Origin of the sequence: Qipengyuania soli, assembly GCF_015529805.1 — a bacterium.
GTDB lineage: Bacteria > Pseudomonadota > Alphaproteobacteria > Sphingomonadales > Sphingomonadaceae > Qipengyuania > Qipengyuania soli.
In genome coordinates this window covers 1,801,900-1,915,253 of sequence record NZ_CP064654.1, presented here as the reverse complement: position 1 = coordinate 1,915,253, position 113,354 = coordinate 1,801,900, and the positions used below count along the sequence as shown (strand labels likewise).

Sequence of the window (113,354 nt, the reverse complement as noted above, 5' to 3'; positions counted from 1 at the left end):
CGCCGCGGCGAGGAACCGCCCGCACCGGTCCAGAGAGTGGGGCTGACGGTTATCCCCCTGTTCCACGTCACCGCATGCTCGGCTGGCCTGATGGGCTCGATCGCAGCCGGGCACACCATGGTTTTCATGCACAAGTGGGACCCGGTTAAGGCATTCCAGCTCATCGAGCGCGAGAAGATCAACTCGACCGGCGGGGTTCCGACGATCGCCTGGCAGTTGATCGAACATCCCGAACGCAAAAATTACGACCTCTCTAGCCTCGAGGCGATATCCTACGGCGGCGCGCCTTCGGCCCCCGAACTGGTACGCAAGATATACGAGACCTTCGGCGCGCTGCCCGGCAATGGTTGGGGTATGACCGAGACCATGGCGACGGTCACCGGAAACAATTCCGAGGACTATTTCAATCGCCCGACGAGTTGCGGCCCGCCGGTCGCCGTGGCCGACCTCAAGATCATGTCCGAGGACGGCACGACCGAAATGCCCGTCGGCGAAGTGGGCGAACTCTGGGCGCGAGGCCCCATGATCGTGAAGGGATACTGGAACCGTCCCGAAGCGACGGCCGAGACATTCATCGACGGCTGGGTCCGCACCGGCGACCTCGCGCGCCTGGACGAGGAGGGCTTCTGTTACATCGTCGACCGGGCCAAGGACATGATCATCCGCGGGGGTGAGAACATCTACTCCTCCGAGGTCGAGAATGTGCTCTACGATCACCCGGCCGTCACCGATGCGGCGCTTATCGGCATACCCCATCCGACTTTGGGAGAGGAACCGGCGGCTGTCGTTCACCTCGCACCAGGTACCTCGGCAAGCGAGGAGGAACTGCGCGCCTGGGTCGCCGACCGGTTGGCCCGGTTCAAGGTGCCGGTGAAAATCGCCTTCGTCGAGGACACGCTTCCGCGAAACGCGAACGGCAAGATCCTCAAGAAGGATCTGGGGTCCCTCTTCGCATGAGCAAACCCGCAGCAACCCGCAAGTTCGGTGAAAAACGCGAGGCGATAATTCATGCGGCCGCGGTGCAGATCAACGAAGTGGGGGTGCAAGCAACCACACTTGCGGAAGTTGCCAAGGCCATCGGTCTGAATGCCACCAGCGTCACCTATTACTTCCCGCGCAAGGAAGGATTGGTCGTTGCTGTTTACGAACAGACGCTTTCATTAATGGAGCAGATGGCGAACGACGCGCTGGCGCAAGCGGACCCGTCATCGCGCCTAAAGCATTTCATCGCCTCGCACGTCGCCTTGCGAAAGCGCATTCGGGCGGGCGAGAGGGGCCTAACGACCGCGCTGTCGGAAATCCGCACGCTCGATGCAGATGTGCAGGAACCGCTGATGGCGCATTACCTGCGCGTGGTGGACATCGTCCGCCGTTTTTTCGGCGCATGGCGCGACAGCGACGAGCGCGCCCTTTTCTCTGCACGCGCGCACATACTGCTGGAAGCCGTAATGTGGTGGCCGATCTGGTCGCTGCGCTACTCGGTCCTCGATTTTGCGAGGATTGAGGCGCGCCTCTTCGACGTGCTTGCAAACGGCCTTCCTGCCGAAAGAGGCAGGTTCGAACCGCAGCGACTGATCGGGAACTGGCGCACGCACGACGATGCCGATGCCGGCCAGAACGAAGCCTTCCTGCGGGCAGCGACCGTGATGATCAACAAGCTCGGCTATCGCGGCGCGTCGGTCAATCGCATCGCCGAAAGCCTTAACGTGACGAAAGGCAGCTTTTACCACCATCACGATGCCAAGGATGATCTGGTCCTCGCCTGCTTCCAGAAGAGCTACGATCGCATGTCCGCCGTCCAGATCGGGGGTCTGGGTATCGGAACCGATTACTGGACCAGACTTTCGAGCGTGCTGGCCGAGCTGGTCGACCTGCAGTTCTTCGACCCTACACCGTTGTTACGGACAACCGCGCTGCAGGCGCTCGACGCAGATCACAAAGTAGATGTGGTGACCCGCTCGAACCGGCTGGCACGCCGCTTTGCCGGTATGCTCATCGACGGCATCGCCGACGGTTCGGTCAGGCCAATCGATCCATTGGTGGCAGGTCAGGTGATCATGTCGACGGTGAACTCGGCGTACGAGGCGCGGCACTGGGCAGAACGTTTCGGTGAACCCGAAGTCGCGATCAGGACATACTTGTCGGCTTTGTCGGAAGGGATGCTCGCGCCTTCACGCTAGCTCGCGCGGCTCCTTCACTCGCAGCAGCATGATTGCCAGTGACGCGATGAGCGATGCCGAGGCGGCCACGATCAGCGGGGCATAGCCCATCGCCGCGATCGCGAGGCCGGCAAGGACCGGCCCGATTGACGAAACGCCCCCTTCGACCGTGGTGAGCAGGGCGAGGCGCATCGGCACGTCTTCGTGCTCACCGAACTCGAGCACTAGGGTTATCGCCGCCATCATCCAGCCGGAGAAACCGAAGCCGAGCATGACAAATGCCCCATGGAGGATCCAGCCGTCGCCCAGCACCAGCAGCATCATGCCGGTAATACTTGCAATCAACGCTCCTACGTAGACGATGCGGAAGCCATAGCGGTCGCCCAGCGCGCCCCAGGCAAGGTTCGAGAGGGTGTCCGCAGCCAGGAAAGCCAGCGAAAGCGATCCGATCAGCGCACCGCTGAGGCCGAGGCGGTCGCCGACATAGAGCGTCCAGAACGGCAGTCCGACCCGCGCGATGGCGGCGAGGGCATGTGCGACGAGGAAGCCGCGAAAGCCCTTGTGTGTGAGAAGTTCCCCGAACTGGCCCAGCCTTTCGCGCAAGGGCATTACCGGGCGCAGGCGAGGAGCATCGGGTTCGCGAATGCCGAACTTCAACGCGACCAGCCCGACCGAAGTCAGCAGGAAGGCGAGCAGGAAGGTGGTCGCGTATCCGTTGCCGAGCCAGCGCTGCTCGATGAAATAGTGTCCGGCAAGCCAGGCGAGACCTGCGGCGATCAGCCCGCCGATCATGTTGCGGATTCCCTGCAGGCGGCCGCGCCGTGCGATCGGGATAACCTTCGCCATGAGCATCTGGAAGGCCACGCGCTGTGCGCCCGAGAAGAAGCCGAGCAACAGGAATGAAAGCAGGGTGACGGCCAGCAGCGCCGTGCCCTGGAGCGTCCAGGCGGCAATCGCCAGCACGAGGATCATCACGCGCATGAGCGAACCCACCCCGATGGCATAGGGCAGGATGCGGCTGCGGCTCTCCACCCGCGCGCCCGACAGGATCGGCGAAATCGTTCCGCCAAGTTGGAGCAGGGCAGTTCCCAGCCCAACCGCTGCGGGGCTTCCGGTCAAAAGATAGAGATAGGCAGGTATGATCGTGGGAGCGTAGATCAGGCGGAAGCCCGTCATGCCGAAGACGCCATGCGTCAGCGTGGCGGAATAGTTCCGCCTGAGGTGCTTCTCCACGTAACGATGATGGCGCTCCCAGGCGGCATCGCCACCGGGGAGCGCCTCAAGTTCCTCGCCCGCGGGGGCGAGCGCGTCGCTCAATAGCCGCCCAGTTTCGCGAAGCGGTGCTTGAGCCAGCCGGTCGATCCGAAGCTCGCCTCGAGCACGCGAGCGCGCTTCAGATAGAAGCCGACGTCGTATTCGTCGGTCATGCCGATGCCGCCGTGCAGCTGGATGCCCTGGTTGCTCATGGTGTGCAGGACCCGGTTGGCCTCGGCCTTGGCGATGGTCGCCGCGCGTGCCACGCCGAAGCCGCTGTCGACTGCCTGCAGCCCTGCCTCGACCGCGCTGCGCATCTGCGCAAGGTCGGCGAAGAGGTCGGCCATGCGGTGCTGCAGCGCCTGGAAGCTGGCGAGCACCTGGTTGAACTGGACGCGCTGCTTCAGGTAGTCGAGCGTCACGTCGAAAACCTGCTGTGCCATGCCGAGCATTTCCGCTGCAGTGAGTATGCGAGCGCGATCAAGGACGTCGTCGAGCAGGCTGTCGCCACCTCCAGTGAGCTTGTCGGCCGTCGCACCGTCGAAGGTCACGTCGGCGTGGCTGCGCTGGTCGGTCAGCTTGCGCGTGGTCAGCGAAACGCCATCGCCCTTTTCGACAAGGTAGAGCCCGTCCTTCGCCGCGACCACGAAGAGGTCGGCGCCGTGGGCTTCATGCACGAAAGCCTTGGTGCCGCTGATCTTGCCGCCCGAAACCGAAGTCTCGATCTTCGCTGGATCATGCGAAGCGCCCTCGTCGACAGCGAGCGTTGCGATGGCCTCGCCGCTGGCCAGCTTCGGAAGCCACTTGGCCTTCTGCTCGTCACTGCCGCCCAATACGATTGCGGTCGCCGCGATGGTGCTCATCAGCAGCGGGCTGGCGGTCAACGTCTTGCCGAGTTCCTCGATCACGAGGCCGGCCGACATGAAGCCGAAGTCCGAACCGCCGTGCTCTTCGGGGATGATCACCCCGGTCCAGCCCATCTGGCCCATCGTCGACCATGCGTTGCGATCGAAGGCTTCCGGGGCGCCACTGGCGCGGACCTTGCGGAATTCGGTAACCGGGCTTTCGTTGACGGCCCATTCGCGCGCCATGTCGCGCAGCATTTCCTGTTCTTCGTTGAGAACTGCCATTGTCCGTGCTTCCCTCTTTTACTGGTGGTCGAGCATGCCGAGCACGCGCTTGGCGATGATGTTGTTCTGGATTTCGGTCGAGCCGCCGTAGATCGTCGTTGCCTTGCCGAAGAGCCAGGCGCGGACCGTTTCGAGCTCGCCGGTCGAGAAGCCATCGCCTTCCCATCCAAGGCCCTGAAGGCCGCGGATGTCGATCAGCAGTTCGCTGCGTTCCTGGCTCATCTTGGTGCCGATCTTCTTCAGCACCGAGCTGATCTCGGACACGCCGCCGGCGGCCTTGCTTTCTTCCATCGCGCGGCGCGCGGTGAGCAGGAAGCTGTTCCAGCGGATTTCGAAGTCGGCGATCTTGTCGCGCAACACCTTGTCCTCGAGTTCGCCGTCGCCGTCGGTGGCGCAATACTTCTTGGCGATATCGCCAAGGCTCGCACCCATCATTCCGGCAAGGCGGCCGCCGCCAGAGATATTCGTTCGTTCGTGCTGGAGCAGGCGCTTGCCGATGGTCCAGCCCTGTCCTTCCTCGCCGACGAGGTTCTCCTTCGGCACCTTCACGTCGGTGAAGAAGGTCTCGCAGAACGGGCTCATGCCGCTGATCATCTGGATCGGACGGACTTCCACGCCCGGCGAGTCCATGTCGATCAGCATGAAGCTGATGCCGTGGTGCTTGTCGCTCTTGTCGGTGCGGACGATCGCGAAGCACTTGTCCGCCCACTGGCCGCCGCTGGTCCAGGTTTTCTGGCCGTTGACGAGATAGTGATCGCCCTTGTCCTCGGCGAAGGTCTGCAGGTTTGCGAGGTCGGACCCGGCATTGGGCTCAGAGTAGCCTTGGCACCAGCGTATCTCGCCACGACAGATCGGCGGGATATGCTCGCGCTTCTGCGCCTCGTTGCCGTATTCGAGCAGGGTCGGGCCGAACATCATCACGCCCATGCCGCCGATGGGGTTGTAGGCACCCGCACGCGCGAGCTCCTCGTCGATGATACGCGCCTGCTTCTTGTCGAGGCCGCCACCGCCATATTCCTTGGGCCAGGTGGGCGTGCCCCAGCCCTTGGCACCCATCGCTTCGCGCCACGCCTTCTGGGCGGCATTTTCGTCGGTGGGGCCGTCGACACCGGCAAGCGCGTTCGCCTTGCCCTTCAGTTCGGCGGGGAAATTGTCGGCGATGAACTGGCGCACTTCCTCGCGGAATGCATCATTGTCGCTCCGGGTTTCGGCTTCGAGCTGGGTGGCCATGGCTCAGGTCTCTCCTCTTTGCGGCGACTCCCATACCGCAATTTTTGGAGGGACTGAAATACGCTAGGGAAGGGCCGCTTCGGAAGCGTCCTCAAGCGTCCAGTTTGGCCACCTCGGCAAGGACTCGCTCGGCCCATTCCGGACGGCAGATGAGCAGGTCCGGCATGTAGGTGTCGGCCTGGTTGTAGACCAGCGGGCTGCCATCGACGCGGCTGGCGTGGAGACCGTGGGCGAGGGCGACGGCAACCGGCGCAGCGCTGTCCCATTCGTACTGGCCACCGGTGTGGAGGTAGATCTCGGCCTCACCCCGGACGACCGCCATCGCCTTGGCCCCGGCCGAGCCCATCTCGACGATCTGGCCTCCGATTGCCTCTGCGACCGCGAGCGCTTCCTTGGCTGGACGTGTGCGGCTGACTACCATTCGCGGGTGTTCGGCAGCCGGGGGCAGTTTGCCTGATACGTCGCTGCGCAGGACGCAATCGAGGCCCGGCAGTGCGACGGCACCGACCTCGGGCTTGCCATCGACGCAGAGCGCGACATGGACCGCCCAGTCGGTCCGTTCCTCACCATACTCCCTCGTGCCGTCGACCGGATCGACAATCCACACGCGACTGCACGACAGGCGCTCCTCGGTGTCCTTGCTCTCTTCCGAGAGCAGACCGTCCTCGGGGCGCTGTTCGCGCAGGGCATGGCAGAGGAACTCGTTGGCCGTCTGGTCGCCTGCCCGGCCCAGCGCCTTGCCGTGGAACATCCCGCTGGCACGCACCTCGATGAGGATGCGGCCTGCCACCTCTGCCAGTTGCGCAGCGAGTTCGGCGTCGGTCATCGTGAGTCCCGCAAAAGCATCGGGGGTCCGCATGGCAGGCCGAAGCCGCCTTGCGAACCCCCGAATTTTCGCCAGCCTGGAATTAAGCGGGATTGCGGGCGAAGATACCGAAACCTGCGATGATGGCATAGCAGATGGCCGGCAGGATCATGGCCGTGGCCAGGCTGCCGCTGGCATCGGCCAGCATGCCGGTGAACAGCGGAATCACTGCACCACCGAAGATGGCGATGTTGATGATGCCCGAACCGTCGGCAGCCTTGGTTCCCAGCTTCTCGCAGGCGAGCGAGAAGATGGTCGGGAACATGATCGAGTTCATCAGGCCGATCGCCAACAGGCTGTAGCCCGAAGTCGCGCCGGTGGTGTTGGTCGAAATGGCGAGGAGCGTGATTGCGCCAGCCGCCACCGTCGCAAGGATCAGGCCGGGGCTGAAGACTCGCAGCAGGCCCGAACCGATGAGGCGCCCGACGAGTGCGCCGCCCCAGTAGTAGGCGATCATCTTGCCCGCGGCTTGCTCTTCGAGGCCCATCACCCCTTCCTGCATGAGGTAGTTCACGATGAGCGAGCCAATGGCGACTTCCGCACCGACGTAGAGGAAGATGCAAAGTGCGCCGTAACCGAAGCGCGGACGCTTCAGCAGGGCGAAGCCGCCGGAGAGCGAGCTCTGCTCATGCTTTTCGCCCTGCAGGCGATTGCGGAAGCTCCAGACCACTGCAGCGATCACCGCGAGCGCAATGGCGAGGCCGATGTAGGTGTTGACGATCGCCTGGCTTTCAGCGGTGCGATAGGCATCGAGCTCGGCGCCCGAGAGCTCGGCCGCAGTCACGCCAGCGAGTCCGCCGAGGATCAGGGTCGAGCCGACGCGCGGGAAGATGGTTGTGCCGAGGCTGTTGAACGCCTGCGCGAAGGTCAGGCGGCTGTGCACCGTCTTCTGCGGTCCGAGCAGGCTGATCAGCGGGTTGGTGACGACCTGTACCACGACAACACCGCTCGCGAGCACAAAGAGCGCGAACAGGAACAGACCGTAGGTAGCGGTCTGGCTTGCCGGAATGAACAGCAGGCAGCCCGCCATCATGGTCAGCAAGCCGACCACGGCACCGCGCATGTAGCCGATCCGCTTGACCAGCTGTGCGCCTGGAATGCCAATCACCAGATAGGCGGTGAAGAAGCAGAACTGGATGAGCATCGCCTGCGTGTAGTTGAGCGTGAAGAGCTCCTTCAACTTGGGCAGGATCACGTCGTTGAGCGAGGTGATGCCGCCGAAGATGAAAAACAGCGCGAAGACGAAATAGTTGAGGCCGGGCGCGTTGATCTGCGTGCCCTCGTCCTCGACCGGGTTGGAATCGGTGCTGGTTGCGACACCGGGTGCAATTGCCATGTTATTATCCTCCCAAGCCCGGCATTAGAACGGTCCGGTGCAGTCCATTTGCGCAGCCTGCGGCACGACGGCGATCGTTTCCAGTTCGAATACGAATGCGCCTGCGCTGGCGATTTCGACCCCGGTTACCGCGCCGTCGGCGATGCAGGCCAGCGGAATTTCGATATCGCGCATACCCTTGCCCTCGACCAGCTTCATCGTCGGGGTGAGGTCGAGCGGGCCCTTGGCTTTGTCGCCCAGCGCCTTCAGCGTAATTGCGGCAGCAGGTGCCTTCGCGACCGATACGCGCATCTTGAGTGCGGCGGTCTGGGGCAATTCCTGTGCATCCCAACGCAGTTGCAGCGATGCCGGAGCCGTCCAGGTCAGGCGGCGGGCGTCTTCCTGGGCCGCGATGTCGAAGGCTGTCGCCTTGAAACCCGGTCCCGACCCGACAAGGTTCACGAGGCCCGTATCGCCCGTGAATGCCCAGATGCCCGACTGCAACCCGCGGTCGTAGACAGCGAAACCGTCCCCGCGAGAACCACCGGAGAGAGAGCATGTGGTGGCAAGCGCGGGGACGGTGGGCTTGGCGGTGTAGGAGCCGCCGAAGCCGAGCGGGAAAAGTGTTTCTGCGCCGGGCTCGCATCCGGCGGGCCAGGCAAAGGACAGCGTGCCGGTGAAATCGCGCTTGGTGCGGCCGTTCGACCCTGCGACGAGCACCTCGGCGATGCCGCTACCGGCCTGCGATCCGGGCAGCCATGCGGCGACGAAAGCGTCTGAAGCGTCCATCTCCGGGCCGACGAACAGGGGGCGCCCGGAGAGAAAGACCGAGACCACCGGAATACCCTTGGCCTTCAGCGCCTCGATCGTGGCGAGGCCTTCGCCGGTGAAGTCGAGATGCGGGCGATCGCCCTGAAATTCGGCATAGGGAGTCTCGCCGAAGACGACGATGGCGACGTCCGGCTTTTGCGAAAAGCTCCCGTCCTTCGACAGCGCAGCTTGTCCGCCAACGTCCCTGACCGCCTGCGAAAGGCCTTCCCAGATGGTTTGTCCGTTAGGGAAATCCGCCTTGGTGACGTCGGTGCCCTGCCATCCGATGGTCCAGCCACCCGACTGCATGGCCATGTCATCGGCACCAGGGCCGGTAACCAGTACCTTGGCGCCTGGCTTGACCGGAAGCGCAGAACCTTCGTTCTTCAGCAGGACCAGCGATTTTGCCACTGCTTCACGGGCAACGGCGAGGTGCGCAGGCGAACCGATGACCGACAGGTTGCCACGGGTGTCGGGCTGGCCGTCCATCAGGCCGAGCTTGAACTTGACGCGCAGGATGCGGCGGATGGCGTCCTCGAGCCGATCCTTCGGGATCTCGCCCGCCTCGGCGCGCTTGAGCGTGTTCTCATACAGGCCCTTCCAGCTGTCGGGCGCCATGTAGAGATCGAGACCGGCTTCGAGCGCCTGCGGGCAGTCGGTCGGCTCGCAGCCCGGTACCTGGCCGTGCGCGTTCCAGTCACCCACGACGAGGCCCTCAAACCCCATCCGGCCCTTGAGCGCGTCGGTCAGCAGGGACTTGTTGCCGTGGTGCTTGGCACCGTTCCAGCTCGAGAAGCTGGCCATGACCGTCAACGTGCCGGCATCGATCGCCGGCGGATAGCCGGCATTGTGGATGCGGACGAGTTCGGCCTCGGAAATCCGCGCATCGCCCTGGTCCTGGCCCTTTTCGGTCCCCCCGTCGGCGAGGAAGTGCTTGGCTGTCGCGGCAACCTTGTCGTCAGCCAGCGGCTTGCCCGCGACCAGCGGTCCCTGGAGGTTGCGGACCATCTCCGCACTGTATGCTGCGACGATGGCCGGATCCGAGCTGTAGCCCTCATAGGCACGCCCCCAGCGCCCGTCCTGCGGCACGGCGAGGGTGGGAGCGAATGTCCATTCGATGCCAGAACCGGCGATTTCGGCAGCGGTTACCGCACCGATGCGGCCGATCAGTTCGGGATCGTGCGTGGCACCAAGGCCGACATTGTGGGGGAAGACCGTCGCGCCGGGAATATTGTTGTGACCATGGACTGCGTCGACGCCGAACAGGATCGGGATCGCCACGCCGTCCGTACGCGGCTCCATCGAAACCTTGCGAAAGGCGCGGACCAGCGCGTCCCATTCCGCAGCCGAAGCCCGATCATTGCCGTTCGGGCCGCTGTTGCCGCCCGCGAGTATCGAACCAAGCGGGTATTTCCGCAAATCGTCCGGCTGAATCGCGGAGATGTCGGCCTGGATGACCTGTCCGACCTTCTGTGCCAGCGTCATCTTCGCGATCAACGCGTCGATGGCCGCTTCGGTAGCTGCGTCTGTAATCGCGGCGGGACTGTGCGCCTCTGGCCAATTGGCCGCATAGGCGACCGGAGTGTGGTTTTCCGCAGGGGGAGGGGCACTCGCAATGGTGGTCGGACCCGGACTGCATCCGGCCACTGCCAGACCTGCCGCAGATGCCAACAGCCAAACCTTCATCACACTTCCCCTCCGCGTTCCCGATTCATCGTTGGGAACGTTCTCAAAGAGAGGTGACATGCGAAAGCGCCGAGGTCAAGCGGCGAGATTGCCTGATTGCTCAGCGATTTGGGACGGAAGACCGCCGGGATCTACCTGCGTTTCGGCGCAGCAGTCGATCCGCGGATGACAAGGTCGCCTTCGATGACGACCGGAGTGTCCGAAACATAGTCCCGACCTTCGTCGATCAACAGCTCCACTGCGCGTGCAGCGGTGGCCGCGATGGGCTGGTCGAGTGCGGTCAGGGGCGGGCTGGTGAAGCGGACAAGCGGCGTGTTGTCGAAGCTGATCAGCGATAGGTCGTCGGGAACGGTCAAGCCGCGTTCCTTGGCAACCTCGAGCGCCGCCAAGGTCATCTGGTCGCTGCTGGCGATAATGGCTGTCGGCGGATCGGGCAGGTCCAGGAGTGCACGGGCCGCGCGAACCCCGCTCTCGAACCCGAAGTCGCCCCGCTGGCAGAGTCCTTCGTGTTCCAGTCCGGCATTCTCCATCGCTTCGCGCCAACCGTCGATACGCCAATCCGCGAGGCTGTATTCCTCGGATCCAGCGATGAACCCGATACGCCTGTGACCGAGACCGGCGAGGTGCTCGGTCGCGAGTTTTGCCAGGTGTTCGTCACCCATGGTCAGGGCTATTCCGTGTCCCGGTTCCTTCGAGCCGATCCGCGCGAAGGGGATGTGCTTCTTCGCGAGCAAGCCGGTGATGAGCGGGTTCTCCGAGTGGGGCGGAGTAACGATCACCCCGTCTGGTTGAAGCGCTGCGATGGCTGCGCCGAGCTCGCGTTCGACATGGTCGGAATGGGTGTCGATCAACTCCACCAACATGCGATAGCCGCGCTCGGCACAGGTCAGCATTCCGCCCAGCAGCATCTGGTCGACCCAGTCGGTTCCCTGACGAGATTGCCAGTCGGCGATGGTGCGCTCGCGGTCATTGATGGCGAGGATTAGGTATGATCGCGACCCGCTCATCCGTTGGGCGGCGATCGACGGGACATAGCCAAGCTTGTCGATGCTGGCCTGCACCCGCTCCTTCATCTCGGGGCGGACGTTGGGTTCGTTGTTGATGACGCGGCTTACCGTCTGCAGGGACACGCCTGCATCGGCTGCTACGTGCTTGATGGTGACCGCCTGGCGACGCCGTGCCATCGAAATCAAACCCCCCTAGCCGAGTGTCGGCCCTTATTTCGCAGTTGCGAGATACACATCTTGGCCAAGGGGCAAAGCGAAATCAACGCGGCACCACCAAGGACCGGAACTGTCGAGGCCAGTCGTTCCAATGAAAAGCGGGCCCCGCCAAGATGACGGGGCCCGCATTTTTCCGATCCTTCTCGCAGTTCTCTTTAGAAGGAGAAGCGTGCGATGAAGGTATAGCGACGGTCGTTGCGGAACGCCGCGCTGAGCACCCTGGTGCCATTGTAATCGACCAGGGTCGACAGCTTGGTCACCTCGTCGAGCAGGTTCACGCCCTGGACGCCGAGCTTGATGTTCTCGTTGACGCTATAGAACAGCGAGGCATCCAGCTGGCCGCCGGCTTCCTGGAAAGTCGGCGAGAACGGGAAGAGGTCGTCGCGCGGCGTCACTAGGAAGGCACTGCGCCAGTTGTAGGCGGCGCGAGCCGAGATCGGACCCTTTTCATAGAACACAGTCGCGTTGACGGTGTGCTTCGAAGTACCCGAGTTCGGCGTTTCTCCCACGAAGGCACCGCCGTTCAGCGGGCCACCGCTCGAGTTCACCGAAGGCGAACCGATGCTGGAGATGTTCGGAGTGATGAAGTCCGAAGCATCGACATAGGTATACGACAACTGTGCGCCCAGACCGCTTAGCAGGCCCGGCAGGAAGTCGTAGGTCTGCTGGTAGGCCAGCTCGACACCCTTAAGCGTGCCCGACAGGTCGTTCGCCGGACCCGAGATGATCACGTCCTGCGACAGACCGCTCGGCGAGGTGTAGTTCACCAGGCCGGTACCCGTCTGGATGATCCCGGTGATGTCCTTGACGAAGAAGGCTGCGGTAAGCGAGCCGACGGCGGAGAAATACCATTCCGCGCTCACATCGTAGTTCCACGACTCGATCGGTCGCAGGCCGCGGTTACCGGTCGAGACGGAAAGCAGCGGGCCGCTATCCACGCGACCACTGAAGCCCAGCACGCCACCGGCGTTGAAGAGGTTCAGGTCCGGACGCGAGATCCCCTTCGACACGGCGCCGCGGAGCACCAGGCCCTTGCCGGTGTCGAGACGGATGTTGAAGGCCGGGAGCCAGTGGTCGAACTTGATGTCGCGGGTGTCGCGGATCAGTTCGCCCGTGTGCAGCGAAGCGAACTCCGCCTGACGTGCCCCGGTGAGGCCGCAATACAGGCGCTGCTGTCCCGGCGGGAGCGGCGATGCACACAGGGCATCGATTTCCGATACCTGCACGACGCCGTCGCCGTTGCCGCCGTTCGCGATCGAGTCGAACTGGCCGGGGTCGGGGAAGGCGAGCAGCGAGTTGTTGCCGACCTTGGTCCGGACATAACGCAGGCCGATGTTACCCGCGATCGACCAGCCGTTGTCCATGTCGAGACCGTAGTCGAGACGGGCATAGGCCGCCGAAGTGATTTCGGTCACGTCGGAGATTTCGGCCGGGCAGAACGGATCGCACTGGACGGTCGTGCCGTCGAGCAGCGTGCGAGACCGGCCATTGACACCCAGGTTGAAACGCTCGGGCGACAGGGCGAAGTTGGTGATCTGCTCCCACTCCTGGTCTGTCACGCCATCGAGGTAATCCTGCAGGAAGTCGTCGCCGCCGTAGAAGTATGCTGCACCATCCTGGATCGGGGTCGCCGCCTGGCCGCGCTGGAAGTTGTCGCCGAACGGCGAACGCAGCTGCGAATAGTTCGGGAACTCGTCGGTGAACGCGCCGCCGGCGATGGCGAATTCCTGGCCAGGCAGACCGGTGTAGAAGCGGCCCGGAGTGAAGCCCGACCAGTCGGGCACATAGGGACCGGGGCCCGAGAAGCAGCCCGGGCCTTCACCCCAGGGCAAGCATCCACCGCGACCGGCCCAAGGAGCTGAAAGGTTGCCCCAGGTGCTGAAGTTGGTGTTGCGGTTGACGCGGTCGCGGGCCGCCCAGCGGGCACCGAAGGTCGCCTTGCGGAAGAAGCCGTCGTCGCTGACGTCGTATTCGAAATCGCCCGCGAGGCTGAACAATTCGCCATTGTTCTTCTCGCGGCTGTCGAGGCCGAACCAGTAGTAGGTGTAGTACCCGCTCGAGAAGTAGTCAGCGGGCGCGCCGACCGGAGCGAGGAACTGGACCTCCGGCGTATCGCCGGTCAGGTCGATGCCGATGTCGGCCCAGGTGCTCATCGCGCCGAAGACGGAGTCGCGGTTGAGCTTCGAGTTGACGTACTGCATCTCGACCTTGCCGCGGAAGCGGTCGGTGAATTCCATTTCCGTGTCGAGCGAGATGTCCTGGGTGACCGAATCGGTGTCACGCAGGAAGCGCAGCGAATCCATCGGGATGCCGCCGAGACCGAACGGCGTTGCATAGGCGTTGCCGACGTTCTGGGTCAGGATGCCGCTCTGGAAGTGGCCGTTGCTGTCGAACTGGTACTCGGTACCGGGACGCGGATTGTTGGTGGACACGCCGTCGTCGATGCGGCCGATCAGAGCGAATTCTTCGGTGAAAAAGCTCGTCTTCGAACGCAGGTATTCGAGGGTCATCTTCAGACCGCCGTCCAGCGTTTCGAACTGGGCGACGCCCGAGAATGCCTCGCGATCGCGGTCGAGCGTGGTCGAGCGGACGCCCGCGTACTGCGGGACCAGAACCGAGTTTGCCGGCGGGAACTCGTCCGGCGTGAAGTTGGGCTCGTCGTTGAAGCCGCCCGAGTTGATCGGATAGACGCGATAGCAACCGCCGCTGAGGTCGGCCGGGCGATAGCAGGAATCGATCACCTGCGTAGCGTCGGTGCGGCTCTTGAGCTTCGAGTTCGAGTAGCTGAACTGGAGGCCGAAGGTACCGGCGCCGGTCTCGAACGTGTCCGAACCGAGGATGTTGAAGGTCGGCGACCACTTTTCGCGCAGGTCGCCATAGTTGGCTTCGACCGAGCCGGCGACATGGAAGCCGGGGTTGTCTAGCGGCTTGCGGGTGACGAGGTTCACCATGCCCGCGATATGACCTTCGATCATATCCGCCGTGCTGTTCTTGTAGACCTCGACGCGGCCGACCAGTTCGGGCGAGACGTCTTCGAAGCTCAGGACGCGGCCGCCGTTTGCGGAGAAAATGTCGCGACCGTTGAGTTCGGAACGGGTGTAGGGAAGGCCGCGGATGATCACGCCCGTGCCTTCGACCGAGAAACGCGTCGGGTCGGACGTCTTCTCGAAGCGACCGATGTTGACGCCCGGAACGCGCTGCAGCGTCTCGGCGACCGAGCGGTCGGGAAGAGCGCCGATGTCTTCTGCCGTGATGACGTCGACGACCGTATCTGCCTTTTCCTTGATGCTCTGCGCTGTCAGCAGCGACTGGCGATAGCCGCTGACGACGATCACATTGCCATCAGCCGGCGCCTCGGTCGTGGTTTCCTCGTCCGTATCGTCCGCCTGTTGGGCAAACGCGGGCTGGGCCGCGACGAGCGCGAGGCCCGATGCAGTGGTGAGTGCGGCGATGCGGCGCGAGCGCGCGGCAACTCCAAGAGCTTTCCGAGACATGTTTCCTCCCTGGTCCCAAGACGCAACATCAGGACGAATCCTGTGCCTTGATTGTTACATACCGAGGGTTGTGAGCGTTCACAAGACCGAATATGAACGTTCACAACGACCGTTGCCGACTGGCAACATATGGCGATTGGTGCCATGGAGAGATGCATGACTATTGAACGTATTGTCATACTCGGCGGAGGGACTGCCGGATGGATGGCGGCCGCAGCTTTGTCGCGGATCCGGGACGGGCGCAATGTCGATATCAAGCTCGTCGAATCGGAAGAAATCGGGACGGTCGGCGTCGGCGAGGCGACTATTCCGCCTTTCGTCGAATTCCAGCGCGCGCTCGAGATCGACGAACGGGAGATGATGGCGGCCACCCAGGCGACCTTCAAACTGGGAATCCAGTTTTCAAATTGGGGCCAGGTCGGCGAGAGCTATCTCCACCCTTTCGGCAATTACGGATACGAACTGGGCGGCATCAACTTCCACCAGGTCTGGCACACGATGCGCCAGCGCGGCGATAGGCGACCGCTGCAGGCCTTCAATCTCGAAACCATGGCGGCCTATTTCGGCAAGTTCTCGCGGACCGAGGACTACAATCGCGACGACCTGCCACCAATGAATTACGCCTACCACATCGACGCCACCGCCTATGCGCGCTTCCTGCGCAAATATGCCGAGATGCGCGGTGTGGTGCGTAAGGAAGGCAAGGTGCAGGATGTCGCGCTCGATCCCGAGAGCGGCGACGTCACCGGCCTCACGCTCCACAGCGGAGAAACGGTCGAGGGCGATCTCTTCATCGACTGCACCGGCTTTCGCGGCGTCCTTATCGAACAGGCCCTCGAGACGGGTTACGAGGACTGGACGCATTACCTGCCGTGCGACCGCGCAGTGGCGCTGCCCTGCAATCGCGACGATGGATCACCGCCGCCGCCCTTCACCAAGGCAACTGCGCACTCGGCCGGCTGGCAGTGGCAGGTTCCGCTGCAGCATCGTAACGGCAACGGCCACGTCTATTGCAGCCAGTACATGGAGGCCGACGAGGCGCACGACATACTGGTCCGGAACCTGGCCGGAAAGCCGACGGCCGACCCCAATTTCCTCCGCTTCGTGACGGGACGGCGGAAGAAGTTCTGGAACCGGAACGTGGTTGCGCTCGGCCTTGCCTCGGGTTTCATGGAGCCGCTGGAATCGACTTCCATCCACCTCATCAACACCGGGGTGAACAAGCTGATCGCGATCCTTTCGCTTGAAGGCATAACGGAGGCGCAGAGGAGCACCTACAACCGCCTCGCCACCAAGGAATACGAGAGGATCCGCGACTTCCTGATCCTCCACTACAAGGCGACGAGGCGCGACGACTCCGAGTTCTGGAACTACTGCCGCACCATGGCTGTACCCGATACGCTCACCGAGAAGATCGAGGTCTTCAAGTCGAACGGGCAGATCTTCCGCGAAGAGGACGAGCTGTTCACCACCACCAGCTGGGCGGCGGTGATGATGGGGCAGGGCATTTCCATGGGCGGCAACAGTCCGATGGCGGAAGGTGTCGCCAACGGCGTTGCCAAGGAAATGGACGAGATGGAAAAGTCCATCCGCTGGCTGGTCGATCGGATGCCGGGCCACGGGCAATACGTTTCGCGCTATTGCCCCGCGCCAGCCGCTGCTTGACCCTTGCCGCAGTAGTCCTGCTCACCTAGCGAGGCGGCAGTGTTCGATGCCACCTCCTTTCGCGATGCCCTAGGCAGTTTCGTCACCGGCGTGACGATCGTGACCGCGCGCGATGCGGAAGGAAAACCGTTCGGACTTACGGCCAACAGCTTCAATTCGGTCAGCCTCGATCCGCCGATGGTTCTGTGGAGCTTGTCGCTCAAGTCCGGGACCCTGCCGGTCTTCCGAGATGCCGAGAGCTGGGCAGTCCATGTGCTGGCTGCAGACCAGCAGGCGATGTCCGACCGTTTCGCGCGGGCGGGCGCCGACAAGTTCGAAGGTCTCGACGTTGCCGATGGTGCAGAGGGGGCTCCGCTGATTGAGGGCTATGCCGCGCGCTTTGGCTGCCGCGCGCGCTTCGAATACGAGGGCGGGGACCACGCCATATTTCTTGGCGAGGTGGTCGATTTCGACCGCCGGGACGCCGAACCGCTGATCTACCATGGCGGACGCTATGGCCGCGTTATGCGAGCGCCAACCGGCGAAGATCTGGAACGCGAAGGCCTTGCCGAACGGATCGATGGCAGGCTTTCCCTTACGGCGAGCGGCGCCGAGCTGCTCGCCGCGCTCGAACAGGTCGCGAAGCGCTAGACTCTCTTCAAGCCTCTCGATACCCGTTGCGAAACGCAACCAAGGGAGAGAGGCTGCCATGAAGACCCGCATCACCGAACTGTTCGGCATCGAGCATCCCATCATCCAGGGCGGCATGCATTTCGTCGGCTTTGCGGAAATGGCGGCGGCAGTGTCCAATGCCGGCGGCCTCGGCATCATCACCGGCCTTACGCAGGGCACGCCCGAAAAGCTCGCGAACGAGATCGCGCGTTGCAAGGACATGACCGACAAGCCCTTCGGCGTGAACCTGACCTTCCTGCCGACGGTCAATGCGCCCGACTATCCGGGCCTCGTTCGCGTGATCATCGAAAGCGGGGTCAAGGCGGTCGAGACGGCGGGCAACAACCCGGCGCAGGTGCTGCCCTATTTCAAGGATGCAGGGGTCAAGGTGATCCACAAGTGCACCAGCGTCCGCCACTCGCTGAAGGCGCAGTCGATCGGCTGCGATGCCGTCAGCGTGGACGGATTCGAATGTGGCGGCCATCCGGGCGAGGACGACATCCCGAACATGATCCTGCTGCCCCGCGCAGCGGATGAGCTCGAAATTCCCTTCGTCGCCAGTGGCGGCATGGCCGATGCCCGCAGCCTCGTCGCCAGCCTCGCCATGGGTGCGGACGGTATGAACATGGGCACACGCTTCATCGCCACCAAGGAAGCGCCGGTGCACGAGAACGTGAAGAAGGCGATCGTCGCCGCTTCCGAGCTCGACACCCGCCTCGTCATGCGCCCGCTGCGCAATACCGAGCGCGTCATGACCAATGCCGCGGTCGAACGCCTGCTCGAGAAGGAACGAGCCCTCGGCCCCAACCTCAAGTTCGAGGATATCATCGAGGAGGTCGCGGGCGTCTATCCCCGCATCATGATGGAAGGCGACATGGACGCAGGCGCCTGGTCCTGCGGGATGGTTGCCGGCCTCATCCATGACATTCCCACCTGCAAGGAACTGATCGACCGGATCATGAGCGAAGCCGAGGAAATCATCCGCGGTCGCCTCACCGGTCTCCTGAACTGAGGACTGACCTGACCATGCTCGATACCAGCCAGCGCTTCGCCTACAACGAGGATCACGAGGCCTTCCGCGACACCGTGCGCAAGGTCTTCGCCGAACACATGACGCCCTATCTCGACCAGCACGAGGCCGATGGTATCGTGCCGCGCTCGGCGTGGAAGGCATTGGGCGAGGCGGGGATGCTGTGCCCCACCGTCAAGGAAGAGAACGGCGGCCTTGGCCTCGATTTCGGCTTCAACTGCGTCCTGTGCGAGGAGCTCTCCTACCTCGGCAGTTCGGCCGGCTTCACGCTGCAGAACGACATCACCGCCAACTACATCGAGCGTCTCGGCACCGACGAGCAGCGCGCAAAGTATCTTCCGGGCATGGTCTCGGGAGACGTCATCTCGGCCATCGCTATGACCGAGCCGGGCGCGGGCAGCGACTTGCAGGGCATCCGCACCACGGCGGTCAAGGACGGCAACCACTTGGTGGTGAACGGCTCGAAGACCTACATAACAAATGGCCAGAACGCCGACGTCATCATCGTCGTTGCCAAGACCGACCCGACACAGGGCGCCAAGGGCACGACGCTGGTGCTGGTCGATGCCGACACGCCCGGCTTCGAGCGCGGACGCAACCTCGACAAGATCGGACAGCATTCGGCCGATACCTCGGAGCTGTTCTTCAACGAGTGCCGCGTCCCTATGACCAACATCCTCGGCGGTGAAGGACGGGGCTTCATCCACCTGATGGAGGAACTGCCTCAGGAACGCCTCGGCATCGCCGTGGGCGCGCAGGCCGCCGCGCAGCGCGCCTTCGACGAGGCGGTGAAGTTCACCAAGGACCGCAAGGCGTTCGGCAAGACGGTGTTCGAATTCCAGAACACCAAGTTCGTCCTCGCCGATCTCAAGGCGAAGCTCCAGGTCGGTTGGGCGCACCTCGACTGGGCGATCAAGAAGCACCTCGCAGGCGAGCTCACCACCGACGAGGCGAGCGCGGCGAAGCTGTGGCACACCGACCTCCAGTGGGAGGCGTGCGACAAGGCGCTGCAGCTGCATGGCGGGGCGGGCTACATGAACGAATACGCCATCGCCCGCCTGTGGCGCGACGCGCGCGTGACGCGCATCTTCGGCGGTACGAACGAGATCATGAAGGAAGTGATCAGCCGCTCGATCTGAGGAGAAACCGATTGTCCGATCCGCTCGACTATTCCGGCAAGACCGTCCTCGTTGTCGGGGGCACGAGCGGCATCGGCAATGGGATTGCCCACGGCTTTCGCCAACACGGCGCCAAGGTTCACGTCACCGGAACGCGCGCTTCAGCGAACGACTACAGTGTAGATGAAGGTAGCGATCTTGTAGACCTTGTCTTCCATAGTGTGGACGTTTCGCAGCCTGGCGCATTCGAAAAGCTCGCCCTGCCCGAAACCCTGGATGTGGTCGTGCTGTGCCAGGGCACCGTCCGCTACCGCCGCGAGGAATTCGAACGGGCCGGTTGGGACGCGGTGATGGAGGTCAACCTCAACTCGCTGATGGATTGTTCGCGTGCCGTGCGCCCCAAGCTGGCCGAGAATGGCGGTTCGCTGATCATCGTGAGTTCGGTCGGGGCCTATCATGCGATGATCGGCAACCCCGCCTATGCCGCGAGCAAGGCGGGGGCAGTCAGTCTGGTGGGCAGCCTTGCGCAGGCGTGGGCGGGCGAGGGCATCCGCGTCAACGGGATCGCCCCGGGCCTCGTCCCGACCAAGCTCACCAAAGTCACGACCGAGAACGAGCAGCGTGCCGCCGGTGCCGTGGCGCGCATCCCGGCGGGGCGCATGGGCACGCCGGCGGACATGGCGGGCGCGGCGCTGTTCCTCGCTTCGCCGCTGGCGGATTACGTCGTCGGCCAGACCATCCGCGTCGATGGCGGCATGACGTTGTCTTGAGCGCTCCGGCCTGAGGAGAAACGATATGGAATACGTCAATCTCGGCCCCAGCGGCCTCAAGGTCTCGCGCCTGTGCCTCGGCTGCATGAGCTATGGCGACACCACCCGCGGCTGGCACGGCGACTGGGTGCTCGACGAATCACAGTCGCGTCCCTTCATCCGCGAGGCGGTCGAGGCCGGGATCAACTTCTTCGACACCGCCAATATGTATTCGATGGGCGCGTCCGAAGAGGTCATGGGCAAGCTCCTTCCCGAGTTCGCCAGGCGCGACGAGATCGTGCTCGCGACCAAGGCCTTCCTCCCCTGGCGGCAGGCGCCGAACACCGGCGGCAATTCGCGCAAGAGCCTGTTCCAGGCGATCGACGACAGCCTTGCTCGGCTGGAGATGGACTACGTCGACCTGTTCCAGATCCACCGCTGGGACGATGCGACGCCGATCGAGGAAACGATGGAGGCGCTGCACGACATCGTGAAGGCGGGCAAGGCGCGATACATCGGCGCTTCGTCGATGGCCGCCTGGCAGTTCGCGAAGGCACAGGAGGTCGCGCGCGCCAACGGCTGGACCCGCTTCATTTCGATGCAGAACCACGTCAACCTGCTCTATCGCGAGGAAGAGCGCGAGATGATCCCGCTCTGCCATGACCAGGGCGTGGGCCTCATCCCGTGGAGCCCGCTCGCCCGCGGCAAGCTCGCCCGCGCCTGGGATGAGACGACGGTGCGCAGTGAGACCGACGGCTTCGGCAAGCTGCTCTACCGCCAGCAGGAAGATGCCGATCGCGCCATCATCGATGCGGTCGGTGCGATCGCTGCGGAACGCGGGGTATCGCGCGCGACGGTGGGGCTGGCGTGGCATTTCGCCAAGGGCATCACCGCCCCGATCATCGGCGCGACCAAGGAAGGGCACATCGCTGCCGCCGTCGCTGCCATGGACCTCGGCCTGACGGACGAGGAAGTCGCGAGGCTCGAGGCGCCCTACGTGCCGAAGAACCCGGTAGGCATCGCCTCGACAGCCCCGCGCAACTGGACGCTCAGCCGCGTCCACGAATAGAAAATCGCCCAATTCGGCCCGAGTGTTACAATCCGGGCAAACGGGTCACAAACGAGTCACATGACTGCGCCATCGCTCACCCGACAGGGTGGGATACGAACCGCGTGCAAGCCATAAACATTTTCCTGACTGACCGCCTCGGTGAAGAAATCACCGACTTCATGCATGGCGAGACGCGCTATGCCTTTGCGCGGCTCTACCCCGACGGCCCGCACCGGCTGGTCGAAGGGCCCGTCTGCGCCTTCGTCGACTGGGTGATGGAGGACCTCTCCGGCCTCGAGATGTGTCGCCGCCTGCGTGCCGACAAGCGCACTGCCGAGGCGCATATCACCATCGTGCTCGACGAGGACGATGCCGAGGACAAGCGGCGGGCATTGAAGGCCGGGGCGGACGACTACATCCTCGGCCCCATCGACCGCACCGCCGTGCTCGACCGCGTGATGGCGCTGCAATGGGGCGGGGCGCAGACAAGCGTTTCGGAAATCCTCGAACTGGGCGAACTCACCATCGACGCCGCCGCGCTCCAGGCGCGCTGGGCGGGGCGGGCGCTTGATTTGAGGCCCAACGAATTCCGCCTGCTGCGCTTCTTTGCCCAGAACCCCGACCGCGTCCTGACCCGCGCCGACCTCATCGCCGCCCTCGGCAAGCAGGAACCGCCGATCGACGAGCGCACGGTCGACGTGTGGATCGGCCGCCTGCGCAGGGCGCTAAGGGCGATGGGCGCGGGCGACCGCGTGCGCACGGTGCGGTCGCTGGGATACGTCTACGACTCGCATTGAGGAGCGCGAGTTGATTCGTCAGAACCTGGTGGCCCCTGCCATTGAGGCCCGGCGTCAGAGGGGGGAAGGGACCCGCCTCGATTGGTCAAATCCGACCTAGATCCGGCCAGTCGGTATCGCCTCGCCACACTGATCTGAAGGCCCGTTCTGCCGCCATCTGTTCCAGACGGTTTCGAAGTTTTCCTTCGGTCTGGGCAAGGCCATAGAGAGCCAGGGCGCTGTTGGGGGCGTCGAAGAGCGCAGCACGGAAGGCGCTCTTCGCTTCGGCAAAGCGGCCCGCCTTGTAGAATGCTGCGCCGAGCGACTGATCGACCGGATAATACCAGAACGGAGGCTCATTATAGGGGATTTGCTTCTGCATTTCTCGAGCCTTGGAGAAATGCGCGATCGCTTGTTCGAATTGCGATTGTGCGAGTGCCTTTCGCCCTTTCGCCACTTCCATCGCGAGGTCGATGATCAGGGGAGCGGGAAAGCCGTTTGCTTCCATCGTCTTCGCGCTGTCTGATCGCGCCAGTTGCTGCATGGCATCGAGCTCTGCAGTGAAATCGCCGAGCCCGGGCTTGAGCGCGATAGCAATTGCACGAGCATAATGGCGCATGGCCTCGACGTATTCGAGTGGATGCGGCTTGCGCGTGAGAGCGATCACCGCTTCCGGCGAGGAATATTGCGCAAAGGCGAAATATGGGGCGGCGTAGATCGCCTGGACCCAATAGAGCTCTCGCCCTGTCTCGACGTCGAGAATGCTTTGAAGCTTTGCGGTCTGGTTCACGACCGTCGGAACGTCACCCATGGCCTGGGCCGAGGTCAGCAAGAAGTGCACGTTGTGTGGATAGTATCCGAAGCGCACGAGGCCATCGTCGCCGACTTCGCGAAGGTAAGCTTCGTCCGCTGCGGCTGCCTTGATGTTGGCCTCTATTGAATCCTGGTATCGGCCGAGGCGGTAATAGATGTGGGCCGGCATGTGCACCAGGTGACCGAGTGCTGTCGGACTGTTCGCCCGCAATCTATCTGCAGCTGCCTCCGCCTTGGCCGGCTGTGGCAGTTCAAGCAGGTGGATGTACAGATGCGATGCCTGGGGATGCTTCGGATTGCGTGCCATGACCTTTTCGATCAGTCCGACCGCTTCGGCGATGAACTGGACGGGCTGGCCTTCGTCGCTCCAGTAGTTCCAAGGGCTGGTATTCATCGCCGCTTCCGCAGCAAGTACGGCGAGGTCGTCGCTTTCGGGGTAATTTGCAGCAATCCGCAGCATGGCTTGCGCATACCCCCGGTCGAGTGCGCCGCGATCGGCATCGGGGGCCGCCGAATATCGCACCGCCTGCGCCTCAATCAGAGCCTTCGTGAAGTCGTTGGAGGCGGCAGACAGTTGCTGAGCCCTGGCGAGTGCGGCGAGGGCGGAGGAGTTTTGCGCGTCGCTCATAGCGGCATTGATATTGGGACCGTTTGCCATGGCTTCGCCCCACCAGCATTCCGCGCAATCCGGATCCAGTTCCTGGGCACGTTTGAACGAACGGATGGCGGCTTCGTGATTGAAGCCGTAAGCAAAGGCGAGACCCTGATCGAAATAGCGCCGAGCCTGTGGGTCCATCTTCGATGCGGGAAAATCCGAGCGGCCGATCCCCGAATACAATCCTATCGATGCGGTGCCAAAACCACGCTCTTCGGCCAGCGATTGGGCCAGGCGAAGCCGCGCATCGAGAACCTCACTGGATCCGTTTCCAGCCCTGCAGGCGTTCCTGCCGGGCGCGGTGGGATCGAGGGCGGCGAAAGCCTCCCGTGATAGTGCGGTCTCCGCAATTGTCGCCGACGCTCCGCCAGAGGCAAGAGTGGCAAGCAAGACGGCGAAAAGTCTGGAGGTGTGCGGCATCGCGAGTCTCCCTCAACGCAGGAGGCGACCAGACCGAAATCCTACCATGCGGTGGCGTTCGAATCCAGATTCTTCCGCAGCTGGTTTGGGGCGAATCAAACAGCAGGATTACGTGCTAGGAAAAGCGTAACAACGAAGGGCCGCCCTTGCGGACGGCCCTTCTCTCATGAAGCCTGACGGGATCAGAACTCGATCGAAACCGATGCGCTGACGCTACGGCCGACGTCGTAGCTGTTGATCTCGATCCGGTTGTCGCCGTTGTCCTGGTATTCGAAGTGGTCGCGACCGGTGAGGTTGCGGGCTTCGAACTTCAGTTCCACATCGGTCCCGAAAAGTTCGACGCCCTGGCGGTAGACGAAGTCGAGGCGCAGGCCCGGATCCTCGAGGATGTCGGGCAGGCCCGAGGTGCCGCGACTGGTCACGCGCTTGCTCGCATAGCTGACGAGGAAGGTTGCCTGGCTGACCTTGTCGAGATCCTCGATGCCCAGCTGGACGTTGACCAGGTGGTCCGACTGTCCCGTGAGCGGCACGCCGTCGCGGAAGTAGTTCGTCGCCGGCTGCGGGGCCGAGGGGAAGACGAAAGCAGTGTCGTTCGCCGTCACCTTCAGCTTCGACTGGGTGTAGGTGTAGTTGAGCACGGCAACGAAGCGCTTGCTCTCCCACCAGTCGCCAAGGTCGAACAGGTCCTTGTTCCACTGCATCTCGAACTCGGTGCCGTAGAGCTGTGCAGCAGGGGCGTTGGCAAAGCCCGAGACCTGCTCGTTGTCCGAGAAGCTCGAGAAGACCTCGATCGGCTTGCTGATGTCCTTGTAGAACCCGGCAAGGCTGACGCGGCTGCCCGAACCCCAGTAGTATTCGAGGCGTGCCTCGTAGTTGGTCAGGCGGCTGTCTACCAGCAGCGGGTTGCCGTTGAAGCGGCGGTTGGTTTCCGGATCGTAGTAGGTCTGGAAGATCAGCTCGCGGAACTGCGGACGGGCGATGGTCTTCGATGCGTTGAAACGCGCCTGCAGGCTGTCGGCGATTTCCCAGGTGAGGGTCGCCGCGGGCAGCCAGTAGTCGTTGGCCAGCAGCGTGTTGTTCGACGAACCGCTGGGGTTGCCGTCGAGGCCGAGCGGGACGACTTCCTGCGTCGCGTCCTCGTAACGCACACCGACGTCGAGCGAGAGCCCTTCGATCGGCGCGACCTGCGCCTTCACGTAACCGGCCTTGATCTCCAGCCCCGCCTCGAACGCGGGGTCGGAACCCGTGGTGTCGAAGATCGTGTAGCTGAACGGTCCGAGGCCGGCGGCCTGCTGTGCTGAAGGATCGAAGCCAAGGTCGATCAGTGCACCGCCGAGGAGTGCATCGGGACGGAAAGCACCGAAGACGTCGGGATATGCACCGGTTGCGCGAATATCGAACTCGCGACGTTCGGAAAGGCGGCTGGTGTCGGTATAGGCACCGCCGACCGTGACGCCGAGCCAGTCGGTCGCCTGGTAGCTGAGGTCAAGACCGCCGTAATAGAGGTCTTCGGTCAGGTCCGAGAAGGCGACGATCGCGCCGCCGCGCTGCGGATCGAGCGTATTGAGGAACAGGTCGCCATAGGGATCGGCGGCATTGTTCGAGCGCGAGTAGCGGAAGGTCCACTCGTAAGGCGCCTCGCGCTGCGTCTGGGCATAGCCGCCGCGCAGGTCGACCGAGATGTCTCCGAACTTCATTTCGCCGGTGAACTGCGTGTCGATCAGCTGGCGCTCGTACCATGCGGTGTTCTGCGTCAGGTCGGTATCGCCGTTCTGGAAGTCCTCGCTCTGTTCGAGCGAGGCCTGCTTGAGCGAGTCGCGGATGTAGAGGTTGGTCAGGCGGAAGCGGTGCTCGCCGACCTCGAGACCGAAGCCGAGCATGGCGTTGACCAGCACGCGGTTGTCGGTGACGAAATCGCGCGCATCGGTGTCGAGCGACAGGTCGGTGCTCGCGGCGGTCTGCTGCGTGATGTAGCGGTTGCGCCACTTGTTGCTGATCGAGGCGGTGGCGATGACCCCAAGGCGGCCGTCGCCGAACACGTCGAACGCGGTGCCGGCGGTAATGCCGCCGGAGATGTTGACCGGCAGGTCGCTGATCTTCTGCAACAGGACGAGGTTGGGATCGCCCAGTTCCTTGAGGATCGCCTGCTTGTCGACATCGGGGTCCTCGATGTTGAGGCCGCTGTCGAGGAAGCTCTGGAGGGCAGGGCGCACGTCACGGCTGCCGTCGTCGAAACCGAACCAGTCGTAGTCCGAACCGAAATAGGTGTAGCCGGGGCCGAAGGTCGTCTCGCCGTCGCCGCTGATGCCGGCGCTGATCTTGACGAAGGCTTCGTCGGGCACCGCGCGGGTCGTGAGGTTGATCACGCCGCCGCCGAACTCGCCCGGGAAGTTCGCCGAATAGGTCTTCTGCACGAGGCTCGAGGCCACGATGCTGGTCGGGAAGATGTCGAGCGGGACCACGCGGCTGAGCGGCTCGGGCGAGGGTAGCGGCAGGCCGTTGAGCAGCGCCAGCGAGTAGCGATCGCCGAGACCGCGGACGTAGACGAGGCCGTTGCCGACGGTGGACAGGCCGGTGACGCGGGTCAGCGCGCCGGCGATGTCGCCTTCACCGGTCCGCGCGATGGCGGCGGTGTCGAGTACCGAGACGACCTGCGTCGAGGCGCGGGTGATGTCCTGCCGGCGGCGGCCGGTGACGACGATGGCGCCGCCCGGGACCGAGACTTCAGGCTGCTCGTAGGCTTCCTCGTCCTGCGCGGTGTCCTCGACACCTTCGGCCTGGTCCGCAAGCGCGGCGTCGGTCGCGGCGTCTTCCTCGGGCGGAACGCCCTCGGCGCCGGTGTCGGGTGCGGCGTCCTGTGCAAAGGCGATGCCGGGAGCGCAAAGCGCGGTGGTGAACAGGAGCAGCGCGGAGAGCCGCTTGCCGGTCGACATGTCGAAAGACCCCCTCATGATCAGGTCTGTGAAACTCGGGTCGGGCGCTAGGCCCGCTTAAAATGGAATGAGGCTGCGGGACGCGTCCGTGGAGCGCGCCCCGCAGCCTTCACGCAGGTCAGGAGTAGACCGGCAGGGTGGTGCACTCGGTCACCGAGCCGAAGCCGGCGGTGGGCGAGTTGCAGGTCCAACCTTCGACCCAGGTCGCGTTGCCGGCGTAGACGGCACCGATCGAGGTCGGGAGCACGAAGAAGCTGGAGAGCGAGGTGGGATCGAACACCGGAACGGCGGTTTCGTTGGCGCCGTTGAGGTAGGTCATGGTCAGCGTGTTGGTGAAGTTGGCATTGTTGTTGGTGCCGGCTTCATAGCGGGTCTGGATCGCCGCGGCGGTGACGCCGCCCGAGCTGTCGCGGAAGTCGGTCGCGCAATCCATCACGAAGCTGTCGAACTGGACCGGTCCAGCCTCGTCGAGGCCGGCATCGGCCGCACGGCTCAGCGTGTTGGTGCCATCGACGCGCAGGCACGGGGTCGAACCCGACTTGTCGACAATGATCGAGTTCATGATGCGATAGTCGGTCGAACCGCGCAGGCGGATCGCCTGGTCCTTCACGCCGCTGTTGGCGATGAAGGTCGCGTTCGAGATGCGCGTGTTCTGGCGCGGCGTGTTTTCTTCGAGGGCGTTGGTCGAGTCTGCCTCGATCATCGTGTCGCCGGTGTTCGGACGCTGGACCACGAGGACGAACTGCATGTTGGTCTTCACGCCGGTGTCGGTGTCGAGACCGTCGTCTTCCGCGCCGACCACGATGAGGTTGGCAACGTTGAACTGGCCGCCGAAGAATTCGACGCCGTCATCCGAGCTGTTGTAGCTCATGATGTGGTGCAGGGTGGTGCCCGATCCGACGCCGCCGGTGGTCAGCGACTGGAGCTCGCTGTCGCCCGAAAGGACGAAGCCCGAGTAGCGGATCTGGACATAGGACATGCTGCCCGAGTTGTCGTTCGCCGTCGCGCCGCCGAACAGGGCCGGCTGCGCCGCGCCTTCGACCTGGCGTTCGCAGGCCGTGGTGCCCGGCGTCGCGCCCGGGGCGATACAATCGGTGACCGGAGCGCGGCCCGAGAGGACGACGCCGCCCCACTGGCCCGACGAGTTGCTGGTGTTGAGACCCTGCACGTTGTCGCGGCTGGTGAAGATGATCGGACGGCTGGCAGTGCCATTGGCCGCGATCGTGTTGCCGCGGTTGACGTTGAGGAAGCTCGAACCCGAGGCGTAGATGATTGCGCCCGGCTCGATCGTCAGCTTGACCTTGGTGTCGGCCGCAGTGGCGGTAGGGCCACCATCGGTGCCCACGTCGACGCGGCCGTTCATGCGATAGAGTACGCCCTTGATGTAGGGCAGGGTCGAGCTGGCGTTGAAGCGCGCGGGCATGGTGCAGATGCGGTATTCGCCGGTCGGACCGGAAATGGTGCCACCATCGGTCAGGCCCTGCGGGTCCGAGATGGTCGGGCAACCGGCTGCCGGGGTCACCAGGGCCGAAGTCGGCGTCGGGGTCGGCGTGGGGGTTGGCGTGGCCGGCGGGTTGTTGATGGTGATGTTGCCGCCGGTACCCGGCGAAACGATTTCGTCGGCGCCACAGCTGGCAAGGGCCAGTGCGCTGCAGCCTAGAACGAGCGAACGATGAAGATTGGTCACGGGTAACGGTCCCCTCAAAAAACCGGGTGAATCGGAAGCGCGAATTCGTTGATCGCGACTCGCCCGCTAGGCTCCGTTCGTGACAGTTTTTGTCGGTTCGTGACCGTTATGTTGCAGTTTCAACAGGATTCCCCGGCAAGCTGCAAAAATGCCCGCTTGGCCCGTTCGACGAAGCTCCACGTTTCAGAAATATGACAATGTTACGGTTTTGTTGCAGTTGCTGGTGGCGACCGATATTCCTCTCCTCAACGAACAAAGGGAGAGTTCTGATGGCAATCGTTGCAACACTGGCGATGGCACTGATGGCACAGGGTCCGGTCGACGCAGTCGTCGCTCCGGAAACAACCTATGACGTCGGTTTCGAGCAGCTCGTCGCAGGCCGCGACCATGAGGCTGTCGATGCGATCGAGAATTGCAAGGAACTGGCCCAGGACGATCCTGCCCGCCTCATCAACCACGGCATCGCGCTCGCCCGGCTGGGTCGCTACGATGAAGCTCGAGCCGATTTCGAGGCGGCTGCGACGGCCAGCAACAGCGTGGAACTCGAAACCGCCAACGGCGAATTTAGGGATTCGCGCCATCTGGCCCGCCGCGCGCTGGCCATGCTCGATAGCGGTGACTTCGCCACCTATTACGCGCTCTCCATGCGCTAAACCTGATTATTTGCCGAGGGTTCACCGATGGCCTGCGTTTCTATCTGGAAACGCGGGCTTTTTCGTATGCGCCCGGATTCCCCGTAAATGCGGATTTCCGGCATATTCAGCTTCCTGTCACTCGCTTGTCATGTAGTATGGCCAACGGGACCGGACGGAGGGTGCAATGATTCTCGCACGCTTGGCGTTCGCTATGGGTCTGTCCTGTGCAACGCTGGCCGCCTTTCCTGCAAAGGCGGATGTCATGGAGATAGATGCTGACGGAGCACGCTGGATAGCCGGCGGGAGCCCCGCGACGACGCACGTCGACATGACAGCTATCGAATCCGAGACCTTTGGCGAGGTACCGGCAGACGTCTTCGTCCCCGATTTCGCGGTTGCCGATCCGGCGATTCAGTCGCGCATGGTTCCCGCAGCCTACCAGGCCAAGGTCGCCGAACTTTCTGCCCGCTTCGACCTCAGCCCGACACTGATCGAGGCGTTGGTCTGGCAGGAGAGCCGCTGGCGCGCTTCGGCCGTCTCGCCGGTGGGCGCACGCGGACTTGCCCAGCTCATGCCGGGCACGGCGCGCGACCTTGGCGTCAATGCAGACGATCCTTTCGCCAACCTGGAGGGTGGGGCGCGCTATTTGCGCGAACAGCTCGACAGGTTCGACGGCGATCTCGAAAAGGCGCTTGCCGCCTATAATGCCGGACCCGGCCGCGTCGAAAAGGCCGGCGGCATTCCGCGCATCCGCGAAACACAGCTTTACGTGGCCTCGATCATGGGCCGCCTTGCCGACCACTCACGGGAGTAAATTCACTTGAAGCGTTCGATTTCGATTCCGGCCGTGATGGCCCTGCTTGCAACCCCGTCTGCCGCTTTCGCGCAGGCAGCCGATCCCGCCGGTTCGGGCCCGATCGTCGCCGCGCTCGGCTGGTTGCAGGGCACGCTGCTGGGCAATGTCGCCACCGCGGTTGCAGTGATGGCGGTCGCCGCCGTCGGCTTCATGATGCTGACCGGCCGCCTCAACTGGCGCTTCGGCGCGACCGTGATCATCGGCGTCTTCATCCTGTTCGGTGCAGCCTCGATCGTCGCCGGCATCCAGGGCGTCGCGGCGGGCTGACCATGACGAACCTCGTCCGCCATCCCGTCCACCGTGCGCTCACCCGCCCGCAGATGTTCGCGGGGGTGACATATAACTATTTCATCATCAACGGGATGGTGACGACCGAGATATTCCTGATCACCGGCAGCTGGCTCGCCTTGCTGGCTGCAGTGGTCATGCATGGCATCGGCTATTTCGCCTGCCTGCGCGAACCGCGCATCTTCGACCTTTGGATCACCAAGGTTTCGAAGTGCCCGCGCGTCGCGAACTACAAGCGCTGGGGGTGCAATTCCTATGCAGCCTGAGCGGGAAGGGTCTTTGTAATGAGCAAGTGGAAGGGAGCAGCGGCCTGGAGCGCGAAGGAAGCGCGCGCGGGCGACCGGCTGCCCTATGCGCGCCTGATCGACGAGAGCACGCTGCTGCTGCGCGACGGGTCGGTGATGACCGCGATCCAGGTCCCCGGCCTGCTGTTTGAGACCGAGGACAGCGAGGCGCTGAACGCCCACGCTGCGACGCGCGAGGTGGTGCTGCGCTCCACGCTCGACGCGCGTTTCGTGCTCTACCATCACGTCATCCGCCGCCGCGTTTCGGTTGAGCTGGAATCGCAGTTCCCCGATCCCATCAGCCGCCACATCGACGCGCGCTGGCGCGAGCGGCTGGGCTCTGGCCAGCTCTTCGTCAACGACCAGTTCATTACCCTGATCCGTCGACCCGCACGCGGCAAGGCGGGCCTGGTCGAGCGTGTCAGCAAGGGCTGGAAGAAGAAGGGCCGCCCGCAGCTGGAGGCCGATCCCAAGGACTTGCGCTCGCTGCGCGCCGCCTCGCAAGGGCTGGTCGCCGCGCTGCAGGCCTATGGCGCCACGCCGCTGACCGACTACGTCGGGCCGCAGGGCAATACCAATTCGGAAATGCTCGAACTGCTCTCGGCGCTCTATAATGGCGAGATGCGTCCGGTCAGGAAGCCCGCCGACGATGTCGATGTGGGCCACATGCTGCCCTATCGCCGGGTCAGCTTCGGCCTCGACGCGATCGAGCTGCGCGGTTCGGGCTCGCCCGATTTCGCCGCCATCCTCGGCCTCAAGGATTATCCCGAAGCAACCTCGCCCGGCCTGCTCGACAGCCTGCTGCGCCTGCCGTTCGAAATGGTGGTGAGCGAAAGCTACGCCCCGACCGAGCGCCAGACCGCGCGCGAGCGGATGGACCTCGCCATTCGCCGCCTCAAGTCCGCGGACGAGGAAGCTGCTGCCGAGCGTGCCGACATGATGGCCGCGCGCGATGCGCTGGGTAACGGGGCGGTCGGTTTCGGCGACCATCACCTGACCGTCATGGTCAAGGAACGGGACCTCGGTCGGCTTGACGATGCCATGGCCGCCTGCGCCGCCGCGCTCGCCGATACCGGCGCGATCGCGGTACGCGAGGACACCAATCTCGAACCCGCCTTCTGGGGCCAGTTCCCCGGCAACGAGGGCTACCTCGTCCGCCGCGCGCTGATTTCCAGCGCCAACATGGCGAGCTTCGGTTCACTCCACGGCTTTGCGCTCGGCCAAGCGCAGGGCAACCATTGGGGCGAGGCGGTGACGCTGCTGGAAACCACCAGCGCGACCCCGTTCTTCTTCAACTTCCACCACGGCGACCTGGGCAATTTCTCGGTCATCGGGCCCTCGGGCTCGGGCAAGACCGTGGTGATGAACTTCCTCGCCGCTCAGGCACAGAAGTTCAGCCCCCGCACCATCCTGTTCGACAAGGATCGCGGCGCCGAGCTGTTCGTGCGCGGCATCGGCGGGCGCTATGACAGCATCCGCGCGGGCGAGCCGACCGGCTTCAACCCGCTCGCGCTGCCCGACACCCCGACCAACCGCGCCTTCCTGCGCGACTGGCTGGGCGTGCTGCTCAAGGCCAATGGTCCGGAGGAAGAGCAGACCATCGCGGGTGCTGTCGACGCGGCCTATGCCAACGACCCGTCGCTGCGCCGCCTGCGCAATTTCCGCGAGCTCCTTTCCGGCACCCGTCGCCCGCAGCCGGGCGATTTGTCCGACCGCCTCGGCGCGTGGATCGGCGAGGGCGAGCATGCGTGGATGTTCGACAATGCCGAGGACCGGCTCGACCTGACCGCGCGCGTGCTCGGCTTCGACATGACCGCGCTGCTCGAGAACCCGCGCCTGCGCACGCCGACGATGATGTACCTCTTCCACCGCATCGAGGAGCGTCTCGACGGCAAGCCGACGATGATCCTGATCGACGAAGGCTGGAAGGCGCTGGACGACGAGGTCTTCGCCGCCCGCATCCGCGACTGGCTCAAGACGCTGAGAAAGCGCAATGCACTGGTCGGGTTCGCCACGCAGAGCGCCCGCGACGCGCTGGAAAGCCGCATCTCCACCGCGCTGGTCGAGCAGACGGCGACCATGGTCTTCATGCCCAACTCCCGCGCGCGCCCTGAGGATTATTGCGACGGTTTCGGCCTGACCGAGCACGAACTCGCGCTCATCCGCACGCTGCCTGCGCACAGCCGCTGCTTCCTCGTCCGCCAGCCCGATGCGAGCGTCGTGGTGCGCCTCGATCTCTCGGGTGCGCCCGAGGTCCTGACGCTGCTGTCGGGTCGTGAGAGCACCGTGCGCCGCCTCGACCTGCTGCGAGATGCGCTGGGCGACGCGCCTGCCGACTGGTTCCCCGCGCTTACCGGCACCGCATGGCCGGGCGGGGCGAACGACATCGAGGAGGCGGGGGTCGAGACCCTCGGCCTTGCCGCAGAATGACCAGCGCCAACTGCCAGCAGGCGGCCCAGGAGGTCGGTAACGGCATCGCCGCCGCACTGAAGGGCGTCGACTGCGTCGCGGGCGAGGCTTCGGCCGCCGCCTTCGGTCGCCTGTTCGCGCCCGGCGGTCAGCTCGGCACGGTACTGACCATCGTCCTCACGCTCTATGTCGCAATGTTCGGCTTCGCGCTGCTGACCGGCCGCACAAATGTCGGCGTCCGCTCGCTGGTGCCGCGCATGGCGACACTGGGCATCGTACTGATGTTCGCGACCAGCTGGCTCGCCTACCAGAGCTTCGTGTGGAACCTTGCCATCGGCACGCCCGACTACCTCGCGGGCATCCTCACCGGAACGCGCGGCAGCGCGACGCAGGTCTTCGCGCAGAAGATCGACGTCGTCTTCCTCGCGATCCAGGAGGCGAGCGGGGGGAACGAGGAGTTCTCCGCCTTCTCGCCCGAAGGGATGATGTGGCTCGGTGCCATGCTGTTCATGCTCGGCACCGTCGGCCTGCTGGTAACGACCAAGATCGCGCTGGGCGTGCTGGTCGCGCTGGGTCCAATCTTCGTGGTGATGGCGCTGTTCAATGGCACGCGCGGCCTGTTCACCGGCTGGGTGAAGGGGCTCGTCATGTGTGCTCTGGCGCCGCTTTTCGCGGTACTCGGCGGCAGCGTGATGCTCGAATTGGCCGTGCCGATCCTCGGCCAGCTGACCGCCACGCCGGGGCAGGTGAACCCGCAGGCGGCGATGGGCTTCTTCATGGTCGGCGCGGTGCATGTCGCGCTGATGGTGCTGGTGCTCAAGGTTGCCGGTGCCATGGTGTCGGGCTGGACCGTCTTCGGCCTCACATCGAGCAAGGAAGAGAAGTCCGGCTCTTCGGCCCCGGCCGTGGCCGCCGCGGCCCCTTCCGCCGCGCTGGCCCAGGCCCAGGTCGCCAACCAGGCCAGTTCCGCCGCACGCCGGATCGACGTATCCGCCGTCCCGACCGCCGCCGCCGCCAATGACGGCGCGGGCGGTTCGACGACGCGCACCACCAAGGTTTTCGCCACCGCTTCAGGCAGCGGTCAGGTGACACCGCTCAATTCGGGCCCGTCGCGGGCAATGGGGATCGGCAGCCGCTTCAAGCCCGCCCCGCCCAAGGCCCTCGACCGTACTGTGGAGAAACGCTGATGAACCGCGCGATCATACCCGCGCTCGCCCTTGGGCTGCTGGCGACGCCGGCCCTCGCCAAGGACCCCCGCCTCGTCGAGGTGATGTACGACGACATGCGCATCGTGCGCGTCGACGGAAAAGTGGCCGTGCAGGCCTCGATCGTGTTCGGCGAGGACGAGGCGATCGAGAACGTCGCCATCGGTGACAGCCAGGCATGGCAGGTGACGCCGAACAAGCGCGCCAACATCCTGTTCGTGAAGCCGCTGGAAGCACGTGCTGCGACCAACATGACGGTGATCACCAACAAGCACACCTACCTGTTCGACCTGATCGCCAGCCCGACCGCGAAGCCGCTCTACGTGCTGCGCTTCAACTATCCGCCGGAGCCCGAAAAGCCCAAGGAACAGCTCGCGGCCAATGCGCCGGCAAGCCAGCCCGACGCACCTGCCCAGCAGATCATGACGGTCGACCCGTCGGACCTCAACTTTGCCTGGAATGCCTCTGGCGATCCCGGCCTCCTGCCGGAAAATACCTTCGACGACGGCACCGCGACCTTCCTGACTTGGCCGGAAGGCAAGGAGGTGCCCGCGATTCTCGTCACCAATTCCGACGGCGTCGAAGGACCTGTCAACTTCACCGTGCGCGGCGATACCATCGTGGTCGATGGCGTGCCGCGGACCATCGTGCTGCGTTCCGGCAAGGATCGCGCACTGCTCGTCAACACCGGGCCGGAGCGAGCTGCCGCGCCGTCCCAATCGCGCGGGTCTGCCGCGCTCGCCTCACGAGGAGGTAACTGATGCGTCTCGCCATGCGCCTGCCCGAAAAGAAGTCGGGCCAGACCCACGTCGCCAACGATATCGACCCGCGTGACGAGGCCGATGCCGAGGTGATCGACCTTGCCCAGCGCAACGCCTTCCCGGCGGTCGCGCGTCCCGGCGGCAAGTCGGATGCCATGGGCCTCGTCGCGGGCATCGCGATCGTGGCCGGCCTTGGCGCAGTGACGCTGTGGAGCATGAATGCCGCCCGTGTCGCCCCGCCGCAGGGTGTTGGCGGTCAGCAGGTCCAGCAGCCGGTCGAAACCGTCCCCATGGTCCCCGCAGAGGCGATCACCCAGGTCGGCCAGGTTCCGGCTCCGCAGGCGCCGCCGGCCGTGCTCCCGGACCCGGCTCCGCAGGCTATCTATGCCGCGCAGCCGCAGCCGATGGCCAATCGCTATGCGAGCCCGACGGTCGTCTTCGATTCCACCAATGGTCCTGCGACCGTTGCCCTGGCCCAGCCCGCTGCGGGCGGTGAGGCAGCGGCTGCGACCGGCAATTCGGCCAGCGACTTCGCCAGCCGCGTCGGCGGAGTGGGCGGCGCGCCCGCGCAGGCCCGCGCCATGGTCAATCCCTCGACCACAGTCACGCAGGGCACGCTGATTCCCGCGATCCTCGAAACCGCGATCGACACCAATGTACCGGGCTTCGTCCGCGCAGTAGTGAGCCAGGACGTGCGCAGCTTCGACGGGACCAAGGTGCTCGTCCCGCGTTCGAGCCGCCTGATCGGCCAGTACCAGTCGGGCATGCAGAACGGCCAGCGCCGCGCCTATGTCATCTGGACCCGCCTGATCCGCCCGGATGGCGCGTCGGTGAACCTTGCCTCGCCCGCTATCGGGTTCGACGGCACGACCGGCCTCGAAGGCAAGGTTTCGGGTGCCGGCTTCTTCAAGCGCTTCGGTTCGGCCATGTTGCTGTCGGTTGTCGGCGGTCTCGGTTCCGTCATCAGCGGCGGGGCGGGCGGCGTTCTTGTCGGCGGCGCGAGCCAGTCGGCGGCCTCGACTGCGGCACAGCAGGACGGGCAACGCAGCCCGACCGTGCGCGTCCGCCAGGGTGAGCCGATCCGCATCTTCACCGCGCGCGATCTCGACTTCTCCTCGGTCAGCTGAGGCGCGACACCGCGTGAGCGCAGATATCCATCCCTTCCTCCCGGACGAGCATCCGGACGACGACGCGCCGCCGGTCGACCTCCATGGGGAGCGTAGCGTTTATCTCGACGCCTATCTCGCGCCTTTCCGCGAATGGCTGGAGCGCGACACGGTCACCGAAATCCTGGTCAACCGGCCGGGTGAGGTATGGGTCGAGGATGCGGCACATCCGGGAATGCAGAAGGTCCTGCGGCCCGAGATCGACGACCGGCTGGTCCAGCGCCTCGCCGAACAGGTCGCCCGGGTCAGCCACCAGGGTATCAACCGCGAACACCCGCTGCTCGGCGCCACGCTGCCCGACGGCGCGCGCGTCCAGTTCTGCGGACCGCCTGCCGCGCGCAAGCACTGGGCCATGGCAATCCGCCGCCATCGCCGTCTCGACCTGCCGCTCGACGCCTATGACACCGGCCCGCTGGCCCCGCTGCAACAGGGCGACATGCCCGATCCGCAGGCCCAGCCTGTCGCTTTCCTGCGCGAGGCGATCCGCCAGCGCCGCACCATCCTCGTTTCCGGCGGTACCAGCACCGGCAAGACCACCTTCCTCAATGCCATGCTGGGAGAGATCCCGCGGCACGAGCGCGTCGTGCTGGTCGAGGATACGCCGGAGCTGAAGCTGCCGGGCGAAAACGGCGTCGGCCTGGTCGCGGTGAAAGGCGAGCTGGGCGAGGCCAAGGTCACGGCCAACGAACTGCTCCAGGCGGCCCTGCGCCTGCGGCCCGATCGTATCGTGCTGGGCGAGCTGCGCGGCGCGGAAAGCGTCAGCTTCCTGCGCGCCATCAATACCGGCCACCCGGGCAGTTTTTCGACCATCCACGCCAACAGCCTGCGCGGCGCGCTCGAGCAGCTTTCGCTCATGGTCATGCAGACCGGAATCGGCCTCACCCGCAGCGATACAATCGCTTATGCGGCAAGCGTCATCGACGTTCTTGTGCAGTTGGGGCGCGACGGAAACGGCAAACGCGGCATTTCCCAGATTGCGTTGAGCAGTTCCTTGGTCTGAACCGCTGTCCCCGTTCCCGGGGCTGCGTGCAGCCATGCCGTAACGTCAGGAAGGTTCCCAAGTGGGGACTTTGGATAACACTCGCAAAAAACTGTAGGGGTTTCGCGCAATTATCCTGCGCACACACTTGCGTGCATACGAATGTATGATAGCTTTCGTCCCCTAGGCTGCACAGACGGCCAGTGGAGAGGAGAGGGTTTATGAGAGTGAGGGCTACCTTGCTTGCGGGGATTTGCGCGAGCGCAATGTCGTTCCCTGCTTATGCTCAGGATACCGGTGGCGACGAAGAGACGCCCACCGTCAATCAAAACGTCATCATCGTTACCGCTCAGCGTCAGAACCAGAGCCTGCAGGAAGTTCCGATCGCCGTTAGCGCGTTCGATTCTGCCGCTCTCGAAGCGCAGCAGATCGAAAACGCCAGCGACCTTCAGCTGACCCTGCCGAACGTCTCGTTCACGAAGAGCAACTTCACCAGCTCCTCCTTCACTATCCGCGGCATCGGCGACCTTTGCGTCGGTACCTCCTGCGATAGCGCGACCGCTATCCACGCAAATGGCTCCCCTCTGTTCGGCACGCGCCTGTTCGAAACCGAGTATTTCGACCTTGAACGCGTCGAAGTTCTGCGCGGTCCCCAGGGCACCCTGTTCGGCCGCAACGCAACCTCGGGCGTTGTCAACGTCGTCACCCACAAGCCTGAACTCGGCGAATTCGGCGCTTCCGGCGAGTTCGAATACGGCAACTACAACGGCATCAAGGCCAAGGGGATGGTCAACGTTCCTGTCGGCGATACCATCGCTGCCCGGGTCGCCGGCTTCTACCTGAAGCGTGACGGCTACACGACCAACCTGTTCAACAACGAAGATATCGACGGTCGCGAGATGTATGCTGTGCGCGGCTCGCTGCGTTTCGAACCGGGTCCGGACACGACTTTCGATCTCATGGGATATTATTTCCGTGAAGACGACAATCGCATGCGCATCCAGAAGCAGCTGTGCCAACGCGACGAAACCGGCATTCTCGGCTGTCTCAACAACCGGCGCGACTTCGACAAGACCAACTCGAACTCGACCTTTACCGGTACGTTGGGTTCATCGGAATTCCTGGCAATCAACGGCATTCCGGGCAGCTTCGGCCTCAACAGCCTGTATGGCCCGGATGCTTATGCGAATTTCGTCGAACCGGCCAGCTATCGCCAGGTCAATACGCAGTTCACGCCGGAATATTTCGCGGATGAATTGCAGGTTCAGGCGCATCTCGAACAGGGCCTCGGCTCCATCAAACTCGGCCTTACCGGTGTTTACCAGGAAACCTCCGTCAACTCGCGGCAGGACTATAATAACGGTGTCGGGGAAATCCCGCAGGCAGCAACGGCCTTCGCTACGCTGAACACCTTTGCCAACCCCCTGGCTGTCGGACCGACGGTGGCGTCCTATTTCCAGCCAATCGTGGATGGCTTGTTTGACGGCTCCAACCTGTGCGTATCGGATACGCGTGACGATGGTTTGGGTGCTTTCGAAGGGGCCAGGATTTGTACGCCAAGCGGAACGCAGTTTGACCGCTCGTCGTCCCATGGCAACTCGTGGTCGGTGGAAGCGATCATTTCGTCGGATTTCGACGGGCCGTTCAACTTCCTCCTCGGCGGCATTTACGCCAACGCCAAGGCCTATGACACCGACTATTATGTCAATGCTTTCGCGATTGACTACATCACCGGTGTCCTTGGTTCGTTCACTTCGCTGGGCGGCGGTCTTCCGCCGAGCTACCTCGCGACGTCGTACTACCGCAACAACACCAAGAGCTTCGAGCTGAAGAGCTACGGCATCTTCGGCGAGGCCTACTTCGATCTGTCGGACAGCATCAAGATCACTGCTGGTCTGCGTTACAACAACGACAAGAAGAGCCTGGATGCACGCACTACGCTTGCCTCCTTCCTCAATCCGTACAGCAACAATGGCGATCCGTTCGATTCGCCGTATGTCGGCAGCTTCGACGCCGACCCGGGTCTTGCGGGTAACCAGCTCCTGCAGTCGCGCAATGTCGGCTTCGACGAAATCACTGGTCGCTTCGTGATCGACTGGAAGATCTCGCCGGACAGCCTCATCTATGCGTCGTACTCGCGTGGCTACAAGTCGGGCGGTATCAACCCGCCGCTGTCGCCGGTGTTTGCCGTTAGCGAAAGCTTCGGTCCGGAAAGCATCAATGCCTACGAAATCGGTATCAAGAATACCTTTGCCAACGGCGCTTTCCAGCTCAACGCTACTGCTTTCTACTACGACTACACCGGTCTCCAGTTGAGCCGCATCATCGCCCGTACCTCGGTCAACGACCAGATCGATGCCAAGGTCTGGGGTATCGAGCTCGAAAGCATCATGGCGCCTTCGCCGGACTGGCTGGTCAACATGAACTTCAGCTACCTCAACGCCGAGGTTGCAGGGGATCAGTACTTCTCGGACCCGCGTGATCCGGGTGGCGGCGATGCAAATGCAGTGATCATCAAGGACATCACCAACGGCGCACTCTGCGCAGTCACCGGTGGTGCTCCGGGTGGTCCGGATGCCTTCGTCAATGCCGTTAACCCGGCACTTGGCCTCCAGGGTGTCGAAGAGTTCGCTGCGGACGGCAACATCGCGTCTGCCGGGGCCTTCAGCATCTGCAACGTGCTGACCGCACAGGCTGCAGCAATCGGTGCGGCCTTCGGCGGCATCCAGGTGCTGAGCCCGGGTGTCGAAGTGAACCTGAAGGGCAACAAGCTGCCGCAGGCTCCGGAGATGAAGGCTTCGGCCGGCGTCCAGTACACGGCACACTTCGATAATGGCATGACCCTGGTACCGCGCGTGGACGTCGCCTTCACCGGCGAGCAGTATGGCAACGTCTTCAACGGCCGCGTCAACCGCATCGAACCGTTCTTCCAGGCGAACGCCTCGATCCAGCTGAACGGCTCGGATGACCGCTGGTTCGTCCGCGGCTTCGTCCAGAACATCTTCAACGATGACTCGGTAACCGGTCTTTACGTTACCGACGCATCGTCGGGCCTGTTCACCAACGTCTTCACTCTCGACCCGCGTCGCTACGGCATCGCGGTGGGTGCGAAGTTCTAATCTGACCCGGACAAAGGGGGAGGAGGGGCGGCCTGCGGGTCGCCCCTTTTTCTATGTCCTCGATACGTGAGAGAGAGTCAGTCGCGCGTGTCGGTGCTGGCGAAGGGCGAGAAGTCGGTGTCGGTATCGAACACCTCCACGCCTTCCGCCTTCTTCAGTCCCCCGACCACGGCATAGGTAACCGGCGTCAGCAGCGCTTCCCATGCGGTCTTGATGACCCATTGCGACAGGACGACCTGCCACAGCTGCTCGATCGGCCAGCCGGCCAGCCCATAGAAGGCGAGCGGATAGAAGATCAGGCTGTCCAGACCCTGGCCCACGATCGTCGAACCGATGGTGCGCATCCACAGGTGGCGCCCCTGGCTCCACACCTTCATCTTGGCGAGCACGAAGCTGTTGGCGAACTCGCCGACCCAGAAGGCGGTCATCGAGGCAAGCACGATGCGCCAGCTGTTGCCGAACACGAACTCGTAAGACTCCTGCCCCGGCCACCCCGCTGCCGGCGGCAGCTTGACCACCACCCACGCCATGAAGGCCATGAAGGCGAGTGCCGCGAAACCGGCCCAGATCACCCGTCGCGCGCGGGCATAGCCGTAAACCTCGGTCAGCACGTCGCCGATGATGTAGCTCACCGGGAAGAACAATACGCCCGCGCCGAACGACCATTCACCGATGCCCGGCAGGTTCACGTAGCTCGGCTTGGATGCCCCGATGAGGTTCGACAGCAGCAGGATCGTGACGAATGCCGCCATGACGAGGTCGTAATAACGGAACCGCGGAGCTTCCGAGGCGGGGCGGGGTGTGGGGCTGTTTTCCATGGCAAAGGTGATTAGAGCCGATTGGCCCCGCGCGAAAGCGGCGTTATGGCAGCCGCAGCGCGCGCCCGTAGTTCAACTGGATAGAGCACGAGCCTTCTAAGCTTGGAGTTGCAGGTTCGAGTCCTGCCGGGCGCGCCACTTCCCCCAAGCGCGCGGAAAGTCAGCCCCGCGCTACCGACTCCAGCGGTTCGCCGGTGACGGGATAGCCATGCTCCTCGCCGATATGCAGCCAAGATTTCCCGTCGGTCTCTCCGATGAAGGGCGTGATGGTACGCACAGGAATCGCCTCGGCCTGTGCCCTCGCTTCCTCGAAGCTCCCGAAGAGCGCCAGTCGCTCGAGGTTGCGGCGGGTCGGGAAGATGACCTTGATCTCCTCCCGTTCGGCGGCGTCGAGTGCACCCTGCGCGGTCGTCCAGAAGAGATGGGTGTTCTCCGACAAATCGGCTTCGATCTCGACCGCCCCGGTGCCCAGATCGGCGAGGTAAAAGCGGGTATCGTAGACGCGTGGAATGCGCTCGTTCTTGGGAAACCAGCGGGCGAAAGGCGTGAGCTGGTCGAGATCGAGTTCCCAGCCGAAATGTTCGAGGACGGGAGCAAGCTGGCCGGTCTGTTGCAGGAACTCGCGAGCGGCGCGTGCCTTGGCGGCATCGATGTCGCCCTTGAGCCCGATGGCCAGCCCGGTCTCCTCTAGCGTCTCGCGCACCACCGCAACCTGGTGCGCGGCCTCGTCGGGATCGAGCGGCCCGCCGATCATGGCGCCGAGCTCGAAATCGGCCGGATCGACACGGCCGCCGGGGAAGACCGCCATGCCGCCGGCGAAGACCATGTTGCGCGAGCGGATGGTCATGAGGATTTCCGGCGGCCCATCCACCTCGCCCTTGCGAAAGATGACGACAGTGGCGGCTGGAATGCCATCGGGCGAGGTGTTGACGGTGTCGCTCATCCTTCACTTGTTACCCGAGGGCGGCGGCTTGCCAAGGCAAACCGGAGGCATGTCGGGATTTTTTACATGAAGCTTTGGCGTGAAGCGGGCGTTAACCACTGTATCGCCCACTAACCCGTGCTTCGCAGAGTTTGGCACGGCGCCTGCATAATAGCCGGTGTCCCTAAGAAGTCTTCCTCGGGGCGCGCCTGTCCCTGGTTTTGGCAGCGCCCCTTTGAGTACAAAAAAGGCCCGCCTGGTTGTCCCACCAGGCGGGCCTTTCCCGTTTCAGTTTTGGCGCGGCGTCAGCCTTCGGCCTTTGCAACCTGCTTGTCGGCCATCATCTGCTGGAGTTCGCCGGCTTCGAACATTTCCATCATGATGTCGCTGCCGCCGACGAATTCGCCCTTGATGTAGAGCTGGGGAATGGTCGGCCAGTCGGAAAAGCTCTTGATGCCCTGGCGGATTTCCATGTCCTGCAGGACATCGACGCTGTCATAGGCGACGCCGCAGTGGTCGAGGATTGCCACGGCCCGACTGGAAAAGCCGCACTGCGGGAAAAGCGGAGTGCCCTTCATGAACAGGACCACGTCGTTGCTGCCGACGATATCGGCGATGCGCTGGTTAGTATCGGACATAGGAGGTCCGTCCTTCGTCAAGAAATTGCGTTGCGAGAGATCAGGTGGGGGCTTGGGTGGTCAGTTGCAAGGCGTGCAGTTCGCCGCCCATGCGCCCGCCCAGCGCGTCATAGACCAGCTTGTGCTGCTGGACGCGGCTCTTGCCCGCGAATTGCGGCGCGGTGACCTTGGCTGCCCAATGGTCGTTGTCGCCCGCAAGGTCGCGCATCTCGACCACCGCGCCGGGAAGCGCAGTTTCGATCAGCGCGACGATATCGGCTGCGGCCATCGGCATGGGTTCAGCGCTGGTCCGTCATGAACTGGCGGCGGGCCTCGACGGCGCACTCTTCCAGTTTGGAGCGAATATCTTCCTCGCTGACATCGCAGTCGGCAGCGGTCAGGTCGCCTAGGAGCTTGCGGATGACATCCTCGTCACCGGCTTCCTCGAAATCGGCCTGGACGACAGCCTTCTTGTAGGCGTCGGTCTCTTCTTCGGTGAGACCCATCAGGCTCGCGGCCCATTCGCCGACCAGGCGATTGCGGCGTGCGGCGATCTTGAAGGCGTTTTCCTCGTCGAAGGCGAACTTGGCTTCCTCGCCGCGCTCGCGATCCTTGAAATCGGTCATGATTGTCCTCTCGGGATGGGAATGTCGGGGGCCGGAATAGGCGCGGCCCCCCAAGCCCGCAAGGGCGCTTGTTCGTTCACCGCCGCAAGGGCCTTATTCCATCACCACGACGAGTTTCCCGATCGCCCCGCGGTTTTCGAGCTTGGCGATGGCTTCGTGCGCGCGCTCGATCGGATAGGTTTCGCTGACGAGCGGGTCGATCTTGCCGGCCTTCCACAGGTCGAACAGTTCCTCGATGTTCTTCTGGTTGCGCTCGGGCTCGCGGGCCGTGAACGCGCCCCAGAAGACGCCGCGAATGTCGCAACTCTTCAGCAGGGTGAGGTTGAGCGGCATCTTCGCTATGCCGGCGGGGAAACCGACCACCAGGAAGCGTCCCTCCCACGCGATTGCGCGCAGGGCGGGTTCGGAATAGTCGCCGCCGACGATGTCATAGACGATGTCAGCGCCATTGGGGCCGACAGCCTCCTTGAAGGCGTTGGCGAGATCCTTCGACGTATCCTTGTCGAACGGCGCGCGCGGGTAGATCACGACTGCGTCCGCGCCGTGCTGTTTTGCAACTTCGCCCTTTTCCTCGGTCGAGACGGCGGCAACCACGCGGCATCCCCAGGCCTTGGCCAGCTCGACCGCCGAGAGACCAACACCGCCCGCTGCGCCGAGCACCAGGACGGTGTCGCCTTCCTTGATGTCGCCGCGGTCCTTGAGGCCATGGATGTTTGTGCCGTAGGTCATCAGCAGCGCGCTGGCTTTCACCAGGTCGACGCCTTCAGGTACCTTGAACAGGCGCGCCGCGGCGACCGCAACCTTCTCCTGCAAGCCGCCATTGCCGACGCCGCACATGACCTTGTCGCCGACCTGCCAGCCGGTCACGCCTTCGCCCAGCGCCTCGATCGTGCCCGAGATCTCGCCACCCGGCGCGAAGGGGCGCGGCGGCTTGAACTGGTACATGTCGCGGATGATCAGCGTGTCGGGGAAGTTGATCGCGCAGGCGGCGACCTTGATCAGCACCTCGCCCTTGCCGGGGGTGGGCTCGGCAATGTCCTCGACAACGAGGGTTTCAGGACCACCGGTTTCCTTCGACAGGACTGCCTTCATGCTGCTTCTCTCTCACTCTTCTGGGGGTTGTCGAGCCAGGGCAGGGCCTGGCCGCGCGTCTCTTCGTGTGTCGTGATTGCGCCCTCGCTGGCAAGCGTCAGGCCGATCTCGTCGAGGCCTTCGATCAGGCACCGCTTGCGGAACGGGTCGATCTCGAAGGTGAACCGGTCCTGGAAGGGCGTGGTGACGACCTGGTTCTCGAGATCGATGCTGATCGGTTGATCCTGTGCAACTTCAAGCAGGCGGTCGACCTGTTCCTGCGGAAGGGCAACCGTGAGGATGCCGTTCTTGAAGGCGTTGCCCGAAAAGATGTCCGAAAAGCTCGGCGCGATCACTGCGGTGATCCCAAGGTCGAGCATGGCCCATGCGGCGTGTTCGCGGCTCGATCCGCAGCCGAAATTGTCGCCCGCGATGAGGATGGGGGCACCGGCGAAATCCTCCACGTCGAAGGGATTGCCGGGTGTCTGACGGATGCTCTCGAACGCGCCCTTGCCGAGCCCCTCACGGCTGACCGTCTTGAGCCAGTGCGCGGGGATGATCACGTCGGTGTCGATGTTCTTGAGGCCGAGCGGAATGGCGCGGCCTTCGACGGTCGAGACGGGTTTCATTACTTCGCTGACTCCGGGAATTCTGGCAGGCGGACGAGGTGCCGCGGATCGTGCTGGATGACGATCGTGGCATCGAGATTGTCGGCCATCTGGTTGAAGCGCTCGAACGATGCGAGCGTATCGGCGCGGTCGGTATTGAACTGCGGTACGCCGCGGTTCGTGATCTGCTCTTCGAAATGGTAGAGGTCGCCGGTCAGCATGACCGGCCCCGACCGGGGCAGCTTCACCACCAGCGACTTGTGGCCCGGAGTGTGGCCGGGCATCGCGACGATGGTCACCGACCCGTCGCCGAAGACGTCATGATCGGCCACGATCCGCCGGACCTTGCCTGTCGCTCCTTCGCCGAGGAATGGGGCGAATTGTGCGCGTGTCGCGTCCATCTTGCCCGAAGTGATCGCCTCGGCATCGGCCGCGCCGATCAAAAGTTCAGCACCGGAAAAATTGCGAACCTGGCCGATATGGTCGTCATGGTAGTGGCTGACCGCGACGAAGTTGATGTCTTCGGGCTTCAGTCCGATCTGGGCCAGCTGGTCCGGGATGGTCGCGGCAAGACTGGCGGTGAAGACATAGGCCGTCTCGCTCTTGCCCTTGAGCGCGGCGGGATAGCCGGTGTCCCACAGGAGGTAGCGCCTGCCATTGCGAATAACGTAGCAGCTGTCGGTCAGCATGCGCGCTTCGCCATCGTAGAGATGGGTATCGGAAAAGGGCCCGATGTCGCTGATTTCGAGCTTCCCGCAGTCGAGCCGCCACATCTCGATATCGGGCGCGTCCTTGGCCGAAGCGGGCAGGGCGGTGCAGGCCAGCAAGCCGGCTGCGATCACGCTCGATTTTCTCATGCGTTTCTCCCCTGCGGCATGCGGTCTCAGTCGGTTTCGGGATTTTCCCCCGAGGGTATCGGCCCGGGCTGGGTCGGTCCCTTCTTCTTTTCCTTGCGCTTGTTCGCGTAGAGCAGTGCGGCGGCGACAGCGGCGGAACCGATGGCGCCCGCGATGGCGGCCTTGCCGGTGAGTTTCTTGGTCATGCGACCCTCATGCTGGCGTGCTCTCCGCATTGCAAGGGGCGAGCTTGCGGACATCCGTTAGGCGACCCGTCACTGCGGCTGCGGCGGCCATGGCGGGGCTGACCAGATGGGTCCGCGCGCCGGGACCCTGCCGCCCGACGAAGTTGCGGTTGCTGGTCGAGGCGCAGCGTTCGCCCGGCGGTACCTTGTCGGGGTTCATCGCGAGGCACGCCGAACATCCCGGTTCGCGCCATTCGAAACCGGCTTCGGTAAAGATGCGGTCGAGCCCCTCTTCCTCCGCCTGGCGCTTGACCAGGCCCGATCCGGGCACGGCAATGGCCCAACGCACATTGGGTGCCTTGCGCCGACCGCGCAGCACTTCGGCAGCAGAGCGAAGGTCCTCGATCCGGCTGTTGGTGCAACTGCCGATAAAGATGTTCTGGACCTCGATATCCTCGATCGGCGTGCCCGGTTCGAGACCCATGTAGTCGAGGCTCTTGCGTGCAGCGTCCTGCTTCGAAGGGCTGGCAAAACTCTCGGGTGCGGGGACACTGCCGCCGACGGCGACGACATCCTCGGGGCTGGTGCCCCAGCTGACCGTCGGCTCCACCGTGCTCGCATCGATGACGACGGACTTGTCGAATTGCGCTCCGTCGTCGGTGCGCAGCGTCTTCCACCACGCAACCGCGCGATCCCAAGCCTCGCCCTTGGGCGCATAGGGGCGGCCGCGGAGATAGGTGAAAACGGTTTCGTCCGGTGCGATCAGGCCGGCGCGCGCGCCGCCTTCGATGCTCATGTTGCAGACGGTCAGGCGGCCCTCGACGCTCATCTCTTCGAACACCTTGCCGCGGTATTCGATGACGTGGCCGGTACCGCCCGCGGTGCCGATGACGCCGATGATGTGGAGGATCAGATCCTTGGGCGTGACGCCGGGGCCGAGATCGCCCTCGACGCGCACCTCCATGCTTTTCGACTGGCGCAATTGCAGCGTCTGCGTGGCGAGGACGTGCTCGACCTCGCTGGTGCCAATACCGAAGGCGAGCGCGCCGATGCCGCCATGCGCGGCGGTGTGGCTGTCGCCGCAGACGATGGTCGCGCCGGGAAGGGAGAAGCCCTGTTCCGGGCCGACGACGTGGACGATCCCCTGTTCGGGCGCGGTCGCGTCGATATACTCGATGCCGAAGGCGGGGGCGTTGCGTTCGAGCGCGGCAAGCTGTTCGGCGCTCTGCGGATCGGCGATCGGCAGGCGCGAGCCGTCGGCTGCGAGGCGCGGCGTGGTCGGAAGGTTGTGGTCGGGCACCGCCAGCGTCAGGTCGGGGCGGCGCACCTTGCGGCCCGCGGCGCGCAGGGCGTCGAAGGCCTGCGGACTGGTGACCTCGTGGACGAGATGCCGGTCGATGTAGACGAGGCAGGTGCCATCGTCGCGCCTCTCGACCACGTGCGAATCCCAAATCTTCTCGTAAAGCGTGCGCGGTTTGTTGGCCATGCGGGCAGGTTGGGCCACGATTTGCACTCGCGCAAAAAGGCAAATCCAGAGTCTTCCAAACTTAACCTTTCTCTGCTTTATTGACATGAATGTCAGCAAAGCCTTTCGCCTTTCCGATCAAAGTGATTCCCTCCGACATCGATTTCATGGGGCACGTGAACAACGCGCGCTACCTGAACTGGGTGCAGGACGCGGTGCTGGCACATTGGCGCAAGCTCGCCCCGCCACAGGCTGTCGCAGAGCGCGCCTGGGTCGCGATCAAGCACGAGATCACCTATCGCCGCCCGGCCTTCCTCGATGACGATGTGATCGCCAACACGGTGCTCGAAAAGATCCAGGGTGCTAGCGCGTTTTATTCGACCGTGATCGAGCGCAGTGGCGAGGTGCTGGCCGAGGTCAAGTCGCGCTGGTGCTGCATAGATGCCGAGACGCTGCGTCCGGCACGGATCAGTGAGGAAGTGGCTCGGTTCTTTTTCCCCGGCCGCGAATAGCCTATATCCGGTTGCGTCATGGACGCCGTTCTGCCCGCCATCATCGTCATTGCCACCGTCTTCGCGATGGAATGGGTCGCGTGGGGCTCGCACAAGTACATCATGCACGGCTTCGGCTGGGGTTGGCACCGCGACCATCACGAGCCGCACGACAGGCTGCTGGAGAAGAACGACCTCTATGCGATCGTCGGTGCAGCGATGAGCATCTCCATGTTCGCCGTCGGCAGCCCGATGATCATGGGTGCCGACGCGTGGTGGCCAGGCACGTGGATCGGCCTCGGGATACTCTTCTACGGCATCATCTACACGCTCGTTCACGACGGGCTGGTCCACCAGCGCTATTTCCGCTGGGTCCCGAAGAAGGGCTACGCCAAGCGGCTGGTCCAGGCGCACAAGCTCCACCATGCGACCATCGGCAAGGAAGGCGGGGTGAGCTTCGGCTTCGTCTTCGCCCGTGACCCGGCCAAGCTGAAGGCTGAACTCAAGCGCCAGCGCGAGGCAGGGATTGCCGTTGTGCGCGAAAGCGGGATGATCTAGCCCTCGCGAAGGTCGCGTCTCCTTGGGGGAGGGACGGCAGTGACCTCATCATGCAAACTTGTATTGGCGTTGGGCGTGGCGGGATTTGGTGCCACATGCGCGCTCGCGCATCCCGGCCCGACCGACGACAAGATGGTACAACACACCGCGCATCATGCCATGGGCGATGCAGCCACCGCGTTTCTCGCCACTCTCGACGATGACCAGCGCAAGCTGCTCGTGACCACACTGGACGACGAGGCAGCGCGCACCGACTGGAGCAATCTTCCCTCCGCAATGTATCCGCGCACCGGCCTTCCGCTGTCCGCACTCGACGACCGCCAGAGGATCGCATTCCACGACCTGATGGCGGCTGCCATGAGCGGGCAGGGTTACGCCGAGGCGACCACGATCATGTGGATCGACGATTTGCTTCGGGGGATCGAGAGCGATCGGCTCGCGAGCGGCCAAGTGCCGGAGGACCGGCGCGCCCAGGCGGAAGCGGTGATGCAATCGCGCGGTTCCGGCAATTACTGGCTAAGGTTTTTCGGCGAACCGGCGTCGGCGCGTTGGGGGTGGATGATCAATGGACACCATTTCGCTGCCAACTTCACCGTGGTCGACGGTCGCATCGCATTCACGCCGCTCTTCCTCGGTTCGAACCCGCAGATAGTTCAGAGCGGACCCTATGCAGGCTGGCGTGTGCTCGATCACGAAATGGTCGACGGGTTCGCGCTGTTTGCCTCGTTGAATCCCGACCAGCGCGCCGCGGCACTGGCAGGTCCCGAAGTTACCGGCGACATTTTTACCGGCAAGGGTGCCAAGGATGCACCCCGGGCCCCGCTGGGTCTGTCAGCGGACCGCATGACGCCGAACCAGCGCGAGCGCCTGATAGAGCTGATCGCGGACTTCGTGGGTTTCGCCAATAACGATGCTGCCAAGGCCCAGCTGGCGGCGGTCCGTGCCGATGGCCCTGCCAACCTCCGTCTTGCTTGGTGGGGTTCGCCTGACGACCGCAGCAAGCGGTTCATGTACCGCATCGCCGGCCCCTCGATTCTGATCGAGTATACCCGCGAAGGCCAGCCGGACGGTTCGCCTTCCAACCATGTCCACGCGATCGTGCGCGATCCACGCAATGACTATGGCGAGGACTGGTTGCGGCGGCACTACACCGAGGCGCCGCATCCCTGAGCCCTATTTGGGACTACTCGTTGCGCGTAGCGATCCAGCTGCCGCAGATCACGAGCACCGCCAGCGAGATATAATACCAGGGAGCGCCCAGCGTGTACCAGGTGAAGACCACGCCGGTTGTCATCGCCCCGATGGCCATGGTCTTGGCCCTGCGGCTGATCGCGCGGCGTTCGCGCCAGTCGAGAACCTGCGGCCCCCAGTGCGGGTGGTCGAGGATTTTCTGTTCCCACTCGGGATTACTGCGAGCGAAGAAGTAGACCGCCAGGAGCAGGAACGGGACGGTCGGCATGATGGGCAGGAAAGCGCCGATCGCGCCAAGCCCGACGCTGATGATGCCCAATGCGCTATAGATCGGGCGCTTCATCCTAGCCGGCCGCAATCCGTGCGGCGTGTTCCTTGACCAGCGCAATCATGTTCGGGACACCTTGCGTCCGGTTGCTGGACAGCTGGTTCTTGAGGTCGAACGGTTCGAGCGCGCCAGTGATATCCAGATCGGCCACTTCGGCTGCGGGGCGATCCTGGACCGCGGCAATGACCAGCGCGACGATGCCCTTGGTGATCGCGGCATTGCTGTCGGCAAGGAAATGAAGCTTCCCGGCATCGCCGGTCGGATAGACCCAGACCGCCGCGCTGCATCCGCGCACCAGCGTGGCATCGGTCTTGAGCGCGTCGGGCATCTCTTCGAGCTCGCGTCCGAGTTCGATCAACAGGCGATAGCGTTCATCGCCGTCGAGAAAGTCGTATTCTTCAACAATGTCGGAAAGGCTGCGCATGGGCGCCGCCTCTAGCGCCCGCGCGGAGCAAGGTAAATCGGGCAAGCGTCAGCCCGACAGGCCGCCGGGGCGGGTGAAGGCGTAGTAGATAACGTAGAACCAGCCGAAGAAGCCCTGGATGATGGCCCAGATGATCGACTGATGCAGGCTCCAGCTGATGGCGACTGCGATCGCGCTGCCGAGCCCGATGCCCGCCCGCGCAGCGTCGGTTCGCGCGGCGCTCACAGGTCGACCCCGCTGGCGATTGCTTCGAGCTTGCGGATGCGTTCCTTCAGGTCCGCGATCTCGATACGTGCTGCGCCCATGGGCGAGCCCTCTTCACGGGCGGGGGTGCCATCACGATCGAGTTCGCTGCGCTTGAGTTCCAGCCAGCCTGCCCATGCGCGGAGCAGGGCGCCCGCCACCACGACCAGGCCGATCAGCGAAGCTGCGGCGATGATGAAAACTGGTTCGAACATTTCCTCATGTCCTCCTTGAACCTCTTCGAGCCTCAATCCGCCTGCTTGTCGCGCAGGGCCTCGATCTCGGCCGAAATCCTTTGTGTTTCGCGTGCGTCGAGCGTGTTGCCTTCCGTCGCGATCCGTTCGAGCACCTTGATGCGTTCGCGCAGGTCCTCGATCTCACGCTGGGCCTCGTAGTTGCTGCCGATCGTCTCGCTTCCCAAGTGGTCGCGGGTGATCCCGGCGCGCGAACGATGGCGCGATTTTACCATCTCGGTGAACGAGATGATCGCCACCATGATGACCACCGCCGTCCAGAAGCTCACAGTGCCTTCTCCCGTCCGCCGTTGCGGTCCTCGATTGCGTCGAGCGAGCGCAGCTCCTCGATCTGCGAGGCCAGCATGTGATTGCCGTCGGTCGCGATGCGTTCGAGCACGCGCAGTCGTTCCTCGAACTTGCGATAGTCTGCATTGGCTTGCAGCGACTGGGCTGCCTTGGCCTCTTCCTTGCGCACTTCGAGTTCGAGCTTGCGCTCCTTGTGCGCATGTTCGCGCTTCATGATCACGTAACCGAGTCCGAAAGACATGGCCGTAATGACGATGATAAAGCTGAAAATGAGCTGGAGGTCGGGGTCCATCAGTTCACTCCCTCACGTTCGCGCAGGCGATCGATTTCGTGGGTCAGCTGGTAGCCGCTGTCGGTGACAATGCGTTCGACATTGCCGAGCCGGTCCTTGAGCGATCCGAGTTCCGCTCGCAGCTGGGCATTTTCCTGGGTCAGCAGGCGGACGCGCTCCTCGGACTCGGTGGTCTTGGGATAGATCGCTTTCCCCCAGCTGTTCTCCAGGGGGTAGCCGTTCTTCACGCGGATCCAGGTGTTGGCCACCCAGGCCGCCGACATAATCAGGCTTCCTCCGACGAACATCGGGGCAAGGATTTCGAGGGTGGCGAGATCCATCACACCTTCTCCTTGCGCGCGACATCCAGCGGTACGCCCGCGTCACTGTCGGCATTTCTGCGCTCGTCGCGCAGGGCCTCGATCTCGGCCGCAACCGAGTAGCCCTTGTCGGTGACGATGCGTTCGAGCACCTGCATGCGCTTGTCGACCTTGCCCAGCAGGGCACGCAATTCGCCGTTCTCCGCACGAAGTTGCCTGGCCTCGTCGCTGTCCTTGCGCTCGGTCTTGCCGCCCCACTCGTCTTCCAGCGAATAGCCGTGACGCGCTCGGATCCAATTGTTCGCAAGCCAGCCGAAGGTGCTGATCGCGATGATGGAAAGGACGAAAAAGGGTCCGCCGAAGTCCATCACACGTTTTCCCGGCGCGACATGGAAAGCGGCACGCCGGCGTCCTGTTCGTCCACCCGGCGCTGGTCGCGCAGGGCCTCGATCTGCGTGGCGATGTCATAACCGCGGTCGGTCACGATGCGTTCGAGGACACGGACGCGGTCTTCGAGTTCGCTGACACGGCTCGAATATTGCGCTGCCTTTTCGGCAGTGGCTTCGGCCGTGCTGTTGACGTTCATCTCGGCGATTTTTTGCTGGTGCTTGGCCCAGATCGCGACGATCGGGATCATCAGTGCCACGATCGGTATCAGTTCACCCATTTCTCAGTCCTCCCCAGGCGCTGTGCGATGTCGCTCAGCGCAGGCGTTCGATTTCGGCGGTCAGTCGCGGATTGCTGCTGACATAGAAGGTTTCGACTTCGGCCAGGCGGCGATCGACGTCCTTCATCTTGCCGCGGATTTCCCGGGCGGTGCGCTTCGGATTCTGGCGTACGCGCTGCCAGTACTTGCTCTCGTCATGGTCGACGTAGAGGTGCGGCGGCTTCTTGCTCAGCAACAGGCCGGACAGGAAGTAGAAGGGAATGGTCGAACCGCCGGACATGAAGGTCAGGCCGATCAGCCCAAGACGGATCCAGAAGACATTGACCCCGGTGTAGTCGGCGATGCCCGAGCAAACGCCCATGAGCTTTGCATTCTGCTTGTCGCGATAAAGCGTGGTGCGGGGGCTGTTCACTTCATGGCTCCTTTCTTCTCGGCCATCATCTGCTCAAGTTCGCGCAGCTGCTGGTTGTCGGCTTCGCTGTCATGGACGAGGCGCGCCGGACGGAACTCGGGGTTGTCGCTGGCGACCAGGCGCTCGACCGTGTCCATGCGATCATCGAGGCGCTTGGCGAGGTTGTAGAGTTCCTCGAGCAGCACTTCGTCGTCGGTGGTAATGGTCGCTGCAGATTTCCACTTGGTGACGTAGTGCATGATGAGCCACGGCAGCGCGATAAAGAGTATCGGGACGATAATGATTTCGCTCGGAAAATCGCTCACGGGTCAGTCCTCCTTGTCGGCGCTGCCCATTCCGAGCGCCTTTTTCATCTGTTCGAGTTCGTCGTCGATCGCATCCTGGCCTTCGAGCGCGGCGATCTCGTCCGCGAGGCTCGGCTGGCCACTGCCATCGGCAATCTTGAGGGCGTCGGCACGGCCTTCGGCGTAGTCGACGCGGCGTTCGAGCTGGTCGAAGCGGCTTAGCGCCTCGTCCACGCGCTCGTTGGTCATCAGGCTGCGCAGCTTGACGCGGTTCTCGGCGCTTTCGAGGCGGGCAGCGATCGCCGTCTGGCGGCTGCGGGCTTCGCGCAGGCGGTTCTGCAGCTTCTGGATGTCCTGCTCATAGGCGCGCAGGGCATCGTCGAGCACGGCGATTTCCTGCTTCAGCTGTTCCGACATGTCGGCAGCCTTCTTGCGCTCGACCAGAGCGGCGCGGGCCAGGTCCTCGCGGTCCTTCGAAAGGGCCAGCTGGGCCTTCTCCGACCAGTCGGCCTGGAGCTTGTCGAGCTTGACCGTGTGGCGGTGCATTTCCTTCTGGTCGGCGATCGTGCGAGCGGCACTGGCGCGGACCTCGACCAGCGTCTCCTCCATTTCGAGGATGATCATGCGGATCATCTTCTGGGGGTCGTCCGCCTTGTCGAGCATGTCGTTGAAGTTGGCGGCGATGATATCGCGGGTACGGCTGAAAATGCCCATCAAAGGTGCTCCACTGGAGAAAAAGTCCGATCCTGCGCTGCGCCCACCGTCGCGGGTCGGAGTCGGCGAGCGGCGCAACCGTTCTACCTCTTCCTCGATCCGCGACAAGCGGGGGCGGGCCGAAGCGCCATCGGCATCAAAGCCGCGGGGACTGTCGGGGGAGCGGCGCTCCGGCCCAAGGGGATCATGGTCGGGAGGCAGGGTCATGCGATCTCGACCTGTTCGTAAGCGGCCAGCGCCGGGTTCGGCGCGGTCACGGCGATCTGCGAGCTCAGAACCGCGAAAGTGATCATCGCGGCGATGCTGGCAATTGCGGCTTGTCCGAGCTGGCTGCGGAAGAAGCTGCGGTTGTACATCTTGGGGTCCTCCCTGATGCCCGCCGATGAACCGGAGGGCGAATTTGCTGTTGTGGGATATTCAGCAAAGGGCGTGCCAAACTCGCAAAACAACGCAATTCCGCCACTCCTGAAATTATTCGACAAACAGCATATTGGTTCCGATTGCCAACCCTTGGTAATTTTCACTATCTCTTGGGCATGGATCGGGAAGGTCAGTTTATCGGGCAGTCGGCCGAGTTCTTCGACGCGGTGGAGCGCGCCAGTCGCGCGGCTCCGATGCGCCGCCCGGTTCTGGTTATCGGAGAGCGTGGCACCGGCAAGGAACTGATCGCTGAACGCCTGCATCGCTTGTCTACCCGTTGGGACGAACCGCTCGTCACATTGAACTGCGCCGCGTTGCCCGAAACACTGATCGAGGCCGAGCTGTTCGGGCATGAGGCGGGGGCCTTCACCGGTGCCACCAGACAGCGCGCCGGTAGGTTCGAGGAAGCCGACAAGGGCACTTTGTTTCTCGACGAACTGGGCACTCTCTCCATGGGGGCCCAGGAGCGTTTGTTGCGTGCCGTCGAATATGGCGAAGTCACGCGCATCGGGTCGAGCAGGCCGATACGGGTCGATGTCCGCATCGTGGCGGCGACAAACGAAGACCTGCCCGCCAAGGCCGCGCGAGGCGAATTTCGTGCCGACCTGCTCGACCGGCTGAGCTTCGAAGTCATTACCCTGCCGCCATTGCGCGTTCGCGAAGGCGATGTCGAAGTGCTTGCCGATTACTTCGGGCGCAGGATGGCGGCGGAGTTGGGTTGGGAAGGCTGGCCGGGTTTTGCCGCTCATGTCGCGGACCAGATGGAAAAACATGACTGGCCCGGTAACGTGCGTGAATTGCGCAATGTCGTAGAACGCGCGGTCTATCGCTGGGACGACTGGGAACAGCCGATCGGCCATGTCCAGTTCGATCCGTTCGAAAGCCCGTGGAAGCCGGTCAATGCGCCTGCGGCTGCGCGGAGCGCCGCTTCTCCCGTTCCCAGGGCCAGCGTCCCGTCGACCGATTTCGAGGCCATCGATGACCTGCGGACGGCAGTCGATGCACACGAGCGCGCAATCGTCGAGCACGCATTGGGTAAGCATCGCTGGAACCAGCGCCAGACCGCCAAGGCTCTCGGACTCAGCTATGACCAGCTGCGCCACTGCATAAAGAAACATGGCCTGACCGACGGCGAATGAGATCTACCGTTTTGGATGTCCCGAAACGGGACTTTCCCTTACGGAACAGGCAACTTGCTATCGTTGGCCAATCCGAGCATGATCCGTTCGTCTCAAATGGAGGGTCTGGGATGAAACCGAACAAGTTGTTTATCGCCGCCGGCACCGCAACAGCAGCGGTTGCCGCAGTTTTTGCAGGGCCAAGCCTCGCGAACCATTCGTGGAGCAACTACCACTGGTCGACGACCGATGGCGTTGCGCGGCCCGACGTGGTCGACAACACGGTCGGGTCTTGGCCTGCGCGTGTTGCCATCGCCATGGGTGACTGGAACGGCTCCGCACATATCCAGAGCGCGACGTCAGCCGGCACGGCAAACGCCAAGCGCTGCCCCATGGCTTCGGGGACAATCCAGGTATGCAATTCGGCATATGGCCAGACGGGCTGGCTGGGTATTGCCTCGATCAGCCTTTCGGGCGGTCACATCGTCGCTGGCTCGACCAAGCTGAACGACACCTATTTCTCTTATCCGCAGTACAACACGGAAACCTGGAAGCAGCTCGTGACCTGTCAGGAGATCGGCCACGATTACGGCCTCGGTCACCAGAACGAGGATTTCTCCACCGATCTGACGTCGTCGTGCATGGAATACACCAGCGACCCAAGCGGTAACGAACACCCTGACAAGCATGACTACGATCAACTCGCTCTGATCTATAATCACTCCGAAGGTGGTGGTTCGACTTCGTCGAGTGGCGGAAGCAGCGGTGGTCCGGGCAATGGCGGCGGCAAGGGCAAGCCCCTTGGTATCGAGCCTGGCGATAGTCCTGCCCAGTGGGGGAAAGCCGTCGGCAAGGATGCGGCAGGGCGGCCCAACGAGTTCGTGCGCAACTTCAACGGCTACACTGTCATTACCCATGTCACGTGGGCTCCGCATGTGAAGGTGCCGGCAGCACGCGAATAAGCCGAGCTTCGACCTTGGACAACGAGGGGTCCGGTGCGAACCGGGCCCCTTTCCTTTTGCGGTTGCAAATTCGGGGACTCGCGCCTATCTGAACGCCATCCCGACATTGTCGCGACAAAGGAGGGGCTGGCGCCGAAAGGGGCCGGCACCAAACCCCGTTGCTGCAATGTCGACCCGACCGGAGACCGAATGAGCGATATCGCACGCCTGACCGAAGTGATCGAGCCCGAAGCCAATGCGCTGGGTTTCGACCTCGTGCGCGTGAAGATGATGCCGTCCGAAGCCGGCGATGGCGGGCAGGCGCTCCAGATCATGGCCGAGGACCCGGCGACGGGCCAGCTGATCATCGATCAGTGTGCCGCGCTCTCGCGCCGCGTCTCCGACCGGATCGACGCGCTCGAGGAAGCGGGTGAGATGCTGATCGAAGGCGCCTACCACCTCGAAGTTTCGAGCCCCGGCATCGACCGCCCGCTGACCCGCGCGAAGGATTTCGCCAATTGGGCCGGACACGAGACAAAGATTGCGATGGACAAGTCCTGGGATGGCCAGCGCACCCTGCGCGGGATCCTTGAGGGCATCGCCAATGGTCCTGGGGGCGACACCGTCACCATCACCGATCGCAAGGCGGGCAAAGTGTCCGTCCCCCGCGAAATGATCCATTCGGCCCAGCTCGTCTTGACCGACGCGCTGATCGCCGCCACCCAGCCGCTCGACACGAGCGGTGCCGACGATTTCGTCGAAACTGAAGAAGAGGCAGACGACTGATGGCCAGTGCCATTTCCGCCAACAAGGCCGAACTCCTCGCGATCGCCAATTCGGTCGCGTCGGAAAAGATGATCGACAAGTCCATCGTCATCGAGGCGATGGAAGAGGCGATCCAGAAGGCCGCGCGCGCCCGCTACGGTGCCGAGAACGACATCCGCGCCAAGCTGGACCCGCAGACCGGTGACCTGCGCCTGTGGCGCGTCGTCGAAGTCGTCGAGGATGTCGAGGACTACTTCAAGCAGGTCGACCTCAAGCAGGCTGCCAAGCTCGACAAGGACGCCAAGCTGGGTGACTTCATCGTCGACCCGCTGCCCCCGGTCGATCTCGGCCGCATCGACGCGCAGTCGGCCAAGCAGGTGATCTTCCAGAAGGTCCGCGATGCCGAGCGCGAGCGCCAGTACGAGGAATTCAAGGATCGTGCGGGCGAAGTCATCACCGGCGTGATCAAGTCGGTCGAATTCGGCCACGTGATCGTCAACCTCGGCCGCGCCGAAGGCGTCATTCGCCGCGACCAGCAGATCCCGCGCGAAGCCGCCCGTACCGGCGAGCGTGTCCGCGCGCTGATCACCAAGGTCGAGCGCAACAACCGTGGCCCGCAGATTTTCCTCAGCCGCGCGCACCCCGACTTCATGAAGAAGCTTTTCGCGCAGGAAGTGCCCGAAATCTACGATGGCATCATCGAGATCAAGGCCGCCGCGCGCGACCCGGGCAGCCGTGCCAAGATCGGCGTCATCAGCCATGACAGCAGCATCGACCCTGTCGGCGCGTGCGTCGGCATGAAGGGCAGCCGCGTCCAGGCCGTCGTGCAGGAACTGCAGGGCGAGAAGATCGACATCATCCCTTGGTCGGAAGATCAGGCGACCTTCATCGTCAACGCGCTCCAGCCCGCCACCGTCAGCCGCGTCGTCCTCGACGAGGAAGATGGTCGCATCGAAGTCGTCGTTCCCGACGACCAGCTGTCGCTTGCCATCGGCCGTCGCGGCCAGAACGTGCGCCTCGCGAGCCAGCTGACTGCCAACCAGATCGACATCATGACCGAGGAAGAAGCCTCGGAGAAGCGCCAGAAGGAATTCGCCGAGCGCTCCAAGATGTTCGAGGAAGAGCTCGATGTCGACGAAACGCTTTCGCAGCTGCTCGTCGCCGAAGGTTTCGCCGAGCTGGAAGAGGTCGCCTATGTCGAACTCGACGAACTGGCCGGCATCGAAGGTTTCGACGAGGAACTGGCGCAGGAACTTCAGAGCCGTGCGCTCGAAGCCATTGAACGCCAGGAGGCCGCGCATCGCGAGGCCCGCCGCGAACTCGGTGTCGAGGATGACCTCGCCGAACTGCCGCACCTTACGGAGGCCATGCTGGTCACCCTGGGCAAGGCAGGCATCAAGACCCTCGACGATCTTGCCGACCTGGCGACCGACGAACTCATCGCCAAGAAGCGCGAAGCCCCGCGTCGTCGCAACAACGCCGATGGCCCGCCGATGCGGCGTCCCTCGGTGCGCGAGCAGGACAAGGGCGGCGTTCTCGGCGAATATGGCCTGAGCGAAGAGCAGGGCAACGAGATCATCATGGCAGCCCGTGCGCACTGGTTCGAAGACGAAGACGTCTCCGGGCCTGACACCCAGGAGGCCGCCGATGCGGACTCCACCCAATGAGCGCCTGACGCCGGACATCGCTGACACGCCACGGGCACGGACTGCTTCCGAGCCCGAACGGCGCTGCGTCATCTCGGGAGAGACTGCCCTGCGCGAGACCCTTGTGCGGCTGGCGGTCTCGCCGGTTGGCCTCGTGCTGCCCGATGCGCAGGAGAAGGCACCCGGACGCGGCGCATGGATCGGTGTTGACCGTGCCGGGCTGGAGCAGGCGATTGCCAGCGGCAAGCTCAAGGGCGGATTGTCGCGTGCCTTCAAGACGGGCGACCTCGACATCCCCGATAACCTTCCGCAGCTGGTCGAGGATGCGCTGACCCGCGTGTTTCTTGACCGCCTTGGTCTCGAAATGCGCGTTGGCCACCTTATCTTGGGGACGCAGCGGATTGCCGAACATGCCCGTGGCGGCGCCCTGGCTTTGCTGTGCCATGCCAGTGACGCAAGCGAGGACGGACGCAAGAAGCTCGACCAGGCCTGGCGTGTCGGGCGCGAGACCGAAGGATCGGGCGAGCGGGGGCTCGAACTGCCTCTGGACCGGAACGCTTTGTCTGTGGCATTGGGCCGCGACAATGTCGTCCATCTGGCGCTTGCCGATGATGCCGCGGCTGATCGGGTGCTCAAGCCCCTGACGCGCCTCATGCATTTTCTCGGGCAGGACCTGCCCGCCGCAGATGGGCGCGCAATCGCGCGCGCCGAATGACGATTTGAACGATACGAAGAAGAGAAACGAGCGATAATGAGCGACGACGAAAACAAACCTGCCCGCAAGCCCCTCGGCCTCAAGAGGTCGGTGGATGCTGGCGAGGTCAAGCAGACCTTCAGCCACGGCCGCACCAACAAGGTGGTGGTCGAGGTGAAGCAGCGCCGTCGCCTGGTCGGCAAGCCCGGTGAGGTCGCGCCTCCGCCGCCTCCGCCGCCTCCGCCGCCTCCGCCGCCTCCGGCAGCTGCAAAGCCTGCCCCGAAGAAGGCTGTTCCTTCGGGAGAAACGCCGCAGGAGCGCGTCGCTCGCCTCCAGCGCGAAGCCGAAGAAGCTCGCCTCGCCACCCTTGCCGAGCAGACCGCGCGCGAAGCCGAAGAAGCTCGCCTTGCTGCCGAAGACGAGAAGAAGCGCGCAGAGGAAAATCGCAAGGCTGAGGAAGAAGCCGCCAAGCGCGCCGCCGAAGAGGCCAAGGCCGCGCCGGCAGAGGAGCCCGAAGGCGAGCAGGAAGTTTCCGAAGACGGCACTCCCACGCCCGCGCCGCGCCGCTTCACGCCGGTCGCCCGTCCGGAACCCAAGAAGCCCGAAAAGAAGAAGAAGGACGAAAAGCGCCCCGCTCCGGAGTCGGACGAGCGCGCCGACAAGCGTCGTTCGGGCAAGCTGACCGTCAATCGTGCCCTCAACGAGGACGAAGGTCGTCGTGCCCGTTCGCTCGCCGCGCTCAAGCGTGCCCGCGAGAAGGAACGCCGCATGCAGGGCGGTCCGCAGAAGGCTCGTGAAAAGCAGGTTCGCGACGTTGTCGTCCCCGAGGCGATCACCGTCGGCGAGCTGGCCAAGCGCATGGGCGAGAAGGGCGCCGACCTGGTGAAGGAGCTCTTCAACCTCGACATGATGGTCACCGTCAACCAGACCATCGACCAGGACACTGCAGAGCTGCTCGTCGAGCAGTTCGGCCACAACATCCAGAAGGTTTCCGAAGCCGACGTCGACATCGATACGACCGAGGACCAGGATCCGGAAGAAACGCTGAAGCCGCGTCCGCCGGTCGTGACCATCATGGGCCACGTCGACCACGGCAAGACCTCGCTGCTCGACGCTCTTCGCGGTGCGAACGTGGTCAAGGGCGAAGCCGGTGGCATCACCCAGCACATCGGCAGCTACCAGGTTAAGACCAAGGGCGGTGACACCATCACCTTCCTCGACACGCCGGGCCACGCCGCGTTTACCGAAATGCGCCAGCGCGGTGCCAACGTGACCGATATCGTGGTGCTTGTGGTGGCCGCAGACGACGGCATCATGCCGCAGACGATCGAGGCCATCAATCACACCAAGGCTGCCGGCGTCCCGATGATCGTGGCCATCAACAAGATGGACAAGCCGGAAGCCGATCCGAACAACATCCGCACCCGCCTGCTTGAGCACGAGGTGATCGTCGAAGCGATGTCGGGCGATGTGCAGGACGTGGAGATCTCGGCCAAGGCCAAGACCGGGCTCGACGAACTGCTCGAGAAGATTGCCCTGCAGGCCGAACTGCTGGAACTCAAAGCTCGCCCCGACCGCATGGCCGAGGCGACCGTGATCGAGGCGCAGCTCGACAAGGGCCGCGGACCGGTTGCGACCGTGCTGATCACCCGTGGTACGCTGAAGCGTGGCGACACCTTCGTCGTCGGCACCGAAAGCGGTCGCGTCCGTGCGATCATCGACGACAAGGGCAAGCAGATCAAGGAAGCCGGGCCCTCCATGCCGGTCGAGGTCCTCGGCCTCGGCGGGGTGCCGCGTGCCGGTGACCAGCTGACCGTCGTCGAGAACGAACAGCGTGCGCGTGAAGTTGCTGCCTACCGTCAGGAAAAGGCGACCGAAAAGCGCACGGCGCTGGCCCCGACCAGCTTCGACACGATGTTCAACAACCTCGCATCGAACGTGATCGAATTCCCTGTCGTGGTGAAGGCCGACGTCCAGGGTTCGGTCGAAGCGATCGTGACTGCGTTGCACAACCTCTCGAACGACGAGATCAAGGTGCGCGTGCTGCACGCCGGTGTTGGTGCGATTACCGAAAGCGACGTTACTCTCGCTTCGGCTTCCAAGGCCCCGATCATCGGCTTCAACGTCCGTCCCAACGCCAAGGCTCGCGAGCTGGTGAAGCGCGACGGGGTCGAGATGAAGTACTACGATGTCATCTATCACCTGACCGAGGAAATCGCGAAGGAGATGGCAGGCGAGCTGGGTCCCGAGCGGATCGAGCACGTGGTCGGCCGCGCTCAGGTCAAGGAAGTCTTCCGTTCGGGCAAGCGCGACAAGGCCGCAGGCCTGCTGGTCGAGGAAGGCGTCATCCGCAAGGGCCTCCATGCCCGTCTCACGCGCGACGACGTCATCGTTTCGGCGACGACCATCGCCTCGCTGCGCCGCTTCAAGGACGACGTCGACGAAGTTCGCGCGGGCCTCGAATGCGGTGTGGTCCTCGCCGACACGAACGACATCCAGCCGGGCGACCAGCTCGAAGTCTTCGAGGTCGAGGAGCGTGAGCGCACGCTTTGAGCGCGACCGAGCACGCCCTGGGGCACGCCCATGCCGAACTGATGGGCGTGCAGTTCGTCAGCTTCGACAGGGAGCGCGAGGAAATTACCTTGCGCTTCCACGCGCCTGACAGCTTCATCACCCCGCGCGGGTCCGTGCAGGGCGGCCTCGTCGCGGGCTTCCTCGACGAGGTGATGGGCTGGGCGCATGTCTGGGCAACAGACCAGGAAGAAGCACCGCTCAATCTAGAGATTTCGATGAGCCTGCTGAAGCCGGTCCTCAAGGGTCCGATCGTCGGCAAGGGCCGCGTCGTCCGGCGCGGTCGCAAGGTCATTTTCCTCGAAGGCGAACTGTTCGACGAGGCGGGCAACCTGCTCGCCCGATCGACAAGCACGGCGATCCCCACACCGAGGCCGGTCGTCGAGCCGCGCTGATGGGGCGCGTGGTAGCTTTCCTCGGCAGCATCAATGTCGGCGGAAACCGGATCAAGATGGTCGATCTCGTCGCCGCGCTGAACGATGCCGGGTTCGAGGACGTCTCGACCGTCGCCGCCAGCGGCAATGTGATCCTTCCCGACCGACACGATCCCGCAATGTTGGAGATGCGTCTCGAAAGCGTGGTCCAGCAGCGCTTCGGGTTCAAATCCTGCGCCATGGTCCGCAGTGCGGACGAAATCCGGTCCGCGATCCTGGACAATCCCTTTCACGGAATGGGTCCGCAACACGGTTCGGACAAGATGGTCCATTCCATCTTCCTCAGCCAGCAGCCCGACCCGTCGGCGGTCGACGCATTGATCGAGGAGCACCGGACGAAAGGCAGCGAGCGGCTGGCCCTTGGCAGCAATCGCGTGCTCTTCCTCGACTACGTGCACGGAGTGGGTGTATCGGACCTGTCGAACAAGCTTCTCGAGCGGCGACTGGGGTGCAAGGGCACCGCACGCAACATGACCTCGCTCAAACGCATACTCGCAAAGATGGAAGAACCCGCCTGATGGCCCGTCACCAGCACTCCACCCCCGAACAGCAATCGGTCCGCGTCCTCAAGGTGGGCGAGCGGGTGCGCCACATCCTGTCTGAACTGCTGGCCCGAGGCGAGGCGCACGACGATATCCTGCGCGCGCACCATATCTCGGTGACCGAGGTTCGCATGACGCCCGACCTGCGCAATGCGAAGGCCTATGTGAAGCCGCTTCTCGGCAAGGACGAGGCGGTGGTTCTCAAGGCGCTGCGGACCAATACGGCCTTCTTCCAGAAAGAAGTCGCCCAGCGCCTCGGCCTGAAGTTCGCCCCCAAGCTGAATTTCCAGCCCGACGAGAGCTTCGACGAGGCCGACCGGATCGAACGGCTGCTGTCCGATCCCAAGGTCACGCGGGACCTCGACGAAGAGGAATGATCTGCTAGCCTTCCCGCAAGAAGCGGGGAGGGGCGGATGGACTATACTCGGATTGCCTGCGACCGGCCGCGCGATGGCGTGGCCCGGATCACGCTTGCCCGGCCCGACAAGGCGAATGCGCAGGACAAGGCGATGCTCTACCAGCTCGACCATGCGCTGGCGCAGGCTGCGCGCGACGATGCCGTGCGCTGCATCGTGCTTGCTGCGGAGGGGGAACACTTCTCCTCCGGTCACGATCTGCGCGAAGATACCTCGCTGTCGGATCATCATCCGGTAACCCTGTGGAGCGGGTTCGACGACGCGGGGCAGGCCGGGCAGATGGCTTCGGAGCACGAGATGTACCTCGGCCTGTGCCGTCGCTGGCGCGACCTGCCGAAGCCCGTGGTCGTTCAGGTCCAGGGCAAGTGCATGGCCGGCGGGCTGATGCTGGTCTGGCCCTTCGACATCGTCATCGCCAGCGACGATGCGCGCTTTTCCGATCCGACCGTGGCCTTCGGCGTCAACGGGGTGGAATATTTCGCGCACGTCTGGGAGCTCGGCCATCGCAAGGCGCGCGAGTTGCTTTTCGTGGGCGGGGAGATGACGGCGGAGGAGTGCCGCCAGCTCGGCATGGTCAATCACGTGGTCCCGCGCGCCAGGCTAGAGGATTTCACGCTCGACATGGCTGCTCGCATTGCGCGCCGCCCGCTCATCGGCCTGCGGCTCGCCAAGCTGGCCTGCAACCAGAGCCTCGATGCGCAAGGCTATTCCACCGCATTGCAGGCGGCGATGGGCTGGCAGCAGGTCGGTCATGCGAATGCGCGGCTGGTCCATGGAATGCCCGTCGACCCCAGCGGGGCCGAAACGATCCGGCGTGAAGCCAAGGGGGAGGGCTGAGCTTGGCAGGCGACTGGGTGCTGCGGCCTTTCCGTACAGGCGACATGGGCACGATCGCCGCGCGGCAGGCGATCCTCTACGAACAGGAGAATGGCTGGGGGACGAAGCTGGAGGCGATCATTCTCGACATCGCTGCACGCTTCCTGCGCGAGTTCGACCCTGCGAAGGAGCAATGCTGGGTCGCAGAGCGTGACGGGCGCATCCTGGGATCGGTCTTCATGGTCAAGGAGCCCGGCGAACCGGAAACCGCGCGGTTGCGTCTCCTTTATGTCGAACCCGAGGCGAGGGGGCTGGGTATCGGCAATGCGCTGGTTGCCGAATGCACAAGGTTCGCGCGCGAGTCTGGCTACAATCGGATCGTGCTGTGGACCCATGCCGTGCTCGAAAGCGCACGCCGCATCTACGCCGCCGAGGGGTATCGGATCATCGCTTCGGAGACCCAGGAGGAATTCGGCAGGCCCGAAGTCAGCGAGACGTGGCTGCTCGACCTCGCCTAGCTCAGCCCGGTGTCATCCGGGTCCTGATCCTGATGTCGACCTTGCGGCCGACGATCAGCGAATAGGAGGTCATGCCGAAATCACGGCGGTCGATGGTGGTCCTTGCCGTCAGCGCCAGCGCTTCGCCGGCCCTGGCCTTCGAGGGCGGCGTGTCGAATGCGACGTCCAGTGTCACCGGCTTGGTGATTCCGCGCGCGGTGAGATTGCCGGACACGCGTCCATTGCGTTCGTCGGTCATCGCCATGCCCTTGCCGCTGAACTGCACGGTCGGGTACTTCTCGACCCAGAAGAATTTCGGCCCCCGGAGGCGCGAAAGGGTCACCTTGTCTGGAGCTTCGAGCGCGCGAGCGTCGAGCGTTACCTCGAGCGACATACCCGACGGATCGCCTGCGGGCAGCAGGGCGGTGCCGCTGACCTTGGGAAACTTGGCTGTCTTGCTGGCGAGGCCGAAGAACGCGACCTTTGCAGAGACATCGCTGGCATCGCTCTGTAGCGAATAACGCTGTGCTGCAGGAGCTGCGGCGAGGCAACCGAGGGCGAGGGCTGCGACTGGCATTAAGCGCATTTTCTCTCTCCGTACCCCGAAGCGATTGTCGGCCTTTTCCAGCGGCGCGTCAAACCTTGGGATTGCCGATCACGCCACCCTCCCGAAGCTTTGCGCTGGCCGCTAGGCTCATCCTCATGGCCAAGCTCTACTTCTACTACGCCAGCATGAATGCCGGTAAATCTTCGACCCTGTTGCAGGCGGATTTCAACTATCGCGAGCGAGGGATGCGAACCATGCTCTGGACTGCGAAGCTCGATACCAGAAGCGAGGGAATGGTCCGCAGTCGCATCGGGCTGGAAGCGGATTCGCACCGCTACGTTCCGGAAACCGACCTGTGGGCAGAGGTTGCCGCCGCGAACCGGGTCCAGCCTATCGACTGCGTGCTTGTGGATGAGGCGCAATTCCTTACCAAGGCGCAAGTCTGGCAGCTTGCACGGCTGTCGGACGAGGCAGGGATCCCCGTTGTGTGTTATGGCCTGAGAACTGATTTCCAGGGCGAGCTTTTTCCCGGTTCGGCGGCGCTGCTGGGAATTGCGGACAAGCTCGTCGAACTGAAAGGCGTGTGCCACTGCGGGCGGAAGGCGACGATGAACCTGCGTGTCGATGCCGATGGTAAGGCGGTGAAGGCCGGCGAGCAGACTGAAATCGGCGGTAACGACCGCTACGTAGCCCTGTGCCGCAAGCATTTCGTGGAAGCGCTGGCGGGTTAGGCCTGCGCACCCTATCTAGCGCGACATGACCGATACCATCCTCATGGCACTGATCCTCATTCCGTGCCTGATCATTGCCATAGTCTTTCACGAGGTCGCGCACGGCTGGACCGCGCTCGCGCTTGGCGACCCGACTGCCAAGGAACAGCGGCGCTTGTCGCTGAACCCGCTCCGTCATGTCGATCCGGTTGGCACGCTGCTGGTACCAGGTGCGCTGGCACTGTTCGGCGGGCCGGTTTTCGGCTGGGCCAAGCCCGTGCCGGTCAATGCGCGGCGCCTCAACAACCCGCGTTACGGCATGATGGTGGTGGCCGCAGCGGGGCCCGCGACGAATATCCTGCTGGCCTTCATCGGGGCCGTAATCACCGGCGTAGCATGGGGCGTCAGCGGCTCGGACCTGCCCGACTGGGCGATGACCGCATTCGCCAGCTTCATCATGATCAACGCCTTCCTCGCGTTCTTCAACCTGCTGCCGCTCCCGCCGTTCGACGGGTCGCACATCGTGGGTGGGCTGCTGCCTCGCAGCATGGCCGTACAATGGCAGAAACTGCAGCAACTGGGCATGCTGCTGATCATCGTCCTGATCGCCGCCACTTGGGCTTTTCCGAATAGCGGGATTATCGAGCACGTGGTCTTGCCGCCGGTGCAGTGGATCGTCGAACGGTTCTTCGGTCTTGCCGACGGCATCGCCAACGCCATCCGCGGATGAGCGACGCGAAACCTGCACCCCACGGCTGGCTGATCCTCGACAAGCCGCGCGGGCTTGGCTCGACACAGGCGGTCGGCATGGTCAAGCGCGTCTTGCGACAGGGCGGCTACGCAAAGTCCAAGGTCGGCCACGGCGGTACGCTCGACCCGCTCGCCGAGGGCGTCCTGCCGATCGCACTGGGAGAGGCGACCAAGCTGGCCGGGCGGATGCTCGATTCCGACAAGATCTACGATTTCACGATCCGCTTCGGCGAAGAGACCGACACGCTCGACACCGAGGGCGAAGTCGTCGGACGGTCGGAAAAGCTGCCTTCTCCTGCCGAAGTTGCGGCCATCCTCCCGCAATTCACGGGGCCCATCGAGCAGGCCCCGCCGGTGTATTCGGCAATAAAGGTCGATGGGAAACGTGCCTATGACCGCGCCCGGGCTGGCGAGGAGGTGGAGATGAAATTGCGGCCCGTCACGATCCATGCGCTCGATGTCGTCGACGACTCCACCCCGGGCGAGACGACCCTGCGCGCCCATGTCTCGAAGGGCACGTACATCCGTTCGCTGGCACGGGATATCGCACATGCGGTTGGAAGCCTCGGACACGTCACCTATTTAAGGCGCATAAAGGCCGGTCCCTTCCTCGAAAATGGGGCGATTCCGCTGGACAAACTGGAGGAAGTCGCTAAGGGCGCGCCGATTGAATACCTACTCCTGCCGCTCGAGGCGGGGCTGGACGACATCCCGGCCTTGCAACTCGATCCCGACAGCGCGCAGGCGGTCCGCCAGGGCCGGGTATTGTCGGAACTGCCCCATACCGACGGGCTCTATCTTGCGAGGCTGGGCCAGACCCCGGTGGCGTTGATGGAACTCAGCGGTGGCTCGGCCAAGGTCGTGCGGGGCTTCAATATCCCAGATGTCGCGGAGTGAATTGAATGTCGGTTACCGCCGAAAAGAAGCAAGAGATCATCAAGGACAACGCCGTCGCCAAGGGCGACACCGGTTCGCCGGAAGTCCAGGTCGCGATCCTCACCGAACGCATCCGTAACCTCACGGGCCACTTCAAGGATCACCACAAGGACAACCACTCGCGCCGTGGCCTCCTGATGATGGTCAACAAGCGCCGCAACCTGCTCGCATACCTGAAGAAGAAGGATGTTGAGCGGTACAATGCGCTGATCGCGAAGCTGGGTCTTCGCAAGTAAGAGTTTCCGGAGGGGCGGCTCACAAGGCCGCCCCTTCGTCTATCCGGCTCCCGTGCAATCCGGCTGGGAGCGGACCAAGGGGCGCAGATAGCCCCGCACCGGACCGGGACGGCATACCCGGCACTGCAGGCCCCACGACGCAATGTGGCGCGTGGGTTCGAAAAGGAAAATCAATGTTCGACACGAAAACCGTATCGATGGAGTGGGGCGGAAAAACCCTCACCCTCGAAACCGGCCGCATTGCCCGTCAGGCCGACGGCGCTGTTCTGGCCACCTATGGCGAAACCGTGGTGCTGTGCGCCGTGACCGCCGCCAAGAACGTGAAGGAAGGGCAGGACTTCTTCCCGCTCACCGTTCACTATCAGGAAAAGTTCTTTGCCTCGGGCCGCATCCCCGGTGGCTTCTTCAAGCGTGAACGCGGCGCGACGGAAAAGGAAACGCTAGTTTCCCGCCTTATCGACCGTCCGGTCCGCCCGCTGTTTCCCGAAGGTTTCTACAACGAAATCAACGTCATTGCACAGGTCCTGTCGTTCGACGGCGAGTGCGAACCCGATGTGCTGGCGATGATCGCCGCCTCGGCTGCCCTGACGATCTCGGGTGTGCCCTTCATGGGCCCGATCGGGGCCTGCCGCGTCGGCTACAAGGACGGCGAATACACGCTGAACCCGAAGCAGGACGTCGCTATCGCCGAAGGCGAACTCGATCTCGTCGTAGCTGCCACCGGCAATGCCGTGATGATGGTTGAATCCGAAGCCAAGGAGCTTTCGGAAGACGTCATGCTCGGCGCGGTCATCTTCGCGCACGAAGAGTGCAAGAAGGTCGTCAACCTGATCGTCGACCTGGCTGAGAAGGCTGCCAAGGAACCTTGGGAAGTCGCGGTCAACGACAATTCGGCGATCAAGGACCAGCTCAAGAAGCTCATCGGTGACGACGTTGCCGCTGCCTACAAGCTGACCGACAAGTCGGCCCGCTCGGCCGCTCTCAATGCGGCTCGCGACAAGGCCAAGGAAGCTTTCGCCGGCGAAGACGCCCAGACCCAGATGGTCGCCATCAAGACCATGAAGAAGGTCGAAGCCGATATCGTGCGCGGTGCGATCCTCAAGGACGGCACCCGCATCGACGGCCGCAAGGTCGATCAGGTCCGCCCGATCGAAGCCATGGTCGGCTTCCTCCCGCGTACCCACGGTTCGGCCCTTTTCACCCGCGGTGAAACGCAGTCGATCTGCACCACCACGCTGGGTACCAAGGACAGCGAGCAGATGATCGACGGCCTCGAAGGCCTGAGCTACTCGAACTTCATGCTGCACTACAACTTCCCGCCCTATTCGGTCGGTGAAGTGGGCCGCTTCGGCGCTCCCTCGCGTCGTGACACCGGCCACGGCAAGCTTGCCTGGCGTGCGCTGCAGGCGGTCCTGCCGAGCAAGGAAGACTTCCCCTACACCATCCGTGTGGTCTCGGACATTACCGAGTCCAACGGTTCTTCCTCGATGGCCACCGTCTGCGGCGGCGCGCTGTCGATGATGGATGCAGGCGTTCCGATCACCCGTCCGGTGTCCGGTATCGCGATGGGCCTGATCCTCGAAGGCGACGACTTCACCGTGCTGTCCGACATCCTGGGTGACGAAGATCACCTTGGCGACATGGACTTCAAGGTGGCCGGCACCAGCGAAGGCATCACCACGATGCAGATGGACATCAAGGTCGCGGGCATCACGCGCGAGATTTTCCAGGCTGCTCTGGAGCAGGCGAAGGGTGGCCGCGCGCACATCCTCGGCGAAATGACCAAGGCCCTTGGTTCGGCTCGTACCGAGCTTTCGGCTCACGCACCGCGCATCGAAACCATGCAGATCGACAAGTCGAAGATCCGCGACGTTATCGGTACCGGCGGCAAGGTGATCCGCGAGATCGTCGCCGAGACCGGCGCCAAGGTCGACATCGACGACGAAGGCCTGATCAAGATCAGCTCGTCCGACCTGTCGCAGATCGAGGCTGCCAAGGCCTGGATCCAGGGCATCGTGGAAGAGCCGGAAGTCGGCAAGATCTACAACGGCAAGGTCGTCAACATCGTCGACTTCGGTGCCTTCGTGAACTTCATGGGCGGCAAGGACGGCCTCGTCCACGTCAGCGAAATGAAGAACGAGCGCGTCGAGAAGCCGACCGACGTCGTGTCGGAAGGTCAGGAAGTTAAGGTCAAGGTCCTCGAGATCGACAACCGTGGGAAGGTTCGCCTGTCGATGCGCGTCGTCGACCAGGAAACCGGCGAAGAGCTGGAGGACACCCGTCCCCCCCGCGAACCCCGTGAGCCCCGTGGCGATCGCGGTCCTCGTGGCGACCGTGGTGGTGACCGTCGTGGTGGTCGCGGGCCCCGTGGCGACCGCGGTGACCGTGGCCCCCGTCGCGACCGCGACGGCGGTGGCGAGGCCCACGTTCCCGACTTCCTGAAGGACTAAGCGCCTTCTAAGGTTATAGAGAGGGGCCGCGGGTTCGCCTGCGGTCCCTTTTCTTTGGAGATTGCCAGATGCTTCCGCGCGAGACCCTCGCCACTGCCCAGATTCCCGACGGAGAGACGCTGACCCTGGTCAGCCATGGACGCGACTTCGTCATCATGCTCGGCCGTGACGAGCTGATGGGCACGCGTATGCAGTTCTCGGAGGAGCAGCTCGCGATCCTCACCCTGGCAGAGCTCGAGGCCAAGACGCCTCGCGTTCTCATCGGCGGTTATGGCATGGGCTTCACCTTCCGTGCCGCGCTCGACAAGCTGCCGGAGGGCGGTTCGGTGACGGTGGCCGAGATCGTGCCCGATATTCTCGAGTGGGCGAAGGGGCCGCTGGCGCATCTCACCGGCGACACGCTCGATGATCCGCGTGGCGAAGTGGTAATCTGCGATGTCGCCGCCCTGATCGACGACGCGAACGACGGTACGACCGCAAAGTACGACGCCATCCTGCTCGACGTCGATAACGGCCCCGATGGCATCGTGCGCGATGCCAACTATCGCATCTACAGCAAAACCGGGCTGGGCAAGGCACGCGACGCACTGCGTCCTGGCGGCATCCTTGCCGTTTGGTCGGCTGCCCCAGACCACAAGTTCACTGTCCGTCTCAAGGAGAGCGGCTTCGACGTCGAAGTGCGCGAAGTGCGTGCGCGGCCCAACAACAAGGGACCGCGCCACACTATCTGGTTTGCCAGGAAGGGCTAGCCGACCTTGATCCGCGGCATGCCCATGAAGTCACGCTTGCCCAGGGGCACGCCCTTCATGCGCAAGATGTCGTAGAATGTCGTCGCGTGGAAATATACGTTCGGCTGGCTGAAGCTCATCAGGAAGTTCTGGCCGGTGAAGTCCATCAGCCTTTTGCCGCCGAGCACGAAGCCGATGGTTGAGTCCGCCACGTCTTCGAGCTGCTCAGGCGTCACCGCTGCCAGCTCGTCCAGCGTCTTCTTTACCATCGCCCGCATCGCGTCCCAGCTTTGCGGCAACTCGGTGAAATCGGGCGAGAATTCGCCAGTCGGCAAGAGGCTGATGACGTAGGCCGAATGCACCCAGCAGCTGCGGATGTGCCACGGAAGGTTCCACATGTCGTCGATCAGGCGACAACCCATCATCTCTTCTTCGGAGATGCCGTTTTCCTTGGCGAAGGCCTCGCCCTTGTCGATCATGCCGGGCAGTGCGCCGATCGCCTGCTGGCAGTTGGGAACGAAGGCTTCGTACAAACTCAGGGCCATGTCTCTCTCCTTTGGGGGCAAGAAAAAGCCCGGCAATCTCGTGACCGCCGGGCTTTCTTGAAATCGGTTTAGCGAACCCGCGGTCCGCCGAAGGGCAGCGGCGGAGGTGGACGGCGCGCACCACGCGGGAGCTGTGCCTGGTAGGCACGGCCGCAATGTTCGACGCAATAGGGGAAGCCAGGGTTCACCTGTTCACCGCAGAAGTGGAAATCGGGCTCGCCCGGATGGCCCATCGGCCAGCGGCAGACCTTGTCGCTGAGGTCGAGCAAGCTCGTCTTGTCGGCAATCGACGGGTCGGGCTTGGCCGGAACCAGTCGCCGAGGCGGCGCAGGCGGGATCGGAGCCTGCTGGTCGCCCGGACCCTGGCGCAGGAAGCCGCCCGGTCCGACCGAAACGATTTTCGGCAGGTCAGGGGTCTTGTTCGGGAGCGGCTGTGAGGGAACTGCGGCATCCGCGCGCGCGGGCTGCTTCGCGACCGGTTTGGCCGGTGCAGCGGCAGAGGCAGCCGAGGGCCGCGGCGCGGGCTTTGCCGCAGGCGCCTTGGCCACCGGTTTGGCGGCGGGCTTGGGCTTGGCCGCCTTCGCCTCATTCGCCTTCACCGGCGAAGGGCGCGACTTGAGGCCCAGCCGGTGCGCCTTGCCGATCACCGCATTGCGGCTGACCCCGCCGAGTTCGTCGGCGATCTGGCTGGCGGTCGACCCGCTCTCCCACATCTTCTTGAGTGTTGCGATCCGTTCGTCGGTCCAGCTCATCAGCAATCCTGTATCTCGATTCGTGACGCCGCGGCTTGCCAGCCGGAGCGCTTGGCCGTAGTCGCGCCTCCATGGCCGATCAAGCCCCGACCCTGCCGCCGAGCGGCGAACGACCGGACGCCTCGTTCACTGAGGTGGATGCCGGAGGGGGAGGGCGATTTCCGCCGCGGGGACGTCCGGTGATCAATGGGATCAATCGGATCGGCCTGTGGAGCCTCTATATTAAGGAGGTCCGCCGTTTTCTCAAGGTCCAGACGCAGACAATCTGGGCTCCCGCGGTCACCACGCTGCTGTTTCTTGTGATTTTCTCTGTCGCGCTGGGACGCGGCGAACGCGAAGTGCTGGGAGTGAACTTCCCGACATTCGTCGCGCCTGGCCTGATTGCCATGGCAATGATGCAGAACGGCTTCGCCAATTCTTCCTTTTCGCTGCTCTCGGGCAAGATCCAGGGGACGATCATCGACCTTCTGATGCCCCCGCTCTCCGAAGGCGAACTGATGACCGGCATCGTGGGCGCGGCGGTGACCCGCTCGCTTGCAGTCGGCTTCGTGGTGGCGCTCGCCATGTTGCTCTATCCCGGCGTGAGCCTGGCGATGGCGCACCCGTGGGCGGTCGCATGGTTCGGCCTGATGGGTGCCGGCATGCTGGCGATCCTCGGCCTGATGGCGTCGATCTGGGCGGAGAAATTCGACCACAACGCGGCCGTGACAAATTTCGTCATTGCGCCGCTTTCGATGCTCTCGGGCACATTCTACGTAATCGAGAACCTCCATGGCGTCTTCCAGGGGATCAGCCGCGCGAACCCGTTCTTCTACGTCATTTCCGGCTTCCGCTATGGCTTCCTTGGCCAGAGCGACATCGGTGATGCCACGCATGTTGCATGGGCGGCCCTTGGCCTTCTGGCATTCAACGCCCTGCTGGCAGCGATCGCCTACCGCCTGTTGAAATCGGGCTGGAAGATAAAGAGCTGACGCCCGAGTTCAGTGCGTCAGGCTGCGGCGCATGCGATAGCGCCCGTTCTCGAACTGCTGGAAATAGGCATGGACGTCCGGATGTTCGACCGGACCGCCAAGCGAGTCGTTGAGCAGGTTCTGCTGGCTGACGTAGGCGACATAAGTGTTGTCGTCGCTCTCGGCGAGGAGGTGGTAGAACGGCTGGTTTCGATCCGGCCGAATATCCTCCGGGATCGAGTTGTACCACTCTTCGCTGTTGGCGAAGACCGGATCGACATCGAAGATGACCCCGCGGAAATCGAACACCTTGTGTTTGACGACGTCGCCAATCGCAAAGCGTGACTTTACGCGGCGCGGCGCCTCGATGGTGCGACCGGCCTGGGCGGAGAAAAACAGTGCTCTTTCCATGATTGGGTAGAATATGGTGCGCTGCGGCAAGGAAACAAGCCGCGACCTTTCGGCCATCCCCCGATTTCGCATGCAAAAGGGCTTGGCAAGGGCAGGGGGCTCGGCTAATCGGCGCCCTCGCTTCGACCGGGGCCATGGCCCGCAAGCGCACCCTACTTGAGCGGAGAGGTGGCAGAGTGGTCGAATGCGCCGCACTCGAAATGCGGTATACGGGCAACCGTATCGAGGGTTCGAATCCCTCCCTCTCCGCCATTCATCCCAAATCTCGGTCGCCAGCAACGCCTTGCCCGCCTTCACTTGGGCGCCAGTCATTATCCGGCTTCCTGCCTCGATGTAACGCGTGCAACACCCTGTTGCAGGGTTTGAATTGCGTTATTCCAAGGTCCAATGTCGTGGCGATGCGCAGCATGCGACACATCGCTCCAGGTGAGGGAATTTCTCGAGGGAAGGATTACGATGGCATTTCGCGCACTTCTGGCCGGTTCCGCACTGGCGTTTTCTCTCGCCGCGTGTTCGGGTGGCAGTGACGATGTTGCCGAAGTGCCAGCCGACGACACGACGATGGCATCGCCGGTCGATGCGCCTGCTGTAGAGGAAACAGCAGCTCCTGTAGAAGAAGGTGCGGCTCCTGAAGCTGCTGCTGAAGCCGAGGTCGCAAAGGAGGACACGCCGAAGGCGGTCGAAACGGCCAAGCCTGCTGCCGAACCGACCAAGGCCGCTGTTGCAGAGGCTGCGGCAGTCGTCGCCGCCGCTCCGCCCGCAGCATTCGGCCGGTGCGCCGTTTGCCACACCGCCAACAAGGGGGGCGAGGACAAGCTTGGTCCGAACCTTTGGGGTGCATACGGGGCGAAGGCGGGGCAGGGGAGCTTTTCCTACTCCGATGCGCTCAAGAATTCGGGCCTTACCTTCGACGAGGCGACGCTTCACTCATGGCTGGAAAACCCGCGCGCGCTGGTGCCGGGCAATCGCATGAGCTTTCCGGGTATCAAGGACGCCGCGAAGCGCCAGGAAATCATCGACTACCTGAAGAAGCAACGCTGAGGACGGTATGAGAAAGGGCCGGCTCCGCCGCGCGGACCGGCCCTTTCATGTGTCCTACGCCGTGCGATAGATCGTCGGCTGGATGTCGGTGAACTTGGGCACGTCGCCCATGACTTCTGCCGTGCCAGCCGACCCGAGTGCCGCGTCGATCGCATCGCTGCTGGAGAAATTGAGCACCACCATCGCGACATTGGGCTGCTCGCCATCGGCTGGCCAGTAGACGTCTGCTCCCGTCATGCCGTGGCTGCCCCAATGCTTTTCGACCAGCGGGATATGCGTGTCGCGGTAATAGTCCGCGTCGAACTTGGCCCCTTCCTTGGCGGGGTAACTCACAACCAGGCTTGCCATATTCTCTCTCCTTCAATTGCAGGTCTTGTAGGGAACCACGATCGGTACTGCGACGACGAGTCTGCGCCCGCTCTCGTGCCAGCCGTCGGTGCCTTCGGCCAGCCAGAAGATGTCCTTGAACCCTTGGCGCGCGAGCCTGCGCGCGGCATTCCAGCTCATCCAGCAATCGGAGCGGCAAAAGACGACGACGGGCAGGTCGGGTGACGCCTGTCTCGCCTCGGCGACCGAAGCGACGAGCGCGGACCACAGGGCCTCGTTCACCGGGGAACGGCCCGTCTCGGGATGCCATTGGGCGCCGGGAATGGTCTCGTGCGAGCTCGAGAGACGCCATTTGCCGCTGACCTCGTCCCGCACCCCGCCTTCTACCGGCATCACGTCGAGGAACAGCGCCTCCTTACCGGGCTGGAGTTGCAGGGCAGCATCGAGCGCGATCGGTCGGGCGGGGGAAGGGTTTGACTGGACGGGCGCACGATAGCGTGTGCTGCGATAGCCGTCGGCATCGAAATCCTGCGCGGTCACCGGCGCCGCCGAAAGCAGGACCCCGGCAAGGGCGATGCGCAGATATTGGGCCTTGGCCATGAAATTCTCTTTCGTTCGAAAGTCCAATGGGCGTTGGGGCAAGGAAGCGTGTATTGTCCTTTGGTATGAGACGCATCCTGATTGTCATTGCGGCGCTAGTGCTTCCTGCCATGGCACAGGCGGGAGAGCCTGATCCACTCGGCTCGCCGATGTGGGATTTCCATGCCGCGCAGGTGTTCGAAGGCGCTTCCTACACCTTCGACGATGCGGTGAAGGTCGAACTGCCGGTGGTCACGGAAAACCAGCACGTGATGCCGGTCACGGTCGATGCGCGCGCGCTCGGAGAGGTCAGGCGGATCGTCCTCTTTGCCGATCTCAACCCCATCCCCATCGCGCTCGACTACAGGCCGCTCGCTGCCGAAGCCTTCGTCGCTACCAGGATCAAGCTCGACCAGCGCACCCCCGTCCGCGCAGCAGTGCTTACTGCGGACGGCTTGTGGCATGTCTCCGGCGGGTGGGTGGACGCCGCAGGCGGCGGATGCTCCGCGCCTCCGGTGAGCCGGGTGAAGGGCGACTGGGCTGACCATCTGGGCGAAATGCGCGGCGCTGCATGGGCCGAAGGCGAAGAGACGCGCCTGCGCTTCGGGTTCCGCCATCCGATGGACACGGGCCTCGTCGAGAATATTCCAGGCTACAACATCGACACGGTGAAGGTTCGCGATGCTGGAGGTACGTTGCTGGCGGACATGACGATCTATGGCTCAGTATCGGAAGACCCGTCTTTCACCCTGATCGTCGAGCCGAAAGTTTCCGGTAAACTGGACGTTGCGGCACGCGACACCAATGGCCTTGAGTTTTCCGGCTCGCTCGACGCCGCGACTGGGCGCAGGCTCGCCGCAGCACGTCCGTGAGGCTAGCGCGTCGCGCCTTCCTTGCCGGTGCGGCGGCATTGCCGGTCGCCGCACGGGCCGAGCAGTATGCCGGGACCTATACCCCGCAGGCGACCAGCATCGGGGATGGCATCTGGCTCGTGCGTGGGGCGGACGATGCCTTGCTGTTCGAAAATGGCGGCGCAGTTGCGAATTCGGTGTTCATGGCCAGCGACGCGGGGACGATCCTTTTCGACCCGGGCCCCTCGCTCAAGTTCGGCAAGACATTGTCAGCCTTGATCGAACGGACGACTGGTGCTCCGGTCTCGCTGGTCTACGTCAGCCATCTGCACCCCGATCACTCCTTCGCTTCCGGGGCCTTTCCCGATGCGGAGATCCACGCATTGCCGGCAACCCGCCACGACCTCGAACGGGACGGTTCCGGCTTTTCGGACGGAATGTACCGGCTGTTGTCCGGATGGATGACCGGAACCGAGGTGGTGTTGCCAAGCGGTGACCTGACCGAAGGACCGGTGGAGTTTGGCGGCCGGAAGCTCCAACTGCTGGCGCTCGCGGGACACAGCGAGGGCGACCTTGCCCTGGTCGATCATGCAACCGGCACGCTGGTGGCAGGCGATACTGTCTTCCTCGACCGGGCACCTGCCACCCCCAATGCAGACTTCGCGGTCTGGCGCGCCACCCTCGATCGGCTCGAAACCATCGCCCATCGGCAGCTGGTTCCCGGACACGGCCCCCTCGATCGCGAGGGTAGGGGCATCGCCCAGACGCGCGACTGGCTGGTCTGGCTCGAGTCCGCGCTACGCAGCGCAGTTGCGAACGGGCTCGACATGACCGAGGCGGGGCGGATGGAAATTCCGGCACGCTTTGCCAGAATGGCAGCGGCGCGCTACGAGTTGCAGCGCAGCGTTTCGCACTTCTACCCGCGCCTGGAAGCCGAACTCTTCCCGCGTATTGACGGTTAGAAGCGCGCCTTCAGGGCGACCGAAAGGCGGCGCGGCATTCCCGGGGCATAGGCTCGCGGGTCGCTGGCGCCGGGCGCTTCCTCCAGCTCGATCTCGTCGATTTCGGCCAGGGTGCCGAAGGTCGCGTATTTGCGATCGAAAAGGTTGCGCACTTCAAGGACGAGGTCGAGTTGCCGCGTCAGGCTGAGCTTGCCGGTCAGGTCGACGAGGAAGTAGTCCGGCGTTGTTGCGAGGTCGTTGCCCTCATCGCCGACCAGCAACTGACCGGAACGCCAGCGGACCTGCGCATTGAGCGCCCATCGTTGGCTTTCGTATCCCGCGCGGGCATTGATTGCTTGGCGCGGAACACCCGGCAGACGGTCGCCATGGCGGACCGCGATCTGGCCGTCTTCATCTGCTTGCGGATTGGCGGGGCTGCTGATCGAGAAATCGCTGCGAAACCGCGCGTCGGTCAGGCTGTAGTCGGCACCCAATCGCCATGGCCCCTGGTGCCAATCAGCTGCCACGTCGAAGCCCTGACGACGGCTTCCGCCGAGATTGACGAAAAAGGCGCGGCCGCGGACTTCGGAGGCAACGTGGCGGATATCGTTGCGCGTATCGCTGCGCCACAGTCCAAGGCGGAGTTCCAGCGCGCCTGATCCCCATCCCGCATCGGCATGCCAGTTGCGCGCCACGACCTGTTCCAGCGGCGGGTCGGCGACGAAGAAATTGGCAAGGGCACAGGGCGCATCGGGATCGGCGCAGGAAAGCTCGGCAGGGGTGGGATTGCGGCTCGTCTCGGCATAGCCAAGGCTGACGTCGAGATCTTCCGTCGGTTCGATATCGACTTCCACCGCTGGCGAGATGCGCTGGAAGCGGTGGTTTCCGTTGAGCTCGCTGCCGATGAGGTCCACCAGTTCGACCCGATTGTCGGACCAGCGCACACCGCCTTCGATTGCCAGCCATGTGGCAAGCGGCATGTCGACGCTCGCGAAGACCGACAGATCCCGCAAGGTGGTGTCCACCGACACAGGCGTAATCGCGCCGCTCGCTGCCACGAGGTCGGTTCCTAGAGGGACGACCGAGCGGTCGTCGAGCAATTCGCCGAGTTCGGCCCGCGTGTCGAAGCGGGTCATGTAGCGATCCCAGGTGGCACCGAGGGCTATTCGCCTCGTGCCGAGATCGGTTTCGACTTCGTCAACATACTGCAGGCCGAGCCCGCCGCCGCGGGTTCGCTCGCGACCCCGGTTGAACACGGCGTACTCGTCCACCGTCGGGTCCACGGCCACCGGCTCGCGCATGATCACGTCGAGCAGGACGTCGCTCGCCTCCTCGTCGTCGTCGGACAGGCACAACCGGGAGGGATCCGCATCGCATTCCGAAAAGTCAGCCAGGTCACCGTTCGCTGAAACCCGTTTCAATGACTGGTAATGCACCGTGGCGGTCAGCCGTCCTGATTTCCCCACCTCTAGATAGGGCGCCACCGTGACGCGCCCGAAGCGTGAGTCCGAATAGTCGGGCCGGGTGAAGATCGCGCGGTAGTCGGCAGCCAGCAGTTCGACCGGAGCGACGCCGTTACCGGTGAGCCTGGTGGAGGCTGCGATCAGCGTCCCATCGACACCCCAGCTGTCGCCATGGTGGCCCAGTGACGCAAATCCGCGGAGCAGGCGCGAAGGGCTGTAGTCGCGCCACCCTTCGTCGTGCAGCACCTCAACCACCAGCAGTCCGTTCTTTCCGCCATAGGACGCGTTGCCGCCATAGCCGCCGAAGCTGTCGGTCGAAATTGAGCCCCTCAGCCCCGGCAGGTCGGCACCTGTCGCCGTCTGGAGCAGCAATGCGCCGCCAAGCGCGTTGCGGCCGAACACCGGGTTGGGCTCGCGCACCTCGGCCCTGGCCAGGGCGGCTTCGGGAACGAGGTCGAGCGTCAGCGTGTCGCCGAAGGGCTGGTTGAAGCGCACGCCATCGAGATAGACGGCCATGCCCTGTTCGGTGCCCTGCAGGGCGGAAGCCGAGAAACCGCGCCAGGTGATCGCTCCCGCCCACGGATTGCCCTGCGCTTCGGCGATCGAGACGCCTGGCACCTCGTTCGCCAGCGCGCCGAACAGGTCCGGACGGCTGCCACGCCTGATCGCCTCGCGGTTCGCAGCAAGAGCCTCGTCCGCATCGACCCCGCCGCCGGGTGCAGTGACGATGATGACCGGCTCTACGTCTTCCGCGAATGCCGGAACGGGCAGGGCAAGGAGGGGAGCAAGAACCCAGCGACGCATCACATCATCCGTCGCAGGATCGGCTCCCTCAGGAGGAAATGGTGGCGCAGGGCTGCCGCGACATGGAGCACGACAAGGGCAAGGAAGAGCCAGCCGAGGATCTCGTGCATCTCGTGCCCGATGGAATAAGCGGCGCTGTGGCGCACGACCGGGAGTTTGGGAAGTTCGAACAGTCCGAACCAGTCGAGCGGATACTTCCCTGCCGATGCGAGAATCCATCCGGTGACCGGCATCACGATCATCAGGGCGTAGAACGCGGCCTGCACCACGCGCGCAGAGAGGATCGCGTTGCGGGAGATCCCGGGCGGATACGGGGGCCGCTGCCACATGGCGCGCCAGACGATGCGCACCACGGACAGGGCGAGAATGGTCATGCCGGTTGCTTTGTGGAACGGCATCAGCCGGACATAGGGCTCGAGCGGATCATGCAGCAGGCCGGTCGCGAGGTTGGCGATGACCAGCACCGCAATTGCCCAGTGCAAGGTCCGCGCGCCCTTGTTGTACCTCACGTAATCCTGCCGCAAATCTCCCATCAGAAGCCGACCTTGATGCCCGCCCAGATAGTTCGCGGTGTACCGAGGTCGACCGAACCGCCCTGGTTGCGGGTGACAATGGTTTCGCCGGTCAGGTTCTCGCCCCGAAGCACCAGCGCGACCTGCCGTAACAGCGGCACCTGCGCAAAGGCATCGAGGGTCGTCGCAGAAGGCAGCACGTCGGTTTCGAGATCGTCCTCGAACTGCGCGCCGACATATCGCAGGGTGGCAGAGAGCAGCCAGTTGTTCGCGGGGCGATAGGCAAGCGTCGCACCGGCCACCCACTTCGGGGTTTGTGCCGGACGATTTCCGTCCAGCGCCGCTGCAAAGCCGGAACCCTGCGCTTCGGCATCGGTATAGGCGACCGCGCCGTCGAGGCTGAACTTGCCCAGCTCCAGCGCTGCGCTCGCCTCGACGCCACGTGAATGGATGGCGTCGATGTTCTGGCGCTCGCGCAAATTGTTGGCGATCGTCACATTGGCGATGGCGTGCTTCACCTTGTTGTCGAACGCAGTGAAGGCGATGCGGACGCCGTCCGCCGGAGCGAGGTCGACACCGGCCTCGAAGCCTTCCAGCCGCTCGTTCGCCAGATCGGCATTGGCGCGCGTGGTGACGGGAAAGACGACGAAGGGGCGGTAAAGCTCGTTGAGCGTCGGCAGGCGCAGCCCGGAGTAGGCTGCGGCGCGCAGGCTGGCGGTGTCGCCGAGCCGGTACAGAACACCGCCACGGAAGGACGCATCCCAGCCCGACCTGTCGGGGTAGACGAGATCGCTCGTGATCACGCCCGATCCGTTGCGTTCGACAAAGAAGCCGTCGCGGATGGTAAATCGGTCAAGCCGTGCACCCGCGGTCAAGGTGAGAGCGCCGAGCGAGAAGTCGTTCTCGGCAAAGAAGCCGAGGTCGGTATTGGTCCCGCCCGCGTTCCGCCTTGCCGTCACCGCGCCACTGAGTGCGCTCAGCGCAGTCTCGAAAAGCTCGCCATCGGACTTGCGATAATCCACCCCGAGGCGAAGGACATTGTTGTCCCCCGTTGGCGGCCGAAGTTCGATCTTGCCGCCAAGCCCCGTGGCCGGCGTATTGCTCTGGTCGAGGACGGGGACGAACCGCGTCGAAGAGATGACGACATTGGTGAAATTGCGCGCCTGCACATAGCCGAGCACGTCGAACTGCCAGTCGCCGCGACCGACCAGTCGCAGGCTGGCGTCCTGCCCCTCCATGCTGCTGTCGCCGCCATCGAAGCGCAAGGTACGCTCGTCACGATAGATGAGGCCTCGTGCCTGCAACTCGACCGTGTCATTGAGCGGGGCAACGCCGCGGACCTGGATCGAGTACCCGTCATAGGCGGCGCGCGCGCTTGCCGGAACGCGCTGGTCTTCCGGCGTGGTCCAGAACCCCTTGCCTCGGTCCCAGCGGGCCGAAATCGAAGCGAACCCGGCGCCGAGCCGCGATGCGGCGGTTGCGCTCGCTTCGGTTTCACCCCTGTCATTGGTGAGCAATTGGCCACCGAAACTGCCCAACGCGTCGGCATCGGCGCTGGTGAGTTCGATCGTGCCAGCGAGCGCTCCGGCCCCGAACGGGCCCGAGCCGCCGCCCCGGGTCACCCGCACCCGGTCAAGGCGTTCGGGCGCGATGGCACTGAAGGGAATGTAGCCGAAGAACGGATCGGTCATCGGCACCCCATCGAGCAGGACCTGCGCGCGGCTCGATGCGTTGCCGCCGAGCGCACGCAAGGTCGCGCCCTGGGCGGAAGGATTGGCCGAACGGCTGTCCGAACGCCGGAACTGCTGGAAGCCGGCGACCGATGAAAGTGCATCCTCGATCCGTCCGGACGCTGTCGAAACGAGATCCTCGCGCTCGATAATCTGCGTGTCGTAGGCGGGTGTCGCCGGAGTGTCCTCGAGCCCCTCGCCAGTCACCACGATGACGCGTTGCTGGTCCTCGTCGGCCTCGTCTGCCTGGGCAATTGTCGGGAGGAATGCAGTGCAAACCGCTGCTGCGCCCGCCATCCAGTATGTTTTTCCGTGTTCCCGCATCGACCCCAACATAGTGCTATTCTTGGACAAAGAGAGCCGGCGGATGTCGAGAGACGCCCGCCGGCTCCAGGGAGAGATCATACAGAGCCCTTGGCTCCGGCCAAGCTCAGAAGAACAGGATGCCGCCCAACGCGATCGCGTCGCTCTCGGCCTGGTTGCCGTTGTGCGCTTCCGCCTTGGCGTGGACATATTCCCCGATCAGCGTGACCCAGCTGGTCAGGCCGTAGCGGACCTGTCCGACCCAGCTCGAGTTCGTGTCGACCAGCGTCGGGTTTGCCAGCTCGTCTGCCGCATTGGCATAGTCGAGCGAGCTTTCGCCGTAGCTGCCGCCGATCGAAACCTTGCCGAAAGTGGCGAGGCCCTGGAGATAGAAGCCGTCGCTGCTGCGGGCATTGCCGAAGGCGTCGGTGTCCAGCAGGTTGAGCACGGTCGTGCCCAGACCCTTCGCGGTGTACCAGTAGCCAGTGGCTGCGAACGGACCGACGGTAAGCTTGGCACCTGCATCGAGGCCCTTGCCGGTGTAGTCGACCAGGCCGCCGGTGCCGGCACCGATTGTGCTATGCTTCTGCGTGACGCCCGACACCCACAGGCGGGTACCGACACCGCCGAAACTGCCGTCGTAGGTCAGCTTGCCCTGGTAGCCCGGGGATGCCTGGTCCTGCGCCGGAGCCGTCAGTGACATGAGCGGTTCGAACACACCGAACGATGCCTGGAAACCGCCGAAATTCGGGGTCGTGTAGGTAATCTGCGGCTGGAAGTCGGTGTAGATGTAGCCGCTGCCGATGCGACCCAGCGTGGTGTTGCCGGGGGCAACGTTGCCGCCCGGCGCGCCGGAGGAAAGCAGGGTGATGTCGTTGAGGATGCCCTCCGATCCGAACAGGCCGATGTCGCGCCCGATCTTGAGTTCACCGAAGCCGCCGCCGATCGTCATGTAGGTCTGGCGGAAGTCGATGCCGGCAGTCGCCAGCGCAGTGGGCTGGCCACCGTTGTTGGCTCCCAGCGCGCCCCAGGCGGTGCTGTTGATGCCCGGATACATGCCGAAGTGCGCACCGATATCGAGACCGGCCTGCTTGGTCGTCACATCAACCTTGAGGAAACCGGGGAGCAGGCCGTTGCGGACCGAGCTGCTGTTCGAACCGCCGACATTGGCGATGCCGCCAGTGACAGCAGTGGTTGCACTCGGCGTGTCGGGATTGTCGTGGACGTAGAAGCCGTTGACCGAACCCGAGAACTTGATCGTCGCCGGGCCAACTTCGAAGCCGATACCGCTTTCGGTCATGCGGACCATGCGGCTCGAATCCAGTGCGCTTTCGGCGGATGCCATGGGAGCGGGAGCGGGTGCCGTCGCGGCGTCCTGCTTCATCTCGGCCATGATCTCGGCATATTCCTCGTCGGTGAGGATGCCCTTTTCGTGAAGCCGTTGGAGCAGCGATGCCGTGCCGCTACTTTGCGCGTAGGCTGGCGCGCTCATGGACGTCAGGGCGACGGCCGCTACAGCGCTGCGCAGCAGGTATTTGGAGATCATAGTCCTTCCCCCTTCTTGTATCTGGGCCGTCTTTGCCGGCGTGGGGGAAAATGGGGCGGCACTCGTTCCGCCGAAATTGGACTTTGGTCGTCCTACTTTGGACCAATGAAGCCGAGCGAAGGGATCACTTGGCGAGCACGACGCCCCAGGGACCCTTTCCGGCCGCGACGCGCGAAACGACTTCGAGCTTCGCAAGGTCGACGATCGCAATATCGTCACTTCCGCCATTGGCGACGATCGCCTTGCTGTCGTCCGCCGTGATCGCGAGGTGCCAGGGTCGTCCGCCAGTCTTCACGTACCCCCTGATCTCGTGGCTGGCCACGTCGACCACGGCGATGCTGTCGGCGCGTCCCAAGGCGATCACCGCGGTCTTGCCGTCCGATGTGAAGCGGATGCCACAGGGCAGGATCTTGTAGGGCAGGGCGCCGGGAGGAGCGAATTCCAGCGTGTCGACGATCGACTTGCTGGCAACGTCGACGACATGGACTTTCTGGCCCACTTCGGCAGCCACCCAGACCTGTTTGCCGTCCGGAGTGAATTCGACGTGCCGCGGTCGGACGTCGGTTTCGGTCTCGTGCACCACCTCGCGGGTCGCAAGGTCGATCCAGCTGACGAGATTGTCCTCCTCGCTGGTGACGAGCAGCCATTTGCCGTCGGGACTCTGGGCAATTCCCTCGGGTTCGTCGCCGACCGGGATTTGCCAGGCGACCTTGCCCGCCTCGAGATCGATGGCGGTGGTCGCGGCATTGTCCTCGTTGGCGACGAACAGGAGCTTCCCGTCGTTCGAAAGGAAGAACTGTTCGGGATCGTTGCCGGATGGCAGCACCGCCACCAGCGCCCCTGTCTTGGCATCGCGCACCTCCACCGCGTGTTCGAGGCTTGCGCAGACATAGATGTATTTGCCGTCCTTGCTGAGCAGGATGCCACGGGGGCGCTCACCCACTGCAAAGGTGTCGACCAGCGTGCCGCTCTCAAGGTCGATCACGCTGACCGAAGCCGACCGCTCGTTGCTGACATAGGCGATTTCGGCGGAAGCCGGCGTTGCTGCGAGGACAGCCCCGCAACATGCCGCGGCTATGATGGATCGGATCAACATACCAGCCTGTCTATCCGCCTGCGCGCGCGTCGGTATTCTCCGAAAGTACAATGGGGCTGGTAGACCCAGCCGCTATCTCTGGGACCGGTGGGATGAACTGTTCACGCTCAGGTGGACACGTGACGACTTGGTCGCAGAGGATATTTGAAAGATGATGAAGTTTGCCAGCCGCATAGCGCTTTCGGCAGCAGCGGCGACCCTTGCGGTGGCGCTCGCGCCCCAGCTGATGGCACACGGTGACGTGACCCCGCAACCGGTCGACACCTCCGACCTTCCCGATATCGAGGGAGGCAACGATGTCTGGGTGGCGAGGAACCCCTATTCCGGCAATGCCCGCGCGATCGAAATCGGCGCTTCGGCCTACAACCAGAACTGTGCGCGTTGTCACGGCCTGCAGGCCATCTCGGGCGGTATCGCGCCCGACCTGCGCTATCTCGAGCCGGGCGAAAGCGGTGACGAGTGGTTCCAGGAGCGGTTCCGTCACGGCTCGGTCCGCGATGGCAAGGTCTACATGCCGCCGTTCGACGAGGTGCTGGGACAGAAGGCCGGCTGGACCATCCGTGCCTGGCTCGAAACGCAGTACACGGAAGAATAGTGATGGACCGCAGGGGGTTCATTGCGGGGCTGGTCGGTGCGGCAGGGGCTCTGGCCGTCAGCTCGCCCCTCAGCGCCGCACCGCTGGAAAAAGTCCGCGAACTCGGTGTTCTCAGGATCGGGCTCTACAATGACTACCGGCCTTGGTCGTGGGAGCGTGAAGGCCGACCGGCCGGTATCGACGTCGATATTGCCAAGGTGATCGCGGAGAAGCTGGGACTGCGTGCAGACGTTGTCCTGTTTGCCGCTGACGAGGAAGTCTCGGACGATCTGCGCAACGTAGTCTGGCGCGGAGGCCTGCTCGGTTTCCAGCCATGCGATGTGATGTTGCACGTCCCGTTCGACCTGGAGTTCGCGAAGCAGGAAGACCAGGTCGCCTTCATCGCGCCCTATTACCATGAAAGCTTCACCGGCATCTGCAGTTCGGGCACGCGCAATTGCGACGCCCCGCCGCAGCTGTTCGTCGGCAAGCCCGTGGCAGCCGAGATCGATTCCATTCCCGACTTCTACCTGCTCGGCGGCTTCGGCGGGATCCTGCGCGGCGACATCAAGCACTATCCCAGTGGCTATGCTGCCGCAGAGGCGGTGCAGGCGGGCGATGCCGAGATGGCCGTCGCGACAAAGGCGCAGATCGAGGCTGCGATAGCCGATCGGCCCGACGCCGGCGCGCAGCTGCGCAAGAGCCCGTTGCCGCTCATGCCCTCGCGCGGGTGGGACATCGGCATGGCGGTCAAGGAAAACAGCCGCTCGCTTGGCTTTGCGATCGAAGACGTAGTCGCCGAAATGGCCTCCAGCGGTCGCATGACGGAAATCTTCGCCGGACACGGTGTCGCCTGGGAGGCGGCCGAGGCTGCCAAGCCCCTCGCGTGACCGGCTCTGCGGGTCGTCGCCTTAGCCCAAGGTTCAATTGCTGCCCGCTGCGCCGGAGATAGGCTCGCGCATCATGGGAGCCATCCATCGGCGCGATCCAACTCCAGTCGGGCCGTCAAAATCACAGGAGGGAAGGATGAAGGGCATGTACAAATCATTGATTGCCGCCACCGCGCTCGCAGGGGTCGCGCTGGCAGCACCGGCAAGGGCCGAAGGTCCGACAAGCGAGGACCTCGTCAACGATGCCAACACGCCGGGCGACGTGCTTACTTATGGCATGGGGCCATGGCAGCAGCGCTTCAGCAAGCTCGACCAGATCGATACCGGCAACGTCGCGAAACTCGTTCCCGTGTTCGCCGCATCACTCGGCGGCGAGAAGCAGCGCGGCCAGGAATCGCAGCCGATCGTCTATGACGGCACGATCTACGTCACGGGTTCCTATTCCCGCCTCTATGCCTTCGATTCGCGCACAGGCGAGAAGAAGTGGGAATACAATGCTCGCCTTCCCGACGGCATCATGCCCTGCTGTGACGTGGTCAACCGCGGTGCCGCAATCCACGGCGACAAGATCATCTTCGCCACGCTGGATGCGCATCTCGTCGCGCTGAACCGGGAGACCGGCAAGGTCATCTGGAACAAGGAAATCGCCGACTACAAGGCCGGCTATTCCGCCACGGCGGCTCCGCTGATCGTCAAGAACATGGTCATCACCGGCAACTCGGGTGGCGAATTCGGTGCCGTCGGTGCAGTCGAGGCGCGCAACGTCGACACGGGCGAGCTCATCTGGCGGCGTCCGGTGATCGAAGGCCACATGGGCACGCTCAACGGCCAGGACAACGGCATCACCGGCAAGACCAATGCCAGCTGGCAGGGCGACCTTTGGAAGACCGGTGGCGGCGCAACCTGGCTTGGTGGCACTTACGATCCGGGTACGAACCTCGTCTACTTCGGCACCGGCAACCCGGCGCCGTGGAACAGCCACCTGCGCCCCGGCGACAACCTCTACACCTCGTCCACGCTCGCGATCGATGCCGACACCGGCAAGATCAAGTGGCATTATCAGACCACGCCGCACGACGGTTGGGACTTCGACGGTGTGAACGAGTTCATTCCCTTCGACGCCAAATTGGGCGGCAAGGACATGAAGCTTGGCGCCAAGGCCGACCGTAACGGTTATTTCTATGTCCTCGACCGGACCACCGGGAAGCTGATGGGCGCCCACAAGTTCGTCATGCAGACGACCTGGGCGGACGGCATCAACCTCAAGACCGGCCGTCCGAACTATGTGGACGCCAATCGTCCCGGTCCGCCGAACGGCACCGAAAAGGGCACGGTCGTGTTCTCCAGCCCGTCGTTCCTCGGCGGCAAGAACTGGATGCCGATGGCCTACAGCCAGGACACCGGCCTGTTCTACATTCCGTCGAACGACTGGGGCATGGACATCTGGAACGAACCGATCGCCTACAAGAAGGGCGCGGCCTACCTGGGTGCCGGCTTCACCATTAGGCCGATCGCCGAAGACCATATCGGCGCGCTGCGTGCGATGGACCCCAAGACCGGCAAGATCGTGTGGGAATACAAGAACAAGGCCCCGCTTTGGGGTGGTGTCCTGACGACGGCAGGCAACCTCGTCTTCACCGGCACGCCTGAAGGCTACCTCAAGGCGTTCGACGCCAAGACCGGAACCGAGCTGTGGAAGTTCCAGACCGGTTCGGGCGTGGTCGGTTCGCCGGTCACCTGGACGCAGGACGGCGAGCAGTACGTCGCTGTCATGTCCGGTTGGGGTGGCGCAGTGCCGCTCTGGGGCGGCGAGGTCGCCAAGACCTTCAAGGACATTAGCCAGGGCGGTGCGCTCTGGGTGTTCAAGGTCAACAAGTAGTCCGAAATCGTGGACCGCGCCGTCCTGACGGGTGGCGCGGTTCGCAAACCACGGGATATACAATGGCATATGCCCAGGCTCTGAAAAGGACCGAAGTGAGCGACACGCTGGCACCCGAACGCGTCCTTATCGTCGATGACCATTCGCTGGTTCGCGACGGCCTGCGCAGCATCCTGGAATTCCGCTATTCCGGTGCCGAGATCCTGGAAGCAGGCGATTTCGCCGAAGCCCTCGACATGCTGGCGGAGGCGCAAGAGGTCGACCTGGTCCTCCTCGATCTCAATATTCCCGACGCATCGCGCCTCTCAGCACTCCAGCAGCTGCGCAGCGACTTTCCCAGCACTCCGGTAGTCATGGTATCGGGCGTTTACGATCGCCAGACCGTGGAGGAGGCTTTGGAGGCTGGCGCGGCGGGCTTCATTCCCAAATCCATGAAGCGCGACCAGATCGTCGATGCCCTCGAACAGGTGCTCGCCGGCGAAATCTACATGCCGGGCGAACTCGCCGAAGATCCGCAGGCCCAGGAAGAAGCCTCGATCCGCGAAAGGATCGATACGCTGACCCCGCAGCAGCGCGTGGTGCTCGGGCTGCTCGTCAATGGCCGGGTCAACAAGCAGATCGCCTATGACCTCGGTGTGTCCATGACGACGGTAAAGGCGCATGTCTCCGCGGTGCTGCAGAAGATGAACGTCTACAACCGCACACAGGCGGTGATTCTCGCCAACCGGGTCGGCTTCACGTCCTGAGCGGAACCTAGCGGAGCACGCCGAGCTGTCTCAGCAGCGCGCGCAGTTGGGCTGGCTTGACCGGTTTGGTCAGCACCTGGACTCCAAGGTCGGAAAGTTCGTTCTTCACCTCGTCGCTGCGGTCGGCGGTGATGACGAGGGCGGGCAGGTCGACGTTTGCGGCCTTCCGCAAATCGGTAATCGCCGCATTGCCCGTCATCCCGTCGTCGAGATGATAGTCGGCAATCAGAACCGCCGGGTTAGCGAGTGCAGCCGCCTGAACAAGCGGATCCTCGTGCGAAGTTGCGGCGACGACATTCAATCCCCAACCCGACAACAGGGCCTCCATACCGTCGAGGATGGCCGGATCGTTGTCGATCAGCAGCGCCGCACCGGCGGAAGCGGGCGACCTGCTGCGACGTTGCGGGCGCGCGTCTGCAGGGACCGGGCTGCGTTCGCCCTTCGGCACGATAACGGTGAACTGCGCACCATCACCTGCCTCTGAATCTATCTCGATCGCGTGTCCCAGTGTCGCCGAATACCGCCGGACGATCGCAAGTCCGAGACCATGCCCCGGTTGCTTGCTGGTGCTTCTCAACCGGCGGAATTCCTCGAAGATCGCTTCGCGCTTCTCAGGCGGGATGCCGGGGCCGGTGTCGCGCACCTGGATCCGCACCTCATCGCCATCCTCGGTCACGGAAAGCGATACCGTGCCCTCCTCGGTATACCGGATCGCATTCGAAACGAGGTTCTGGAGAATGCGGCGCAGCATCCTCTGGTCGCTCATCGCCCATTGGTCGGTCGGCTCGACATTGAAGACGAGGCCCTTGGCCTCGGCGGCAGGACCGTGCTCGATCCGCAGGGCGGTGAAGGTCTTGCCGAGGTCCAGGGATTCGATGTCCGGAGCAACCGCACCGGCATCGAGTTTGGAAATTTCGAACAGGGCCTCGAGCAGTTCCTCCACCGAATCGAGCGCCACCGAAGCCTGGCCAGTCAGGCGTTTGGCCTCGCCGGGAAGCCGTTGGTCACCGAGCGCCGATACGAACAGCCGCGCGGCATTCAGCGGCTGAAGCAGGTCATGGCTTGCCGCGGCGATAAAGCTCGTCTTCGACTTGTTGGCGCGTTCTGCCTCGTTCTTCGCTTCGACCAGTTCGCGGTTCACATCGACCAGTTCGGCGGTTCGCTGCTCAACCGCACGCTCGAGCATCTCGGCCGTCTCGGTCAGGGAGCGTTGGAAGCGGATGCGGTCGGTGACATCGTCGAAGGCAAAGGCCATCCCGCCCGTCGCCAGCGTGACCGAGCGGACGACGAAGTTGCGGTCGCCCATCATGCATTCGGTGCTGATTCGCGGGCTCCGCCCGTCGCGCCATTCGACAGCCTGCGGGCGATCCAGCCCGCGTTCGTCGATGCAATAGGCTGCCAATTCTTCATGGGTGCCGATGATCGACTGCACGCCCTTGTCGAGCTTGAGCATGTCGGCGAGCCCGCCGTTCCACGCCTGCAGCTTGCGGTTTTCATCGAACAGGCAGGCGCCTTCGGACAGCGTGTCGAGCGTCGATTGCAGCGCCAGGTTCCTGGCCGCCAGCTCCTTGGCGCGCTGGCGTGCATCTTCCGCCTTCACGCTGGTGATGTCGGTATAAATGCCGACAGTGCCGCCTTCGCTGGTTCGCAGTTCGTTGATCTGGACCCAGCGCCCGTCGCTCATCGCCTGCACATGGACGCCATCGGCGCGTGCGTGGCGCTCGATGCGATCCTTGACCCACCGCTCGGGGGCGACCAGCGAGCCGATCGTCCGCCCGCTTCTCGCGAGGCGTTCGGCCAGCTCGGCAAAGTTGGGACCGTCCTCTGCAACCTCTTCCAGTTCCGGCCAGAAGGCGAGGAAGGCGCGGTTGCACATCAGCAGCCGGTCGTTGGCATCGAACAGCGCGAAACCATCGTTGAGAGACTCGATCGCATCGCGCAGACGGGCGCGGGCCGCGTCGGCATCGTGGTGCGCTGCTTCCAGCTTGGCGTTCGCGACGTTGAGCTGGCCCATCGCTTCTTCGAGATCGGAAGTCCGGTCGCGAACCATCGCCTCGAGCGTGATGGCAGTCTCGAACATCGAGAATGCCCCACCCTGGATATCGGTCGAACGCTCCACGCGGTCGATGAGGGCGTTGTTGATCTTCTCGAGACGTTCGATCCGCGCGCGCAGGGCGGCAACGTCCTCTTCCTCCTCGATGGCAGGACCGGGCATGTGCAACCTGCTGGCCATCAGCGGCCGATCGCCAAGCCGCTCAGGGTCTGGTTGACGTGTGCTGCTAGATACTGCTCGCCATAGGTGTTGAAGCCGATGACGTTGTTTTCCGCATAGATTTCCGACACCTGCCGCGCCAGTTGGCGATCCTCGGCATCGACCCGGTTGAGCACGCAATCGAACCCCAGAACGGCGTCGAGTGAGCCTACATGCTGTTCCAGGTCCTCGAACATCCTCTTCAGCTGGGCGATCCGGTCGACGGGCTCGCCGATGGTCAGGACGATGCCGGTATCGATCGCACAGTAGAAGGTCAGGCTGCCGTCGGGATTGGCCGACTGGATCGACCGGACATGGTAGGTTCCGCCGGTGCGCACCATCGGAGGGTGGGCGGCGAAGAAGCCGGTATCGAGCTTGGAAGCGGGGCCACCTACGAGGCGCAGATATTCCTCGGCCGCCGGAGCGGCGTTGATCTCGTAGACGATCCGCCGTTCGCTGTCGGCTTCGGTCACTACCATGCGTTCCGGCCCGGGCTGGTAATGGTTTGCCGAAAACACGTGCAGCGGTCGCGAGCTGGTCAGGATGGCGATGACGGCGGCATCGCGGCGGAACTCGTTGTCGACAAGGACGCCGGTTTCGCGGAACAGCAGACCGTCACCGCTCGACCCGCCGACGAGTTCGATTTCTCCCAACGCATCCTGTGCCGTCATGGTCAGGACTTCCTCGCGGTGGGAAAGCCCGTCGACGAGGAACAGCGCCACCTGGTGAAGCTCGTTACCAAGGACCCGGGCTTCCTGCCGGGCGTTGGCGGCGAGGTGCCTGATCCGGCTGCGCGCACCATCGCGGTCGAAGCCATCGAGGTCGGTGAAGGTCAGCACCGACATGGCGAAACTCGCCGCCGGGAAACCAACGAAGACAAGGCTGTCCTCGTCGTACCCTCGCGGCGTGAGTTCGCCTGCACTGGTACAGCCGATCAGCGGAAAATGGGCGAGGTGGCTCGAAATTTCGGCGGCGAGTGCCTCGCGATCGAACTTCTGCGAACAGAACAGCACGCCACCGGCAAGCGCCCGATCACCGATTGCTGACACGACTTCTGCCACCGCCAATGCCGGATCGTCGGCATGCGATGCAGCGGTCACGAGACCGTCCAGATCCTGGCGTCTCCGGTGCAGAACCTCTCTCCCCTATCCCGCGCGTGAACCTGTCGGTTTCTGTTTTGCGGGAGCGTCAAATTATGGCCCAAGCAACGCTGATTTCCAAGCGTCTTGGTGCGCTCAGGGCCCTACGTAAGTGTCTCCTCTTTGAGGCTCGCCACATGCGGCAAGGGCCTCTGCCTCGGCGTCGCTGAATACGCGACTGCGCACGATGAAGCGGATGCCTTCGGGCGCTTCCACGCTCATGCCCGATCCCCGTCCGGGAACGACGTCAATGGTGACCTGCGTATGGCGCCAGTATTCGAACTGGGCAGCGCCGATCCATACCGGCGTGTCGTTGACGAGGTGGCCGAGCAACACGTCCTGCCCGCCGACGCGGAACTCCCCGCGCGGGAAGCACATCGGCGCGGAACCGTCGCAGCAGCCACCGGACTGATGGAACATCAGAGGGCCGTGGATGTCCTCCAGCTTGAGGATCCACTCTTCCGCTTCGGCGGTGGCGAGAATGCGCGGCGGGACCAGAAGCCTTTCCATCGGCCGGATCATGCAAATCGGACGGGCAGGCGCAAGCCTGCCCGTCTCTGGGGAACCGTTTCCCGACCGCCTCGAGAGGAACCAGTCGGCGCGACGGGAAACGATATCGGCGATGCGCCGCGCGGCATCAGAAGAAGCCGAGCGCCTTTGGGCTATAGCTGACCAGCAGGTTCTTGGTCTGCTGGTAGTGCTCGAGCATCATCTTGTGGTTCTCGCGACCGATACCCGACTGCTTGTAGCCGCCGAAGGCAGCGTGCGCGGGATAGGCATGGTAGCAATTGGTCCATACCCGGCCGGCCTGGATGGCTCGGCCGAAGCGGTAGCAGGTGTTGGCATCGCGGCTCCACACCCCGGCTCCGAGGCCATAGAGCGTGTCGTTGGCGATGCTGAGCGCCTCCTCGTCGGAAGAGAACTTCGTCACCGATAGGACTGGGCCGAAGATTTCTTCCTGGAAGATCCGCATCTTGTTGTGGCCTTCGAGAACCGTCGGCTTGACGTAATAGCCCTCGGCCAGTTCGCCATCGTGAACCTGACGGCCGCCACCGGTCAGCACATTGGCACCTTCGTCCCTGCCGATGTCGATGTAGCTGAGGATCTTTTCGAGCTGGTCGTTCGATGCCTGGGCACCCACCATGGTCGCAGCATCCAGCGGGCTGCCGAGCTTGATTGCTTCGACCCGGGCGATGGCCCGTTCCATGAAGCGGTCGTAGATCGATTCATGGACAAGTGCGCGGCTGGGACAGGTGCACACTTCGCCCTGGTTCAGCGCAAACATGGCAAAGCCTTCGAGTGCCTTGTCGAAGAAGTCGTCGTCTTCGCGCATGACGTCGGCGAAGAAGATGTTGGGGCTCTTGCCGCCCAGTTCCAGCGTGCACGGAATTAGGTTTTCCGAGGCATATTGCATGATGAGGCGACCGGTGGTCGTTTCGCCGGTGAATGCGATCTTGGCGATACGCTTGTTGCTGGCGAGCGGCTTGCCAGCTTCGAGACCGAAGCCGTTGACCACATTGACCACGCCATCGGGGAGCAGGTCGCCGATCAGTTCCATAAGAACCATGATCGACATGGGGGTCTGCTCGGCCGGCTTGAGCACGACGCAATTGCCTGCTGCAAGCGCTGGCGCGAGCTTCCACACCGCCATCAGGATCGGGAAGTTCCACGGGATAATCTGGCCGACGACACCGAGGGGCTCGTGGAAGTGATACGCCACGGTATCGTGGTCGATCTCGGAAATGGAGCCTTCCTGCGCGCGCAGGGCACCGGCGAAATAGCGGAAGTGGTCGACCGCCAGCGGCATGTCCGCCGCGGTCGTTTCGCGGATCGGCTTGCCGTTGTCGATCGTTTCAACCATGGCCAGCATGTCGAGGTTGTCCTCCATGCGCTGGGCAATCCTGTTCAGGATGATGGCGCGCTCGGTTGTCGAGGTCTTGCCCCATGCATCCTTCGCCTTGTGGGCCGCGTCGAGTGCGAGTTCGATGTCTTCCGCGCTGCCGCGTGCAACCTGGCATACCGGCTTGCCCGTGACGGGTGAAATATTGTCGAAATACTGACCCTTGACCGGGGCGACCCACTTGCCGCCGATGAAGTTGTCGAACTTTTCCTTGATCAGCGATTTGCCGCTGAACTTGCTGAGGGCTTGCTCAAGCATCTGTCATTCTCCTCTCGCCCTATACGAAATTCGGATTTCAGCTTGGGCCTGCTCCTCGGAGTCGCCAATTGTACCTTGGGGTAAGAGAAGGCATTCCTGCCGGACGTTTCGGGGTGGCAGCGCCATTGACCTTTTCAGGAAGGCACCGCCAATGTGGCGATGAAGATTGTCTCTGGGGCACTGATCGATGACGGACTGGATAAGCCTGGCGCACGACGCTTGCGGAGCGGCAAAGAATTTTGCCGCGGCGGCGCGTGTTGCGACCCTTGCGGAGGTGCAAGGTGCGGATGAGGGCCGGATCGAGGCGGCACTTGTCGAGCGCCACCAGCGCCGCGTGCATGGCTTTGCCTGGATCGGAACGACCGTGGCGGCGCTCGAGGCCACTGCGGACTGGGCCTCACGTTCGCGCAAGGCGGGACGGTTCGGCGCGATCGAGGAACTGGTTCTGCGGATCGGCTTTGGCGAATACCTCAACCAGCTCGCCGCTTCGGTCCCGATGAGCCAGAACGAATTCGTCCGTCCGGCCGAACTCGGCGTCGCCGAGGCTGCCGATACCCTGCGGGCGTCACCTGCGGTCGCACAGTTCATGGTGGCAGGAAACACGGCGGAAAGCCGCGCGGATCTGGCCGCACTGCTGGCTGACTGCGGTCGTCCGGACGAGACCTTCGATGACGAGACGCTGGATATGATCCGCGAGCAGTTTCGCAGCTTCACCGCCGACAGGATCGCTCCCAACGCGCACAAATGGCATCTCGCCGACGCGTTGATCCCGATCGAGGTGGTCGAGGAAATGGCTGCGCTCGGGGTGTTCGGCGTCTGCATTGCCGAAGAATTCGGAGGCCTCGGCCTTGGCAAGACCGCCATGTGCCTCGTCTCGGAAGAACTGTCGCGCGGCTGGATATGCGCGGGATCGCTGGGCACCCGCTCGGAGATCGCCGGTGAACTGATCGGGGAGAACGGCACGGCCGAACAGAAGGCGAAATACCTGCCGAGGATTGCCGACGGTTCGATCCTGCCCACTGCCGTATTCACCGAACCCGACACCGGCTCCGACCTTGCATCGGTGCGCACACGAGCGCGAAAGTCCGATGACGGAAGCTGGCGCATCGACGGGGCGAAGAACTGGATCACCCATGCGGCCCGTGCCGACCTGATGACGGTCCTGTGCCGCACCGACGCGGACACGCCCGGGTATGGCGGCCTGTCCATGCTGTTGGCCGAAAAGACCCGCGGCACCGATGCGGAGCCGTTCCCCGATCCCGGCATCGACGGCAGCGAGATCGAGGTGCTCGGTTATCGCGGGATGAAGGAATACGCGATCGGCTTCGACGGTTTCGCCGTGGGCCATGACGGCCTGCTGGGCGGGGCGGAAGGGCAGGGCTTCAAGCAGCTCATGCGCACCTTCGAGGGTGCCCGCATCCAGACTGCGGCGCGCGCCATCGGGGTGGCGTGGAATGCCTTCGACCTCGGCATGGCGTACGCGCTCGATCGCAAGCAGTTTGGCAAGCCGCTGATCGGCTTCCCGCGGGTCTCCGACAAGCTGGCACTGATGGCCGCAGAACTGGTGATGGCGCGGGAGCTGACCTATTCCGCCGCGCGTCACAAGGACAAAGGCGAGCGGTGCGACATCGAGGCGGGGATGGCCAAGTTGCTGGCGGCGCGGGTCGCCTGGAGCAATGCCGACAACGCGCTGCAGATCCATGGCGGCAACGGCTATGCGTTGGAATACGAGATCAGCCGCGTGCTGTGCGACGCCCGCATTCTCAATATTTTCGAAGGTGCCGGCGAAATCCAGGCGCAGGTGATCGGACGGGGGCTACTGGCAGGGCAGGGCTAGGCTGCGGGCCGCTGGCGCAAGCCCTGCCATAGCAATCTACTTCGTCGGCTTGATTTCGATCGCGAACCCGCCGGCGCGAGCCATCCGCAGGTCGATTACGCTGTCGGATGTGACCTTCTGAGTGATCACGTCCATCGCATGGCGATCGCTGCCGAGACCGTCGGCCGTGGCGCCATCGCGCCAGATCGTCGCCGTGTAGCGCTTGCCCTTGTCGAGGAAGGCGAGAAGCAGTTTGACCGCACGTTCCTTGTCGTCGGTGACGCCGCCGACATACCAGGCGTGCGAATTGCGATCCTGCCGGGCAATGATAGCGTATTCGCCGACCGCACCCTCGATCAGCTTGCTCTCGCTCCAGTCGGCGGGGACCCGTTTCACGAAGTCGAGCGCCTTGGGCCATTTCGCGAGATTTTCCGGCAGGTCGGCGGCCATCTGGATCGGCGAGTAGATCGCCACGTAATAGGCCAGCTGGCGGGCGAGGGTGCTCGGGATATCGGGCGCCGTTGCGCCCCGGCCTTCGAGCGAGAAGACGCCGGGGGTATAGTCCATGGGACCGGCGAGCAGGCGCGTGAAGATCAGCTCGGGGACATGATCCGGGGTGTTCTTCGGCACGCCCCAAGCGTCGTATTCCGCACCGCGCGCACCCTCGCGGGCGACCCAGTTGGGATAGGTACGACGCAGGCCCGTATCCTTCACCGGCTCATGCGGATTGACCGCGACATGGTGGCGGGCCGCGGTCTCGACGACCTTGATGTGGTGGCGGACATTTTCCTGACCGTCGTGCCAGACCAGCAGGTCCTTGCCCTCGGCATCGCGCGTGATGATGCCACCTGCGTCGGCGACGTAGCCGGTCTTGACGGCATCGACGCCAAGCTTCTCGTAGAGTGCCATCGCGTCTTCCAGCTGGTCTTCGTAGACCGCGATGTTCCCGCCTGTCTCGTGATGGCCGATCAGGTGCACGCCCTTCTTGCGGGCGTAATCGGTCACTGCCTTGAGGTCGAAGTCGGGATAGGCTTCGGTAAAGCTGAATTCGCGACCATTGCCGAACCAGGTGCCGTCCCAGCCCTTGTTCCAGCCTTCGATCAGCACGCCGCGAAAGCCATTCGCTGCCGCGAAGTCGATGTACTTCTTCGCATTTTCCGTGGTTGCACCATGCTTTGGACCGCTCGCCCAACTGGTCTTGTCGAGGTGCATCTCCCACCAGATTCCGATGTACTTGTGCGGCTTGAACCAGCTCACATCACCGAGCGTGTTGGGTTCGTTGAGATTGAGGATCAGGCTGCTTTCGAAGAGCCCTGCCGGACCGTCGGCAATCTGGATTGTCCGCCAGGGGGTGGTGAAGGCGCCTTCGCGAACGACCTTGGCGCCCTGCGGTGACGGGGCGAGCAGGGCGCGCAGCCGCGTGCCCTCCATACGCTTCAGCCACATGCCAGAATAGTCGACCAGCGCGGCCTCGTGGAAGGACAGGTGGGTACCGTTCGCCAGCACCATCGTCACGGGCGTATGCACCGTCGAAAGCGCCGAGATCGGAGTTCGCGAATAGAGGTATTCGTACCGGTTCCAGTCGCCGGCCGGGATCGACCATGCGGTGCCGTCGCTGGCGATGTTGAACTCGGTCAGCTCCTCGGCGATGCGGCGGACCGGTTGCGCATCGCTCTGGGGGAATTCGTAGCGGAAGCCCATTCCGTCGTCGAAAACGCGCAACCGCACGGTTACCTCGCGAGCAGTCGCATCCTTCTGGCGGAAGGTGAGGGCGATCTCGTTATGGCGGTCGGCCACCCACCGGCGTTCGCCCCAGGGTTGCTCCCAACGGGTATCGGCTGCGTCGGCGGTCACCGCAACGACTTCGAAATTGCGGCGCATCGGGTCGGCATCGGTAAACGTGAAGCCAAGGGTCGACTTGGCGATCACGGGGGTGCCGTCGCGGACGACCTCGTAGAAAGGGATGCCCTCGCCGTCGGTGTCGAGTGTAACCACGGTACGACCGTCGGGCGAGGACACCGTCTCCGCCTGCACAGCCGCGGCCGGGAGGAAGGTGGCCGCGATGAAAAGCAGGAAGAGACGGATCACGTTAAAGCTCCAGAATAAGGGCGGAGAATGGGGGCAGGGCATCGAACGACGCCCCGTTTTCGGCAGCAAGAACCTTGCCGGTTGCAGCAACCGTCAGGGTGTTGCGGCCGAGGTTGAACAGGCAGCGGATACGCTGGCTGCCGACCGCCCGAACCAGTTCAAGGAGGTCACCCTCGGCACGGCAGCTTGCGACTGCGCCGTGATGGAGGGCCGGGTTCGCATTGCGCAGGGCAATCGCTGCGCGCGTGGCTTTCAGGAGCGAACCGTCGTCGGCTTCCTGCGCCTCGACCGAGCGCGCGCGGTTCTCTTCACCAACCGGAAGCCAGGGCTCTTGCGATCCGAAGCTGGCATCGACGGCACCCGTCCACGGCATCGGGGTGCGCGCTCCGTCGCGGCTGAGTGTCAGCGGCCAGTTCGCAATGGCTTCGGGATCGTGGAGTTGCTCGAAGGGGATGTCGACCTGCGTCAGCCCCAGTTCCTCGCCCTGGTAGAGAATGATGTTGCCGCGCAAGGAGGCCAGCAACAGGATCTTCATCCGTGCCGCCGCGTCACGTTCGTCCTCCTTCCACCAACGGCTGATAGCGCGGGGGGCATCGTGGTTCTCGAAGGCCCAGCTCGGCCAGCCGACGCCTTCTTCATCCGGCCACTGCGCAAGGGCGCCGCAGACGAGTCCGGGCGTCAGCCTGTCGGCATAAAGGAAGTTGAATCCGTACGCGGAGTTCAGATGGGTCTCGCCTTCGGTGAACGCCTTCATTTCGGCTTCGGCCTCGTCCCCGCCGACTTCAGCGACCGTGAAAACCGCCTCGTATTCGTCGGTTAGCGCACGAATGCGTTCGATGAAGCCGGGAATTGCCGGATGGCTCTGGTTGAATTTCTTCAGCTGGAAATCGAACGGACGAGTGCGCGGCTTGTCGCTGGCAGGTGCCGGCGGATTGTCGCGCAATTCGGGATCGTGCATCGCGAAGTTGAGCGCATCGATGCGGAAGCCGTCCACTCCCCGATCCAGCCAGAAGCGCATGACATCCAGCACCGCGTCCTGAGCCTCGCGATTGTGCAGGTTGAGTTGCGGCTGCGAATTCAGGAAATTGTGCATGTAGTACTGGCCGCGTCGGGCGTCCCACGTCCACGCGGGACCCCCGAACACGGATTGCCAGTTAGACGGAGGCGACCCGTCGGGCTTGGCGTCTGCCCAGACATACCAGTCATTCTTCGGATTGGTTCTGTCGGAGCGGCTTTCGGCGAACCATGGATGTTCGTCGGAAGTGTGCGAGTAGACCTGGTCGATCAGCACCTTGAGACCGAGCTCATGGGCGCGTGCGACCAGAGCGTCGAAGTCTGCGAGCGTGCCGAAGATCGGATCGACGTCGCAATAGTCGGCGACGTCATATCCGAAGTCCTTCATCGGCGAGACGAAGAAAGGCGAAATCCAGATCGCATCGACGCCAAGTGTGGCGATGTGCGGCAGTCGCTGGGTGATGCCGGGCAGGTCGCCGATGCCGTCGCCGTTCGAGTCCATATAGCTGCGCGGATAGATCTGGTAGATCGCCGCTCCCTTCCACCATGGGCGCGTGCCGGCCTCGGCGTTTTCCATCGAAAGGGCGGAAAAGCGGTTCACTCGGCCGTCTCCGATACCCGGCAAAGTGCCCAACCGAAGGCAGGCAGGTTGAAGGCCGCACTTCCCGGAGCAGTCACTGCCGCCGGGCAGCTGCCAGACAAGCTTTCGAAGGCTCGAGCATCATATCCGAGAGTGACGTTCGCGCTGCGGGGCGCATTGCCGGTGTTGAACACTGCAAGATATTCGTCGCCGTTCACCGGATCGAAGCGACTGACTGCAAAAATCCCCGGGGTCTGCTCGTAATGGCGAACCACCTGTTTCCCGCGGGTAAGGGCAGGATGGGCACGACGGATAAGCGAGAATTCGCGGATCAAGCGAAACAGCGGGTGACTCTCGTCGAAATTGCTCTCGGCCGTCGTCGCGTCGGTGCCGATCAGGTCGTTGTCGTTATAAACCGCAGTCTTGCTCGGCATCATGTCTTCGCGCGCGAGCTGGTCGCCCCCGTCGCCGACGAAACCCTGCTCGTCGCCGTAGTAGATCACCGGCGCACCGCGCAGGCTCAGCATCATGGCATGACCGAGCATGACCCGCTGCAGCAGTTCGTCCTGCGAAATCTCGGGCTTGTCGGCCTTGAGCAGGGTCGAGAAGCGACCCATGTCGTGGTTGCCAAGGAAGGTCGGGAGATTGCGCGCAGCATCTTCACCGCCTTCATAGAGCACGTCGCCATCGAACATGTGCGCCAGGACCACCGTGCCCCTGTCGCGGCCCAGCAGTTCGCGCATCGCCGCCTGGAAGGCGAAGTCGAGCACGGCCGGAAGTTTGTCGCGGCGAGTGTACTCCGCAATGTATCCGCTTTCGGGCACGTCCTTGTAGACCTCGCCGAACATGGTGAAGTTCGGGATGCCGTTCTCGTGCGCTACCTTCTCGATCGCGGGGACGAAGGTCTGCCAGAAGCCGGGATCGACGTGGCGCGCGGTATCGATGCGGAAGCCGTCGATGCCGAAATCGCGCACCCAGCCGGAGAAAATCTCGATCATCCCGGCGCGAACACGCGGGTGTTCAGTGAAGAGGTCGTCGAGGCCCGAGAAGTCGCCGAAACGGCTGTCTTCGCCGGTGAAGGAGCTGTTGCCGCGGTTGTGGTAGTAAACCGGGTCGTTGAGCCAGGCGGGGACCTTCACGTCCTTTTCCGACGAAGGGACGACCGGGCGATAGGCGTAATTGGGATTGGTCAGCTTGGCGAAGTTCGTCTCCCTGCTGTCCTCGTCGCCCATGAAACCAGGGTTGATCGCGGCACCGTCGGCCTTGCCGACAGTCGAATAGGGATAGTCGCCCTTGCTGCGGTATTCGAAATTGGTTTCGTCGCCATCGGCGTAGGTGATGACGTCCGCCGTGTGGTTAGTGATGATGTCCATGTAGACCTTCATCCCCTTCGCATGCGCCGCATCGACGAATGCCTTGAATTCCGCGCGCGTGCCGAAGTGACCGTCGGGACGGGTGAAATCGGTGACCCAATAGCCATGGTATCCGGCGCTCTCGTCTCCCTTGGGACCTTGCACCGGCTTGTTCTGGAAGATCGGCGCGAACCAGATTGCAGTGACGCCCAGCTTCTCGAGATAGTCGAGGCGCGAGGTCAGTCCCTTGAGGTCGCCGCCGTGGTAGAAACCCTTCGCGGTCGGATCGTACCCGGTTGCGAGACGGTCACCCTTGAAGTCGCCCTTGTCGTTGGTCCTGTCGCCGTTCTCGAAGCGGTCGGGAAGGACGAAGTAGACGATCTCTTCCGATGGCGTGCGGTCCCTCAGGCTAGGTGCCGCGATGGTCGGGGCAGCCTGGGCATGAGCGCATCCTGCAATGCCAAGGACGAGAAGGGGAAGGGCGAAACGGATCATGCGGGAACTCCAGGCGCCTGCGCTGCGCATGTTGCGGCGATGAACTCGGCGTGGGTGGGCAAACGGGCGGCATTGTTGGCCACGATCGTGCGAATGTCGCGAAGGAAGCCGGCAAGCTCCTCCTTCGTAAGGGCGTCGGCCAGGGGGTGATAGGTTTCCGGCACGATGTTCTGGCCATTCAGGACCTGGAACCAGCCCACTTCGACAAACAGTTCTTCCTGCTCGCGGAAGATGCGACCGGTCGCACGGAAGAGGTCGATCTTGTCGCGCAGCGTATCCGGCACATCCATTTCGCGGCAGCGGGTCCAGAAGGCCTCGTCGCGCTGGTTGGCGTGGTAGTGGAGGATGATGAAGTCGCGGATGCGCTCGTAATCGTATTCGATCCGGCGGTTGTAGGCATCGACATTGGCCTGCCGGAATTCCCGGTCCGGGAAATGCGAGATAAGCTTGGCGATACCGTTCTGGATCAGGTGGATGCTGGTCGATTCCAGCGGTTCGATGAAACCCGAGGACAGGCCGAGCGCGATCACGTTCGCGTTCCACGCCTTCCGCCGCATCCCTGTCTTGAACGGGATTGTGCGCGGGTCGGCCAGCGGCTTGCCCTCCACGGTCTTGAGCAGCAAGGCGGTTGCCTCGTCCTCACTAATGTACTCGGTAGAGAAGACATGGCCGTTGCCCGTGCGATGCTGCAGCGGGATCCGCCATTGCCACCCTGCAGGGTGCGCGATGGACTGGGTGTAGGGGCGGGGAGGACCGACGTTCTCGGTCGGGACCGCAATGGCACGATCGCAAAGCAGCCAGTGCGTCCAGTCTACGTAGCCCGTCTCCAGCTCCTGCTCGATCAGCAGGCCGCGGAAACCCGAACAGTCGATGAAAAGTTCACCTGCGATCTCTTCGCCGGAATCGAGCGTGATCGAACGGATGTGGCCGTTCTCCGGATTGCGTGAAACCCCCGTGATCATGCCCTCGGTCCGGGTCGCGCCGTTCTTCTCGGCGAGGCCGCGCAGGAACTTGGCGTAAAGGCCGGCATCGAAATGGAAGGCGTAGGAAATGCCATCCAGATGGGTGTTGGGGATTCGCGGAACACGGGCGAAACGCAGATTGCGGGCCGCTTCCTCGTTAAAGGAATAGTGGCCGATCGGCTCGCTGATCGCCTCTTCGCGACCGCGCAGCCAGTATTGCCAGAATTCGATCAGGTCGAGGCTTTGTCCGAGCTGGCCGAAGACGTGCATGTAGCTTTCGCCCACGCGACCCCAGTCGATGAACTCGATGCCCAGCTTGAAGCTGCCCTGGGTGGCGCAGATGAATTCGTTCTCGTCGATCCCGACGAGGCCGTTGAACAGGCGGATTGCCGGAATGGTGGCTTCGCCGACGCCGACGGTGCCGATCTGCTCGCTTTCGACAAGGCGAATGCGCAACTGTTCGCCCATCGTTGCCGACAGTGCCGCGGCGGCCATCCACCCCGCGGTCCCTCCGCCCACGATGACGACGTCGCGGATGCGACTATCGTTCACTTTCCTGCTCCCGGCCGTGGCGGCACATGTTGGCACCGCGTCGGAAAAAATGGCGGGTCCGGAGTGGTCCGGACCCGCCGCGTTGCATCAGAACTTGTAGGTGATGCCGGCCATGAAGTTCCGGCCGTAGTTCTGGTAATCGCGCACCTGGCGGATGTCGTTGTTGTAGTAGGTGATGAAGGGCTCATTGGTCAGGTTGCTGCCCTGAAGCACAACACCGAGTCCTTCAAGCATGCCATCCTGGAAGGTGTAACCGATCTGGGCGTCGATCACAGTCTCGGATCGGGCCATCACGCGATCACGCGCCAGGCTGAGGCCAGAGACTTCTGCAAGGAACTTCGAGCGATAACGGGCCGAGGCGCGTGCCTGGAAACCGTTCTTTTCGAAGTAGACCGTGCCGTTGAGCACCCACTTCGACAGACCCGGCATCGAGATCGGAGCCGCTCCGCCCTCACGTACCCGGCTGTGGGTGTAGGAACCGCTGCCGAGGACGCCGAAACCGTCAAGCGAAGACGAGAAGGTTCCGAAGGGAAGCGAGAACGAGCCTTCGAGACCTTGCAGCCTGCCGCCGCGGCCGTTCTTCCACTGGGAAACGATGCCATAGTTGAAGGTCGGCGTGACGTTGCCCGGCGTCGGATAGCCGGTGAAGTCGAAGATGTCGTTCTGGCGATAGATCCAGTTGTCGAGATACTTGTAGAACCCGCCGAGCGAGACGTAACCGCCGCGACCGAAGTACTTCTCGACGGCGACGTCGACGGTATTGGCAAGCAGCGGACGCAGCTTCGAATTGCCGACGGTACCCGACCAGGGCGAGTTGTTGATGCCGGCGCCCGGAACGTTGTTGGCGGCGTTGAAGCCGTAGCCGACGCCCGGATTGAGCTGATCCATGCGGGCACGTGCCAGCATGCGGGCCGCGCCGAAGCGGAGGTAGGCTTCGGGAGCGAACTCGAACGAGATGTTCATGCTCGGCAGGACGTGCGTATACTTGTCGCCATCCGTGATCGGCGTGGCAATGGTGCCGCCGCCGGGATTGAACGCAGCATAACCATCTGCGCTCTGATCGGTGTGGACGACCTGCACGCCGGCATTGCCGCGAACCGGGCCACTGTTGAAGTTCGCCTGGACGAAGCCGGTCAGGACCTTTTCATTGACCACATAGCTGTTGGTCAGGCGGCCCGGCGTCCACAATGCCTCGCTGGTGAGGTCGTAGTTGCCGTCGTTGTAGAAGCGCCAGCTGTCGAAGGCGACCATGCCCGGGATACCGATGAAACCGAGCGATACGGGATCAAACAGGTATTCCGACGGAACCGGCGTGTCGGCCGGATAGTCGCTGTGCGTGAGCACGAAGCCTTCGTCGATCAGCTGCTTGCGGCGGTCCGAATAGTTCGCACCGACGGTGACGGTTTCGACGAAGCTGTCGAGCGACTGGATCGCCTGAAGGCGGATCGACTGCAGACGGTCCTTGATGCGCGGACGGTTGACGAAGCCGTCCTGGCAGTTCGGGACCGTGCCGCCGCAGCTGTTCCAGCCCTGCGGGTCGGTGATGACGAAGAGGTCCGGATCCGAATAGTCGATGGTCGGATCGAAGGTGATGACGCCACCGTCCGCCGGCATGGTGAAGCCGAGGTTGTCGGTTGCGCCGACACCGCCGCCACGGCCGGTGCCGAGGTAGATTTCGAGGTTCTCTTCGGTCTTCTTCAGCTTCGAATAGCTGACGTCGAGTTCGAACTTCAGCGTGTCGCTGGCGGCGAATTCGGTGTTGAGACCGCCGGCGAAGATTTCCGACTTACGGTGCACGACGTCGTTGCGCATGACCGCTTCGACACCGTTGAACTGGCCCGAGGTCACGAGGCCGCCGCTTTCGGTATAACCGGGCTGAAGCGAGGCCGCCGACCACTGCAGCGGAAGTTCGATGCCGCGCAGGCGCTGGTCGTCGTTGAACTTCGACCAGTAACCGTCGAGCGTCGCGTGGAACTTGTCGTTGGGTTCGTACTCGAGCACGCCCATCAGGCCGTCGCGCTTGAGCTTGTTCGACTTAACGTAGGGCTTCGCACCGCCGATGACCTGGGTGTCGGCATCGAGGTTGGGGTAGCCCCAGGCGTTCCAGCGTTCTTCCTGCGTCGGCGACTGCATGCGGGCATAGCCGATGGCCCAGCCGAGCGTGCCGTCAGCGTTCTGGTCCACGTAGGAGAAGTTGGCGCGATAGCCCTTGTCCGAAATATCGGGATTGAGCTTGCCGAGGTCGTTGAGCTCGCCGCGCACGCCGATGACCAGCTGGCGCTTTGCGTAGCTCAGCGGACGGACGGTCTGCATGTCGATGGTGCCGCCCAGCGCCTGGCCGATCAGCATTGCATCCGGCGTCTTGTAGACAACGGCGCCGTTCAGCAGTTCGGAAGGGTACTGGTCGAGTTCGACGCCGCGGTTGTTGTTGGCGCTGACCTGTTCGCGGCCATTCAGCAGCGTGGTCGTGAAGTCGGGAGCGAGACCGCGGATCGAGACGACGTTTGCGCGACCGTCGAGGCGCTGCGTGGCAAGGCCAGGCAGGCGAGAGAGCGATTCGGCGATCGAGAGGTCGGGCAGCTTGCCGAGATCTTCAGCGCTGACCACTTCGACGATCGAGGTGTTGTCCTTCTTCTTCTCGACCGATGTGTCGATCGAGGCGCGGAAACCGGTGACGAGGATGACGTTGTCGTCTTCGCTTGTCGACGGGTTCGCGTCGGCGTCCTGCGCGAAGGCAGGTGTGGCCAGCGACGCCAGTGCGATGGTGACGGCGCCCATGCTGATGCCGCCGGCAAGATGCTTGCGAAATGCCATTACTTTGCTCTCCCAATTGGCCCGATCCTCAAGGGCAGTCCCCGGGCCGAATCCAAATTCCACAGGAGGCTTTCCGCCCCCCTGTTCATCGTCTGGATATGTTGGAGTGCCGCCTTCCCGATAGATGGCATACGTATACGCATTTGATGTGCCTGGGGGTGGAGTCGCCGAAATGTCACACGCCGGAACAGGCCGGGACGACCACGTTTCGCACGATTGCCAGTGACTTGCAGCCTCCCTAATGTCCCTTTCCAAGGCCTGGTAGGAAAGGCCGGGAGGAGAGTGATGGGTCGAAAGCCGACGGGTCGGCCGACCAGCTTCGATATTGCCTATGCGGCGGGTGTTTCGCAGCCCACCGTCAGCCGTGCCCTGCGCGGCGACCGCTCGGTCAGCAAGTCGACCCGCGAGAAGATCCAGCAGATCGCGCGTGACCTCAAATACACTGTCGACAAGAACGCTTCCTCGCTGCGATCGCAGCGGTCGAACACGATCGCCCTGCTGTTTTTCGAGGACCCGACGCCCGACGCCAGCATGATCAACCCGTTCTTCCTGGCCATGCTTGGCTCGATCACGCGGGCGTGTGCCGATCGCGGGTTGGACCTGCTGATCTCCTTCCAGCGGATGGAGGACGACTGGCACGTCCGCTACCAGGACAGCCACCGCGCCGACGGGCTGATCCTTCTCGGGTACGGCGACTACACCGTCTATCGCGAACGGCTGGACCAGCTGAAGGCGCAGGGCACGCACTATGCGCGTTGGGGCTCGGTATCGAGCGACACCAGCGGGGTCACGGTCGGCACCGACAATGTCGAGGCGGGCCGGCTTGCCGGGCGCCATCTCATCGAGAACGGGCGCACCCGGATCGCCTTCCTTGGCGACGCCGACGAGCACTATCCGGAGTTCGCCGGACGCTATGCGGGCTTGTGCGATGCCCTGAAGTCCGCCGGTATCGAGCACGACCCGGCGCTCCAGTTCGATGCCCTGACCACCGAAGAGGCGGGACATGCGGCAGCGAAGAAGCTGATCGCCAGTGGCGCCGCATTCGATGCGATCTTCGCCGCCAGCGATCTAATCGCGATTGGCGCGATGCGCGCGCTGGCGGAAGCCGGGAGGCGGGTTCCGCAGGACGTTGCCGTGGTCGGCTTCGACGACATTCCATCGGCCAGCCTGACCACGCCACCGCTGACCACGGTGATGCAGGATATTCGCGGGGCCGGCGAAGCGCTGGTAGAAACCCTGCTCGCCCAACTGGAAGGCGGCGAACTGCCGCTGCGCAAGCTGCCCGGACGGCTCATCGTTCGGGGATCCAGCGCCGCCGTCTAGCGCGCTTCACATTCGTATACGTCCTTGTTGCCACTGGCTCTTCGTGCGAGCCATGTCGGATTGATTGAGGACGGGCCGAAGACCCGTCGGGGATGAGGGACTGAAATGGAACAGACGCTGCGCGAAAAGCCGCGCCAGGGCTTTGCCGGGCTATGGAACATCAGCTTCGGCTTTTTCGGCATCCAGATCGGCTTCGCGCTGCAAAATGCCAACATGAGCCGCGTCTTCCAGACGCTGGGCTCCTCGATAGACGACCTCCCCGCGCTATGGGTCGCCGCGCCGCTGACCGGCCTGCTGGTCCAGCCGATCATCGGCCACCTTTCGGACCGCACCTGGAACCGGCTCGGGCGGCGCCGGCCCTACTTCCTGACCGGTGCGGTGCTGTCGGCGCTTGCCCTGCTGCTGATGCCCTTCGCTCCGACGATGGGCGCGCCGCTACTGTTTGCCGCAGCGATGCTGTGGATGCTCGATGCCAGCCTCAACATTTCGATGGAGCCGTTCCGCGCATTCGTGGGCGACATGCTTCGCGCCGACCAGCACGCGGCGGGTTATGCCGTGCAGACGGCCTTCATCGGCGCTGGCGCGGTCGTCGGCTCGATCTTTCCCTGGTTCCTCGAACAGCTCGGGGTGAGCAACCTCGCAGCTGACGGCGCGCTGCCGGACACCGTGAAATGGAGCTTCTGGGGCGGCGGCATAGCCCTCTTCGCGGCAGTCATGTGGACCATCCTGACGACGCGCGAATACAGTCCGGAAGAGCAGGCGGCGTTCGGCGGAGCCGAGGAGGCTGTCGACGAAGGCGTGACGCTGCGAGCGCTCGCTGCAAAGAGCTACGGATCGGCGATGGTCTGGATCGTGGCAGGCGTCCTCGTCGCCTTGGCGGTCGAGGCCCTGGCGCTCGAGAAGGAGGTCTTTCTCCTGGGCGGATTGCTGGCCCTTTACGGCGTTCTCAGCGCGCTCGCGATTTCCATGGCGAAGAAGGGCCGCGCAGCGAACATGCTGTCGAGCATCGTCGGCGACTTTTCCGGCATGCCCGACGTGATGAAACGCCTCGCGCTGGTGCAGTTCTTCAGCTGGTCGGCGCTGTTCATCATGTGGATTAACACGACCCCCGTGGTGACCCAGTATGTCTTCGGCAGCAGCGACACGGCCAGCGCCGTCTACAACGAGGGCGCGAACTGGGTGAATGTCCTCTTCACCGTCTACAATGGCGTGGCCGCTGTCGCCGCGCTTGCCTTGCTGCCTTGGCTGAGCCGCAAGTTCGGCCAGGTGATGACGCATTCGATCTGCCTGACGCTGGGCGCCATCGGTTTCCTGATGTTCTTCTTGGTCCGTGATGCGCAGGTCCTGCTGATGGCCGAAGTCGGGATCGGCATTGCCTGGGCGAGCATCCTCGCCATGCCCTATGCGATCCTCGCCAGTAACCTGCCGCAGGCCAAACTCGGCATTTACATGGGCCTGTTCAATATCTTCATCGTGGTCCCGCAGTTGCTCGTGGCCACGGTGATGGGCAGCATCATGAATGCCTTCTTCCCCGGCGAGCCGGTGTGGACCATGCTCTTCGCTGCGGCCTCGTGGCTGGTTGCTGCAGTCGCCATGCAGCGCGTCAAGGCCGCGCTCTGATGGGCCGCGCGTCGAGCTGGGCGCTGGTCGCCGCACTCGCGGGCTTCCTCTTCGGCTTCGACACTGCAGTCATTTCTGGGGCCGAGCAGGCCGTCCAGCGTGTCTGGTCGATGAGCGATGCGGTCCATGGACTTGCCATTTCGGCGGCGCTCTGGGGCACGGTCATCGGCGCCTTGATGGGCGGCTGGCCCGCTGACCGTTTTGGCCGCAAGCAGACGCTCATCTGGATCGGCGTGCTCTATGCGGTCTCGGCCATCGGTTCCGCGCTGGCCTGGGACCCGGTCAGCTTCATGATCTTCCGCTTGATTGGTGGCGTCGGGGTTGGTGCCAGTTCGGTCGCCGCACCCGCCTATATCGCCGAGATCGCCCCGCGCGAACAACGCGGCCGCCTTGTCGCACTGTTCCAGTTCATGATCGTCCTCGGCATCCTTGTCGCATTCGCTTCCAACTGGATGCTCGGGGGGATGGGGGACAGCGATTGGCGCTGGATGCTTGGTGCGGAAACTTTGCCGGCCATTGCCTACCTGCTGGCCACGCTGTTCATTCCCGAAAGTCCGCGATGGCTCTGCGTAAATCGCGACGAGGTGGACAAGGCACGCACCATCCTCGCCGCCATCAATCCGGCAACGGTTGACGAGACGCTGGCTGCGATACGGGCCGAGGCAAGCGAGGATGCACGCTCGATCAGCTGGGGCCGGTTTTTCGACGGGCATTTGCGACGCCCGATCATGCTCGCCTTCCTGATCGCCTTCTTCAACCAGCTCTCCGGCATCAATGCGATCATCTATTACGCACCACGCATCTTCGAGATGAGCGGCGCCGCGGCTTCGACTGCGCTGCTCGCGACCGTCGGCATCGGGGTGATCAATCTTGCCTTCACCTTCGTCGGGCTCGCGCTCATCGACCGGGCCGGACGCAAGGCGCTGATGTATCTCGGCAGTGTCGGCTACATCCTGTCGCTGTCGATGACCGCCTACGGCTTTGCGAGCGGACAGTTTGCCCTGGTTCTGCCTTTCATCTTCGCCTTCATCGCGGCCCATGCGGTGGGGCAGGGCGCAGTCATCTGGGTCTATATCTCCGAGATCTTCCCGAGCGCCGCGCGCGCCAAGGGGCAAAGCCTGGGAGCGGGTACGCATTGGGTATTCGCTGCCGGCCTCACTCTGGTCATGCCTGCGGTGCTGGCCAGCGTTTCACCCGTGACGATCTTCCTCACCTTTGCCGGAATGATGGTCCTTCAACTGCTCTGGGTGCGTTTCGCAATGGTCGAGACCCGGGGCCGCGCGCTCGAGGATGTTGCCGCGCAACTCGTCAATTCGAATCGGAGTTCTTCATCATGAAACGTCTTCTGACAGCCGCCGCTGCCGTCGCGCTCCTGGGCGGCACCGCCTATGCGATGAAGGAAAGCCCGGCGGAGCCCGCTGCGAACGATTGGGAGCCGCACAGCAAGGTCACGCTCACCCACCCCGACTGGTCGCGCAAGGCGGTGCTCTACCAGATCAACACCCGGCAGTTCACGCCGGAAGGCACCTTCAAGGCCGCGCAGGAACAATTGCCTCGGCTGAAGGAACTGGGCGTCGATATCCTGTGGCTGATGCCGATCCACCCGATCGGCAAGGAGAACCGCAAGGGTGGCCTCGGCAGCCCCTATTCGGTGCAGGACTATTACGAGGTGAACCCCGAATTCGGGACCAAGGCGGACCTCAAGGCCTTCGTCGACGAGGCGCACCGGCAGGGCTTCCACGTTATCCTCGACCTCGTGGCCAACCATACTGCGTGGGACAACCAGATGGCGAAGGACCACCCCGACTGGTACGAGAAGGACTGGAAGGGCGATTTCCGTCCCACGCCGTGGTGGGACTGGTCAGACATCATCGACCTCGACTGGTCCAAGCCGGGCGTGCGCGAGCATGTCGGCGGGGCAATGGAAATGTGGGTGCGCGACTTCGGGATCGACGGCTATCGCGCCGACGTCGCCGGTTACGTCCCGCTCGATTTCTGGGAGAAGATGCGCGGGCGGCTCGACGCGATCCGGCCGGTCTTCATGCTCGGCGAGGTCCAGCAGACCGCGTTCCACTTCGCTGCCTTCGACGCGACCTACGGCTGGGATTGGCATGTCACCTCGAAGAAGGTCGCGCATGGCGAAGGCGATGCAACCAGTTTCTACGGCTATTACGCCGAGAACGAGAGCCTCTGGCCGCGTGAGGCGATGCGCCTGACCTATATCGAGAACCACGACAGCAATGCGTGGGAAGGGACGATGAAGGAGAACTACGGCCCCGCGCTCGACGCGATGACCGTGTTGTCCTTTACCGGCCAGGGCCTGCCACTGGTGCACAACGGGATGGAAGCCTGCAATGCCAAGCGGCTCGAGTTCTTCGAGAAGGATTCGATCGACTGGAGCCAGGGTGAGGGCTGCGAATACGGAGCCCTGCTGAAGGACCTCATCGCCTTCCGCAAGGCCAACCCGGTGCTCGACAACGGGCAATGGGGCGGCGTGATGCAGAAAGTCGATACCGACAAACCGCAGCAGGTCTTCGCCTGGGCACGGCGCGACGAAAGTGGGAAGGTGCTCGCCTTCTTCAATTTCTCGAGCCAACCGGTGACATTCGAAGTCACCAGCAAGCTTGCCGACGGAACCTATCGCGAGTTCCGTGGCGGGAATGGGGTCAAGGTGGCCGCTGGCGACAGCGTGACGCTGGCGCCTTGGGCTTATCGCCTGCTCGCGGCCACCTCGGCCAGGTAACGCTTACTCGACGAAGCCGTCGACGCGTTCGATGATGACCGCGGGTGCCATGCCGCCCGCGGCACACATGGTCACGAGGCCATAACGGCCACCCGAACGCTCGAGTTCGTCGAGGGCGGTGCCAATCAGGATCGAACCGGTTGCGCCGATCGGGTGGCCCAGCGCCATCGCGCCGCCGTTGATGTTGACCTTCTCGCGATCGAGGTCGAGGTCGCGGATGAACTTCTCGGCGACGACCGAGAACGCCTCGTTGATTTCCCAGACATCGATGTCGTCTTTCGACAGGCCGGCCTTCTCGAGCACCTTCTTGGCTGCCGGGACGGGCGCGTTGAGCATCAGCGTCGGGCAATCGCCCTGGTTGGCATAAGCGACGATGCGGCCACGCGGCTTGAGACCGTGTTCCTTGGCATATTCGTCCGAGGTGATCAGCAGCGCCGCAGCCCCGTCGACCACGCCCGAGCTGTTGCCGGCATGGTGGAAGTGCTCGATCTGCAGGTCTGGATACTTGCGGTTGATTTGCTTGCGGAAGGTCGTGCCGCCGATTTCGAAATCGGCAAGCTTGCCAAAGCTGGGCTGGAGTGCGGCCAGGCCCTCTGCCGTCGTTTCCGGACGCGGGAATTCCTCGTGATCCAGGGCAACCGAACCATCCTCGTTGTAGACCGGCACGACCGACTTGGCGAAGCGGCCTTCGTCGATGGCGCGCTTGGCCCGCTGCTGGCTCACGAGTGCGAGTGCGTCGAGATCCTCGCGGCTGATGCCTTCCATGCTGGCAATCGCATCGCCACACACGCCCTGGTGGCTCTGCGGGTGAAGCACGTCCAGAGCCTCGTTTCCGGCACCCATCATGCGCGGAGGCAAGCCGGCATTGGCCTGCTCGGCGGCATAGGCCGTGGTGTAGCTCATCATCTCGGTACCACCCGCGATGACGCAGTCTTCCATGCCCGACATGACCGTTGCTGCGGCAAGGTTCACCGAGGTGATGCCGCCGCCGCAGAAACGGTCCAGCGTCGTACCGCTGGCGCTGATGTCATAGCCTGCAGCGAGCGCGGACATGCGACCGAGGTCGCCGCCCTGCTTGCCGTTCTGGCTGCTGGTCGACCAGATGATGTCGTCGACGGTCGTCGTATCGAGGTGGTTCCGCTCCCGCAGTGCCTTCAGCACGGTGGCTGCCAGATGCTGGGGATGAAGGTGCGAAAGCGCGCCTTTGCCGGGCTTGCCGATGCCCCTAGGGGTACGGACGGCGTCGATGATATAGGCTTCGGCCATGGCAGTTCCTCTCAG

The 113,354-nt window shown here is 63.6% G+C and carries 107 protein-coding genes and 2 tRNA genes (1 of these 109 running past the window's edge); 54 read left to right on the top strand and 55 right to left on the bottom strand.

Annotated elements, in window-relative coordinates; all coding sequences use genetic code 11:
- Positions 1-957, top strand: the 3' portion of a protein-coding gene (locus tag IRL76_RS09575; RefSeq protein ID WP_200981135.1) for a class I adenylate-forming enzyme family protein. It extends 780 nt beyond the left edge of the window; the window shows 957 of its 1,737 coding nt (coding positions 781-1,737); the start codon falls outside the window, past its left edge; its stop codon occupies positions 955-957.
- Entirely contained in the window at positions 954-2,180 is a 1,227-nt protein-coding gene (locus IRL76_RS09570; RefSeq protein WP_200981134.1) for a TetR/AcrR family transcriptional regulator, read from the top strand. Before IRL76_RS09575 ends, IRL76_RS09570 begins: the two co-directional genes overlap by 4 nt.
- On the opposite strand, the gene IRL76_RS09565 is transcribed toward IRL76_RS09570, so the two are convergent.
- From IRL76_RS09565 to IRL76_RS09530, 8 genes are all read right to left on the bottom strand, one after another.
- Positions 2,172-3,476 (bottom strand): MFS transporter, encoded by a 1,305-nt coding sequence (locus IRL76_RS09565; protein WP_246449649.1) that lies wholly within the window; start codon positions 3,474-3,476, stop codon positions 2,172-2,174. The genes IRL76_RS09570 and IRL76_RS09565 overlap by 9 nt on opposite strands.
- Positions 3,473-4,543 carry an acyl-CoA dehydrogenase family protein gene (locus tag IRL76_RS09560; protein ID WP_200981133.1) on the bottom strand — a complete coding sequence of 357 codons (1,071 nt, stop codon included), beginning with the start codon at positions 4,541-4,543 and terminating at the stop codon, positions 3,473-3,475. Before IRL76_RS09560 ends, IRL76_RS09565 begins: the two co-directional genes overlap by 4 nt.
- 18 nt (positions 4,544-4,561) lie before the next feature.
- Complete coding sequence (locus IRL76_RS09555; RefSeq protein WP_200981132.1) at positions 4,562-5,773, bottom strand: acyl-CoA dehydrogenase family protein; 1,212 nt, start codon at positions 5,771-5,773, stop codon at positions 4,562-4,564.
- 91 nt (positions 5,774-5,864) lie between these two features.
- Positions 5,865-6,599 carry a 3'(2'),5'-bisphosphate nucleotidase CysQ gene (locus tag IRL76_RS09550; RefSeq protein WP_281388106.1) on the bottom strand — a complete coding sequence of 245 codons (735 nt, stop codon included), beginning with the start codon at positions 6,597-6,599 and terminating at the stop codon, positions 5,865-5,867.
- 82 nt (positions 6,600-6,681) lie between these two features.
- Positions 6,682-7,974: a sugar MFS transporter gene (locus IRL76_RS09545; protein WP_200981130.1), complete on the bottom strand. Its 1,293-nt coding sequence runs from the start codon at positions 7,972-7,974 to the stop codon at positions 6,682-6,684.
- A gap of 24 nt (positions 7,975-7,998) precedes the next feature.
- Positions 7,999-10,449, bottom strand: a complete 2,451-nt coding sequence (locus tag IRL76_RS09540) for a glycoside hydrolase family 3 protein (protein WP_200981129.1) — start codon at positions 10,447-10,449, stop codon at positions 7,999-8,001.
- A gap of 131 nt (positions 10,450-10,580) precedes the next feature.
- A complete protein-coding gene (locus tag IRL76_RS09535; protein WP_200981128.1) occupies positions 10,581-11,633 on the bottom strand; it encodes a LacI family DNA-binding transcriptional regulator in 1,053 nt (350 codons plus the stop codon).
- Positions 11,634-11,827: 194 nt separating this feature from the next.
- On the bottom strand, positions 11,828-15,166 hold the full coding sequence (locus IRL76_RS09530; RefSeq protein WP_200981127.1) for a TonB-dependent receptor: 3,339 nt from the start codon (positions 15,164-15,166) through the stop codon (positions 11,828-11,830).
- 156 nt (positions 15,167-15,322) lie between these two features.
- Here IRL76_RS09530 and IRL76_RS09525 point away from each other — a divergent pair, with 156 nt between their 5' ends.
- The 7 genes from IRL76_RS09525 (at position 15,323) to IRL76_RS09495 (ending at position 22,227) form a co-directional block, all read left to right on the top strand.
- Positions 15,323-16,831, top strand: coding sequence for a tryptophan halogenase family protein (locus IRL76_RS09525; RefSeq protein WP_200981126.1), 1,509 nt, complete (start codon positions 15,323-15,325; stop codon positions 16,829-16,831).
- A gap of 39 nt (positions 16,832-16,870) precedes the next feature.
- Positions 16,871-17,461, top strand: coding sequence for a flavin reductase family protein (locus IRL76_RS09520; protein ID WP_200981125.1), 591 nt, complete (start codon positions 16,871-16,873; stop codon positions 17,459-17,461).
- The gene (locus tag IRL76_RS09515; RefSeq protein ID WP_281388105.1) at positions 17,391-18,494 is read left to right on the top strand and encodes an NAD(P)H-dependent flavin oxidoreductase; all 1,104 of its coding nucleotides are present in this window, start codon (positions 17,391-17,393) and stop codon (positions 18,492-18,494) included. Before IRL76_RS09520 ends, IRL76_RS09515 begins: the two co-directional genes overlap by 71 nt.
- 14 nt (positions 18,495-18,508) lie before the next feature.
- Entirely contained in the window at positions 18,509-19,651 is a 1,143-nt protein-coding gene (locus tag IRL76_RS09510; protein ID WP_200981123.1) for an acyl-CoA dehydrogenase family protein, read from the top strand.
- 11 nt (positions 19,652-19,662) lie between these two features.
- Positions 19,663-20,400: an SDR family NAD(P)-dependent oxidoreductase gene (locus IRL76_RS09505; protein WP_200981122.1), complete on the top strand. Its 738-nt coding sequence runs from the start codon at positions 19,663-19,665 to the stop codon at positions 20,398-20,400.
- A 25-nt stretch (positions 20,401-20,425) separates the two neighbouring features.
- Entirely contained in the window at positions 20,426-21,448 is a 1,023-nt protein-coding gene (locus IRL76_RS09500) for an aldo/keto reductase (RefSeq protein WP_200981121.1), read from the top strand.
- A 104-nt stretch (positions 21,449-21,552) separates the two neighbouring features.
- Positions 21,553-22,227, top strand: coding sequence for a response regulator transcription factor (locus IRL76_RS09495; RefSeq protein WP_425504491.1), 675 nt, complete (start codon positions 21,553-21,555; stop codon positions 22,225-22,227).
- 85 nt (positions 22,228-22,312) lie between these two features.
- On the opposite strand, the gene IRL76_RS09490 is transcribed toward IRL76_RS09495, so the two are convergent.
- From IRL76_RS09490 to IRL76_RS09480, 3 genes are all read right to left on the bottom strand, one after another.
- The gene (locus tag IRL76_RS09490) at positions 22,313-23,815 is read right to left on the bottom strand and encodes a tetratricopeptide repeat protein (protein WP_216629290.1); all 1,503 of its coding nucleotides are present in this window, start codon (positions 23,813-23,815) and stop codon (positions 22,313-22,315) included.
- 461 nt (positions 23,816-24,276) lie between these two features.
- A complete protein-coding gene (locus IRL76_RS09485; protein ID WP_200981119.1) occupies positions 24,277-27,027 on the bottom strand; it encodes a TonB-dependent receptor domain-containing protein in 2,751 nt (916 codons plus the stop codon).
- A 118-nt stretch (positions 27,028-27,145) separates the two neighbouring features.
- On the bottom strand, positions 27,146-28,714 hold the full coding sequence (locus IRL76_RS09480; RefSeq protein WP_200981118.1) for a hypothetical protein: 1,569 nt from the start codon (positions 28,712-28,714) through the stop codon (positions 27,146-27,148).
- A gap of 269 nt (positions 28,715-28,983) precedes the next feature.
- Here IRL76_RS09480 and IRL76_RS09475 point away from each other — a divergent pair, with 269 nt between their 5' ends.
- The 10 genes from IRL76_RS09475 (at position 28,984) to IRL76_RS09430 (ending at position 40,416) form a co-directional block, all read left to right on the top strand.
- Positions 28,984-29,367, top strand: a complete 384-nt coding sequence (locus IRL76_RS09475; protein WP_200981117.1) for a hypothetical protein — start codon at positions 28,984-28,986, stop codon at positions 29,365-29,367.
- A 166-nt stretch (positions 29,368-29,533) separates the two neighbouring features.
- The gene (locus tag IRL76_RS09470) at positions 29,534-30,163 is read left to right on the top strand and encodes a lytic transglycosylase domain-containing protein (RefSeq protein WP_246449648.1); all 630 of its coding nucleotides are present in this window, start codon (positions 29,534-29,536) and stop codon (positions 30,161-30,163) included.
- Between the two features lie 6 nt (positions 30,164-30,169).
- Positions 30,170-30,472, top strand: coding sequence for a TrbC/VirB2 family protein (locus IRL76_RS09465; protein WP_200981116.1), 303 nt, complete (start codon positions 30,170-30,172; stop codon positions 30,470-30,472).
- 2 nt (positions 30,473-30,474) lie between these two features.
- Entirely contained in the window at positions 30,475-30,759 is a 285-nt protein-coding gene (locus tag IRL76_RS09460) for a VirB3 family type IV secretion system protein (RefSeq protein WP_200981115.1), read from the top strand.
- Positions 30,760-30,777: 18 nt separating this feature from the next.
- Positions 30,778-33,207, top strand: coding sequence for a VirB4 family type IV secretion/conjugal transfer ATPase (locus IRL76_RS09455; RefSeq protein ID WP_200981114.1), 2,430 nt, complete (start codon positions 30,778-30,780; stop codon positions 33,205-33,207).
- The gene (locus IRL76_RS09450) at positions 33,204-34,373 is read left to right on the top strand and encodes a TrbL/VirB6 family protein (protein WP_200981113.1); all 1,170 of its coding nucleotides are present in this window, start codon (positions 33,204-33,206) and stop codon (positions 34,371-34,373) included. The genes IRL76_RS09455 and IRL76_RS09450 overlap by 4 nt, the downstream gene beginning before the upstream one ends.
- The gene (locus IRL76_RS09445) at positions 34,373-35,152 is read left to right on the top strand and encodes a TrbG/VirB9 family P-type conjugative transfer protein (protein ID WP_200981112.1); all 780 of its coding nucleotides are present in this window, start codon (positions 34,373-34,375) and stop codon (positions 35,150-35,152) included. The genes IRL76_RS09450 and IRL76_RS09445 overlap by 1 nt, the downstream gene beginning before the upstream one ends.
- Positions 35,152-36,279 (top strand): TrbI/VirB10 family protein, encoded by a 1,128-nt coding sequence (locus tag IRL76_RS09440; protein ID WP_246449646.1) that lies wholly within the window; start codon positions 35,152-35,154, stop codon positions 36,277-36,279. Before IRL76_RS09445 ends, IRL76_RS09440 begins: the two co-directional genes overlap by 1 nt.
- Before the next feature lie 13 nt (positions 36,280-36,292).
- Entirely contained in the window at positions 36,293-37,318 is a 1,026-nt protein-coding gene (gene virB11 / locus IRL76_RS09435) for a P-type DNA transfer ATPase VirB11 (RefSeq protein ID WP_200981111.1), read from the top strand.
- A 245-nt stretch (positions 37,319-37,563) separates the two neighbouring features.
- The gene (locus IRL76_RS09430; protein WP_246449645.1) at positions 37,564-40,416 is read left to right on the top strand and encodes a TonB-dependent receptor; all 2,853 of its coding nucleotides are present in this window, start codon (positions 37,564-37,566) and stop codon (positions 40,414-40,416) included.
- Between the two features lie 77 nt (positions 40,417-40,493).
- On the opposite strand, the gene IRL76_RS09425 is transcribed toward IRL76_RS09430, so the two are convergent.
- The gene (locus tag IRL76_RS09425) at positions 40,494-41,234 is read right to left on the bottom strand and encodes a queuosine precursor transporter (RefSeq protein ID WP_200981109.1); all 741 of its coding nucleotides are present in this window, start codon (positions 41,232-41,234) and stop codon (positions 40,494-40,496) included.
- 61 nt (positions 41,235-41,295) lie between these two features.
- Here IRL76_RS09425 and IRL76_RS09420 point away from each other — a divergent pair.
- A tRNA-Arg gene (locus tag IRL76_RS09420) sits at positions 41,296-41,372 on the top strand.
- A gap of 22 nt (positions 41,373-41,394) precedes the next feature.
- Here the strand turns inward: IRL76_RS09420 and IRL76_RS09415 are convergent.
- The 9 genes from IRL76_RS09415 to leuC all read right to left on the bottom strand — a co-directional run bounded on the left by IRL76_RS09415 (position 41,395) and on the right by leuC (position 47,585).
- Complete coding sequence (locus IRL76_RS09415; protein WP_200981108.1) at positions 41,395-42,177, bottom strand: NUDIX hydrolase; 783 nt, start codon at positions 42,175-42,177, stop codon at positions 41,395-41,397.
- A gap of 284 nt (positions 42,178-42,461) precedes the next feature.
- Positions 42,462-42,794 carry a Grx4 family monothiol glutaredoxin gene (gene grxD, locus IRL76_RS09410; protein WP_200981107.1) on the bottom strand — a complete coding sequence of 111 codons (333 nt, stop codon included), beginning with the start codon at positions 42,792-42,794 and terminating at the stop codon, positions 42,462-42,464.
- Positions 42,795-42,834: 40 nt separating this feature from the next.
- Positions 42,835-43,068, bottom strand: coding sequence for a BolA/IbaG family iron-sulfur metabolism protein (locus IRL76_RS09405; RefSeq protein ID WP_200981106.1), 234 nt, complete (start codon positions 43,066-43,068; stop codon positions 42,835-42,837).
- A 4-nt stretch (positions 43,069-43,072) separates the two neighbouring features.
- The gene (locus IRL76_RS09400; RefSeq protein ID WP_200981105.1) at positions 43,073-43,399 is read right to left on the bottom strand and encodes a DUF1476 domain-containing protein; all 327 of its coding nucleotides are present in this window, start codon (positions 43,397-43,399) and stop codon (positions 43,073-43,075) included.
- A gap of 93 nt (positions 43,400-43,492) precedes the next feature.
- On the bottom strand, positions 43,493-44,491 hold the full coding sequence (locus tag IRL76_RS09395) for an NADPH:quinone oxidoreductase family protein (RefSeq protein WP_200981104.1): 999 nt from the start codon (positions 44,489-44,491) through the stop codon (positions 43,493-43,495).
- Positions 44,488-45,099, bottom strand: coding sequence for a 3-isopropylmalate dehydratase small subunit (gene leuD / locus IRL76_RS09390; protein WP_200981103.1), 612 nt, complete (start codon positions 45,097-45,099; stop codon positions 44,488-44,490). Before leuD ends, IRL76_RS09395 begins: the two co-directional genes overlap by 4 nt.
- On the bottom strand, positions 45,099-45,935 hold the full coding sequence (locus tag IRL76_RS09385) for an N-acyl homoserine lactonase family protein (RefSeq protein WP_200981102.1): 837 nt from the start codon (positions 45,933-45,935) through the stop codon (positions 45,099-45,101). The genes leuD and IRL76_RS09385 overlap by 1 nt, the downstream gene beginning before the upstream one ends.
- A 26-nt stretch (positions 45,936-45,961) precedes the next feature.
- On the bottom strand, positions 45,962-46,120 hold the full coding sequence (locus IRL76_RS09380; protein WP_200981101.1) for an isopropylmalate isomerase: 159 nt from the start codon (positions 46,118-46,120) through the stop codon (positions 45,962-45,964).
- A 7-nt stretch (positions 46,121-46,127) separates the two neighbouring features.
- Positions 46,128-47,585 (bottom strand): 3-isopropylmalate dehydratase large subunit, encoded by a 1,458-nt coding sequence (gene leuC, locus IRL76_RS09375; protein ID WP_200981100.1) that lies wholly within the window; start codon positions 47,583-47,585, stop codon positions 46,128-46,130.
- 89 nt (positions 47,586-47,674) lie between these two features.
- Between leuC and IRL76_RS09370 the strand changes: the two genes are divergently transcribed.
- The 3 genes from IRL76_RS09370 (at position 47,675) to IRL76_RS09360 (ending at position 49,783) form a co-directional block, all read left to right on the top strand.
- Positions 47,675-48,076: an acyl-CoA thioesterase gene (locus IRL76_RS09370; RefSeq protein WP_200981099.1), complete on the top strand. Its 402-nt coding sequence runs from the start codon at positions 47,675-47,677 to the stop codon at positions 48,074-48,076.
- A gap of 18 nt (positions 48,077-48,094) precedes the next feature.
- A complete protein-coding gene (locus tag IRL76_RS09365; protein ID WP_200981098.1) occupies positions 48,095-48,613 on the top strand; it encodes a sterol desaturase family protein in 519 nt (172 codons plus the stop codon).
- 132 nt (positions 48,614-48,745) lie between these two features.
- Positions 48,746-49,783, top strand: a complete 1,038-nt coding sequence (locus IRL76_RS09360) for a DUF3500 domain-containing protein (protein WP_200981097.1) — start codon at positions 48,746-48,748, stop codon at positions 49,781-49,783.
- Between the two features lie 13 nt (positions 49,784-49,796).
- Here IRL76_RS09360 and IRL76_RS09355 read toward each other — a convergent pair whose 3' ends face one another.
- The 13 genes from IRL76_RS09355 to IRL76_RS09295 are packed head-to-tail and all read right to left on the bottom strand — an operon-like array spanning position 49,797 to position 54,365.
- Positions 49,797-50,147, bottom strand: a complete 351-nt coding sequence (locus IRL76_RS09355; RefSeq protein WP_200981096.1) for a YbaN family protein — start codon at positions 50,145-50,147, stop codon at positions 49,797-49,799.
- 1 nt (position 50,148) lies between these two features.
- Positions 50,149-50,556: a SufE family protein gene (locus tag IRL76_RS09350; RefSeq protein ID WP_200981095.1), complete on the bottom strand. Its 408-nt coding sequence runs from the start codon at positions 50,554-50,556 to the stop codon at positions 50,149-50,151.
- Between the two features lie 48 nt (positions 50,557-50,604).
- A complete protein-coding gene (locus tag IRL76_RS09345) occupies positions 50,605-50,781 on the bottom strand; it encodes a hypothetical protein (protein ID WP_200981094.1) in 177 nt (58 codons plus the stop codon).
- Positions 50,778-51,014: a hypothetical protein gene (locus IRL76_RS09340; RefSeq protein ID WP_200981093.1), complete on the bottom strand. Its 237-nt coding sequence runs from the start codon at positions 51,012-51,014 to the stop codon at positions 50,778-50,780. The genes IRL76_RS09345 and IRL76_RS09340 overlap by 4 nt, the downstream gene beginning before the upstream one ends.
- Before the next feature lie 32 nt (positions 51,015-51,046).
- Positions 51,047-51,322 carry a hypothetical protein gene (locus tag IRL76_RS09335; RefSeq protein ID WP_200981092.1) on the bottom strand — a complete coding sequence of 92 codons (276 nt, stop codon included), beginning with the start codon at positions 51,320-51,322 and terminating at the stop codon, positions 51,047-51,049.
- Complete coding sequence (locus tag IRL76_RS09330) at positions 51,319-51,633, bottom strand: hypothetical protein (protein ID WP_200981091.1); 315 nt, start codon at positions 51,631-51,633, stop codon at positions 51,319-51,321. The genes IRL76_RS09335 and IRL76_RS09330 overlap by 4 nt, the downstream gene beginning before the upstream one ends.
- On the bottom strand, positions 51,633-51,953 hold the full coding sequence (locus tag IRL76_RS09325; protein ID WP_200981090.1) for a hypothetical protein: 321 nt from the start codon (positions 51,951-51,953) through the stop codon (positions 51,633-51,635). The genes IRL76_RS09330 and IRL76_RS09325 overlap by 1 nt, the downstream gene beginning before the upstream one ends.
- Positions 51,953-52,300, bottom strand: a complete 348-nt coding sequence (locus tag IRL76_RS09320; RefSeq protein WP_200981089.1) for a hypothetical protein — start codon at positions 52,298-52,300, stop codon at positions 51,953-51,955. The genes IRL76_RS09325 and IRL76_RS09320 overlap by 1 nt, the downstream gene beginning before the upstream one ends.
- Entirely contained in the window at positions 52,300-52,599 is a 300-nt protein-coding gene (locus IRL76_RS09315; protein WP_200981088.1) for a hypothetical protein, read from the bottom strand. The genes IRL76_RS09320 and IRL76_RS09315 overlap by 1 nt, the downstream gene beginning before the upstream one ends.
- 34 nt (positions 52,600-52,633) lie before the next feature.
- Positions 52,634-53,011 carry an envelope stress response membrane protein PspC gene (gene pspC, locus IRL76_RS09310; protein ID WP_200981087.1) on the bottom strand — a complete coding sequence of 126 codons (378 nt, stop codon included), beginning with the start codon at positions 53,009-53,011 and terminating at the stop codon, positions 52,634-52,636.
- A complete protein-coding gene (pspB, locus tag IRL76_RS09305) occupies positions 53,008-53,316 on the bottom strand; it encodes an envelope stress response membrane protein PspB (protein WP_281388102.1) in 309 nt (102 codons plus the stop codon). Before pspB ends, pspC begins: the two co-directional genes overlap by 4 nt.
- Before the next feature lie 3 nt (positions 53,317-53,319).
- Positions 53,320-54,210 (bottom strand): phage shock protein PspA, encoded by an 891-nt coding sequence (pspA, locus tag IRL76_RS09300; RefSeq protein ID WP_425504521.1) that lies wholly within the window; start codon positions 54,208-54,210, stop codon positions 53,320-53,322.
- Positions 54,211-54,212: 2 nt separating this feature from the next.
- A complete protein-coding gene (locus IRL76_RS09295; protein ID WP_200981086.1) occupies positions 54,213-54,365 on the bottom strand; it encodes a hypothetical protein in 153 nt (50 codons plus the stop codon).
- 180 nt (positions 54,366-54,545) lie between these two features.
- Between IRL76_RS09295 and pspF the strand changes: the two genes are divergently transcribed.
- The 11 genes from pspF to IRL76_RS09240 all read left to right on the top strand — a co-directional run bounded on the left by pspF (position 54,546) and on the right by IRL76_RS09240 (position 64,890).
- Entirely contained in the window at positions 54,546-55,568 is a 1,023-nt protein-coding gene (gene pspF, locus IRL76_RS09290) for a phage shock protein operon transcriptional activator (RefSeq protein WP_200981085.1), read from the top strand.
- Positions 55,569-55,678: 110 nt separating this feature from the next.
- On the top strand, positions 55,679-56,509 hold the full coding sequence (locus IRL76_RS09285; protein WP_200981084.1) for a hypothetical protein: 831 nt from the start codon (positions 55,679-55,681) through the stop codon (positions 56,507-56,509).
- Between the two features lie 189 nt (positions 56,510-56,698).
- Positions 56,699-57,274 carry a ribosome maturation protein RimP gene (gene rimP / locus IRL76_RS09280; RefSeq protein WP_200981083.1) on the top strand — a complete coding sequence of 192 codons (576 nt, stop codon included), beginning with the start codon at positions 56,699-56,701 and terminating at the stop codon, positions 57,272-57,274.
- Entirely contained in the window at positions 57,274-58,920 is a 1,647-nt protein-coding gene (gene nusA / locus IRL76_RS09275) for a transcription termination factor NusA (RefSeq protein ID WP_200981082.1), read from the top strand. The genes rimP and nusA overlap by 1 nt, the downstream gene beginning before the upstream one ends.
- Positions 58,901-59,614, top strand: coding sequence for a DUF448 domain-containing protein (locus IRL76_RS09270; RefSeq protein WP_200981081.1), 714 nt, complete (start codon positions 58,901-58,903; stop codon positions 59,612-59,614). The genes nusA and IRL76_RS09270 overlap by 20 nt, the downstream gene beginning before the upstream one ends.
- Positions 59,615-59,650: 36 nt before the next feature.
- On the top strand, positions 59,651-62,146 hold the full coding sequence (gene infB / locus IRL76_RS09265) for a translation initiation factor IF-2 (RefSeq protein ID WP_200981080.1): 2,496 nt from the start codon (positions 59,651-59,653) through the stop codon (positions 62,144-62,146).
- The gene (locus IRL76_RS09260) at positions 62,143-62,559 is read left to right on the top strand and encodes a PaaI family thioesterase (RefSeq protein WP_343072233.1); all 417 of its coding nucleotides are present in this window, start codon (positions 62,143-62,145) and stop codon (positions 62,557-62,559) included. The genes infB and IRL76_RS09260 overlap by 4 nt, the downstream gene beginning before the upstream one ends.
- Positions 62,559-63,116 (top strand): DUF1697 domain-containing protein, encoded by a 558-nt coding sequence (locus IRL76_RS09255; RefSeq protein WP_200981079.1) that lies wholly within the window; start codon positions 62,559-62,561, stop codon positions 63,114-63,116. Before IRL76_RS09260 ends, IRL76_RS09255 begins: the two co-directional genes overlap by 1 nt.
- On the top strand, positions 63,116-63,517 hold the full coding sequence (gene rbfA, locus IRL76_RS09250) for a 30S ribosome-binding factor RbfA (protein ID WP_200981078.1): 402 nt from the start codon (positions 63,116-63,118) through the stop codon (positions 63,515-63,517). Before IRL76_RS09255 ends, rbfA begins: the two co-directional genes overlap by 1 nt.
- Positions 63,518-63,553: 36 nt before the next feature.
- A complete protein-coding gene (locus tag IRL76_RS09245; protein WP_200981077.1) occupies positions 63,554-64,393 on the top strand; it encodes an enoyl-CoA hydratase in 840 nt (279 codons plus the stop codon).
- Positions 64,394-64,395: 2 nt separating this feature from the next.
- Positions 64,396-64,890 carry a GNAT family N-acetyltransferase gene (locus IRL76_RS09240; protein WP_200981076.1) on the top strand — a complete coding sequence of 165 codons (495 nt, stop codon included), beginning with the start codon at positions 64,396-64,398 and terminating at the stop codon, positions 64,888-64,890.
- 1 nt (position 64,891) lies between these two features.
- Here the strand turns inward: IRL76_RS09240 and IRL76_RS09235 are convergent, their stop codons facing one another.
- A complete protein-coding gene (locus IRL76_RS09235) occupies positions 64,892-65,446 on the bottom strand; it encodes a YceI family protein (RefSeq protein WP_246449643.1) in 555 nt (184 codons plus the stop codon).
- A gap of 125 nt (positions 65,447-65,571) precedes the next feature.
- Here IRL76_RS09235 and IRL76_RS09230 point away from each other — a divergent pair, with 125 nt between their 5' ends.
- The 6 genes from IRL76_RS09230 (at position 65,572) to IRL76_RS09205 (ending at position 71,247) form a co-directional block, all read left to right on the top strand.
- Complete coding sequence (locus IRL76_RS09230; RefSeq protein WP_200981074.1) at positions 65,572-66,147, top strand: thymidine kinase; 576 nt, start codon at positions 65,572-65,574, stop codon at positions 66,145-66,147.
- Between the two features lie 25 nt (positions 66,148-66,172).
- On the top strand, positions 66,173-66,856 hold the full coding sequence (locus IRL76_RS09225) for a site-2 protease family protein (RefSeq protein WP_200981073.1): 684 nt from the start codon (positions 66,173-66,175) through the stop codon (positions 66,854-66,856).
- Positions 66,853-67,773 (top strand): tRNA pseudouridine(55) synthase TruB, encoded by a 921-nt coding sequence (truB, locus tag IRL76_RS09220; protein WP_200981072.1) that lies wholly within the window; start codon positions 66,853-66,855, stop codon positions 67,771-67,773. The genes IRL76_RS09225 and truB overlap by 4 nt, the downstream gene beginning before the upstream one ends.
- Before the next feature lie 5 nt (positions 67,774-67,778).
- Entirely contained in the window at positions 67,779-68,048 is a 270-nt protein-coding gene (gene rpsO, locus IRL76_RS09215) for a 30S ribosomal protein S15 (RefSeq protein WP_200981071.1), read from the top strand.
- Between the two features lie 173 nt (positions 68,049-68,221).
- Positions 68,222-70,498, top strand: coding sequence for a polyribonucleotide nucleotidyltransferase (pnp, locus tag IRL76_RS09210; protein WP_200981070.1), 2,277 nt, complete (start codon positions 68,222-68,224; stop codon positions 70,496-70,498).
- Positions 70,499-70,566: 68 nt separating this feature from the next.
- A complete protein-coding gene (locus IRL76_RS09205) occupies positions 70,567-71,247 on the top strand; it encodes a spermidine synthase family protein (protein WP_200981069.1) in 681 nt (226 codons plus the stop codon).
- On the opposite strand, the gene IRL76_RS09200 is transcribed toward IRL76_RS09205, so the two are convergent.
- Together IRL76_RS09200 and IRL76_RS09195 are read right to left on the bottom strand one after the other, a co-directional pair.
- Complete coding sequence (locus IRL76_RS09200; protein ID WP_200981068.1) at positions 71,244-71,771, bottom strand: DUF1993 domain-containing protein; 528 nt, start codon at positions 71,769-71,771, stop codon at positions 71,244-71,246. The two genes, IRL76_RS09205 and IRL76_RS09200, sit on opposite strands and share 4 nt — an antisense overlap.
- Positions 71,772-71,839: 68 nt before the next feature.
- Positions 71,840-72,523 (bottom strand): GcrA family cell cycle regulator, encoded by a 684-nt coding sequence (locus tag IRL76_RS09195; protein WP_200981067.1) that lies wholly within the window; start codon positions 72,521-72,523, stop codon positions 71,840-71,842.
- A 71-nt stretch (positions 72,524-72,594) separates the two neighbouring features.
- Here IRL76_RS09195 and IRL76_RS09190 point away from each other — a divergent pair, with 71 nt between their 5' ends.
- Positions 72,595-73,494: an ABC transporter permease gene (locus tag IRL76_RS09190; RefSeq protein WP_200981066.1), complete on the top strand. Its 900-nt coding sequence runs from the start codon at positions 72,595-72,597 to the stop codon at positions 73,492-73,494.
- Between the two features lie 9 nt (positions 73,495-73,503).
- Here the strand turns inward: IRL76_RS09190 and hspQ are convergent, their stop codons facing one another.
- Positions 73,504-73,884: a heat shock protein HspQ gene (gene hspQ, locus IRL76_RS09185; protein ID WP_200981065.1), complete on the bottom strand. Its 381-nt coding sequence runs from the start codon at positions 73,882-73,884 to the stop codon at positions 73,504-73,506.
- A 162-nt stretch (positions 73,885-74,046) separates the two neighbouring features.
- On the opposite strand from hspQ, the gene IRL76_RS09180 reads away from it, so the two are divergent.
- Together IRL76_RS09180 and IRL76_RS09175 are read left to right on the top strand one after the other, a co-directional pair.
- Positions 74,047-74,136 (top strand) — tRNA-Ser (locus tag IRL76_RS09180).
- Positions 74,137-74,340: 204 nt separating this feature from the next.
- Positions 74,341-74,925, top strand: a complete 585-nt coding sequence (locus tag IRL76_RS09175) for a c-type cytochrome (protein ID WP_246449640.1) — start codon at positions 74,341-74,343, stop codon at positions 74,923-74,925.
- 54 nt (positions 74,926-74,979) lie between these two features.
- On the opposite strand, the gene IRL76_RS09170 is transcribed toward IRL76_RS09175, so the two are convergent.
- Together IRL76_RS09170 and IRL76_RS09165 are read right to left on the bottom strand one after the other, a co-directional pair.
- On the bottom strand, positions 74,980-75,273 hold the full coding sequence (locus IRL76_RS09170; protein ID WP_200981064.1) for an EthD family reductase: 294 nt from the start codon (positions 75,271-75,273) through the stop codon (positions 74,980-74,982).
- Between the two features lie 12 nt (positions 75,274-75,285).
- Positions 75,286-75,852, bottom strand: coding sequence for a rhodanese-like domain-containing protein (locus IRL76_RS09165; protein ID WP_200981063.1), 567 nt, complete (start codon positions 75,850-75,852; stop codon positions 75,286-75,288).
- A gap of 65 nt (positions 75,853-75,917) precedes the next feature.
- Between IRL76_RS09165 and IRL76_RS09160 the strand changes: the two genes are divergently transcribed.
- Together IRL76_RS09160 and IRL76_RS09155 are read left to right on the top strand one after the other, a co-directional pair.
- The gene (locus IRL76_RS09160; RefSeq protein ID WP_200981062.1) at positions 75,918-76,703 is read left to right on the top strand and encodes a quinoprotein dehydrogenase-associated SoxYZ-like carrier; all 786 of its coding nucleotides are present in this window, start codon (positions 75,918-75,920) and stop codon (positions 76,701-76,703) included.
- Positions 76,700-77,644, top strand: a complete 945-nt coding sequence (locus IRL76_RS09155) for a quinoprotein relay system zinc metallohydrolase 1 (RefSeq protein WP_200981061.1) — start codon at positions 76,700-76,702, stop codon at positions 77,642-77,644. Before IRL76_RS09160 ends, IRL76_RS09155 begins: the two co-directional genes overlap by 4 nt.
- Here IRL76_RS09155 and IRL76_RS09150 read toward each other — a convergent pair.
- The 5 genes from IRL76_RS09150 to IRL76_RS09130 form a co-directional block, all read right to left on the bottom strand.
- Complete coding sequence (locus tag IRL76_RS09150) at positions 77,641-79,890, bottom strand: TonB-dependent receptor (RefSeq protein WP_200981060.1); 2,250 nt, start codon at positions 79,888-79,890, stop codon at positions 77,641-77,643. The two genes, IRL76_RS09155 and IRL76_RS09150, sit on opposite strands and share 4 nt — an antisense overlap.
- Positions 79,890-80,423 carry a cytochrome b gene (locus IRL76_RS09145; protein WP_200981059.1) on the bottom strand — a complete coding sequence of 178 codons (534 nt, stop codon included), beginning with the start codon at positions 80,421-80,423 and terminating at the stop codon, positions 79,890-79,892. Before IRL76_RS09145 ends, IRL76_RS09150 begins: the two co-directional genes overlap by 1 nt.
- On the bottom strand, positions 80,423-82,429 hold the full coding sequence (locus tag IRL76_RS09140) for a TonB-dependent receptor (protein WP_200981058.1): 2,007 nt from the start codon (positions 82,427-82,429) through the stop codon (positions 80,423-80,425). Before IRL76_RS09140 ends, IRL76_RS09145 begins: the two co-directional genes overlap by 1 nt.
- Positions 82,430-82,562: 133 nt before the next feature.
- Positions 82,563-83,981: a porin gene (locus tag IRL76_RS09135; protein ID WP_200981057.1), complete on the bottom strand. Its 1,419-nt coding sequence runs from the start codon at positions 83,979-83,981 to the stop codon at positions 82,563-82,565.
- A gap of 124 nt (positions 83,982-84,105) precedes the next feature.
- A complete protein-coding gene (locus IRL76_RS09130) occupies positions 84,106-85,077 on the bottom strand; it encodes a PQQ-dependent catabolism-associated beta-propeller protein (RefSeq protein ID WP_200981056.1) in 972 nt (323 codons plus the stop codon).
- A 154-nt stretch (positions 85,078-85,231) separates the two neighbouring features.
- On the opposite strand from IRL76_RS09130, the gene pedF reads away from it, so the two are divergent.
- From pedF to IRL76_RS09110, 4 genes are all read left to right on the top strand, one after another.
- Positions 85,232-85,672, top strand: a complete 441-nt coding sequence (pedF, locus tag IRL76_RS09125; protein ID WP_200984259.1) for a cytochrome c-550 PedF — start codon at positions 85,232-85,234, stop codon at positions 85,670-85,672.
- 2 nt (positions 85,673-85,674) lie between these two features.
- The gene (locus IRL76_RS09120; protein ID WP_200981055.1) at positions 85,675-86,541 is read left to right on the top strand and encodes a substrate-binding periplasmic protein; all 867 of its coding nucleotides are present in this window, start codon (positions 85,675-85,677) and stop codon (positions 86,539-86,541) included.
- Positions 86,542-86,686: 145 nt separating this feature from the next.
- Positions 86,687-88,420, top strand: coding sequence for a methanol/ethanol family PQQ-dependent dehydrogenase (locus tag IRL76_RS09115; RefSeq protein ID WP_425504490.1), 1,734 nt, complete (start codon positions 86,687-86,689; stop codon positions 88,418-88,420).
- Between the two features lie 62 nt (positions 88,421-88,482).
- Positions 88,483-89,166: a response regulator gene (locus IRL76_RS09110; RefSeq protein ID WP_200981053.1), complete on the top strand. Its 684-nt coding sequence runs from the start codon at positions 88,483-88,485 to the stop codon at positions 89,164-89,166.
- Positions 89,167-89,173: 7 nt separating this feature from the next.
- Here IRL76_RS09110 and IRL76_RS09105 read toward each other — a convergent pair whose 3' ends face one another.
- The 4 genes from IRL76_RS09105 to adh form a co-directional block, all read right to left on the bottom strand.
- On the bottom strand, positions 89,174-91,381 hold the full coding sequence (locus IRL76_RS09105) for a hybrid sensor histidine kinase/response regulator (RefSeq protein WP_200981052.1): 2,208 nt from the start codon (positions 91,379-91,381) through the stop codon (positions 89,174-89,176).
- A 17-nt stretch (positions 91,382-91,398) separates the two neighbouring features.
- The gene (locus tag IRL76_RS09100; protein ID WP_246449637.1) at positions 91,399-92,517 is read right to left on the bottom strand and encodes an FIST N-terminal domain-containing protein; all 1,119 of its coding nucleotides are present in this window, start codon (positions 92,515-92,517) and stop codon (positions 91,399-91,401) included.
- A 135-nt stretch (positions 92,518-92,652) separates the two neighbouring features.
- Positions 92,653-93,066, bottom strand: coding sequence for a DUF779 domain-containing protein (locus tag IRL76_RS09095; protein WP_200981051.1), 414 nt, complete (start codon positions 93,064-93,066; stop codon positions 92,653-92,655).
- A gap of 127 nt (positions 93,067-93,193) precedes the next feature.
- On the bottom strand, positions 93,194-94,714 hold the full coding sequence (gene adh, locus IRL76_RS09090) for an aldehyde dehydrogenase (protein WP_200981050.1): 1,521 nt from the start codon (positions 94,712-94,714) through the stop codon (positions 93,194-93,196).
- 187 nt (positions 94,715-94,901) lie between these two features.
- Here adh and IRL76_RS09085 point away from each other — a divergent pair, with 187 nt between their 5' ends.
- Positions 94,902-96,551: an acyl-CoA dehydrogenase family protein gene (locus IRL76_RS09085; RefSeq protein ID WP_200981049.1), complete on the top strand. Its 1,650-nt coding sequence runs from the start codon at positions 94,902-94,904 to the stop codon at positions 96,549-96,551.
- Between the two features lie 36 nt (positions 96,552-96,587).
- Here IRL76_RS09085 and IRL76_RS09080 read toward each other — a convergent pair whose 3' ends face one another.
- From IRL76_RS09080 to IRL76_RS09060, 5 genes are all read right to left on the bottom strand, one after another.
- On the bottom strand, positions 96,588-98,660 hold the full coding sequence (locus tag IRL76_RS09080; protein ID WP_200981048.1) for a glycoside hydrolase family 97 protein: 2,073 nt from the start codon (positions 98,658-98,660) through the stop codon (positions 96,588-96,590).
- Positions 98,620-100,209 (bottom strand): alpha-amylase family glycosyl hydrolase, encoded by a 1,590-nt coding sequence (locus IRL76_RS09075; protein ID WP_200984257.1) that lies wholly within the window; start codon positions 100,207-100,209, stop codon positions 98,620-98,622. The genes IRL76_RS09080 and IRL76_RS09075 overlap by 41 nt, the downstream gene beginning before the upstream one ends.
- Positions 100,210-100,229: 20 nt before the next feature.
- Positions 100,230-102,059 (bottom strand): alpha-amylase family glycosyl hydrolase, encoded by a 1,830-nt coding sequence (locus IRL76_RS09070; protein WP_200981047.1) that lies wholly within the window; start codon positions 102,057-102,059, stop codon positions 100,230-100,232.
- Positions 102,056-103,573 carry a tryptophan halogenase family protein gene (locus IRL76_RS09065; RefSeq protein ID WP_281388101.1) on the bottom strand — a complete coding sequence of 506 codons (1,518 nt, stop codon included), beginning with the start codon at positions 103,571-103,573 and terminating at the stop codon, positions 102,056-102,058. The genes IRL76_RS09070 and IRL76_RS09065 overlap by 4 nt, the downstream gene beginning before the upstream one ends.
- Positions 103,574-103,660: 87 nt before the next feature.
- Positions 103,661-106,387 carry a TonB-dependent receptor gene (locus IRL76_RS09060; RefSeq protein ID WP_200981046.1) on the bottom strand — a complete coding sequence of 909 codons (2,727 nt, stop codon included), beginning with the start codon at positions 106,385-106,387 and terminating at the stop codon, positions 103,661-103,663.
- A 285-nt stretch (positions 106,388-106,672) separates the two neighbouring features.
- On the opposite strand from IRL76_RS09060, the gene IRL76_RS09055 reads away from it, so the two are divergent.
- From IRL76_RS09055 to IRL76_RS09040, 4 genes are all read left to right on the top strand, one after another.
- Positions 106,673-107,710, top strand: coding sequence for a LacI family DNA-binding transcriptional regulator (locus IRL76_RS09055; protein WP_200981045.1), 1,038 nt, complete (start codon positions 106,673-106,675; stop codon positions 107,708-107,710).
- A gap of 105 nt (positions 107,711-107,815) precedes the next feature.
- A complete protein-coding gene (locus IRL76_RS09050) occupies positions 107,816-109,330 on the top strand; it encodes an MFS transporter (protein WP_200981044.1) in 1,515 nt (504 codons plus the stop codon).
- Positions 109,330-110,667, top strand: coding sequence for a sugar porter family MFS transporter (locus IRL76_RS09045; RefSeq protein ID WP_246449635.1), 1,338 nt, complete (start codon positions 109,330-109,332; stop codon positions 110,665-110,667). The genes IRL76_RS09050 and IRL76_RS09045 overlap by 1 nt, the downstream gene beginning before the upstream one ends.
- Positions 110,664-112,073 (top strand): alpha-amylase family glycosyl hydrolase, encoded by a 1,410-nt coding sequence (locus IRL76_RS09040; RefSeq protein ID WP_200981043.1) that lies wholly within the window; start codon positions 110,664-110,666, stop codon positions 112,071-112,073. The genes IRL76_RS09045 and IRL76_RS09040 overlap by 4 nt, the downstream gene beginning before the upstream one ends.
- Before the next feature lie 3 nt (positions 112,074-112,076).
- Here the strand turns inward: IRL76_RS09040 and IRL76_RS09035 are convergent, their stop codons facing one another.
- A complete protein-coding gene (locus IRL76_RS09035) occupies positions 112,077-113,339 on the bottom strand; it encodes an acetyl-CoA C-acetyltransferase (RefSeq protein ID WP_200981042.1) in 1,263 nt (420 codons plus the stop codon).
- Between the last annotated feature and the right edge of the window lie 15 nt (positions 113,340-113,354).

Coding starts and splice junctions, on each gene's coding strand:
- IRL76_RS09570 (WP_200981134.1), top strand. CDS start 954: ATGAGCAAACCCGCAGCAACCCGCAAGTTCGGTGAAAAACGCGAGGCG.
- IRL76_RS09560 (WP_200981133.1), bottom strand. CDS start 4,543: ATGGCAGTTCTCAACGAAGAACAGGAAATGCTGCGCGACATGGCGCGC.
- IRL76_RS09555 (WP_200981132.1), bottom strand. CDS start 5,773: ATGGCCACCCAGCTCGAAGCCGAAACCCGGAGCGACAATGATGCATTC.
- IRL76_RS09550 (WP_281388106.1), bottom strand. CDS start 6,599: ATGACCGACGCCGAACTCGCTGCGCAACTGGCAGAGGTGGCAGGCCGC.
- IRL76_RS09545 (WP_200981130.1), bottom strand. CDS start 7,974: ATGGCAATTGCACCCGGTGTCGCAACCAGCACCGATTCCAACCCGGTC.
- IRL76_RS09540 (WP_200981129.1), bottom strand. CDS start 10,449: ATGAAGGTTTGGCTGTTGGCATCTGCGGCAGGTCTGGCAGTGGCCGGA.
- IRL76_RS09535 (WP_200981128.1), bottom strand. CDS start 11,633: ATGGCACGGCGTCGCCAGGCGGTCACCATCAAGCACGTAGCAGCCGAT.
- IRL76_RS09530 (WP_200981127.1), bottom strand. CDS start 15,166: ATGTCTCGGAAAGCTCTTGGAGTTGCCGCGCGCTCGCGCCGCATCGCC.
- IRL76_RS09525 (WP_200981126.1), top strand. CDS start 15,323: ATGACTATTGAACGTATTGTCATACTCGGCGGAGGGACTGCCGGATGG.
- IRL76_RS09515 (WP_281388105.1), top strand. CDS start 17,391: ATGGCAGGCTTTCCCTTACGGCGAGCGGCGCCGAGCTGCTCGCCGCGC.
- IRL76_RS09510 (WP_200981123.1), top strand. CDS start 18,509: ATGCTCGATACCAGCCAGCGCTTCGCCTACAACGAGGATCACGAGGCC.
- IRL76_RS09500 (WP_200981121.1), top strand. CDS start 20,426: ATGGAATACGTCAATCTCGGCCCCAGCGGCCTCAAGGTCTCGCGCCTG.
- IRL76_RS09490 (WP_216629290.1), bottom strand. CDS start 23,815: ATGGACCCACAGGCTCGGCGCTATTTCGATCAGGGTCTCGCCTTTGCT.
- IRL76_RS09485 (WP_200981119.1), bottom strand. CDS start 27,027: ATGTCGACCGGCAAGCGGCTCTCCGCGCTGCTCCTGTTCACCACCGCG.
- IRL76_RS09475 (WP_200981117.1), top strand. CDS start 28,984: ATGGCAATCGTTGCAACACTGGCGATGGCACTGATGGCACAGGGTCCG.
- IRL76_RS09470 (WP_246449648.1), top strand. CDS start 29,534: ATGATTCTCGCACGCTTGGCGTTCGCTATGGGTCTGTCCTGTGCAACG.
- IRL76_RS09460 (WP_200981115.1), top strand. CDS start 30,475: ATGACGAACCTCGTCCGCCATCCCGTCCACCGTGCGCTCACCCGCCCG.
- IRL76_RS09455 (WP_200981114.1), top strand. CDS start 30,778: ATGAGCAAGTGGAAGGGAGCAGCGGCCTGGAGCGCGAAGGAAGCGCGC.
- IRL76_RS09450 (WP_200981113.1), top strand. CDS start 33,204: ATGACCAGCGCCAACTGCCAGCAGGCGGCCCAGGAGGTCGGTAACGGC.
- IRL76_RS09445 (WP_200981112.1), top strand. CDS start 34,373: ATGAACCGCGCGATCATACCCGCGCTCGCCCTTGGGCTGCTGGCGACG.
- IRL76_RS09440 (WP_246449646.1), top strand. CDS start 35,152: ATGCGTCTCGCCATGCGCCTGCCCGAAAAGAAGTCGGGCCAGACCCAC.
- IRL76_RS09430 (WP_246449645.1), top strand. CDS start 37,564: ATGTCGTTCCCTGCTTATGCTCAGGATACCGGTGGCGACGAAGAGACG.
- IRL76_RS09425 (WP_200981109.1), bottom strand. CDS start 41,234: ATGGAAAACAGCCCCACACCCCGCCCCGCCTCGGAAGCTCCGCGGTTC.
- IRL76_RS09415 (WP_200981108.1), bottom strand. CDS start 42,177: ATGAGCGACACCGTCAACACCTCGCCCGATGGCATTCCAGCCGCCACT.
- grxD (WP_200981107.1), bottom strand. CDS start 42,794: ATGTCCGATACTAACCAGCGCATCGCCGATATCGTCGGCAGCAACGAC.
- IRL76_RS09405 (WP_200981106.1), bottom strand. CDS start 43,068: ATGCCGATGGCCGCAGCCGATATCGTCGCGCTGATCGAAACTGCGCTT.
- IRL76_RS09400 (WP_200981105.1), bottom strand. CDS start 43,399: ATGACCGATTTCAAGGATCGCGAGCGCGGCGAGGAAGCCAAGTTCGCC.
- IRL76_RS09395 (WP_200981104.1), bottom strand. CDS start 44,491: ATGAAGGCAGTCCTGTCGAAGGAAACCGGTGGTCCTGAAACCCTCGTT.
- leuD (WP_200981103.1), bottom strand. CDS start 45,099: ATGAAACCCGTCTCGACCGTCGAAGGCCGCGCCATTCCGCTCGGCCTC.
- IRL76_RS09385 (WP_200981102.1), bottom strand. CDS start 45,935: ATGAGAAAATCGAGCGTGATCGCAGCCGGCTTGCTGGCCTGCACCGCC.
- IRL76_RS09380 (WP_200981101.1), bottom strand. CDS start 46,120: ATGACCAAGAAACTCACCGGCAAGGCCGCCATCGCGGGCGCCATCGGT.
- leuC (WP_200981100.1), bottom strand. CDS start 47,585: ATGGCCAACAAACCGCGCACGCTTTACGAGAAGATTTGGGATTCGCAC.
- IRL76_RS09370 (WP_200981099.1), top strand. CDS start 47,675: ATGTCAGCAAAGCCTTTCGCCTTTCCGATCAAAGTGATTCCCTCCGAC.
- IRL76_RS09365 (WP_200981098.1), top strand. CDS start 48,095: ATGGACGCCGTTCTGCCCGCCATCATCGTCATTGCCACCGTCTTCGCG.
- IRL76_RS09360 (WP_200981097.1), top strand. CDS start 48,746: ATGGTACAACACACCGCGCATCATGCCATGGGCGATGCAGCCACCGCG.
- IRL76_RS09355 (WP_200981096.1), bottom strand. CDS start 50,147: ATGAAGCGCCCGATCTATAGCGCATTGGGCATCATCAGCGTCGGGCTT.
- IRL76_RS09350 (WP_200981095.1), bottom strand. CDS start 50,556: ATGCGCAGCCTTTCCGACATTGTTGAAGAATACGACTTTCTCGACGGC.
- IRL76_RS09340 (WP_200981093.1), bottom strand. CDS start 51,014: ATGTTCGAACCAGTTTTCATCATCGCCGCAGCTTCGCTGATCGGCCTG.
- IRL76_RS09330 (WP_200981091.1), bottom strand. CDS start 51,633: ATGGACCCCGACCTCCAGCTCATTTTCAGCTTTATCATCGTCATTACG.
- IRL76_RS09325 (WP_200981090.1), bottom strand. CDS start 51,953: ATGGATCTCGCCACCCTCGAAATCCTTGCCCCGATGTTCGTCGGAGGA.
- IRL76_RS09320 (WP_200981089.1), bottom strand. CDS start 52,300: ATGGACTTCGGCGGACCCTTTTTCGTCCTTTCCATCATCGCGATCAGC.
- IRL76_RS09315 (WP_200981088.1), bottom strand. CDS start 52,599: ATGGGTGAACTGATACCGATCGTGGCACTGATGATCCCGATCGTCGCG.
- IRL76_RS09295 (WP_200981086.1), bottom strand. CDS start 54,365: ATGTACAACCGCAGCTTCTTCCGCAGCCAGCTCGGACAAGCCGCAATT.
- pspF (WP_200981085.1), top strand. CDS start 54,546: ATGGATCGGGAAGGTCAGTTTATCGGGCAGTCGGCCGAGTTCTTCGAC.
- IRL76_RS09285 (WP_200981084.1), top strand. CDS start 55,679: ATGAAACCGAACAAGTTGTTTATCGCCGCCGGCACCGCAACAGCAGCG.
- rimP (WP_200981083.1), top strand. CDS start 56,699: ATGAGCGATATCGCACGCCTGACCGAAGTGATCGAGCCCGAAGCCAAT.
- nusA (WP_200981082.1), top strand. CDS start 57,274: ATGGCCAGTGCCATTTCCGCCAACAAGGCCGAACTCCTCGCGATCGCC.
- IRL76_RS09270 (WP_200981081.1), top strand. CDS start 58,901: ATGCGGACTCCACCCAATGAGCGCCTGACGCCGGACATCGCTGACACG.
- infB (WP_200981080.1), top strand. CDS start 59,651: ATGAGCGACGACGAAAACAAACCTGCCCGCAAGCCCCTCGGCCTCAAG.
- IRL76_RS09255 (WP_200981079.1), top strand. CDS start 62,559: ATGGGGCGCGTGGTAGCTTTCCTCGGCAGCATCAATGTCGGCGGAAAC.
- rbfA (WP_200981078.1), top strand. CDS start 63,116: ATGGCCCGTCACCAGCACTCCACCCCCGAACAGCAATCGGTCCGCGTC.
- IRL76_RS09245 (WP_200981077.1), top strand. CDS start 63,554: ATGGACTATACTCGGATTGCCTGCGACCGGCCGCGCGATGGCGTGGCC.
- IRL76_RS09235 (WP_246449643.1), bottom strand. CDS start 65,446: ATGCCAGTCGCAGCCCTCGCCCTCGGTTGCCTCGCCGCAGCTCCTGCA.
- IRL76_RS09230 (WP_200981074.1), top strand. CDS start 65,572: ATGGCCAAGCTCTACTTCTACTACGCCAGCATGAATGCCGGTAAATCT.
- IRL76_RS09225 (WP_200981073.1), top strand. CDS start 66,173: ATGACCGATACCATCCTCATGGCACTGATCCTCATTCCGTGCCTGATC.
- truB (WP_200981072.1), top strand. CDS start 66,853: ATGAGCGACGCGAAACCTGCACCCCACGGCTGGCTGATCCTCGACAAG.
- rpsO (WP_200981071.1), top strand. CDS start 67,779: ATGTCGGTTACCGCCGAAAAGAAGCAAGAGATCATCAAGGACAACGCC.
- pnp (WP_200981070.1), top strand. CDS start 68,222: ATGTTCGACACGAAAACCGTATCGATGGAGTGGGGCGGAAAAACCCTC.
- IRL76_RS09205 (WP_200981069.1), top strand. CDS start 70,567: ATGCTTCCGCGCGAGACCCTCGCCACTGCCCAGATTCCCGACGGAGAG.
- IRL76_RS09200 (WP_200981068.1), bottom strand. CDS start 71,771: ATGGCCCTGAGTTTGTACGAAGCCTTCGTTCCCAACTGCCAGCAGGCG.
- IRL76_RS09195 (WP_200981067.1), bottom strand. CDS start 72,523: ATGAGCTGGACCGACGAACGGATCGCAACACTCAAGAAGATGTGGGAG.
- IRL76_RS09190 (WP_200981066.1), top strand. CDS start 72,595: ATGGCCGATCAAGCCCCGACCCTGCCGCCGAGCGGCGAACGACCGGAC.
- hspQ (WP_200981065.1), bottom strand. CDS start 73,884: ATGGAAAGAGCACTGTTTTTCTCCGCCCAGGCCGGTCGCACCATCGAG.
- IRL76_RS09175 (WP_246449640.1), top strand. CDS start 74,341: ATGGCATTTCGCGCACTTCTGGCCGGTTCCGCACTGGCGTTTTCTCTC.
- IRL76_RS09170 (WP_200981064.1), bottom strand. CDS start 75,273: ATGGCAAGCCTGGTTGTGAGTTACCCCGCCAAGGAAGGGGCCAAGTTC.
- IRL76_RS09165 (WP_200981063.1), bottom strand. CDS start 75,852: ATGGCCAAGGCCCAATATCTGCGCATCGCCCTTGCCGGGGTCCTGCTT.
- IRL76_RS09160 (WP_200981062.1), top strand. CDS start 75,918: ATGAGACGCATCCTGATTGTCATTGCGGCGCTAGTGCTTCCTGCCATG.
- IRL76_RS09150 (WP_200981060.1), bottom strand. CDS start 79,890: ATGCGTCGCTGGGTTCTTGCTCCCCTCCTTGCCCTGCCCGTTCCGGCA.
- IRL76_RS09145 (WP_200981059.1), bottom strand. CDS start 80,423: ATGGGAGATTTGCGGCAGGATTACGTGAGGTACAACAAGGGCGCGCGG.
- IRL76_RS09140 (WP_200981058.1), bottom strand. CDS start 82,429: ATGGCGGGCGCAGCAGCGGTTTGCACTGCATTCCTCCCGACAATTGCC.
- IRL76_RS09135 (WP_200981057.1), bottom strand. CDS start 83,981: ATGATCTCCAAATACCTGCTGCGCAGCGCTGTAGCGGCCGTCGCCCTG.
- IRL76_RS09130 (WP_200981056.1), bottom strand. CDS start 85,077: ATGTTGATCCGATCCATCATAGCCGCGGCATGTTGCGGGGCTGTCCTC.
- pedF (WP_200984259.1), top strand. CDS start 85,232: ATGAAGTTTGCCAGCCGCATAGCGCTTTCGGCAGCAGCGGCGACCCTT.
- IRL76_RS09120 (WP_200981055.1), top strand. CDS start 85,675: ATGGACCGCAGGGGGTTCATTGCGGGGCTGGTCGGTGCGGCAGGGGCT.
- IRL76_RS09115 (WP_425504490.1), top strand. CDS start 86,687: ATGTACAAATCATTGATTGCCGCCACCGCGCTCGCAGGGGTCGCGCTG.
- IRL76_RS09110 (WP_200981053.1), top strand. CDS start 88,483: ATGGCATATGCCCAGGCTCTGAAAAGGACCGAAGTGAGCGACACGCTG.
- IRL76_RS09105 (WP_200981052.1), bottom strand. CDS start 91,381: ATGCCCGGTCCTGCCATCGAGGAGGAAGAGGACGTTGCCGCCCTGCGC.
- IRL76_RS09095 (WP_200981051.1), bottom strand. CDS start 93,066: ATGGAAAGGCTTCTGGTCCCGCCGCGCATTCTCGCCACCGCCGAAGCG.
- adh (WP_200981050.1), bottom strand. CDS start 94,714: ATGCTTGAGCAAGCCCTCAGCAAGTTCAGCGGCAAATCGCTGATCAAG.
- IRL76_RS09085 (WP_200981049.1), top strand. CDS start 94,902: ATGACGGACTGGATAAGCCTGGCGCACGACGCTTGCGGAGCGGCAAAG.
- IRL76_RS09080 (WP_200981048.1), bottom strand. CDS start 98,660: ATGCCCTGCCCCCATTCTCCGCCCTTATTCTGGAGCTTTAACGTGATC.
- IRL76_RS09075 (WP_200984257.1), bottom strand. CDS start 100,209: ATGGAAAACGCCGAGGCCGGCACGCGCCCATGGTGGAAGGGAGCGGCG.
- IRL76_RS09070 (WP_200981047.1), bottom strand. CDS start 102,059: ATGATCCGTTTCGCCCTTCCCCTTCTCGTCCTTGGCATTGCAGGATGC.
- IRL76_RS09060 (WP_200981046.1), bottom strand. CDS start 106,387: ATGGCATTTCGCAAGCATCTTGCCGGCGGCATCAGCATGGGCGCCGTC.
- IRL76_RS09055 (WP_200981045.1), top strand. CDS start 106,673: ATGGGTCGAAAGCCGACGGGTCGGCCGACCAGCTTCGATATTGCCTAT.
- IRL76_RS09050 (WP_200981044.1), top strand. CDS start 107,816: ATGGAACAGACGCTGCGCGAAAAGCCGCGCCAGGGCTTTGCCGGGCTA.
- IRL76_RS09045 (WP_246449635.1), top strand. CDS start 109,330: ATGGGCCGCGCGTCGAGCTGGGCGCTGGTCGCCGCACTCGCGGGCTTC.
- IRL76_RS09040 (WP_200981043.1), top strand. CDS start 110,664: ATGAAACGTCTTCTGACAGCCGCCGCTGCCGTCGCGCTCCTGGGCGGC.
- IRL76_RS09035 (WP_200981042.1), bottom strand. CDS start 113,339: ATGGCCGAAGCCTATATCATCGACGCCGTCCGTACCCCTAGGGGCATC.